Annotated in this window: 102 protein-coding genes and 2 pseudogenes (1 of these 104 running past the window's edge); 63 read left to right on the top strand and 41 right to left on the bottom strand. The window is 57.9% G+C overall.

Annotation, left to right across the window (positions count from 1 at the left end):
- Positions 1–1,179 carry the 3' portion of an acyl-CoA carboxylase subunit beta gene (locus AV929_RS01410; protein WP_064287171.1) on the top strand. Its footprint begins 540 nt before the window's first position, so the window shows 1,179 of its 1,719 coding nt (coding positions 541–1,719); its start codon lies off the left edge, out of view; the stop codon is at positions 1,177–1,179.
- Between the two features lie 3 nt (positions 1,180–1,182).
- A complete protein-coding gene (locus AV929_RS01405) occupies positions 1,183–1,647 on the top strand; it encodes a MaoC family dehydratase (RefSeq protein ID WP_050007482.1) in 465 nt (154 codons plus the stop codon).
- 41 nt (positions 1,648–1,688) lie between these two features.
- Here AV929_RS01405 and AV929_RS01400 read toward each other — a convergent pair whose 3' ends face one another.
- Together AV929_RS01400 and AV929_RS01395 are read right to left on the bottom strand one after the other, a co-directional pair.
- A complete protein-coding gene (locus tag AV929_RS01400; RefSeq protein ID WP_064287170.1) occupies positions 1,689–2,411 on the bottom strand; it encodes a class I SAM-dependent methyltransferase in 723 nt (240 codons plus the stop codon).
- Between the two features lie 42 nt (positions 2,412–2,453).
- Complete coding sequence (locus AV929_RS01395) at positions 2,454–3,287, bottom strand: CoA ester lyase (protein WP_064287169.1); 834 nt, start codon at positions 3,285–3,287, stop codon at positions 2,454–2,456.
- 217 nt (positions 3,288–3,504) lie between these two features.
- On the opposite strand from AV929_RS01395, the gene AV929_RS01390 reads away from it, so the two are divergent.
- The gene (locus AV929_RS01390; RefSeq protein ID WP_064287168.1) at positions 3,505–4,380 is read left to right on the top strand and encodes an amidohydrolase family protein; all 876 of its coding nucleotides are present in this window, start codon (positions 3,505–3,507) and stop codon (positions 4,378–4,380) included.
- On the opposite strand, the gene AV929_RS01385 is transcribed toward AV929_RS01390, so the two are convergent.
- Together AV929_RS01385 and AV929_RS01380 are read right to left on the bottom strand one after the other, a co-directional pair.
- On the bottom strand, positions 4,377–5,138 hold the full coding sequence (locus tag AV929_RS01385; protein ID WP_050036548.1) for an enoyl-CoA hydratase/isomerase family protein: 762 nt from the start codon (positions 5,136–5,138) through the stop codon (positions 4,377–4,379). The two genes, AV929_RS01390 and AV929_RS01385, sit on opposite strands and share 4 nt — an antisense overlap.
- 25 nt (positions 5,139–5,163) lie before the next feature.
- Positions 5,164–5,820 carry a helix-turn-helix domain-containing protein gene (locus AV929_RS01380; RefSeq protein ID WP_080510010.1) on the bottom strand — a complete coding sequence of 219 codons (657 nt, stop codon included), beginning with the start codon at positions 5,818–5,820 and terminating at the stop codon, positions 5,164–5,166.
- Positions 5,821–5,926: 106 nt separating this feature from the next.
- Between AV929_RS01380 and paaA the strand changes: the two genes are divergently transcribed.
- The 6 genes and pseudogenes from paaA (at position 5,927) to paaE (ending at position 8,825) form a co-directional block, all read left to right on the top strand.
- Positions 5,927–6,868 (top strand): 1,2-phenylacetyl-CoA epoxidase subunit PaaA, encoded by a 942-nt coding sequence (paaA, locus tag AV929_RS01375; RefSeq protein ID WP_064287166.1) that lies wholly within the window; start codon positions 5,927–5,929, stop codon positions 6,866–6,868.
- 5 nt (positions 6,869–6,873) lie between these two features.
- A pseudogene (locus AV929_RS22885) lies at positions 6,874–7,047 on the top strand (PacF protein); the annotation flags it as partial.
- Between the two features lie 54 nt (positions 7,048–7,101).
- Positions 7,102–7,401, top strand: a pseudogene (locus AV929_RS22880) (PacF protein); the annotation flags it as partial.
- The gene (gene paaC / locus AV929_RS01365) at positions 7,401–8,234 is read left to right on the top strand and encodes a 1,2-phenylacetyl-CoA epoxidase subunit PaaC (protein ID WP_050036549.1); all 834 of its coding nucleotides are present in this window, start codon (positions 7,401–7,403) and stop codon (positions 8,232–8,234) included. The pseudogene AV929_RS22880 and the gene paaC, both read left to right, overlap by 1 nt.
- Positions 8,227–8,661, top strand: a complete 435-nt coding sequence (gene paaD / locus AV929_RS01360) for a 1,2-phenylacetyl-CoA epoxidase subunit PaaD (protein ID WP_014030898.1) — start codon at positions 8,227–8,229, stop codon at positions 8,659–8,661. The genes paaC and paaD overlap by 8 nt, the downstream gene beginning before the upstream one ends.
- Positions 8,658–8,825, top strand: coding sequence for a 1,2-phenylacetyl-CoA epoxidase subunit PaaE (gene paaE / locus AV929_RS22160; RefSeq protein ID WP_004594293.1), 168 nt, complete (start codon positions 8,658–8,660; stop codon positions 8,823–8,825). Before paaD ends, paaE begins: the two co-directional genes overlap by 4 nt.
- 100 nt (positions 8,826–8,925) lie before the next feature.
- Here the strand turns inward: paaE and AV929_RS01355 are convergent, their stop codons facing one another.
- Entirely contained in the window at positions 8,926–10,377 is a 1,452-nt protein-coding gene (locus tag AV929_RS01355) for an aldehyde dehydrogenase (RefSeq protein WP_064287164.1), read from the bottom strand.
- A 147-nt stretch (positions 10,378–10,524) separates the two neighbouring features.
- Entirely contained in the window at positions 10,525–10,983 is a 459-nt protein-coding gene (locus AV929_RS01350; protein WP_008308373.1) for a MaoC/PaaZ C-terminal domain-containing protein, read from the bottom strand.
- A gap of 98 nt (positions 10,984–11,081) precedes the next feature.
- Here AV929_RS01350 and paaI point away from each other — a divergent pair, with 98 nt between their 5' ends.
- Positions 11,082–11,477, top strand: a complete 396-nt coding sequence (gene paaI, locus AV929_RS01345) for a hydroxyphenylacetyl-CoA thioesterase PaaI (RefSeq protein WP_014030896.1) — start codon at positions 11,082–11,084, stop codon at positions 11,475–11,477.
- 3 nt (positions 11,478–11,480) lie between these two features.
- Here paaI and paaK read toward each other — a convergent pair whose 3' ends face one another.
- Positions 11,481–12,770 carry a phenylacetate--CoA ligase PaaK gene (gene paaK / locus AV929_RS01340; RefSeq protein WP_044952595.1) on the bottom strand — a complete coding sequence of 430 codons (1,290 nt, stop codon included), beginning with the start codon at positions 12,768–12,770 and terminating at the stop codon, positions 11,481–11,483.
- A 132-nt stretch (positions 12,771–12,902) separates the two neighbouring features.
- Here paaK and AV929_RS01335 point away from each other — a divergent pair, with 132 nt between their 5' ends.
- A complete protein-coding gene (locus AV929_RS01335) occupies positions 12,903–14,075 on the top strand; it encodes a thiolase domain-containing protein (RefSeq protein ID WP_064287163.1) in 1,173 nt (390 codons plus the stop codon).
- Positions 14,072–15,508, top strand: coding sequence for a zinc ribbon domain-containing protein (locus AV929_RS01330; protein ID WP_064287162.1), 1,437 nt, complete (start codon positions 14,072–14,074; stop codon positions 15,506–15,508). The genes AV929_RS01335 and AV929_RS01330 overlap by 4 nt, the downstream gene beginning before the upstream one ends.
- A gap of 9 nt (positions 15,509–15,517) precedes the next feature.
- Here AV929_RS01330 and AV929_RS01325 read toward each other — a convergent pair whose 3' ends face one another.
- On the bottom strand, positions 15,518–16,660 hold the full coding sequence (locus AV929_RS01325; protein ID WP_064287161.1) for a thiolase family protein: 1,143 nt from the start codon (positions 16,658–16,660) through the stop codon (positions 15,518–15,520).
- A 99-nt stretch (positions 16,661–16,759) separates the two neighbouring features.
- Between AV929_RS01325 and AV929_RS01320 the strand changes: the two genes are divergently transcribed.
- Positions 16,760–17,644, top strand: coding sequence for a 3-hydroxyacyl-CoA dehydrogenase family protein (locus tag AV929_RS01320; RefSeq protein WP_064287160.1), 885 nt, complete (start codon positions 16,760–16,762; stop codon positions 17,642–17,644).
- Positions 17,641–18,453, top strand: a complete 813-nt coding sequence (locus tag AV929_RS01315) for an enoyl-CoA hydratase/isomerase family protein (protein ID WP_064287159.1) — start codon at positions 17,641–17,643, stop codon at positions 18,451–18,453. Before AV929_RS01320 ends, AV929_RS01315 begins: the two co-directional genes overlap by 4 nt.
- A 105-nt stretch (positions 18,454–18,558) precedes the next feature.
- Here the strand turns inward: AV929_RS01315 and AV929_RS01310 are convergent, their stop codons facing one another.
- Complete coding sequence (locus AV929_RS01310) at positions 18,559–19,329, bottom strand: IclR family transcriptional regulator (protein WP_014030889.1); 771 nt, start codon at positions 19,327–19,329, stop codon at positions 18,559–18,561.
- Positions 19,330–19,441: 112 nt separating this feature from the next.
- Between AV929_RS01310 and AV929_RS01305 the strand changes: the two genes are divergently transcribed.
- Positions 19,442–19,768, top strand: a complete 327-nt coding sequence (locus tag AV929_RS01305) for an EthD domain-containing protein (RefSeq protein WP_050036557.1) — start codon at positions 19,442–19,444, stop codon at positions 19,766–19,768.
- Positions 19,769–19,828: 60 nt separating this feature from the next.
- Here AV929_RS01305 and AV929_RS01300 read toward each other — a convergent pair whose 3' ends face one another.
- Positions 19,829–20,299 (bottom strand): VOC family protein, encoded by a 471-nt coding sequence (locus AV929_RS01300; RefSeq protein WP_014030887.1) that lies wholly within the window; start codon positions 20,297–20,299, stop codon positions 19,829–19,831.
- A 195-nt stretch (positions 20,300–20,494) separates the two neighbouring features.
- Between AV929_RS01300 and AV929_RS01295 the strand changes: the two genes are divergently transcribed.
- The 5 genes from AV929_RS01295 to AV929_RS01275 all read left to right on the top strand — a co-directional run bounded on the left by AV929_RS01295 (position 20,495) and on the right by AV929_RS01275 (position 28,231).
- On the top strand, positions 20,495–23,344 hold the full coding sequence (locus AV929_RS01295) for a penicillin acylase family protein (RefSeq protein ID WP_064287158.1): 2,850 nt from the start codon (positions 20,495–20,497) through the stop codon (positions 23,342–23,344).
- A gap of 130 nt (positions 23,345–23,474) precedes the next feature.
- The gene (locus tag AV929_RS01290) at positions 23,475–24,722 is read left to right on the top strand and encodes an ABC transporter substrate-binding protein (protein ID WP_064287157.1); all 1,248 of its coding nucleotides are present in this window, start codon (positions 23,475–23,477) and stop codon (positions 24,720–24,722) included.
- Positions 24,723–24,730: 8 nt separating this feature from the next.
- Positions 24,731–26,755 (top strand): ABC transporter permease, encoded by a 2,025-nt coding sequence (locus tag AV929_RS01285; protein WP_014030884.1) that lies wholly within the window; start codon positions 24,731–24,733, stop codon positions 26,753–26,755.
- Positions 26,748–27,512 carry an ABC transporter ATP-binding protein gene (locus AV929_RS01280; protein WP_064287156.1) on the top strand — a complete coding sequence of 255 codons (765 nt, stop codon included), beginning with the start codon at positions 26,748–26,750 and terminating at the stop codon, positions 27,510–27,512. The genes AV929_RS01285 and AV929_RS01280 overlap by 8 nt, the downstream gene beginning before the upstream one ends.
- A complete protein-coding gene (locus AV929_RS01275) occupies positions 27,509–28,231 on the top strand; it encodes an ABC transporter ATP-binding protein (protein WP_014030882.1) in 723 nt (240 codons plus the stop codon). Before AV929_RS01280 ends, AV929_RS01275 begins: the two co-directional genes overlap by 4 nt.
- Before the next feature lie 274 nt (positions 28,232–28,505).
- On the opposite strand, the gene AV929_RS01270 is transcribed toward AV929_RS01275, so the two are convergent.
- The gene (locus AV929_RS01270) at positions 28,506–29,258 is read right to left on the bottom strand and encodes an IclR family transcriptional regulator (RefSeq protein WP_064287155.1); all 753 of its coding nucleotides are present in this window, start codon (positions 29,256–29,258) and stop codon (positions 28,506–28,508) included.
- A 1,084-nt stretch (positions 29,259–30,342) separates the two neighbouring features.
- Entirely contained in the window at positions 30,343–31,473 is a 1,131-nt protein-coding gene (locus AV929_RS01265) for an ABC transporter ATP-binding protein (RefSeq protein WP_064287154.1), read from the bottom strand.
- Between the two features lie 131 nt (positions 31,474–31,604).
- Between AV929_RS01265 and AV929_RS01260 the strand changes: the two genes are divergently transcribed.
- Positions 31,605–32,822: an aminotransferase class V-fold PLP-dependent enzyme gene (locus tag AV929_RS01260; RefSeq protein WP_050007469.1), complete on the top strand. Its 1,218-nt coding sequence runs from the start codon at positions 31,605–31,607 to the stop codon at positions 32,820–32,822.
- Positions 32,823–32,866: 44 nt separating this feature from the next.
- Complete coding sequence (locus tag AV929_RS01255; protein WP_014030878.1) at positions 32,867–33,571, top strand: PIG-L deacetylase family protein; 705 nt, start codon at positions 32,867–32,869, stop codon at positions 33,569–33,571.
- Between the two features lie 39 nt (positions 33,572–33,610).
- Here the strand turns inward: AV929_RS01255 and nagZ are convergent, their stop codons facing one another.
- The 4 genes from nagZ to AV929_RS01235 form a co-directional block, all read right to left on the bottom strand.
- Positions 33,611–35,158, bottom strand: coding sequence for a beta-N-acetylhexosaminidase (nagZ, locus tag AV929_RS01250; protein WP_196219966.1), 1,548 nt, complete (start codon positions 35,156–35,158; stop codon positions 33,611–33,613).
- Positions 35,159–35,257: 99 nt separating this feature from the next.
- On the bottom strand, positions 35,258–36,175 hold the full coding sequence (locus AV929_RS01245) for a carbohydrate ABC transporter permease (RefSeq protein ID WP_014030876.1): 918 nt from the start codon (positions 36,173–36,175) through the stop codon (positions 35,258–35,260).
- 1 nt (position 36,176) lies between these two features.
- Positions 36,177–37,037, bottom strand: a complete 861-nt coding sequence (locus AV929_RS01240; RefSeq protein ID WP_008308407.1) for a carbohydrate ABC transporter permease — start codon at positions 37,035–37,037, stop codon at positions 36,177–36,179.
- 332 nt (positions 37,038–37,369) lie between these two features.
- Complete coding sequence (locus AV929_RS01235) at positions 37,370–38,737, bottom strand: extracellular solute-binding protein (protein ID WP_014030874.1); 1,368 nt, start codon at positions 38,735–38,737, stop codon at positions 37,370–37,372.
- A gap of 245 nt (positions 38,738–38,982) precedes the next feature.
- Between AV929_RS01235 and AV929_RS01230 the strand changes: the two genes are divergently transcribed.
- The 4 genes from AV929_RS01230 (at position 38,983) to AV929_RS01215 (ending at position 43,689) form a co-directional block, all read left to right on the top strand.
- Entirely contained in the window at positions 38,983–39,990 is a 1,008-nt protein-coding gene (locus AV929_RS01230; RefSeq protein WP_050007349.1) for an SIS domain-containing protein, read from the top strand.
- Between the two features lie 237 nt (positions 39,991–40,227).
- The gene (gene dgoD / locus AV929_RS01225; RefSeq protein ID WP_014030872.1) at positions 40,228–41,376 is read left to right on the top strand and encodes a galactonate dehydratase; all 1,149 of its coding nucleotides are present in this window, start codon (positions 40,228–40,230) and stop codon (positions 41,374–41,376) included.
- Positions 41,377–41,428: 52 nt separating this feature from the next.
- A complete protein-coding gene (locus tag AV929_RS01220; RefSeq protein WP_014030871.1) occupies positions 41,429–42,175 on the top strand; it encodes an IclR family transcriptional regulator in 747 nt (248 codons plus the stop codon).
- A gap of 455 nt (positions 42,176–42,630) precedes the next feature.
- Positions 42,631–43,689, top strand: a complete 1,059-nt coding sequence (locus AV929_RS01215) for a glucose 1-dehydrogenase (RefSeq protein WP_014030870.1) — start codon at positions 42,631–42,633, stop codon at positions 43,687–43,689.
- A 289-nt stretch (positions 43,690–43,978) separates the two neighbouring features.
- Here AV929_RS01215 and AV929_RS01210 read toward each other — a convergent pair whose 3' ends face one another.
- The gene (locus AV929_RS01210) at positions 43,979–44,563 is read right to left on the bottom strand and encodes an HD domain-containing protein (protein WP_014030869.1); all 585 of its coding nucleotides are present in this window, start codon (positions 44,561–44,563) and stop codon (positions 43,979–43,981) included.
- A 1-nt stretch (position 44,564) separates the two neighbouring features.
- Positions 44,565–45,284, bottom strand: a complete 720-nt coding sequence (locus AV929_RS01205) for an EthD family reductase (RefSeq protein ID WP_023842934.1) — start codon at positions 45,282–45,284, stop codon at positions 44,565–44,567.
- A gap of 104 nt (positions 45,285–45,388) precedes the next feature.
- On the opposite strand from AV929_RS01205, the gene AV929_RS01200 reads away from it, so the two are divergent.
- Positions 45,389–46,750 (top strand): NAD-dependent succinate-semialdehyde dehydrogenase, encoded by a 1,362-nt coding sequence (locus tag AV929_RS01200; protein WP_050036567.1) that lies wholly within the window; start codon positions 45,389–45,391, stop codon positions 46,748–46,750.
- 134 nt (positions 46,751–46,884) lie between these two features.
- Positions 46,885–47,556, top strand: a complete 672-nt coding sequence (npdG, locus tag AV929_RS01195) for an NADPH-dependent F420 reductase (RefSeq protein ID WP_050036568.1) — start codon at positions 46,885–46,887, stop codon at positions 47,554–47,556.
- Between the two features lie 112 nt (positions 47,557–47,668).
- On the opposite strand, the gene AV929_RS01190 is transcribed toward npdG, so the two are convergent.
- The 6 genes from AV929_RS01190 to AV929_RS01165 form a co-directional block, all read right to left on the bottom strand.
- The gene (locus tag AV929_RS01190; protein ID WP_064287152.1) at positions 47,669–49,669 is read right to left on the bottom strand and encodes an AMP-binding protein; all 2,001 of its coding nucleotides are present in this window, start codon (positions 49,667–49,669) and stop codon (positions 47,669–47,671) included.
- 71 nt (positions 49,670–49,740) lie between these two features.
- Positions 49,741–50,124 carry a PaaI family thioesterase gene (locus tag AV929_RS01185; protein WP_014030864.1) on the bottom strand — a complete coding sequence of 128 codons (384 nt, stop codon included), beginning with the start codon at positions 50,122–50,124 and terminating at the stop codon, positions 49,741–49,743.
- A gap of 165 nt (positions 50,125–50,289) precedes the next feature.
- Positions 50,290–51,294, bottom strand: a complete 1,005-nt coding sequence (locus AV929_RS01180; RefSeq protein ID WP_064287151.1) for an LLM class flavin-dependent oxidoreductase — start codon at positions 51,292–51,294, stop codon at positions 50,290–50,292.
- Between the two features lie 86 nt (positions 51,295–51,380).
- Complete coding sequence (locus AV929_RS01175; RefSeq protein ID WP_064287150.1) at positions 51,381–52,649, bottom strand: Xaa-Pro peptidase family protein; 1,269 nt, start codon at positions 52,647–52,649, stop codon at positions 51,381–51,383.
- A 114-nt stretch (positions 52,650–52,763) separates the two neighbouring features.
- Positions 52,764–53,726 carry an NAD(P)-dependent oxidoreductase gene (locus tag AV929_RS01170; protein WP_050038220.1) on the bottom strand — a complete coding sequence of 321 codons (963 nt, stop codon included), beginning with the start codon at positions 53,724–53,726 and terminating at the stop codon, positions 52,764–52,766.
- Between the two features lie 61 nt (positions 53,727–53,787).
- On the bottom strand, positions 53,788–55,491 hold the full coding sequence (locus tag AV929_RS01165) for a thiamine pyrophosphate-binding protein (RefSeq protein ID WP_050036571.1): 1,704 nt from the start codon (positions 55,489–55,491) through the stop codon (positions 53,788–53,790).
- A 1,189-nt stretch (positions 55,492–56,680) separates the two neighbouring features.
- Between AV929_RS01165 and AV929_RS01160 the strand changes: the two genes are divergently transcribed.
- The 10 genes from AV929_RS01160 (at position 56,681) to lpdA (ending at position 69,256) form a co-directional block, all read left to right on the top strand.
- The gene (locus tag AV929_RS01160; RefSeq protein WP_050038221.1) at positions 56,681–57,886 is read left to right on the top strand and encodes an ABC transporter substrate-binding protein; all 1,206 of its coding nucleotides are present in this window, start codon (positions 56,681–56,683) and stop codon (positions 57,884–57,886) included.
- Between the two features lie 186 nt (positions 57,887–58,072).
- Complete coding sequence (locus AV929_RS01155; protein WP_064287149.1) at positions 58,073–59,191, top strand: pyridoxal phosphate-dependent aminotransferase; 1,119 nt, start codon at positions 58,073–58,075, stop codon at positions 59,189–59,191.
- A 332-nt stretch (positions 59,192–59,523) separates the two neighbouring features.
- Positions 59,524–60,621, top strand: coding sequence for a branched-chain amino acid ABC transporter permease (locus AV929_RS01150; RefSeq protein ID WP_050007348.1), 1,098 nt, complete (start codon positions 59,524–59,526; stop codon positions 60,619–60,621).
- Positions 60,618–61,925 carry a branched-chain amino acid ABC transporter permease gene (locus AV929_RS01145; protein ID WP_064287148.1) on the top strand — a complete coding sequence of 436 codons (1,308 nt, stop codon included), beginning with the start codon at positions 60,618–60,620 and terminating at the stop codon, positions 61,923–61,925. The genes AV929_RS01150 and AV929_RS01145 overlap by 4 nt, the downstream gene beginning before the upstream one ends.
- The gene (locus AV929_RS01140) at positions 61,918–62,745 is read left to right on the top strand and encodes an ABC transporter ATP-binding protein (protein ID WP_014030855.1); all 828 of its coding nucleotides are present in this window, start codon (positions 61,918–61,920) and stop codon (positions 62,743–62,745) included. The genes AV929_RS01145 and AV929_RS01140 overlap by 8 nt, the downstream gene beginning before the upstream one ends.
- Complete coding sequence (locus AV929_RS01135) at positions 62,742–63,446, top strand: ABC transporter ATP-binding protein (RefSeq protein WP_064287147.1); 705 nt, start codon at positions 62,742–62,744, stop codon at positions 63,444–63,446. Before AV929_RS01140 ends, AV929_RS01135 begins: the two co-directional genes overlap by 4 nt.
- Positions 63,447–64,127: 681 nt before the next feature.
- The gene (pdhA, locus tag AV929_RS01130) at positions 64,128–65,276 is read left to right on the top strand and encodes a pyruvate dehydrogenase (acetyl-transferring) E1 component subunit alpha (RefSeq protein ID WP_064287146.1); all 1,149 of its coding nucleotides are present in this window, start codon (positions 64,128–64,130) and stop codon (positions 65,274–65,276) included.
- On the top strand, positions 65,273–66,289 hold the full coding sequence (locus AV929_RS01125) for an alpha-ketoacid dehydrogenase subunit beta (protein WP_014030852.1): 1,017 nt from the start codon (positions 65,273–65,275) through the stop codon (positions 66,287–66,289). The genes pdhA and AV929_RS01125 overlap by 4 nt, the downstream gene beginning before the upstream one ends.
- A 1-nt stretch (position 66,290) precedes the next feature.
- Positions 66,291–67,823 (top strand): dihydrolipoamide acetyltransferase family protein, encoded by a 1,533-nt coding sequence (locus AV929_RS01120; RefSeq protein WP_064287145.1) that lies wholly within the window; start codon positions 66,291–66,293, stop codon positions 67,821–67,823.
- Entirely contained in the window at positions 67,823–69,256 is a 1,434-nt protein-coding gene (gene lpdA / locus AV929_RS01115; protein ID WP_064287144.1) for a dihydrolipoyl dehydrogenase, read from the top strand. The genes AV929_RS01120 and lpdA overlap by 1 nt, the downstream gene beginning before the upstream one ends.
- Positions 69,257–69,537: 281 nt before the next feature.
- On the opposite strand, the gene AV929_RS22715 is transcribed toward lpdA, so the two are convergent.
- From AV929_RS22715 to AV929_RS01095, 3 genes are all read right to left on the bottom strand, one after another.
- Positions 69,538–69,669: a hypothetical protein gene (locus AV929_RS22715; protein ID WP_023842933.1), complete on the bottom strand. Its 132-nt coding sequence runs from the start codon at positions 69,667–69,669 to the stop codon at positions 69,538–69,540.
- Between the two features lie 1,774 nt (positions 69,670–71,443).
- A complete protein-coding gene (gene rdfA / locus AV929_RS01100; RefSeq protein ID WP_064287143.1) occupies positions 71,444–72,058 on the bottom strand; it encodes a rod-determining factor RdfA in 615 nt (204 codons plus the stop codon).
- A 128-nt stretch (positions 72,059–72,186) separates the two neighbouring features.
- Positions 72,187–73,071, bottom strand: a complete 885-nt coding sequence (locus AV929_RS01095; RefSeq protein ID WP_014030846.1) for a universal stress protein — start codon at positions 73,069–73,071, stop codon at positions 72,187–72,189.
- 355 nt (positions 73,072–73,426) lie between these two features.
- On the opposite strand from AV929_RS01095, the gene AV929_RS21610 reads away from it, so the two are divergent.
- The 6 genes from AV929_RS21610 to AV929_RS01065 all read left to right on the top strand — a co-directional run bounded on the left by AV929_RS21610 (position 73,427) and on the right by AV929_RS01065 (position 77,923).
- On the top strand, positions 73,427–73,717 hold the full coding sequence (locus tag AV929_RS21610; RefSeq protein ID WP_008308452.1) for a DUF211 domain-containing protein: 291 nt from the start codon (positions 73,427–73,429) through the stop codon (positions 73,715–73,717).
- 6 nt (positions 73,718–73,723) lie between these two features.
- The gene (locus AV929_RS01085) at positions 73,724–74,305 is read left to right on the top strand and encodes a VIT1/CCC1 transporter family protein (protein WP_050036581.1); all 582 of its coding nucleotides are present in this window, start codon (positions 73,724–73,726) and stop codon (positions 74,303–74,305) included.
- A 73-nt stretch (positions 74,306–74,378) separates the two neighbouring features.
- Positions 74,379–74,768 (top strand): MauE/DoxX family redox-associated membrane protein, encoded by a 390-nt coding sequence (locus tag AV929_RS01080; protein ID WP_008308456.1) that lies wholly within the window; start codon positions 74,379–74,381, stop codon positions 74,766–74,768.
- Positions 74,769–75,324: 556 nt separating this feature from the next.
- The gene (locus tag AV929_RS01075) at positions 75,325–75,675 is read left to right on the top strand and encodes a hypothetical protein (RefSeq protein ID WP_023842930.1); all 351 of its coding nucleotides are present in this window, start codon (positions 75,325–75,327) and stop codon (positions 75,673–75,675) included.
- A 146-nt stretch (positions 75,676–75,821) separates the two neighbouring features.
- On the top strand, positions 75,822–76,730 hold the full coding sequence (locus AV929_RS01070) for a hypothetical protein (protein ID WP_014030842.1): 909 nt from the start codon (positions 75,822–75,824) through the stop codon (positions 76,728–76,730).
- 164 nt (positions 76,731–76,894) lie between these two features.
- Complete coding sequence (locus AV929_RS01065) at positions 76,895–77,923, top strand: hypothetical protein (protein ID WP_014030841.1); 1,029 nt, start codon at positions 76,895–76,897, stop codon at positions 77,921–77,923.
- Between the two features lie 89 nt (positions 77,924–78,012).
- Here AV929_RS01065 and AV929_RS01060 read toward each other — a convergent pair whose 3' ends face one another.
- A complete protein-coding gene (locus AV929_RS01060; protein WP_014030840.1) occupies positions 78,013–78,486 on the bottom strand; it encodes a hypothetical protein in 474 nt (157 codons plus the stop codon).
- An 81-nt stretch (positions 78,487–78,567) separates the two neighbouring features.
- Between AV929_RS01060 and AV929_RS01055 the strand changes: the two genes are divergently transcribed.
- Positions 78,568–79,269, top strand: coding sequence for a hypothetical protein (locus AV929_RS01055; RefSeq protein WP_064287142.1), 702 nt, complete (start codon positions 78,568–78,570; stop codon positions 79,267–79,269).
- A gap of 70 nt (positions 79,270–79,339) precedes the next feature.
- On the opposite strand, the gene AV929_RS01050 is transcribed toward AV929_RS01055, so the two are convergent.
- On the bottom strand, positions 79,340–80,104 hold the full coding sequence (locus AV929_RS01050) for a hypothetical protein (protein ID WP_014030838.1): 765 nt from the start codon (positions 80,102–80,104) through the stop codon (positions 79,340–79,342).
- Between the two features lie 538 nt (positions 80,105–80,642).
- Between AV929_RS01050 and AV929_RS01045 the strand changes: the two genes are divergently transcribed.
- Positions 80,643–81,491, top strand: a complete 849-nt coding sequence (locus tag AV929_RS01045) for a hypothetical protein (RefSeq protein ID WP_014030837.1) — start codon at positions 80,643–80,645, stop codon at positions 81,489–81,491.
- A 1,074-nt stretch (positions 81,492–82,565) separates the two neighbouring features.
- Complete coding sequence (locus tag AV929_RS01040) at positions 82,566–83,471, top strand: NAD(P)/FAD-dependent oxidoreductase (RefSeq protein WP_014030836.1); 906 nt, start codon at positions 82,566–82,568, stop codon at positions 83,469–83,471.
- Between the two features lie 84 nt (positions 83,472–83,555).
- On the opposite strand, the gene AV929_RS01035 is transcribed toward AV929_RS01040, so the two are convergent.
- The 4 genes from AV929_RS01035 to glnA2 all read right to left on the bottom strand — a co-directional run bounded on the left by AV929_RS01035 (position 83,556) and on the right by glnA2 (position 89,500).
- On the bottom strand, positions 83,556–84,758 hold the full coding sequence (locus tag AV929_RS01035; RefSeq protein ID WP_014030835.1) for an ABC transporter substrate-binding protein: 1,203 nt from the start codon (positions 84,756–84,758) through the stop codon (positions 83,556–83,558).
- A gap of 38 nt (positions 84,759–84,796) precedes the next feature.
- A complete protein-coding gene (locus AV929_RS01030) occupies positions 84,797–86,620 on the bottom strand; it encodes an IucA/IucC family siderophore biosynthesis protein (RefSeq protein WP_064287141.1) in 1,824 nt (607 codons plus the stop codon).
- A gap of 2 nt (positions 86,621–86,622) precedes the next feature.
- Positions 86,623–88,014, bottom strand: coding sequence for a diaminobutyrate--2-oxoglutarate transaminase family protein (locus AV929_RS01025; protein ID WP_014030833.1), 1,392 nt, complete (start codon positions 88,012–88,014; stop codon positions 86,623–86,625).
- 136 nt (positions 88,015–88,150) lie between these two features.
- A complete protein-coding gene (gene glnA2, locus AV929_RS01020; RefSeq protein ID WP_064287226.1) occupies positions 88,151–89,500 on the bottom strand; it encodes a gamma-glutamylputrescine synthetase in 1,350 nt (449 codons plus the stop codon).
- Between the two features lie 296 nt (positions 89,501–89,796).
- Between glnA2 and AV929_RS01015 the strand changes: the two genes are divergently transcribed.
- The 3 genes from AV929_RS01015 to AV929_RS01000 all read left to right on the top strand — a co-directional run bounded on the left by AV929_RS01015 (position 89,797) and on the right by AV929_RS01000 (position 95,567).
- Positions 89,797–91,650 (top strand): IucA/IucC family siderophore biosynthesis protein, encoded by a 1,854-nt coding sequence (locus AV929_RS01015; RefSeq protein WP_014030831.1) that lies wholly within the window; start codon positions 89,797–89,799, stop codon positions 91,648–91,650.
- A 58-nt stretch (positions 91,651–91,708) separates the two neighbouring features.
- Positions 91,709–93,643 (top strand): ABC transporter ATP-binding protein, encoded by a 1,935-nt coding sequence (locus AV929_RS01010; protein ID WP_064287140.1) that lies wholly within the window; start codon positions 91,709–91,711, stop codon positions 93,641–93,643.
- 1,288 nt (positions 93,644–94,931) lie between these two features.
- A complete protein-coding gene (locus AV929_RS01000; RefSeq protein ID WP_014030828.1) occupies positions 94,932–95,567 on the top strand; it encodes a hypothetical protein in 636 nt (211 codons plus the stop codon).
- Positions 95,568–95,656: 89 nt separating this feature from the next.
- Here the strand turns inward: AV929_RS01000 and AV929_RS00995 are convergent, their stop codons facing one another.
- Both AV929_RS00995 and AV929_RS00990 read right to left on the bottom strand, forming a co-directional pair.
- Complete coding sequence (locus AV929_RS00995) at positions 95,657–96,058, bottom strand: hypothetical protein (protein WP_014030827.1); 402 nt, start codon at positions 96,056–96,058, stop codon at positions 95,657–95,659.
- Positions 96,059–96,928 carry a ParA family protein gene (locus AV929_RS00990; protein ID WP_014030826.1) on the bottom strand — a complete coding sequence of 290 codons (870 nt, stop codon included), beginning with the start codon at positions 96,926–96,928 and terminating at the stop codon, positions 96,059–96,061. It abuts the gene before it with no gap.
- A 247-nt stretch (positions 96,929–97,175) separates the two neighbouring features.
- Here AV929_RS00990 and xseA point away from each other — a divergent pair, with 247 nt between their 5' ends.
- The gene (gene xseA / locus AV929_RS00985; protein WP_014030825.1) at positions 97,176–98,387 is read left to right on the top strand and encodes an exodeoxyribonuclease VII large subunit; all 1,212 of its coding nucleotides are present in this window, start codon (positions 97,176–97,178) and stop codon (positions 98,385–98,387) included.
- Positions 98,384–98,560, top strand: coding sequence for an exodeoxyribonuclease VII small subunit (gene xseB, locus AV929_RS00980; protein ID WP_050007341.1), 177 nt, complete (start codon positions 98,384–98,386; stop codon positions 98,558–98,560). Before xseA ends, xseB begins: the two co-directional genes overlap by 4 nt.
- Before the next feature lie 86 nt (positions 98,561–98,646).
- On the opposite strand, the gene AV929_RS00975 is transcribed toward xseB, so the two are convergent.
- Complete coding sequence (locus tag AV929_RS00975; RefSeq protein WP_080510009.1) at positions 98,647–99,642, bottom strand: HNH endonuclease; 996 nt, start codon at positions 99,640–99,642, stop codon at positions 98,647–98,649.
- Between the two features lie 868 nt (positions 99,643–100,510).
- Here AV929_RS00975 and AV929_RS00970 point away from each other — a divergent pair.
- Both AV929_RS00970 and AV929_RS00965 read left to right on the top strand, forming a co-directional pair.
- The gene (locus tag AV929_RS00970) at positions 100,511–101,269 is read left to right on the top strand and encodes a PQQ-binding-like beta-propeller repeat protein (RefSeq protein ID WP_186764103.1); all 759 of its coding nucleotides are present in this window, start codon (positions 100,511–100,513) and stop codon (positions 101,267–101,269) included.
- 122 nt (positions 101,270–101,391) lie between these two features.
- A complete protein-coding gene (locus AV929_RS00965) occupies positions 101,392–102,123 on the top strand; it encodes a hypothetical protein (protein ID WP_014030820.1) in 732 nt (243 codons plus the stop codon).
- A gap of 48 nt (positions 102,124–102,171) precedes the next feature.
- Here AV929_RS00965 and AV929_RS00960 read toward each other — a convergent pair whose 3' ends face one another.
- Positions 102,172–102,666 (bottom strand): hypothetical protein, encoded by a 495-nt coding sequence (locus tag AV929_RS00960; protein ID WP_064287138.1) that lies wholly within the window; start codon positions 102,664–102,666, stop codon positions 102,172–102,174.
- 371 nt (positions 102,667–103,037) lie between these two features.
- Here AV929_RS00960 and AV929_RS00955 point away from each other — a divergent pair, with 371 nt between their 5' ends.
- The 5 genes from AV929_RS00955 (at position 103,038) to AV929_RS00935 (ending at position 107,521) form a co-directional block, all read left to right on the top strand.
- Complete coding sequence (locus AV929_RS00955; protein WP_050036592.1) at positions 103,038–103,445, top strand: hypothetical protein; 408 nt, start codon at positions 103,038–103,040, stop codon at positions 103,443–103,445.
- Positions 103,446–103,780: 335 nt separating this feature from the next.
- Complete coding sequence (locus tag AV929_RS00950; RefSeq protein WP_064287137.1) at positions 103,781–104,311, top strand: GNAT family N-acetyltransferase; 531 nt, start codon at positions 103,781–103,783, stop codon at positions 104,309–104,311.
- Positions 104,312–105,292: 981 nt separating this feature from the next.
- On the top strand, positions 105,293–106,090 hold the full coding sequence (locus AV929_RS00945; protein WP_064287136.1) for a hypothetical protein: 798 nt from the start codon (positions 105,293–105,295) through the stop codon (positions 106,088–106,090).
- 88 nt (positions 106,091–106,178) lie between these two features.
- Positions 106,179–106,631 carry a helix-turn-helix domain-containing protein gene (locus AV929_RS00940; RefSeq protein WP_014030815.1) on the top strand — a complete coding sequence of 151 codons (453 nt, stop codon included), beginning with the start codon at positions 106,179–106,181 and terminating at the stop codon, positions 106,629–106,631.
- A 62-nt stretch (positions 106,632–106,693) separates the two neighbouring features.
- Positions 106,694–107,521 (top strand): hypothetical protein, encoded by an 828-nt coding sequence (locus AV929_RS00935; RefSeq protein WP_230458811.1) that lies wholly within the window; start codon positions 106,694–106,696, stop codon positions 107,519–107,521.
- 115 nt (positions 107,522–107,636) lie between these two features.
- Here the strand turns inward: AV929_RS00935 and AV929_RS00930 are convergent, their stop codons facing one another.
- The gene (locus AV929_RS00930) at positions 107,637–107,924 is read right to left on the bottom strand and encodes an amphi-Trp domain-containing protein (RefSeq protein ID WP_050007339.1); all 288 of its coding nucleotides are present in this window, start codon (positions 107,922–107,924) and stop codon (positions 107,637–107,639) included.
- A 187-nt stretch (positions 107,925–108,111) separates the two neighbouring features.
- Between AV929_RS00930 and AV929_RS00925 the strand changes: the two genes are divergently transcribed.
- Positions 108,112–108,966 carry a coenzyme F420-0:L-glutamate ligase gene (locus AV929_RS00925; RefSeq protein WP_225308212.1) on the top strand — a complete coding sequence of 285 codons (855 nt, stop codon included), beginning with the start codon at positions 108,112–108,114 and terminating at the stop codon, positions 108,964–108,966.
- A gap of 86 nt (positions 108,967–109,052) precedes the next feature.
- Here the strand turns inward: AV929_RS00925 and AV929_RS00920 are convergent, their stop codons facing one another.
- Positions 109,053–110,132: a CNNM domain-containing protein gene (locus AV929_RS00920; RefSeq protein WP_014030812.1), complete on the bottom strand. Its 1,080-nt coding sequence runs from the start codon at positions 110,130–110,132 to the stop codon at positions 109,053–109,055.
- Positions 110,133–110,461: 329 nt separating this feature from the next.
- Between AV929_RS00920 and AV929_RS00915 the strand changes: the two genes are divergently transcribed.
- Together AV929_RS00915 and AV929_RS00910 are read left to right on the top strand one after the other, a co-directional pair.
- On the top strand, positions 110,462–110,725 hold the full coding sequence (locus tag AV929_RS00915) for a hypothetical protein (protein ID WP_014030810.1): 264 nt from the start codon (positions 110,462–110,464) through the stop codon (positions 110,723–110,725).
- 172 nt (positions 110,726–110,897) lie between these two features.
- Positions 110,898–111,578, top strand: coding sequence for an IS6 family transposase (locus AV929_RS00910; protein WP_064287135.1), 681 nt, complete (start codon positions 110,898–110,900; stop codon positions 111,576–111,578).
- 105 nt (positions 111,579–111,683) lie between these two features.
- On the opposite strand, the gene AV929_RS00905 is transcribed toward AV929_RS00910, so the two are convergent.
- Complete coding sequence (locus tag AV929_RS00905; RefSeq protein WP_064287134.1) at positions 111,684–112,856, bottom strand: Fic family protein; 1,173 nt, start codon at positions 112,854–112,856, stop codon at positions 111,684–111,686.
- 169 nt (positions 112,857–113,025) lie between these two features.
- Positions 113,026–113,214, bottom strand: coding sequence for a hypothetical protein (locus AV929_RS22875; RefSeq protein ID WP_064287133.1), 189 nt, complete (start codon positions 113,212–113,214; stop codon positions 113,026–113,028).
- A 119-nt stretch (positions 113,215–113,333) separates the two neighbouring features.
- On the opposite strand from AV929_RS22875, the gene AV929_RS00895 reads away from it, so the two are divergent.
- Entirely contained in the window at positions 113,334–115,007 is a 1,674-nt protein-coding gene (locus tag AV929_RS00895; protein ID WP_064287132.1) for a transposase, read from the top strand.
- Positions 115,008–115,343: the final 336 nt, after the last annotated feature.

Raw genomic sequence — 115,343 nt, 5'->3', positions numbered from 1 at the left:
ATGGACTCCTCGGGCGGCCGTATCGACCAGCAGACGGGCTTTTTCGCCAACCGCGAAGGTATCGGGAAGTTCTACTACAACCACTCGATGCTATCGGGGCGGGTCCCGCAGATCTGTGTGCTGTACGGTCCCTGTATCGCCGGTGCAGCCTACACGCCGGTGTTCGCGGACTTCACCGTCATGGTTCGGGACATGAGCGCAATGGCCATCGCCAGCCCCCGGATGGTCGAAATGGTCACCGGCGAAAAGATCAGCCTCGACGACCTCGGAGGCCCTGCTGTCCACGCACAGCACTCCGGGAGTGCGGACCTCATCGCTGACGACGAGGAACACGCCCGCGAACTCGTCGCGAAACTCATCGGCTATCTGCCAGACAACGCCGACGAAGACCCACCACAGACCAGTGGGACGGCCCCGAAGCGCTCGCCGGAGGGTATTGACGCCGTTGTCCCGGACAAGCCGAACAAGGGTTACGATATGTTTGACGTGATTGAGCGGGTCGTCGACGCCGGGTCGACGCTCGAACTCCGGCCCGAATACGGCAAGGAGATAATCACGTCGTTCGCCCGGATAGACGGGCGGCCAGTCGGAGTTATCGCCAATCAGCCAGCCCAGCGTGCCGGGGCCATCTTCCCGGACGCGGCGGAGAAAGCCGCCCAGTTCATCTGGACCTGTGACGCCTACAACATCCCGCTGCTGTATCTCTGCGATACGCCGGGGTTCATGGCCGGGTCTGGCGTCGAGAAAGAGGGCATCCTCGAACAGGGCAAGAAGATGATCTACGCCACGTCTTCGGCGACAGTGCCCAAGCAGTCCGTTGTGGTCAGGAAGGCCTACGGCGCGGGCATTTACGCGATGTCCGGTCCCGCCTACGACCCCGAGTCGACAATCGGCCTTCCGAGTGGGGAAATCGCGATCATGGGACCTGAAGCGGCTATTAACGCCGTCTACGCCCGCAAGCTCTCCGAGATCGACGACGAGGACGAGCGACAGCAAAAGGAGCAGGAACTCCGCGAGGCCTACCGCGAGGATATCGACATTCATCGAATGGCTAGCGAGGTCGTCGTCGACGACATCGTCCCGCCGAGCGACCTCAGAACGGAACTGACGAACCGCTTTGCGTTCTACGAGACCGTCGAGAAAGACCTCCCGGACAAGAAACACGGGACCATCCTCTGAGCTATGACAGGACTTTATTACGAGGAGTTCGAGGTCGGCGAGACCATCGAACACGAGAAGCGCCGTACCGTCAGCGAGCGCGACAATCAGCAGTTCTGCGATATGACGATGAACCAGCAGCCGCTCCATCTCGACGCCGAGTTCGCGGCCGAGACGGAGTTCGGCGAGCGACTGGTCAACGGGCTCTACACGATGAGTTTAGCGGTCGGTCTGACCATCCCGGAGACGACCGATGGCACCATCGTCGCGAACCTGTCCTACGACAGTGTCGAGCATCCGAACCCGGTGTTCCACGGCGACACGATTCGCGTGCAGTCGACCGTGACCGACAAACGCGAGACCAGCGACGGCGAACGCGGCGTCGTCACGATGCACGTCGAGGTGTTCAAACTCGCAGATTCGGACGACGTCCTCGTCTGTGAGTTCGACCGCACCGTGCTGTCGCTGAAACGGGACCACGCCGAGTGACGCTGTGACCGCTCGACGGACGAACCGCAGATTCAAGTCACCTATTCGGGCACACCGACGACCCAGCGCCATCGTTGCTCGAACGTGCCGTCGAGAGCGCCGAGGAGTTCACGGGCTTGCCGCACTCGTTTCTCCGTTTCGAGTTTCGGATAGAGCCGTGCGGCCATCGCGGGAATCGCGTGGAATAGCCGAATATTTTCGGCACTTGTCGAAAATTTCCAGGTTCCTGTAGTCGCCGAGAACTCAGCCGCGAGGGCGTCCCGAATAGCCGGTGTATCAGTCGGGGAGCGCGACTCGCGCTCGAACTGCTCGAACGCGTCTGTGCCGTCAGAATCGAACCAGCCAAGCGGTGCGACGGCCCCGACCACTCCACCAGACCGGAGGACTCTGGCAGCTTCCCGTACTGCAGTCGCTGGGTCGGGGACCAGAAAGAGCGAGGCGGTAAACGCGACGCCGTCGACTGACTGGTCACTGAGCGGCAGGTGGTCGAAATCGCCCTGCAGTCGGGCCGTGGACTCGATCCCGCTCAGCATCTCGCGGCTGATATCAAGGGCAATCGTGTCCGCTGTTGTCTCGGTGAATACGCGTGTGCTCACGCCTGTTCCTGCGCCCGCATCGAGAACTGTCCCGAGGCCGCCGTCAGTACGAGCATCCATCTCGGCGGCGAGCAGGCGTGCGAGCGACGTGAAGCGATTGGTCCGCCGCTCGTAGGTCGTGTAGGCGTCGACGCTGGCATCGAAGTTCTGCCGGACGACGGCTTTCATACACGACAGCACAGTTAGGTCCCGGATAGGTGTTGTCGTTGGCTACCGCTGCCCGGCCTCGCGAGCGCGTTCGAGGACACGCTCTGCCTGTGCGATAAGCGGTGCGTCGATCATCTCCCCGTCGACTTCGAACACCCCAGCATCTGTTTCTTCGTCGGCCGCGATGATGCGTTCGGCCCATGCTATCTCCTCGTCACTTGGGGTAAACGCGTCGTTGATGACCGCGACCTGATCTGGGTGGATTGCCATCTTCCCGTCGTACCCGAGTTGGGCAGCGAACTCAGTTGCGTCACGGAGGCCATCCAGATCGCCGTAGTCCGGGTAGATCGTATCGATTGCATCGATTCCTGCGGCGCTGGCCGCAACGACGACCCGCTGGCGTGCATAGAGCACCTCCCGTCCATCGCTGGTGCGACTCGCACCGATGTCGGCCGCGAGGTCTTCGGCCCCGAACAAGAGCGCATCGGTGGCATCGGCGGCTGCAATCTCCGCCGCGTTGAGGACGCCGGCGGCCGATTCCACCAGCGCAAGCACCGGGAGGTCCGTATCGTGTTCTCTGAGGAGCCGTTCTAGTGCTTCGATGTCGCCGGCGGACCCGGCCTTGGGGAGCATCACGCTGTCAGGGCTGGCATCCGTCAGTATCGCTGCGAGGTCCGCTGTGGCGCTGACCCCTACGGGATTGATGCGAACGCAGATGTGGTTGTCCGAACTGACAGCCGAGAGTACTGATTGAACGGATTGACGTGCCTGCTCTTTATCCGCCGGTGCAACCGCATCCTCGAGGTCGAAGACGACGACATCGGCGTCGCCACCGGCCGCTTTCCGCATCAACTCCGTATTGTCACCCGGTGCGAACAGAACACTGCGACGAACCATAGCTGTGCCTTCACTCCCCGGTAGTAAGATTGTAGGGGATTGACGCCCGGCCATACCGGGGGTGAGCCTTCGTCTGGCGATTTGTTCGTCTGCCGCCGTTATCATCGGCTCTTCTCGATGCTGGTATCCTCAGCACGGTTCTCCACTCGCTCCGGCGAGTATTCTGCACAGCACAATCAGGCATGGATTTTTATGATACTGGGTAAAATCTCTCTCTGTGACAACTGACCTCCCGGGTGTCGCCGACAGGCAACTGTTCGACACGCACGCGCACCAACCGACCAGTGAGTTCCTCCACGACGCCGGCGGCGAAATGATGCAAGACGCCGCCGACCGGTTCGGCACTGATCTGGAGACGTGGGACTACGACGAAATGCTCGCGGAGTACCACGAAGCGGGCGTCGGTGGCGCTGTCCTGCTTGGGTGGGATGCGGAAACGAACACCGGGAACCCGCCCGTCCCGAACGACTACGTCGCCGAGGTCCGGGACGAGTATTCCGACTTCTTCGTCGGGTTCGGAAGCGTCGACCCTCTGAAAGACGATTGTGTGCAGGAGGCAATCCGGTGCGTCGAGGACCTGGACCTCTCCGGGTTCAAGTTCCAGCAGATAGCACAGGGCTTTGACCCCTCGGACGAACGCCACGACCATCTGTGGAGTACCATCGAAGACCTCGGCGTCCCCGTCGTCTTCCACGGCGGGAACTCGACACTAGGGGCCTGCAGTGCTGGCGGTCGCGGCCTGAAAGTCAAGTACGGCAACCCGATGCTCATCGACGACGTGGCCGCCGCCTATCCGGATCTCGACATCCTCATTGCCCATCCCGCGTTCCCGTGGGAGAAAGAGCAGTTGGCGATCTGCCAGCAGAAGGGCAACGTGTACATGGACCTCTCGGGCTGGGTGCCGAAGTACATCGACGACCAGGTCCTTCACTACGCCGGGACCGTTCTCAAAGACAAGGTGATGTTCGGCACCGATTACCCGATGATCGACCCCGAAACGTGGCTCGAATCGTTCGCCCGCGACACCGATTTTGACACGGACGTCCAGCGGAAGATTCTGTTCGAAAACGCACAGGAGTTTTTCCACCGCTAATCGAAGTCCGGGGTTCGACCGTCCAGAAACGCCTCGACACCACGCGAATGAGCCGGCGTATCGTACGCCAGTGACTGGATGCGTGCTTCTTGACGCAGCCCGGTCTGTAACGGCTGGCCGATGTTGTCGTGGATCGCTTCCTTCGCCAGCCCGAGGTTCGCCGTCGGCTGTGCCTGAAGCGTTTCGAGCAGGTCGGCCGTCCGCGCGTCGAGGTCACGCTGCTCGACAGCCTCGTTGATCAGGTCTATCTCGGCGGCGGTCTCGGCGTCGATCAGTTTCCCGGTGAACGCGAGTTCCTTGGTCTTCCTGAGCCCGATGAGCCGGGGGAGTATCGCGGTTGCGCCCATATCCGGCACGAGGCCGACGCTGATGAACGACGCACCGAACCGGGCGGACTGGGCGGCATACGCGAAATCAGCGACAGCCACGAGCGACAGCCCGGCACCGACCGCATCCCCGTTGACCTTCGCGACGACAGGCACCGGCGCTTCGAGGATGTTGCTGGCCACCCGACCCAGCGTCGTCCGGACCCGCTCGTAGGCTTCCGTCGCGGACTCCTCACGCTCGCTCATCGCCTCGATATCCCCGCCGGCACTGAAGGCGTCGCCGTCGCCGGTGAGGAGCACGGCATCGTGTGTCGCTGGGTCGAGGTCAGCGAGCGCAGCAGCGAGCTCAGTCGCGACCGCCCCGGTCATCGCGTTTTTGACATCGGGACGGTCGAATACGATTCGTCGAACAGCGCCGTCTTCAACGCGCATGGTCGTACTCACACGCGCGGGTACTTTACTCCCGGTCGTCGTCCGGTCGGCCTTCGCCGACGCCGCCGAACAGATGTGTGAGCAGCGAGTGCTGTGCGCGGTGGAGTCGTTCGAGGAACGCGGACTTACTGATACCGAGTTCGGCGGCGACTTCACTAGCGGTGGTCTGTCGTGGGACGACGAAGTAGCCCATCTCGACCGCGTACCGGAGACTTTCCGCCTGTGCCGGGGTCAGGTCCCACTGCTGGGCGATAGACGCGTCTTCTCTCGCACGCAGGGCGTACACCCGCTGTAGCTTCACGCCGACGGTTTCACCGGCCGTCTCCATGACCGTCTGGAGGATCTCGTGGCCCACCACAGCGCCAGTTAGAATCGCGTTTCCGTCCCGATAGGTCAGCGATTCCACCATGAAGCCCGCGCTGATGAGTTTGTGGACGACACACTGCTGGAGCGACAGACATCGGTAGTTGTACCGACCCTCGGTAACTGACTGGTAGAGATAGCGGATCCGGTCGTCGCCGTCGAGGTAGTCCCTGAGTTCCTCACTCGCCTGCGCGCTGAACCGCAACAGTACGTTACGGTCATCCCGGAGGAGTGGCGGGGCCGCCTCGATGGGCGTGCCAGTGGCACTACTCGCATCTGCCAGTGGACAGTCATCGCCCTCGATGCGAAATTCGACCATTAGACACTCCTCTATCATTGCCTCGTATATGTGCGGATATACTTATAAAACCCGTCTATATAGGGGCAAATTAGTATGAACATTCCTCACGATTTATGGGATACATATGAACGTTGACGAAGTCAAAGCCCGCGCTGGACCCCGGGAGTTCAGCCCGAAAGACGACCTTCCCGAAGAGTATCGGAAGGCAGCCACGCGGATGCTTGAATTCCACGCCAACAGCGAGATTATGGGGGCGTACCTCGAACGGCCCTTCATCAGACAAGCCCCGAGCATCGAGCGAAAGATGGCCTTCAGCGCGAAGGTGCAGGACGAAATCGGCCACGGCCAGATGCTCTACCGAGCGGCGGAATCGCTCGGCGTCAAGACCCGTGAAGAGATGCTCGACGATCTGGCGAACGGAGACGGAAAGTTCCTGAACTGCTTCCACTACCCAATGGAGAGCTACGTCGAGACGCCGATGATCGCGTTCTTTGTCGACGGGGCTGCGATGCGTCGTCAGGCGACCCTGAAAAAGTCCAGCTGGGAGCCGTACGCCCACGCGATGGACAAGATCTGCTTCGAAGAGGGGATGCACGTCAAGCACGGTGAGTCGATCCTCCGCGAACTGATGAACGGCTCCCGGAGGGAACAGCGCATGACTCAGGAGGCTTTCGAAGAGTGGTGGCCGCGAATCCTGCAGTTCTTCGGCCCAACCGACGACCAGAGCACCCACCACGACTTCGCCGCGGAAGTCGGGCTGAAGACGTGTACGAACGACGAGCTTCGAACCGCGTTCCTCAACACGTACATCCCGAAGGCCAAGAAATACGGCCTGGAGATGCCCGATGAGCCACGCATCCGCGAAAACGGTGACGGGAGCTACGAGGTCGTTGAGGATGACCTCGACTGGGACGAGTTCTTCACGGTCTCACAGAACGAATACGAGGGCAGTATCGAGCAGATCACCGGTCGCCGGCAGGCTCAGGAAGCGGTACAGTGGGTCCGTGACATGATGGACGACCAGACGACCACGAACAGCGGCCCGCAGACACAGGCAGCGGACTGAGAACGATGATCTGGGAAGTATTCCGACAACAGAGTCCGGACGCGGATTTCGTTCACTGCCGGGACGTCCACGCACCCGACCGAGAGATGGCGAAGCAGTTTTCGGTCATCCAGCACGGACGGCGGAAGCCGACCCACGCGCTCTGGGTTGCCCCGCAAGAGAAAATCACGCAGGTCGATCCTGACGCAGAGAGCCATGGCGAGGTCGGAAACAGCGCCGAGAAACCGTGGGCTGTCTTCCGGCAGGACCAGCCCGGCGGGTATCACACGCACTGCGGTGACGTCGAAGCCCCCAGCACCGCCGGCGCAGAACAGGCGGCGATTGCAACGTTCAGTGACGACGACCCCAACAGTCTCTGGGTCGTACAGCACCAGTACATCGGCGAAGTCACCGAGGACGACGTGAGCTTCGGTGGGACGACCAACAAGTCCTACCGGTTCGCACAGACGTACAACGTCGATCCGGCTGCCGAGGAGGTCGAAGCCTCCGAGTCCGAGCAGATAGAAGCGGAGAAACAGCGAGGTGAGATCTAATGGCAACAACGGAATCCGACCTCGGCGGTCCAGCCGACCTGTCCGAGGACGAACAGCGCGCAGTCGAGGCACAGCTGCTCCGGCTCGCCGACGACGAGCTGGTTCAGGCCGAACGCTACACGTTCTGGCAGGTGCGTGCGCCGACACTGGAATCGGACCTCTCGATTTCCAACAACGCACAGGACGAGCTGGGCCACGCACGACTGTGGTACGATGCGGTACAGCAACTCGGCTACTCCGAGGAATCGCTCATCTACGAGAGCGACCCCAGCGACTTCCAGCACAGTACGCTCGTCGAGCTACCGTTTGCGGAAGGTGACTGGGCCGATGCTATCGTCAGAGCGTACCTCTACGATGTCGCTGAAGACATCCGCCTCTCCGCGCTCGAGGACTCGTCGTACGAAATCATCCGGAACAGAACGAGTCGCATCCAGGGCGAGGAAGGCTATCACCTCGAACACGCCGAGAGCTGGCTGGACCGGATGGCACTGGACGAGGAGGCCAGCGAACGCGTTCAGGCGGCTATCGACGAGCTCTACCCGTACGCCCTCACGCTGTTCGAACCCGTTGGCGACGTGGAGGCCGACATCGACCGGCTGGGCATCCGCACGATGACCCTCGACGAGATGCGCACCGAGTGGGAGACCCGCGTCGAATCGTTCCTGACCGAACTGGGGTTCGACGTGCCGACCGATGCTGCCCCCGCAACGCCGGCAGGCCGGGACAACGAACACACCGACCACTGGCACGACCTACACGACGAAATGACGGCCAGTTACCGGAATCTGGGCCGTGACGAAGCGACGCTGATAATGGCGGCCGACGATGAGTAGCGACTACGACCGGCCACGCGCGGACGCTGATGCTACCGCGTGTTCGTACACCGACTACGAGACCAAAGACCACGCAGCGGACGACGTGCCGGCCACGGGCGAAGACGCCGACGGCATTGAACGCGACGTGTGGGCGGCCCTGTATCAGGTCGAGGACCCGGAGATGCCGGTCAGCATCGTCGACCTGGGGCTCATATACGGGCTCGACGTGTCCGACGGTGCTGTCACGGTCGACATGACGCTCACCTACAGCGGCTGTCCAGCGCGCGAGATCATCCTCGATGAGGTCGAAGAAGCCGCCGAGAGTGTCGACGGAATCGAGACCGCGTCGGTCCGACTGGTCTGGGCCCCGGACTGGTCGATTGATCTGGTCACAGAACAGGGCAAAGAAGCGCTGCGGGACTTCGGCATGAGTTTCGACGGATGAGTGAACCCGACCCCAGTGTCACGACCAGCGGCGAACAGACGGGCGCTGAGTGCCCGTACTGTGGCTCGACCGACACCGAGCGGAAACACCCACGCGGGCCGTCGCGGTGCCAGTCGATTCATTACTGCAACGAGTGCCTGCAGCAGTTCAAAAAGTTCGAGTAAGCAGTTATTACTCGCTAGTTTTGCCTTCGGAGTTTCACAGCGTGAGGCAGAGCGGTGGAACTGTTGCTGGCTGCCTGGGCACGACTCGTCGGGGGAAGTTTCAGCCGAGGTTGATGTGGACGTTTTTCACCTCGGTGTAGGCCTCGATAGCCTGCTCGCCCTGTGCGCGGCCGTGGCCGCTCTGTTTCGTGCCGCCAAAGGGTGTCTGTGGCCAGGTGTTGGGCGTCTCGTTGACCATCACCATCCCGTAGTCCAGGCTGTCTGTGACGGTGTGTGCGCGAGTCAGGTCGTTCGTCCAGACGCAGGCGGTGAGGCCAAACGGTGAATCGTTTGCGACCGCAATCGCTTCTTCCTCGTCGCTCACTTCGATTGCGGTGAGCACGGGACCGAAGATCTCCTCCTGTGCAATCGTCATCCCGTTGTCCACGTCGGCAAAGACGGTCGGCTCGACGAAGTGACCGGTGTCTCTGTCCGCAGGAACGCCACCACCAGCCACAACAGTCGCACCCTCCTCCTTGCCGGTCTCGATGTAGTCGAGTATCTCCTGTTGCTGGCCCGCGCTGACGACTGGTCCCATCTGCCCATCGTCGTCGATGCCACCGCCGAGTGGGATGTTCTCTGCGATCTCTGCCATCCGGGAGACCATCTCGTCGTAGACGTCCTCGTGGACGACGATACGCGAGTTCGCCCAGCACATCTGCCCGGCGTTCATGAAAATCCCGTACTGGATGCCGCGGGCGGCGGCATCGAGGTCAGCATCGGGGAACACGACTGCTGGCCCTTTCCCGCCGAGTTCGAGCGTTACGTCGGCGACCGCATCGGCAGCACTGCGCTGGACCGTCTTTCCGACACCTGTACTCCCGGTGAAAGTGACGTGATCGACGCCCTCGTGTCCGGTGAGTGCGTCGCCGGCCTCGGAGCCCTTCCCGGGAACAACGTTGACGACACCATCCGGAAGGCCCGCTTCTTCGGCGGCTTTCGCGTAGTACAGCGCCGACAGCGGCGTCATAGCGGACGGCTTGAGGATAACGCTGTTCCCCGCCGCCAGCGCCGGTGCCAGGCCGCGGCCGGCGAGCTGGAAAGGATAGTTCCACGGCGCGATGTGTGCAGTCACACCGACCGGCTCACGGGTGGTGTAGTTGAGCCGACCGCTCTCGACAGGAATCTCGTCACCGCGGATCTTGTCCGTCCAGCCGGCGTAATGGCGGAACGTATCGGTGACCATGTCGATTTCTAGCCCCGCTTCGAACGGCGTTTTCCCGTTGTCGTGGGATTCAACCATGGACAGTTCGTCTTTCATCCCCTCGATGGCGTCGGCCATCGCGTGGAGTTTCGCCCGGCGCGTCCCCGGGTCCATCGTCGCCCACTCTGAGCCGTCTTCGACGGCCGCCTGTGCCGCCTGTACCGCATCGTTGATATCAGTCGCCTCGGCCTTCTGTACCGACGCGTAGGGCTGCTCAGTTGCTGGGTCCTCCGTCTCAATGCTGTCGCCGTTGGTCGCTTCTCGCCATTCTCCGCCGATATACAGGTCTGTCGGGCCGGTGTACTCCATTGCAATAACAGAGGGAGTGCGCGGCGTCTTAGTTGTTATTATTGATCATTAATGTCTGGGTGGCGAGAGCGCGATCCTCGATCTCCAAGTCGCACAATCGAGGCACTACCCGCTACCGATGCATCGCTTTCAGACGCGTCAGTTGACTCACTCGCGTTTCTTGATCAGGAACTTCATGTCGCCCTTGAAGACGACGGTTCCGTCCTGGTTTTCCATTTCAGTGTCGAGGACGACTAACCCGGCGTCGTCGCGCCCAACCTCCTTGGTGTTGTCAACGACGATTTCCAACTGGAGTGTGTCGCCGATGTGGACCGGGTTCGGGAGGTCCATGTAGTTCATCCCGAGGAACGCGAACGCGGTCCGCTCGACGATACCGGTCCGGTAGACGAAGCCGGTCGCCTGAACGAACGTCATCGGCCCGTGTGCGATCCGCTCACCGAACTCCTGTTCTTCCGCGTACTCCTTGTTCGTATGCAGTTCCGTCCAGTCGCCCGACAGCGCAGAGTGCATGACGAAATCGGACTCGGTGACCGTCCGGCCGACACTGATAAACTCCTGTCCCTCTTCGAAGTCCTCGAAGTGGTGTGGCTCGTAGCTGTACGCCATAGTTCCCCATCTGATAGCAGACATTTATATTTTTACGCTCCGCTGACAGCAGCGGCGACCGGTATATATTTATTATTCCTGATAGAACCACAGGCCGTATGTCCGGCGTCGCCGACGAAGTCAGAGAGCGCATCGAATCCGACGCGTACTGCGAAACCCTCGGCATTGACGTCGTCGAACTCGACTCGGGGTACGCCCAGACTGAACTGACGATTACCGAGGACCTGCTGAACTTTCATGGGACGCCCCATGGCGGTGCGGTCTACTCGCTCGCCGATGCAGCCTTCGCCGCGGCGTCGAACTCGCACGGCGAGGCGGCGGTCGCACTGGAGACGAACATCTCGTATTTAGACGCCGTCGAAACCGGTGAGACGCTGTCTGCGGTCGCCGAGGAGACGCATCTCGCGGACAGCACCGCAGAGTACGAGGTAACGGTGACTGCACAGGATGGCGAGCGCATCGCGACGTTTCGCGGACGAGTCTACCGGCCCTGACAGTCAGTCACGGTGGTCGTAGACGCGTTTTACTTTGCCGACCTGCGTTCGGTCGATGCTCCCGGGCGCAACGAGTTCGAGTTCGTCCGGGGTGAACGCGAGCACGTTCTCCAGTCGCTCGATGATTTCGTCTTCCAGCGCTTTGTCGCCCGGCCCTTGCTCCGCAGTCCGTTCGATGGTGAGTTCCAGGACGTCGAGGTTGTTCTCCTCGTAGAGGTCGATGCGGTAGTGCGGAGCGACGCCGTCGATGTCAAGCACAGCGTGCTCGATTTCACTGGGATAGAGGTTCACGCCACGGACGATGAGGAGGTCGTCAGTCCGACCGGTGACGTTGTCCATCCGAACCATCGTCCGTCCACACGCACACTCGTCGTAGTTCAGCGTCGTCAAATCCCCGGTCCGGTATCGGAAGACCGGCAACGCTTCTTTGGTGAGTGTTGTGAGAACGAGTTCACCCTCCTCGCCTTCCTCGACTGGTTCTTTCGTCTGTGGGTCGATGACTTCCGGGTAGAAGTGGTCCTCCCAGATGTGGAGCCCGTCCTGTGCTTCGTGGCACTCACACGAGACGCCGGGACCGATGATCTCCGAGAGCCCGTAAACATCGATGCCGTCGACGCCCAGCCGCTCTTCGATTTCTGCCCGCATCGGATCGGTACACGGTTCCGCTCCGAAGATAATCGTCGAGATCGGCAGGTCGCTGGGGTCGTGGCCCATTTCCTCGGCCGTTTCGGCGAGGTACAGCGCATACGACGGGGTGCATGTGAACACATCGCTCTCCAGGTCGGTCATCAACTCGACCTGTCGCTGGGTCTGGCCGCTCCCGATAGGGATAATTGTGGCCCCCAGCTCCTCGGCTCCGTCGTGAAGCCCCAATCCGCCGGTGAACAGCCCGTATCCGTAGGCGTTCTGGACGGTGTCGCCCGGTTCGGTCCCACTCGCAGCCAGCGAACGGGCAACGACTTCGCTCCAGCTGTCGAGGTCGTCATCCGTGTACGAGACGATTTTCGGCTTCCCAGTCGTCCCGGACGACGCGTGGATCCGGGCGACGTCCGCATCGTCGACGGCGAACAGGCCATCGGGGTACTCGTCGCGGAAATCCTCTTTCGTCGTCATCGGCAGTTTCGTGATGTCGTCGATACTCTGGATGTCTTCGGGCGAGACGCCCGCTTCGTCGAGCTTCTCCCGATAAAACGGGACGTTCTCGTAGGCGTGCGTAACAACCCCCTGTAATCGGTCGGTTTGCAACGCACGCAGCTCTGTACGGTCAGCCGCCTCCAGTTGCTTGTACACCATCGTCAATGATAAAATGGAATGATAGTGATAAAATGGTTTGGGATTGGTCGCTCCGCCGCCAGCTGTGCGCTTGGCCGGGGGCTGTCGGCAAACGATGCAAAGCTATTTTTCAGTACCCTCAGAGTTCCATGTATGCGGGACGCGTATCTCATCGGCGCAGGGCAAACGCCGTTTGGCTCGATGCCCGAAGAGAGCTACAGATCACTGTTCGACCACGCAGTCAGCGAAGCCATCGACAGTGTCGACCACGGTATCGACACGGATGCAATAGACGAAGCGGTCGTCGGCTCACTCGGCGTGGGCGGTCGACAACTCGGTCTCTCGGGACCGGCAGCAACCGAACACGCCGGGCTGCACGGAATCCCCAGCGTGCGCGTCGAAAACGCCTGTGCTGCGTCGGGCTACGCCGTCCGTCAGGCGGTGCAGGCAGTCAAAAGCGGGATGGCCGACGTGGCGCTGGCTGGCGGCGTCGAAGTCATGACAGACATGAGCAGCGACGTGACGAAGTACTGGCTCGGCGTCTCCGGCGAAACAGAGTGGGAACGGCTGACCGGGACGACGTTCTCCGGCGTCTATGCACAGATGGCAAGCGCGTATCTGCAGGAGTACGGGGCTAGCGAGGAGCACCTCTCGATGGTGGCGGTCAAGAACCATCGGAACGGCGCAAAGAACCCGAAGGCCCATCTGGGCTTCGAGTGTTCCCTCGAAGACGCCGTCGACGCCCCGGTCGTCGCGGACCCGTTGAACCTCTATCACTGCTGTCCGACCTCCGACGGCGCAGCCGTCGCTCTCGTCGCCAGTGAAGACGTCGTTGAGCAGTACACTGATGCCCCGGTTCGGGTCGCCGGAGTCGGCGCGGCCAGCGACCGGGTCGGGCTCTTCCAGCGAGACAGCTACACCGCGATTTCTGCATCAGAAAAGGCTGCGGACACAGCCTACGACCGCGCCGGAGTCGGCCCTGACGACCTCGACTTCGCCGAGGTCCACGACTGCTTCACGATCGCCGAACTGCTTGCCTACGAGGACCTCGGGTTCTGTGACCGCGGCGAGGCACCGCAGTTACTTGAAGCGGGAACGACCGAAGCTGACGGAGCGATACCGGTCAATCTCTCCGGCGGACTGAAATCGAAAGGCCACCCTATCGGCGCAACCGGGGCCGGACAGATTGTCGAGGCGTTCAAACAACTCACCGGCAGCGCCGCGGACCGGCAGCTAGCGGCCCCGGAGTACGGGCTCACTCACAACGTGGGTGGGAGCGGCGGCAGCGCTGTTGTCCATATCCTCGAACGGGAGGCTGCACGATGACTGCGTCGGGGCTCGCGGCTATCGGCGCGTACGCACCTCGCCTGCGGATCGACGCCGCGGAGTTCGAAGCCGCCTGGGGTCGGTTCGATGCAGCGGGGGTCGACGAGAAAGCGGTTCCCGACGCCGACGAGGACGCGGTCACGATGGGTGTCGAAGCCGCACGCCGTGCGCTCACTGCGGCCGACGCGTCCGGGACGGATGTCGCGCACTTGGCCTTCGCGACAACGACACCACCGATGGCGGAAGAGGACCTTGCGGCGCGACTCTGCAGTATTCTCAACGTCCCCGACAGCGCAAAGACCCAGACCATGACCGGCTCCACGCACGTCGGTGCGCAGGCACTGGACGCAACCATGGACGGCGGGCCGTTCGGGGACGGTGTCGGCCTCGTCGTCATCAGTGACTGTCCCCGAGGTGACCCCGACAGCGGCGTCGAGCACGCCGCCGGTGCCGGGAGTGTCGCGCTCGTTGTCGACGAGGACGGTCCCGGAACCGTCGTTGACCGGGCGTCACACACTGAGGCCTACCCCGGAACGCGCTTCAGAACGGGTGGGGACGACCGGACGACCGGCCTGGGTGTGCCGCAGTACGACCGCGAGGCGTTCACGACCACGCTCGGCAGTGCGGCCGACAGACTGGACGTGTCGATGGATACAGTCGATGCGGCAGCGGTCCAGTCCCCGGACGGGAAACTCCCGTATCGGGCAACAGGTGCGCTCGGGGTTGACGCAGAGACTATTGCCGCCGCGGACACAGTCAGTACGCTCGGGGACACCGGCGCTGCCAGTGCGTTTCTCGGAGCGGCGACAGCGTTTGCAGACGACGCCGAACGCGTGCTGATCGCAGCGTACGGAAGCGGTGCGAGTGCGACGCTGTTCGTCGCCACTGGTCCTGTTCCGGTCAACACTGCACTGGACGGTGCCGTCTCCCTGTCCTACGCCGAGTACCTCAGGCGGCGAGGCGAGATTACGCGCGACGAACCCGAGGGTGGCGGCGCCTACGTTAGCGTCCCGTCCTGGCAGCGGACGATTCCGCAACGCCACCGGCTCGTCGCCGGCCGGTGCTCTGCGTGCGGTACACTGAATTTCCCGCCCACCGGGGCCTGCAACGACTGTCACGAGCGCACCGGTGATTTCGACACTGTCGAACTGCCTGGGACCGGGACAGTCGAGGCAGTAACGACTATCGAACAGGGGGGTGCGCCACCGGAGTTCGTCGCCCAGCAGTCCAGCAGCGGCGAGTTCGATAGCGCTATCGTCGCGCTTGATGGTCCATCTGGCGAGCAGACTGTGAGCGTCCCCGCACAGGTGCTCGATACAACTGACGAGGTCACGATAGGCACCTCCGTCGTGCTGACGACGCGGCGCATCTACACGCAGGAGGGCGTCATCAGATACGGCTTCAAAGCACAGGTCGCCAGCCAGCGCCGGTAGCCGACAGCATCAGGGACGCTCGAACACAACCGCGACGCCCTGACCGAAACCGACACACATCGTCGCCAGTCCGTGCGTCGCCTCCCGCCGTCGCATCTCGTGTAACAACGTTGTCGTGATCCGCGCCCCCGAACAGCCAAGCGGGTGGCCGAGCGCGATAGCGCCACCGTTGACGTTGAGCCGCTCGGCCGGAATCCCCAGCTCGCGCTTGCAGTGGAGACTCTGCGCGGCAAAGGCCTCGTTGAGTTCCACGAGGTCGATATCGCCGATTGTCAGTTCAGTGTCGTCCAGTGCGGCACGCGTCGCCGGAATCGGTCCCCGTCCCATGACTAGCGGGTCGACACCAGCGACGGACCGCGTCTTGACCCGGCCGAGAACATCCAGGTCGTGCTGTTCTGCGTACGCCGCCGAAGTGACGAGCATTCCGGCCGCGCCGTCGGTCAGCGGTGACGCGTTCCCCGGCGTTACTGTCGCCGCCTCGTCGTCGCGGAACACCGTCGGGAGTTCGCTCAACTGCTCGACTGACGTGTCTGCCCGTGGTGTTTTGTCGGTCTCTATCGCTGCCTCGTCGGTGTGGACTGGCACGGTCTCTGCGTCGAACCGACCGCTTTCCATGGCAGCGACCGCCCGCTCGTGTGAACGCAACGCGAACTCGTCCTGGGCTTTTCGGCTGATATCGTGGGTCCGTGCGATGGTTTCGGCCGTCTGTCCCATCGGGAGCCTGTCGGGGTTGTACCGCTGTTCGATAGCTGGATGCAGCCAGTTGGAGAAGGGAACGGTGCTCATGTGTTCGACGCCGGCGACCGGGTACACCGCCCCGTCGCCCGCCTCGATGGCGCGAGCGGCGTCGACGAGCGTCGTCAGTGACGAGCCACACAGGCGGGTCGTCGTCGCCCCAGGCACCGTCTCGGGGAACCCACCGGCGAGTATCGACTGCCGGGCGAGGTTGCGCCCCTGCTCTGCCTCCTGGTTTGCACACCCGAGCCGGAAGTCGTCCCACTCGACGGCTGGGACATTGGTCCGGTCAACGAGTGCGGCAAGCACAGCGGTGACGAGGTCCTCGGGATGTGTCCCGGCCAGCGCGCCATCCTTCGGTACCTGTGGCGTTCGTACGGCGTCGACAACAACGGCTTGCGAGTCGGAAGCAGTCATCCTCACCGACTCCTATCGCGGCCGCCGTATTAAATGCAGGCCACGCCGGCGGCGAGACGCAAGCAACGTTTTTATCCTTCGCTACTGTGCTGAGAAACGATGCACGTAGCTATCCTAGGCGCCGGTACCATGGGACACGGTATCGCTCAAGTGTCGGCAATGGCCGGTCACGACGTCACTCTCCGAGATATCGATGCGGATATCGTCGACGACGGCCTGGCCGCCATCGAGTCGAATCTGGAGGAGGGTATCGCCCGGGAGAAAGTGACCGAATCCACGGCTGAGGCAACCCTGGACCGCCTCACCGGGACGACATCGCTGGAGGAAGCCGTGACCGGGGCAGACCTCGTCGTGGAAGCAGTCCCCGAAGACATGGAAATCAAACACGAGACGCTTACCGAGGTCGAATCCCACGTCGACCCGGCGACGCTTATCGCTTCGAACACCTCCTCGCTGTCACTGACTGAGATAGCGAGCGTCCTCGACTATCCCGACCGAGCCATCGGGCTCCACTTCTTCAATCCGGTTCACATCATGGCACTCGTCGAGATCGTCGTCGCGGAACAGACGAGTGCCGAGACGGTTGCGCGTGCCCGCGAGTTCGTGAACGGGATCGACAAGACACCGGTCGAGGTGGCCGATGCACCGGGCTTTGCTTCCTCCCGCCTCGGCGTCTCGCTGGGCGTCGAAGCGATGCGGATGGTGCAGGAGGGCGTTGCAACACCACAGGATATCGATACCGCGATGGAACTTGGCTACAATCACCCGATGGGACCGATCGAACTCGGCGACGTCGTCGGTCTCGATGTCCGCCTCGATATCCTCGAGTACCTGCGTGCGGAACTCGGTGAACGGTTCCGCCCGCCACAGATCCTGAAACGAAAGGTCCGGGCCGGGAAACTCGGCAAGAAATCCGGCGAGGGGTTCTACGTCTGGGAGGACGGCGACATCGTCGGCACCAGCGGCGACTGGGGGGACGCATGACGGACCTCGCTGACGCCGCGGCGGACTGTGAAACGGTTTCGGTGAGCGTCGGCGACCGCGTCGAAAACGTCGCTACCGTCGAATTACGCCGTCCGGAGGCCCGAAACGCGCTCAACACGCAGTTGCGGTCGGAGTTCAAACAGGTCTTCGACGCAGTTCCGGACAGTGACGTTCGTGCTGTCGTATTGACTGGCGCGGCAGACACCGGGGCATTCGTTGCGGGTGCCGACGTGACGGAACTCCGGGAGCGGGATATGCTAGAGCAACGGGAGGCGAGCAAGCGACCGCGGGTCTACGAGTACGTCGACGAGTGCCCGATGCCGGTCATCGCCCGCATCAACGGGCACGCGCTCGGCGGCGGCTGTGAGCTGATTCAGGCGGCTGATATCCGGATCGCGCACACGGACGCGAAGTTCGGCCAGCCGGAGATCAACCTCGGCATCATGCCCGGCGGTGGCGGGACACAGCGGTTGCCACGTCTGGTCGGCGAAGGCCACGCGATGCGGCTGATCCTCACCGGCGAACTCATCGACGCGACGGAGGCCGCTGACATCGGCCTCGTCGACGAGGTCCACGACGACGACTCCTTCGACGAGCGCGTCTACGATCTAGCGTCATCCATTGCAGAGAAAAGCCCCGCGGCGCTCGAATTTGCGAAGAAATCCGTCCGCGCAAGCTCCCGCATGGACCTCGAAGCCGGCATCGAGTACGAAGCCGAACTGTTCGCGCAACTGTTCGCAACTGGTGACAAGGACGAAGGAATCGACGCGTTCCTCGAAGACAGAGAGCCGGAGTGGACCAGCGAGTGAGCGCGTCCCCATCCCAGAACGAAGTCCCTAGCTTGGCTGATACCGCACACAGGGAAGAACAGTCCAAAAACAGCCAGTTGCCCCGCTAGAACTGCGCTGGTGGTCTCACGGATGGGCCATGTTTATCCCGATTTCGTTGACGACGCCCAGTAGCAGCGTCGGCAGTTCGTCCCGGAGAATGGGGCCTTCAAGCCGGCTTGCCGGGCCGGAGACACTGATCGCCCCGATGGCAACGTCGTTTTCGTCCGTAATGGGGGCCCCGACCGCGTGCAGTCCCTCCACAGACTCCTGAAAGTTGAACGCGTAGCCGCGGTCACGTATCGTCTCGATTTCCTCCCAGAGTTCGTCCCTGTCGGTGATCGTCTGTGGCGTCCGGCCGGGCAGGCCGTGCCTGTCGATGGTCTCCGTGATCTGGCTATCCGGAAGGTGTGCGAGTATGGCCTTCCCCGCGGCGTGCTGGTGGAGATAGTTCCGATGGCCGACCCGGGCGTACGTCTGCACCGAGTGTTTGCCCTGCGCGCCGTAGATGTGGACGCTCCGGCCGTGTTCTTCGACTGCACACCAGATCTTTTCCTCGGTCTCCTCCGCGAGTTCGTCGACTCTCGGCTTGGCCTCGTCGTAGAGCCGGTATTTGTTCCGCGCCACTTCGCCGTAGTCCAGAAAGCGGATACCGAGCTGATACTCGTTGTCGTCCTCGACGAGGAGGCTGTTGGCCGCGAGCGTCTTCAGGTATCTGTGCGTTGTACTCTTCGCACAGTCGAGGTGGGCCGTCATCTCCGACACGGTGGCCGTGTCGTGTTCCTTGAGATACTCTATAATCTCGATCGCTCGCTCAATCGTTCCGACCGGCCTGTTGACAGCGGGCGGGATTGCCATACGTACACACATGACTAATTGGCTTACAAGTGTTTTGTTCGAGTAGCTTGAATCGGTGGCAGCCCTGTCTGATCGGTAAGTAAAAGCCACTCCGGGGCGACACGGGGAACGCATGACAAAAATCGTCGATTTGCTCGTCCGGAGAGATGGCTACACTCACGAGGAGTTTGCCGACCGATGGCAAGGCGATCACTCGGAGCTAGCGAAGGATCTGCCGGGACTGCAACGCTACGTAACATCCGTGCCAACGGACCCGGAGCGTGCAGCCTACGACGGCGTGCTTGAGCTCTATTTCGAGGACATGGACGCACTCAGCGAGGCGTTTGATTCCGACCTCGCCGAGACGGTCCAGGCCGACGCGGCTGAGTTTATCGACCTGGAGGCCGGCCCCCGAATGATTGTCGAGGAAACGGTCCAGCTCGACGAAAGAGACGACTGATAGCGTCGCTCCTGCTGTTCCCGCTCGACTCCGTTTCCCGAGAGCGAACCGTTGCAGATATCAGCCATCGAGTCGGCTTCCATCGACGTAGAGCTTCTCGGCAGGCGGCCGCTCAGCGTCGTAGCTGTCGTGATACTCGAACAATTGAAAGAGCGCCCCGGTCGGGTTCGACGGTGGGACAAACGCCTCGGTCCAGTCCTGGTACTCGCGGTACTCGACGACGCTGTAGCCGTTGCGTTCCAGGACCGCTTTCATCGCGTCAATAGCAGCCACTTCGAGCGTGACGTGGTGGAGTCCCGGACCGTGGTCGTCGAGATACGACGTGAGGAACGTGTCCGGTGCCTCCGGAGCGATGAGTTCCAGCCGCGACGCCTCCCGACCGAAATCGTACTGCGCCCAGCGAAACCGCCCTTCGACGGACTCTTCGATGAGTTTCCGACAGCCGAGGGCGAACAGGAACGGTTCGGCGTCACTGATGTCCTCGACAGCGATTCCGATATGATCGACACGGATCGGCGTCTCCTGAGACATGGCGAGGACTGCGTCAGGCTCCCAATTATATGCTTGGGTCGGACGATAAGTGTCAATCTCGGTGGGAGGGTACCCGGCCCCTCCCTGCTATAGTCTATACTCCTGCACCACTGATACCGGACTCGAACAGACACACCCGACTCCGTCTGAAATGTTCCCAAATATTTATTAAATATCCAGACTGTCGACTACGGGATGCCAGCACAGCACCAGCAATCGCGGCGGCACCTCACACGACGAACGCTCCTGAAGACGGGCGCGGCGGTCACCGGCATGACCGGTATCGGAGCCGTGGAGACGGAGCTAGCGTACGCACAGGACGATGACGCGACGGTCACGATACGACGAGACGACTACGGCGTGCCACACGTCTACGCCCGCGACGCCGACAGCCGTGACCCGGTGTTCTATGGGTTCGGATACGCGACCGCGGCCGACCGGCTCTACCAGCTAGAACTGTACCGGCGGTACTATCACGGGACTGTCGCTGCGGTCCTCGGCTCGGGTGACGGGGACACCGACTGGGTCCAGTTCGATATCGAGGCGCGGCGCAACACCGCCGGCGAGCCGTCACTCGACGAGCAGGCCGCTGAGCAGTTGACGGCGGACCAGCGAGCGGTCCTGCAGGCGTTTACCGACGGCATCAACCGGTACATTACCGACGTCCGTGAGAGCGAGGAGCTGGAATTCCACCAGGCGTTTCAGGAGCACGGGTTCGAGCCCGAGGCGTTTACTACGGCGGACACCGCGGGGATGTTCGTCGCCAGTATGGCATATTTCAGCGGCTTCCAGCTGGAGACCCTCAGCGCGACTGTCCTTGACGCACTCACACAGGAAACAGGGAGCGAACAGCGTGCCACGGAGCTCTTCGAGGACCTGCAGTGGGGTAACGACCCCGGCTGCCCGACCTCGACAGTCCAGCCATCGGATGCCTACTCCCCTCCCTATACTGATGTCGGGGCAGGGTCGACACCCAACGTGACCGGGGGACAGGAGACAGACAGGGTGGCGCGCGGGGCAACCGGCGCGTCTGTGACGCCGAGCAACTTGGTCACCGGTGGTGACTACACGCCACCAACTGACGCCGACGGGATGCACGAGGCAGAGATGGAGCGGATGCGAACGCTTGCGTCCGGACTCGACAGTCTTGGCCTCCCGATTAAGTACGGCAGCAACGCCCTCGCTGTTCAGGGTGATATCACGGCCAGTGGCGATGCGCTACTGATGGGCGGGCCACAGATGGGGTTCAACACGCCCTCGATAATGTACGAGGCGAGCCTGCACGGGCCGGATTTCGACGTCACCGGTGTCACCGTTACCGGGTATCCGTTCATCATGTTCGGCCACAACCGCAACGGGGCACTGACCTCGACCGCCGGGATCGACAACTGCATCCAGATGTTCACGGAGTCGATCACCACCAACGCGTCGGGTCCGGACACGTACACCTTCCAGGGCGAGGAGTACGAGGTCGAAACAGCCGAGCAGACGATCACTGTCGCCGACGGCGAGGACGTGACGTACACGGAACGGTTCACACGCCATGGTGTCGTGACACAGTGGGACCCCGACAACGGGGAAGCGCTGGCGCAGACGAAGTCATACGCCGGCCGGCACATGAACTGCTGGCGGGCCTTCTACGAGTGTCAGTTCGCGACGGACGCCGAGGAGTTCCGGGAGTCAGCACAGCGCTGTGACTATGCACTGAACTTCATGTGGGCAGACAAGGACGGCGACATCGCGTATGTCCATCTGGGGCGGTATCCGGACAGCGAAGCAGTCGACTGGGACACTCGGTTGCCGGCCGACGGAACGCAGTACGAACTCACGTCGGCGGACTACCTGCGCGCGGCTGACGGTGACGTGCCCTACGCGATCAACCCCGCCCCGGGGTACTCGGCACAGTGGAACAACAAACCCGCACCGGACTGGAACAACGGCGACCTGAGCTATTCGTGGGCGACCGACCACCGCGTGCAGCGGATCATCAATCTGGTCGAACAGCGGTTAGTACAGGAGGGGACAGTCGATTATGAGTTCCTGAAGACCGTTATCTACGATATCTCCTTCACCGATCTGCGTTCGATTCGGTACAGAGAGCATCTGCTTGACGCGCTTTCGGACGCAGACCTCTCCGGCACCGAACAGCAAGCCCGCGACGAACTGGCTTCGTGGGACCACTTCGCCCAGGCCGACGGCGAAGACAACGAGGGACGCCACTCTGCCGGCTACACGATCTGGGATGCGACGTTCCCGTACATTCTGGAAGAGGTTTTCAGCGAGACGTTCGGGAGCGCATACGGACCGGCATCGTACTTCCTCGACTACGACTACGGGCGCGGCACCCTGATGCGGGTCCTCAACCCGGCGGAGACAGCACTGCCGACGCAGGCCGAGTACGCCGATGGAGATATCACGGACGCGCTGGTCAGGGCGTTCCGGACCGCAGTGAGCGAACTCGCCGAGCGATACGACGGCGACCCGGAGTCCTGGCGGCGTGAGGCAGCCCTGCACGAGTTCGACAACCTCGCGCTGTTCGGGATGCCTATCGGCGTCACGTCCGCGGGGAACACGGCGCTGATGAACCGTGGGACCGAGAATCACGTCGTCCGGCTCAGCGACGACCCGCAGGCAGAGAACATCCTCCCGCCCGGAAACGACGGCTACGTCGCTCCAGACGGCACTACCGGCGAACATTACGACGACCAGCTGGCGATGTTCGAGGACTTCGAGTACAAACAGTTGTTGTTCGCTGACGCCGCTATCGAGTCCGCAACGGCTGAAACCCGTGAGTTGACGCGGTCAGCAAGCCCGGCTGACGGTGCCACCGATGACACGCCGACGAGTGAGGGGACTGAGACAGACGAGAGTACTGTGGCCGGTGGGGCGACAACTCCTGCCGAGACAGAGAGCACGGTCACAGCGACGGAGACGAATACCGGGACTGCCGCCAGTGGTCCCGGCTTTACAGCACTGACTGGGGCGACCGCAGTGCTCGGGACTGCGTTGGCGTGGCTGTACAGACAGGACGACAACACCAGCTAGCCCCCACGGCGGTGGGGATCAAAAGCCGCGAGACGCGATAGTGGAGTTACCGAACGCGGCGAACAGCGCGAGACACGCCGACAGGGGGCAAGGCTTTAATACGATTTGCTTAACAATAGATAATGAACCTATGTCGAGCGAAGGTACCTCACCAGACAGTAGTGTGGGAATCGACCGTTCACGGAGACAGTTCATCGCCGCCGCTGGCGCGGTCGGCGCGCTTGGCCTCGCCGGCTGCCAAGGTGGATCAACAGGTGGCGAGGAGGCGGTGACCGTCGCGAGCCTGAATCCAATGACTGGCCCGTTCAGCTCTCTCGGGCCGGGCCAGCGTACTGGCGCTGAACTCGCTGTAACGGAGATAAACAACAACGACGACTACGACTTCGAGTTCGAGCTGGTGACGGGCGATACAGAGACTGAGGCCGGGGCCGCACAGTCCGAGGCCCAGCGTGTCGTTCAGGAAGAGGGGGCAGAGTTCGTGTTCGGTGCGATTTCAAGCTCCGTTGCGCTCGGGCTGAACGACTTTGCCGCGCAATCTGAGCATATCTACTTCCCAGGCGGCGCAGCGGTTCCGGTCACCGGGTCTGCCTGCAACGAATGGGTGTTCCGCTTTGAAACGAACACTGCACAGATCGCTGAGGCGATATCGGCGTATTCAGTCAACAATCTGGGGAACAACGTCTGGTTCCACTACGCGGACTACGCGTACGGCGACTCGGTGTACAACCGCACGAGCAGACGAATGGAGAGTGCCAGTGACGACTACACCGAGGTCGGGACATCAACGTCGGCGTTGGGTGCCAGCAACTACGGCTCGTTCATCACGCAGATCAGCAACTCCGACGCTGACGTGGTCGTGTTGGGGATGACCGGTGGTGATCTGGTGAACTTCACTAACCAGGCCGCAGATCAGGGCCTCACCGACCAGATGGCTGTTGTCGGTCCGACCCAGACGTTCCAGAGCGTCCGTGCCGGGACCGGGTCGAACAGCGTCGGCACCTTCGGCGGCGCTCGGTATGACCCCTCGCTCGAGACCGGGGACAATCAGGCATTCGTCGAGGCCTACGCCAGCGAGAACGACAGAGAGCCCGGCAACTTCGCCCGCGTCGGCTACGACTCGATACGGCTGATGGCCAAAGGAATGAACGAAGCCGGGAGCACCGAACCGGGGGATGTCCGGGACGCCCTCGAAGGAGGCACGTTCACGACAGTGCTGGGGGACATCACGCTTCGGGAGAGCGATCACCAGGCCACCAATCCGACGTGGATGGCCGAACTCGTCGAAGGCGATAGTGGTTCAGCGGATGTCGAACTCCTCGAGCAGGTCCCGGGTTCGGAGACGCTGCCACCAGCCAGTGACCTCGGCTGTGAGATGTAGGTAGCACAATGGTTGCTGCCGACTTCATCGAACAACTGCTGAATGGCCTCACCCTGGGGATGGTTTACGTCCTGCTAGCCGCCGGCCTATCGGTCATTTTCGGCGTGATGGACGTGATCAACTTCTCCCATGGCGAACTGTTCGCACTCGGTGCGTATTTCTCCCTCAGCATCATCGCGCCGTTCGGCGCGGGGACTGGGTTCTGGATCGCGATAGTGGTTGCACCGGTCGCCGTCGGCCTCATCGGTGCCGCTATCGAGCGAACGACTGTCCGACCGCTGTACGGTCGAGACCCGTTATATCACATTCTCCTGACGTTCGGGCTCGTGCTCGTGATCAACGACGGTATCCGTCTTATCTGGGGGACACAGCAACGACAGCTAGCTGTCCCGGAGTATCTGAGTCGGCCAGTGTCCATACTGGGCGTCCAGGTGTCCGTGTACAATTACTTCATGATCGTCTTTGCGGCGCTGCTCGCGGTAGTGACGTGGTACCTGCTGAACCGGACGAAGTACGGGATGATCATTCGTGCCGGATCGCAGGACCGCGAAATGGTCCGAAACGTCGGTATCGACATCGACCAGTACTACACGCTGGTCTTCGGTGTCGGTGCGGCGCTCGCTGCCGTCGCCGGGATCGTCCTCGGCGGCTACCAGAACGTGAACACCGGCATGGGGAACAGCGTCATCATCCCGGCGTTCGTTGTCGTCGTCCTCGGCGGCCTCGGTAGCTTCAGGGGTGCCGTCTTCGGCGGGTTGCTCGTCGGTGTCGTCCAGACGCTGATGCGGGCCTACAGTGGGTCTGTCGTGGCAACGGTCGGCGATGTCACGCTGAGCGTTCCCAATCTCGAGGGGTTGACTGTGTACCTGCTCATGATCGCCGTGTTGCTCGTGAAACCGCAAGGACTGTTCGGAACGCGAGGTGACGAGTCGGAAAGCGAGGGCGAGATCCTCGTCGGGGGGTACGGCGGGGTACTGGCGGACAGCACACGGGTACGGCTCGGCGGTATCGCCGTTGTCGCGCTCGCGCTCGCCCCACTCGCGATTCTGTTCATGGGCGACCAGTACTACCTCGTCGTTCTCAACGAGATCCTGATCTGGGCTATCTTCGCACTGAGTCTCGATATCGTGATGGGCTATGCCGGCCTGGTCCCCCTGGGCCACACGATGTTCTACGGCGTCGGTGCGTACACCGCCGCGCTCGTCATGTTGCACTATTCGCAGTCGGTTTTCGTCGTGTTGCTCGGGGCGATTCTCATCTGTGCTGTCCTAGCTTGGATCGTCGGCAGCCTCTCGATTCGGGTCTCCGGCGTGTACTTCGCCATGATCACGCTGGCGTTCGCGGAACTGCTCTACAGCGCTGTGTTCAAGTTCGACTTTACCGGCGGGAGCGACGGCCTGCTCGGCTTCGAAGCGTTCCTCGGATTCGGTACTGTCGGGGCGTCGCTCTCGAACATCGAGTTCGGGCTCCTCGGCTACGAACTCGGACAGCAGTTCGTGTTCTACTATCTCGCCTTGCTCATCGCCCTGCTGTCGTTCCTGTTCGCTCGGCGCATGATGAACGCGCCGTTTGGCAGTGTCCTGCAGTCGATTCGGGAAAGCGAGGAGCGAGCGGAGTTCATCGGCTATGACGTCAACAGATACAAGCGCCGGGCGTTTGTCATCAGCGGCGGAATGGCTGGACTGGCTGGCGGCCTCCTCGCAATCAGTCCGTCGACAGTCATCATTTCACCGGACCAGACCCTCAACTGGATCCACTCTGGTGAAGTCATCGTCATTGCGCTGTTTGGCGGAATGGGGACACTGTACGGTCCCATGATCGGCTCCGGTGTCTTCTTCGGTGCCGAGGAGTTCCTCTCGTCGTACACCGACCAGTGGCGGCTTATCATCGGGACGATGTTTATCCTGTTCGTGCTGTTCGTCCCACGCGGTATCGTATCGATTCCGTCTCTCGTCGCACAACGGCTGGAGACGGCCAACAACGCGGACGGTCCTGTCGACATGGATGAGCCGGAAGTGAGAAGCGATGACTGAGACTGTACTCGAAACGGACGGACTGACGAAGCGGTTCGGCAAGCTCACCGCCGTTGACGACGTGTCGCTGTCGGTTGCGGACGGTGAGTTCAGGAGCGTTATCGGGCCAAACGGGGCCGGGAAGACAACGACGTTTAATCTCATCACTGGCGCACTATCGCCGTCAGCGGGTGTCGTGCGGTTCAAAGGTGAGGACATCACTGACGTCGCGCCACACGAACGGGTTGGCCGCGGACTGGGCCGCTCGTTCCAGATTACGAACGTTTTCGGCGGTCTCACCGTTCGAGAAAACGTGCGGCTGGCAGCACAGTCCGTCCACAGTGACGAGATCAATCCCAGCGAAGCGCTGTTCCGTGACAAGAACGGCTTCGACGAGATCACGGAGCAAACCGGGACGGTGCTGGAACAGATCGGGCTCCAAGACAGGGCTGACGAGCACGCGGAGGCCCTGGCGTACGGCGATCAGCGACGACTCGAACTGGGGCTCGTGCTGGCGACAGACCCCGCCCTCGTCATGCTCGACGAACCGACCGCCGGAATGAGTAGCGAGGAAACACAGGCCACGATGGACCTCATCGATGAGGTCCTCTCGGATCGGTCGTTGATGCTCATCGAACACGATATCGACCTCGTGATGCGTGTCTCGGACCGGATTACTGTCCTTACTCGCGGCGAAGAACTCGCAAGCGGGACACCCAACGAGATCGCAAACAACGAAGACGTCCGCGATGCGTACCTCGGTGGTGTCCGAGAGTGACTGACCCGCTCCTCTCTCTCGAAGATGTCCGGGCCGGGTACGGGATGACCGAGGTGCTACAGGGCGTCTCGATGGATGTCGAACGCGGAAGCGTTGTGTCGCTGGTCGGGCGCAACGGCGTCGGCAAGACGACGACGCTACGGTCGATTGTCGGTAACATCACCCCGACTGGTGGGTCAATAACGTTCAACGGCGAGGACATCACGACACGCAACTCCGAGGCGACGATCCGGAGCGGCATCGGGTTCGTTCCCGAAGAGCGACGGATCTTCCCCGAGTTGACCGTCCGAGAGAACATCAGAATGGGTGAAATCGGTGCCGAGTCGCCTGATGGGCCGTCAGTCGACGACGTACTGGATATGTTCGAGAACCTCGCGGAGCGAGAACACAAGGACGGGTCGGTCCTTTCCGGTGGCGAACAGCAGATGCTCGCGGTCGGCCGCGCCCTGACTGCCGACCCGGATCTGTTGTTGCTTGACGAACCGACGGAAGGGCTCGCACCCTATGTCGTCCGGCAGATAGAGGACCTGATCCTCGAACTGAACGAACAGGGTATCACGGTGCTGGTCGTCGAGCAGAACATCCCGGTCGCACTGGCGGTCTCGGAGTACACGTACATCCTCGAAAAGGGCGAGATCGTCCACGAGGGGACTGCGGCGGAGATCCAGAACAACGAGGACGTACTCGACAGACACCTCGGCGTCGGTGTCACTGACTGACTATGGCGACAATCGCCGGGCACGACCCGATCCCCGGTCACTAGCCGTATAGCGCAGGGCCCCGTTCGAGACGGGGCTTACCGACCATAGTTCGAGCCCCATGCACCGAGCGGTAACGACCACTAGAGTGCCAACACATCAAGAGTGTCAACATGTAACACGGAAAGTTCTATTCTATTGAATCGGCTTCTATCGTGCTATAGCGTTGTTCCGAAGGGATTCGAACGGTCTCACAGGTGTCTTGCCCAGATCAGTGGTGTTCGAGTCAGTAGAACTACTGATACGAGAGATTCACCTGTAGCTCGCCGGAGATCCCACGGATAAGGTCGGTCAGTTCGTTTTCGATGCGTTCGGAGTCCAGCCGGTTCGCTGGTCCCGACACGCTGATGGCACCGTACGTGTTGCCGGCGTTGTCTACCAGCGGGGCACCGACGCCGGCCACGCCTTCGAGGAACTGGTCGATGCCGTAGGCGACGCCGCGGTCCTGAATCTCGTCGAGTTCTGCTTCGAGTTCCTGCCGATCCCGACCGTCGGGGAGAGGGTAGTCGTAGCTTTCGAGGATTGTCTCCCGCCGGTGTTCCGGCAACACTGAGAGGATTGCCATGCCACCAGCGAGCCTGTACAGTTCGGTGTACTGGCCGATCTGTGAGTTTGTCTGAATCGCCCGACTGCCGAGCGCTTTGGCCAGGAAGACCGCCTTTCCGTTCTCTTCGACGATCCACCACGCTTTCTCGTCGGTTTCGTCGGCTATCTCGTTCAGTTTCGGGGCGACCTCCTGGTACATTTCCTGTCGCTCGCGGACTTTCATCCCGATATCCAGAAACCGCAAGCTCAGCCGATACGCCTTGTTCTGGTCCTGGACGACGTAGCCTCGGCTCTGGAGTGTCGAGAGATGAACGTGGACTGTGCTCTTGGGCATCTCCACTCGCTCTGCCACCTCAGTGACGCCGAGTGCCTGTTCCGTTTTCAGTGCTTCAATAATGTCCAGCACCCTCCCGGCGGACTCTATCGGGCCTTGTCCTGTCATACGCGTATATTCGGCTAACTGTTTATAAAATTATTCAACAAGATTGAATCATGTGCCCGGGGACTGTGCTATCAGGTGTATTCCCAGTGGCGTCGCGACGACTGAACCATGATATACTACCCAAAACTCGGCAATCCAGTGACTCTCCTAAATTCCGTCCGTCCGTTTACGTACCTACTGACCACTGTATTGCCACTGAGAAACGGAGTAAGGCGGCGTCGTCCCGGTGCTCTAATTCCGGCCGATGCAGATGTCGGACGTGGCACTTGCTGTACACCAGGATGTTCAATCAGCTTGAACTCGGCCGCAGCATACGAAATACAAATGAGAATATAGCGAGGATAGCAGCGTTACCGGGACTAGTCCTGTCACGGTCTCACAGTCCGTTTCGATTCGCCCTGTTCGTGCTCAGCACTCTCCTTGCACAACCGCAATCGCTTCTCGTATCGCCTCGATACTGGTCTGCACTCCAACGCCGACACTATCACCTACGGTCGGTAACTCTCAGGCTGATTCTGAATCAGATAATAGATGTACGCCTGTTATCCTATGGCTGTATCTCTGAGGTATGTGCGCTCCAGAGCGCAGTGCAACCATCCGGCCTACAGTGAGGGTTGTTCACAGGTATTGAATCTCAGTCAGGGTTGCATCTGTCTCCCCTCTGCTCCCGACGTCTAGTGAGACGTGTAGAGCAGTCGACCACTCCGATAATATTTGTATGCCTGTTATCTGAAGGCCATGCAGATGTCGTATTACGAAACACAGTGCCGTTGCGGTACTGACCCCTCACAACGACAACAGTTCATATCGCAAGTGACTGCGCCTCGCTGGTGACTGCGTGAATGAATTTCATATTACGAAACTAACTCCCACACCCGCTCGCAGAGCGGAAATATTGAATACTGAGCAAGCACGTCTCAGACCATCTCGTCAGCAACCCCTGCTCACAGAGCCGTCAAAATGGGTCGGTTCCGCGCTGGTCCTCCCAGTGGCTCCTTTGGTATTCTTCCGGCCGTCACTGCCACTGGTACCCTTCTCGGGTATTCTCAAGCCACGTTCTATCGGGCGTCGCGGAATGAGAAAATCAGGCTGCAACCGGATTCTCTTCGTCGATTTCCGTTTCACTGTTCTTGATCGCAGTGCCGGAGTCCGCATCAAACAGATGGATGACCTCCTCTGGGAACTGCAATCCGACCGTGACGCCATTCCCGAGGTTTGCTCCATCCTCGACGGTGACCGTATACTGCTGCCCGTCGATAGTCACGTACACATGAAACAGGTCCCCAAGTGGCTCGACGACGTCGACGGTCGCGGTAACGGTCTGCTCCGGGCCAGTTGCGGTGCTGAGCTGAATATCTTCAGGCCGGACACCGACGATGACTTCCTCGTACCCGTCGAGCTGGGCGGCGGTTTCAGCGGACAGCTCGTAGGTAAACTCCTGGTGCACTAGCGACCCGTCCTCGACAGCGGCAGGAATGAAGTTCATCGAGGGCGACCCGATGAACCCTGCGACAAACCGATTGGCTGGACGGTGATAACACTCCAGTGGCGTTCCAACCTGCTGTAACACGCCATCGTCCAGAATAGCGATCCGGTCGCCCATCGTCATTGCCTCCGTCTGGTCGTGAGTAACGTAGATCGTTGTCACGTCGAGTTCGTTCTGGAGGCTCTTTAGCTCGGTCCGCATTTTCGTCCGGAGCTTGGCATCCAGATTGCTCAGTGGCTCGTCCATCAAGAACACTGCTGGGTCTCGAACGATTGCTCTCCCGAGCGCCACCCGCTGTTGCTGGCCTCCAGATAGCTCCTTTGGCGGATCATCAAGCAAGTCCTCGATGCCCATCATCTCGGCTGTCTCGGTTACACGCTGTTCAATCGTTTCTGTATCTAGATCCGTCGTCATCTTCAACCCGAACGACATGTTCTCCTCCGCAGTCATATGTGGATAGAGCGCGTAGTTCTGAAAGACCATCGCGATATCGCGGTCACGGGGCTCGGTGCCGATGACAGACTCGTCTCCGATCAGAATATCACCCTCAGTCACCGTCTCAAGCCCGGCGACCATCCGCAAGGTTGTCGATTTTCCACAGCCGGATGGGCCGACCAGTACCAGAAACTCGCCGTCGTTTAGCGACATATTCACCGTATCGACAGCGACAACCTCGTCGCTCCCGTCGGAGAACGTCTTGACAAGGTTATCGAGCTCTAACTGTGCCATGCGATACCTGTTATTGTTCCACAGAGATATATAATAGTTTGTGTTTTTCGATTATAGATGGGAATCTTTCATATACCTGGAGCGGGTTTGAGTTCGTATACGGGACTAGCGGTAGTGAAAAGAGCACAACTATGGTTCCATTCACAACAGAGTCAGAGTCGGTGTATCGTCAGTTGGGTGTCACGCCGGTCGTCAATGCAGCGGGCACAAAAACGCGGATTGGCGGCAGCCTCATTCGAGAGGAAGCCGCGGACGCCATGCGCGCTGCTGCCGACGAATTCGTTCAGCTGAGTGATCTAGAGGCAAAGGCTTCCGAACAGATCGCTGAAATCGCCGGGTCGGAAGCCGGATACGTTTCGCCGGGTGCTGAGGCCGGCCTGTTGTTGGCCGCGGCTGCCGCAATCGCGGGGGACGACCCGGAGACCATGTCGGAGTTACCCCATCCGACAGACGCACCAAACGACATCGTGATGCCCCGGACTCACCGGACGGGGTACGACCACGCACTGCGAGCGGCTGGCGCAAACATCGTCGATGTCGGGACAAACGATTACCATCTCGGCACTGGCGCAACAAACGTGGAACCCTGGGAGATCGAAAGCGCCATCGACGAAAACACTGCCGGGGTCGCGTACGTCCAGAAAACATACACACAGCCGGACCTCTCGACTGTCTCGGAGATCGCACACCGACACGATGTTCCCGTGATTGTCGACGCTGCCGCCGAGGTGCCGCCCATTGAGAACCTCTCTCGTTTCGTCGAGCAGGGAGCGGACATGGTGGTGTTCAGCGGTGGCAAAGGAATCCGGGGCCCACAGACGACGGGTATCATCGCCGGCAAACGTCAGTATATCCGTTCAATCGCTGTGCAGCACCAGGATATGCACGTCGACCGCCGGGTTTGGAACCCACCCAGCTCGCTTATCGATACGGAACGGTTCGATGGGGTTCCCAGACAGGGAATCGGACGGTCGCTCAAGGTCGGCAAGGAGGAACTTGTCGGCCTCATTCGCGCGCTAGAACTATTCATCGAAGAGGATCAGGAAGCGCTTGTCGCCGAGTGGGAGAACCTCGCCGAAAACATGGCGAGCCAACTTGAGGCAGCGGGCGTAGAGACCACAGTTGTTGCTGGTGGTGAGCAGAGTGTTGCTCCACGGATCATTGTGGATATAACTCACTCCCAATCGACTCTTTCGGCAGCCGCGTTGGTGTCAGAACTGCAGCGCGAGGACCCGCGCGTGTATGTCGGCGAGGACCGCATCGACGAGGGCGAGATTGTTCTCAACCCGATGTGTCTCGACGAAGACGGTGCTGCGTACGTCGTCGACCGCCTGCTCACACATCTGTAACAGAGAAAAGATATAAATAATAACTTACAATACCATAGCATAGTATGGACGTCCTCGTAGTAGTTGCCCACCCAGACGACGCAGATGTCTTCTGTGGCGGTACGATAGCAAAGCACGCTGAACGCGGTGACGAGGTCAGTATCGTACACATGACTCGGGGAGAGTACGGCGGGCTGCGAACGGACTCACAGGAAGCCGTCGGGAGAGTCCGCGAACAGGAGGCCCGCGCCTCGGGGGCAGTGTTAGGCGCGTCGGAAGTCGCGTTCCTCGAGTTCAAAGACGGGCGGATCACTTACTCCCTGGAGAACCGTGTAGAGATGGTGGATGTAATCCGGGAGTACGACCCGGACATCATCCTCACGCACTACAAAGACGATCTGCATCCAGACCACCGAGCGACGTCACGTTTAGTTACGGACGCGTACTACATGGCTTCGCTCCCCCTCGTTGAGACGGATTTCGAACCCTGTGATCCGGACAACATCTACTACTTCGGCAAGCCGACATCGGAGTTTACCCCCTCCATGTTCATCGATATCGATGGGTACCTGGAACAGAAGGTCACAGCGATCAAGAAACACGAGTCTCAGGTAGAGTTCCTCGTCGAGCACGGCGGCATCGACGCCGAGTTCGACAACCTCATCGACGGACTTCGCGCCGAGAATCTCGTGTTCGGGAAACAGGCCGGGGCCCGCAGTGCGGAGGGGTTCGTCCCGCTGCACGAGTCCGCACAGGAGTTTCTCGGATAAGGTCGCTGGCGTTTCACGAGCACTGTCGTTGAAGCGACCTCAGTCGGGAATCGTGACCGGAAGCGTCCCCGTTGGGTCGACTGTCCCTGCCAGTGTTTTCGCCGCTGCCTGAATCGCACCTGGTGAGTAGCCGTAGGTCGTCAAAAACGTGGCCGCATCTGGACAGACAGAGAGGTCGTATGGGTTCCGTACGGCAAGGACTGCCAGCTGGTCGTGGTGCGCAATGAGCGTCCGGAGCGTCGCTGCCTGTGACTCGTTTGCCAGGGCATCGTAACTGACAGCGACAATCTGCTCGTTCTCTGGCGCTATCTCGACAGTCTCACCGGTCGCCACTGTATGTGTCGTGATTTCAAACCCGACCTCGCTGAGCGCAGCAGAGACCGCCTCTGGGTCGTAGCGCTCGTCCTCGGCGGGCGACCCCCGCGTTCCGGTAAAGCTGACCACATGCAGGTGACGCGACGTATCGAACGGCACTGTCTCGCTGTCGTCCCTGACGAGTGTTACCCCACAGTTTGCGATTTCAGTTGCAAGCTGTTTCGATTCGGGCGCACAGCGATTCCATTCCGGCTTTTCGGCAGTCTCAGATGCACCCATCCGTTGCTGTTTACAACGCCGGATGCGCTGCAGCGACCGGTCGATTCGCTCCTCGGTAAGCCGTCCCGTTCGGACGGCGGTAAGCACGGCCTCAATCGCTGCACGCTGTCGCTCGAACGTATGTGAAACAGTGACGATATCACACCCGGCCTCGATTGCACGGACAGCCCCTTCGGCGGGACCGACGCCTTCGGCAATCGCGTCCATCTCGAGACAGTCCGTGACGAGTAACCCATCAAACCCCAATTGCTTTCGAAGCAGTGCTGTCTGGACTGCCGACGATATCGTCGCTGGCAGTTCCGCGTCGCCTGTTATCGCCGGAAAGGCAACGTGTGTGGTCATGATCGCGTCGATACCGCTCTGTATCGCCGCTTCGAACGGTGCGAACTCCACGCGTTCCAGTCGGGACCGCTCGTGGGCGACCACCGGCAGGTCGAGATGTGAATCGACTGCCGTGTCGCCATGACCGGGGAAATGCTTCCCACAGGCCGCGACAGCCACGGACTGGAGGCCCTGGGCCATGGCTGCGCCCAGCGCGGCCACGCGCTCGGGATTTTCACCGAAGGATCTGACACCGATTACGGGGTTGTCCGGGTTGTTGTTGACGTCGAGGACTGGCGCGAGGTTCAGATTGATCCCGAGGCTCCGTAGCTCCCGTCCGACGGTCGCACCTGCTTTCCGAGCCATCGCTTCGTCATCGCAGGCCCCAATGAGCATCTGACTCGGCAGTTGCGTGCCCCAGTTGAGGCGTGAGACGACGCCGCCCTCCTGGTCGGTGGCGACGAACAGTGGGAGGCCAGCGCCGACTGCTGTGGCTTCTGACTGCAACTCCGCCGAGAGGGCTGCCACCTGCGCCGGCGACGTAATATTTCGGGTGAAATAAATGATGTTGCCGAGGTTGTACTCACGAATCAGTTCCCGTATCCCAGCAGTCGGTTCGGTGCCATCAAAGCCAGCCATGAATAACTGGCCGACTTTCTGTGCTAATGGCATACTCGCCACCGTCTGAGTCTGCATATAACAACATCCGACGTGCTGGGGATATAAAACTACGTTTGGAATCGCGAACCGCCACAACACTGGAGCCGAAGATTACTGCTTGACACTCCCGGACGTCAGCCCGGAAACGATCTGCCGCTGGAACACGACGAAGATTGCGAGCAGTGGCACAGCGGCGAGGGTCGAGGCAGCCATCATCTGACCCCACATCGTCTGATCCTGCTGCTGGAAGTTCTGAATCCCAATTGAGAACGGCGTCACGTTATCGGTCGCAAGGACTGACGCGAACAGCACCTCATTGAATGCGAGCAGGAACACGAACATCCCAGTCGCGGCCAGGCCCGGTGCTGCAAGCGGCATCACGACGCGGAACAGGGCCTGTGTCCGCGTACAGCCATCGATTCGCGCGGCTTCCTCCAGCGCGGTCGGTATCGTGTCGAAGTACCCACGAAGCATCCAGATGGTGAACGGGACGGTAAACGTCGTATAGAGGAATATCATTCCATGGTACGTGTCTTTCATCGGAACGTTCGCCGACTGGTCCATGACGATGAACAACAGAAACATCGGGATGAGGATGAGTACTCCGGGGATCATCTGCGTTGCGAGTGCTCCCATCTCGAATTTCTCCTTGCCAGGGAACTCATATCGCGACAACGAGTAGGCAGCCAGTCCACCGATGAGCAGCGAAAGAACTGTTGTCACGCTCGAAATGACCAGGCTGTTAACGTAGTAGTCGACGAGCGGGAACCGCTGGAACATCAGGAAGTAGTTCTGGACATAGGGGTCCGCCGGAATTATGTCAAGCCCGAGTTGCAGCACTTCATCGCGGGTTTTGAACGACGTCGTGAACATCATCCAGACGGGGAATATCGCGAATATGAGAACAAGGATGAGCACGGAGCGCCAGAGCAGTTGGTACACGAGCTCTTTACCATCGGCAGTCAGCCGCATTTCGTCGGGCACCATCGTACTTTCTGACCCGACAGCAGCCATGAGCGAACTGAGCATCTCAGATAGCCCCTCCGTCGTAGCTAGACGCCACAACGCGCTTGTAATAGACGTATGCGATGGTCATAGAGAACAGGAACAGCATCGCGCTGAGCGCGGACCCGATCCCGTACGCACTCTGTTTGAAGCCAAAGGAGTAGATGAGCAACATCAGAACGTTCCCCGATTCGCTCGGTGACCCTCCCAGCAAAATATACGGGACGGGGAAGTTGATGAAGGTCCAGAGGATCAACAGCAGCAGAATGACGGCAGAGACAGGCTTCAACTGTGGCAGCGTCACGTACCGCAGCTTCCCCCATCGGCCGGCCCCGTCTATCTCTGCAGCCTCGTACAATTGCTCCGGTACCGACTGCAGTCCGGCGTACAACATGATCGCCGCATACGGGAAGTTCCGCCAGACGTTCGCGATGATTATCGCGTACAGTGAGTTTGGACCCAGCAGCCAGAACAGGGACCCCTCGATGAGTCCGGCCTGCCGGAGTAACGCGTTGATGACTCCAGTATCGCTCCGGAACATCATCCGCCAGGTGAGAAGCGTGACGACAACCGGTGTCACGTACGGAATCAGAATCACGGTCCTCGCGACAAGCTTCCCCCGGAATTGCTTATCGAGGGTGAGTGCGGTGACGAGCCCGAGAACGTACGTCCCTACGACCGAGCCAACCGTGTACAGAATGGTGACTTTGAGCGAGTTCCAGAACTGTGCGCCATAGATCGTATCCTTCTGGAAGACCTTCGCGAAGTGGTCAAGCCCGACGAACGTCTCTGGGCGGAACCAGTCAGTGTATCTGAGCGACGGGAACTCGTAGAAGCTCATAACGAACCCGAGGATGACTGGAATCCCGTGGACGAGAAGCATCATTGCCAGAGCCGGGGCAATGAGCTTGAGTCCGAAGCGCTGGCTTGCAGGTAACGAGCTAACGTATGGGATATGAACCGCTGGGAGTCGACGTCTGACTCGCTGGTACGCGGACAGGAGCATACACAATCGATTATTATGCAATGTATTTAACCGTTCTGCACGACGCTAGAGTGACACGGTCCCGACACAAAGCTATAGTAGCCATTGAAAATCAATGCACACCTGATCGCACTGCCGTCGTGCGATCAGTGTGTACATCGTTTCAATTGTTACTATAGTAGCTATTCGACCGGACAAGCACAGAACCACACTGAAACGCCTGTTTTCCGAGGTTATCCTTGAAGCGCGTTTTCTGCCTGCATCGCAGCCTGTTGGAGTGCCTTCTCGGTATCGCCTTCGGACCAGGAGTCCGTTGCTGCCTTCGTGAGTACCTTCGTGACAGCCCCCTTGATCGCTCCGGAGACATCACCCCAGCCCACGACTTGCGGCGCTGTCTTGGCGTTTGTGTTGTTCAGAACGTCTTCACTGAAGGACTGATACAGCTCACCCTGGAAGGCGTCTTGCTCGAAGCTACTCTTGATCGTCGGCAAGAAGCCAGAGCCCTTCGCGAGTTCTGCGTTGACCTCCGGCTGCATCAGATACTCGATGAACGTCGCGGCTTCGCTCTTCTTCTTCGTCCAGGGATGGATGCCCATGAGGTTCACTCCGAAGAAGGTCGACGACTCTCCCCGGGGACCGGCCGGCGGCTTGCCGACGCCGAGTTCGGCGTCAATATCGTTTGCTACTCTGAGCCCCTGCCACGTCGAGGCTATCCGTTTGCTGCTAAACGCGTTGTTCCGTGCAACGCCGTTCCACTCGACTGACGCCTGTGGGGACGCCTTGTGCGTCGTCGACAGGTCCTTGTAGAAATTCAGCGCCTCCACCGCCGCGTCACTGTCGAATGTCGGCTTGGACCCGTCGATCACGCTCCCGCCGTTTTGCCAGATGAGCATCATATAGTACTGGACGACTGCCCAGTTGTTCGCCCCCGGAATGCCGAACAGGTATCTCGTGTTGTAGCCTTCCTGTTCCCACTTTTCGGCCTGCGTGTTGTACTTCGACGCATCATTCGCGAGTTCGTCCCAGGTCGACGGAGGGCCATCGATACCGGCTTCCTCGAACAGCGATTTATAATAAATGTGTCCGCGGGGTCCCCAGAACCAGGGGAACCCAGCCCGGACGCCGTCGAATTTACCGATCTGAAGCGGTGACTCGTAGATATTGTCTGTCGGCATCGAGACGCCGGCTTCTTCGAGGTCCATCCAGCCGTCGGAATTGACCTGTTGTGGCATCCACGTCGATGCGATCTCTTCGACGTCCGGACCGGTCCGGGTGGAGATACTGTTGTTTTGCTTCTTCCGAGCGACGCCCCAGCCCATCGTCTCGAAATCCACGCTGATCCCGTGTTCTTTCTTCAGTATGGGATTGTGCTTCTCGTAGAACGTCTCAATGTGGTCATTGACGAAGTGACGGACTGTGAGGGTGGTTATATCATTCGATTGCTCCCCGGTGCTCGCGCCAGAGTCGCCGTCCCCGCCATCCCCGGAGGTACTCTCTGAACTTTCGTTGCCGCCACAGCCCGCGAGCAGCGTGACTGTTGCCGCTCCGGCGCTTTTGATGAAGCGACGTCGCTTGCCACTCCGCAAACTACTGTCTGACATATGCTATCACCAACGACCCATGTAGTATATATAATTAATTGTTTAGGATATTCTTCGTAACACTGTGTTCCTGTGGGCTATCACAAATACCTATCGTATGGTTTTATAATACACTGCCATCAATTGGTAATCTAAGTGATCGCAGAGAGGCTTCGGTCAGTCAGACAGTTGCTGGCTGACCGAAGCCTCTGCCGGCGTTGTCGCTGAAACAACTGACCACAGTGCCGTCCCATGAACATCAAAACATGACCACACACGCAGTCTACGACGAGATCCGTTCCGGTATCGACCGACTGAACGATTTCGAACTGAGCACGCACGACCTTTCCGAGCCACGCGAGCGTATTGCACACGCTGACCGAGTCCACTTCATCGGCTGTGGATCCTCGTACTGGACCGGCGTGATCGGTCAGTATGCGTCTTTCCAGAGCGGCATCGATGCAACGGCGCACGCCGCGTCAGAATATCTGTTCGCCGGTCCGCCGATTACTGAGGAAACGGTTGTCGTCGCCTACTCCCAGTCCGGCGAAACGTCTGAAACCGTTACAGCCGCTCGCCGAGCAAAAGAGGGAGGTGCAGTCGTTATCGGTATTACAAACAGCGCCGATTCGACGCTGGGGTCTGTAGCGGACGAGATCCTCGTCACGCCGGCGGGGACCGAGAAAGCAGTGCTTGCTACCAAAACAGTCGATGCCGCGTTGATGCTGACGTTCTCGCTGCTCGAAAGCAAATACAGTGAGTACACACCGAGCGAACTGCAAGGCACATGCCGGAACGTCATCGACCAGGACTTTCAGGCAGCCGTCGCTGTCCTCGCGGAGGCCAAGACACTCTACACTCTCGGACAGGGGATCGAATATGGGCTTGCAGGCGAGGCGGCGACGAAGTTCGGCGAGGGTGCACTGTTGCATACGACAGCACTCCCGACACCGGAAATCAGCCACGGTCCCATCGCAAACGCTGCCGGTGAGCCGGCACTCGTCATTGCGACCCGAGAATCGAAGTCATCGTTGACCAGCGAGGTCGTTTCAAAGCTACGCGACGCCGGAGTGATCACAATTGTCCTGCGGCGGCCGACGAACGACTACGGTGGAGACATCTCAATCAAACTCCCGTCCCGATCACCGGACCACCCGATAGTCCCGTTGAAGATCCTGCAATCGCTCACGTACAAGACGGCCGTCAAGAAGGGATACAATCCGGACGATCCACCGGAACTCTCGAAACATATCGAGTGGAGTGCACTGGGATAGCTGGCTACACCAGCAACCCTAGCGAATGGCACGTATCGATCATCGATGAGAAGCAACGAATTGAAACGGCTAACTCACACTGGTCTCTTTTCCGCCCTCTGGAGTCCTGTCGATAGCTGACAGCGGTGACGACCGTCACGATACACAGCCGCACAACCGATATGTAAACCCAGTGGGAGCTGGATTATGCAGATTATATCATGAAGGTTAATCACACTCCGGATACGATGCGGCAGTATGCAAATCACCGGATACGAACTGTTCGAAATCCCTCCCCGCTGGGTCTTCCTGAAACTAGAAACCAACACCGGAGTTCTGGGGTGGGGTGAGCCCGTCATCGAGGGGAGAGCGAAAACAGTTCGAGCGGCGGTCGAGGAGATGCTGGACCAGTATCTCATCGGGAAGGACCCGTTTAGAATCGAGGATCACTGGCAAGCGCTGTACCGTGGCGGGTTCTATCGCGGCGGACCGATCCTGATGTCTGCCATCGCTGGTATCAATCAGGCGCTCTGGGATATCAAGGGGAAACACTTCGGTGCACCTGTGTACGAACTGTTGGGTGGGAAGAGCCGTGATAAGGTTAGAGTGTATAAGTGGATCGGCGGTGACCGGCCGGAGGATGTCGCTGCAGAAGCGACGCGGTTAGCCGAGGCCGGCTACACCGCACTCAAAATGGATGCGACGAATCAGACCCGGTTCATCGAAACGAAGGCGTCGCTCGACGAGATCACAGAACGGATTCAGCACGTTCGAACAGCGGTGGACGACCGAGTGGATCTCGGGATCGATTTCAGAGGCCGAGTATCAAAATCGATGGCCAAGACCCTCACCAACCGCCTCGAATCCGTCGAACCGATGTTCATCGAAGAGCCAGTGCTTCCCGAGAACATCGAACACCTTCCGAACATCGCGGCACAGACACGCGCACCAATCGCAGCAGGTGAGCGACTGTACTCGAGATGGGATTACAAAGACCTCCTCAAAACGGGGGCGATTGACGTGATTCAGCCCGATGTCTCTCACGCAGGCGGTATTTCAGAGATGGTCAAACTTGCTAACATGGCGGAGTCACACGACGTCGCCATTGCACCGAACTGCCCACTGGGTCCAATTGCGCTGGCTGCGTCGATCCAGGTGGATACGGTCGTTCCGAACCTGTTAGTCCAGGATCAGGGGTTCGACGTCCACTCTGAGACGACCAGTCCCGCACACGATCTGCTGAATTCGAACCCGTTTGCGTTCGACGACGGCTACCTGAAGACGCTGGATGGCCCGGGACTGGGTATCGACGTAGCACTAGATGTCGTTCGGGAGAAGGCAGAGGCCGATCTCGACTGGCACAACCCGATATGGCGGCACGAGGACGGTAGCGTCGCCGACTGGTAACGATCGTTTCATAATAATAAAAACTTAAGCTATAGACGGGAGTAGTAATCTTATGCCCGATAAAACTGAGACAGCAACACTTTCGGCACCGATGAAGACGTTCGCCATCGTCGACGTGCTCAGAGACGCCGACGGGCCGCTTGGCGTCTCAGAGGTGGCCGAGCAACTCGGGTACACTCGGAGTACGACATACAAGCACCTGAATACGCTGTTGCAGTCAGGCTACGTTACAAAGAGTACAGGAAACTATCAGCTGACGTTACAGTTTGCCGATATCGGCGAACACGTTAAATCTCAGGCACCCATCTACCACGACACGAAGCCCCAGATAGACCAGATATCAGCGACGACCGGCGAGTCTGCCGGACTGGTTATCAAGTGCGAAAAGCAAATTGCCGACGTCTATCACACCGCTGTTGACGACTCTCCGAGACACGTAAACTCCCCGTGTTTTCACTGCAGCGCTCCGGGAAAGGCAATCCTCGCGGCGACCGACCCAGAGGCGGTCGATGCTATTTTAGACCACACTGGTCTGCCTGCAATGACCGAGAACACGATTACGGATCGCCAGACGCTCACTGCCGAACTCGACAATATCCGGGACCGAGGTATCGCGTTCGAGCGTCGCGAGCAGTATCCAGACGTAAACTGCGTCGCGGTTCCGATTCAGGACCAGTCTACAACCGCAGCCGTGTACGTGGCAGGACACGCTGAACGGCTGAGCGGGAAGCGGTTACAGGAGGATGTCCCCGGGATGATTCTGAGCGCCGTCAGGCAACTCAATGCGGAGCAAATCTGAGTCATTCGTCAGCCATTCGTGTTCACGGCCATTATCAATATAGCCTGGAATCAGCAATGTTCAGTACAGCCGCAGCAACTCCAGTCCTAGCTGACCGACGGCAGTTTCAGCAATGCCATACATATCCCAACAGAAATTTTTATCCGAGATAGGGTATTTCTTTTAGCGAAACCATTTGAGAGCGAGTGGTGAGCGAAATAACAGCCGTACACATATTATTCTAATTCACTCACCTGAACCTGGCCCTCCTAAATATGCACATATCGTACTGTAGCGGTGCTGCATCGGTTCTTTCTCATCCACTTGCCGTTCACACCGCTGTCGTTCAGTATGCTTCCCGCATCCTCACAGCTTTTCGTAATACGAAATAATTTCGCCGAAGTCCCTCTATCTATTGGTCGAAACATTCAACTGTTGATGGATGGTGCGTTTCACTCACGGGGATACCTACAACAATGGATGCAATCGCTGTCAAGCGGGGGAAGACTCGGCCAGAACGCATCGACATCGAGCGCCCGGAACCGGACGAGGGAGAGGTGCTCGTGCGGACGCTCCGTGTTGGCATCGACGGAACGGACTTTGAGGTGCTATCGGGATCACATGGCGAGTTTCCCGAGGGCAGCGACTACCAGATACTGGGCCACGAGGCCGTCGGCGTCGTGGAGTCCTCGAACGGGACCGCGCTGAACGAGGGAGAGATTGTCGTCCCGACAGTCCGGCGGCCCGCAAACACGTCGAGTCGGTTCTTCGAGAACAACGAGCCCGATATGGCTCCACCAGGTGAGTATGTCGAACGGGGGATTGCGGGGGCGCACGGCTACATGGCCGAGTACTTCACCACACCCGCATCGTTTCTCGTCCCGATCCCGGAATCGCTGGCGGATGTCGGATTCCTGGTCGAACCGATCAGCAATGCCGAAAAGGCACTTGAGCTGGCACAGCGTTCCAGGTCGACCTTCGAGTGGCAGAATGCTTCCGGACTCGTCCTCGGAAACGGACCGCTAGGACTGCTCACATTGGCGATGCTTGCAGACCGGTGTGAGCGGACGTACTGTCTCGGCCGTCGTGAACGGCCGGACCCGACCATCGACATTATCGAGGAACTGGGGGCTACCTACGTTAATTCTCGACAGACGGCCGTCGACGAGATACCCGATGTCCACGAGCCGATGGATCTGGTGTTCGAGGCGACGGGGCACGCAAAACACGCGTTTTCGACGGTCGAGGCACTCGATGCGAACGGAGTCGGGGTCCTCCTTGGCATCCCTGAGGACTGGGAATTTACTGTCAACGGTGGAGCGCTTCACAGGCAGTTGGTCCTCCAGAACAAAGCGTTGCTCGGGAGCGTGAACTCTAACGTCCGGCATTACAAACGCGCTCGTAACACACTTGCAGAATACCCGGACTGGTTCCTTGCGTCTATCATGACGACCCAGTGCTCGGTGTCGGGGTTTGCAGACGCATTCGAGAAGTCGCCGGATACTATCAAATCGTACATCGAATTCAGCGCATAAGCCGCAGCATACCCTCGATATGTGTATATACACTCGGAAGAGTGGTATTTCTCCGCACTTCTACATGAATAATTGTCTTAATCATTCTTTTGACGAGAATTTTCGAAACCAGGCTCCTTTAGGGACATTTATGGCAAGGAATTATGATGTATGAGGATATTTTCGATGCATTTAGACGTAAATGCTGGTTGGAGGCGTAGAAATCCATTGAAAACTCAAAATGAAGGCCTCGTAGGGACTAGTTTCGCCGGTCGACGCTGTGGCAGAGCGCTATCGTTCGCGCCAGTGGCTACGTCTGGGAATACTCATCGACCCACTCCTGCAGCGTGATGCCCATCGTTGACTGGGTAATCGCGTTCGAGGACGCGGAGTTCGCACTCTTGACGAGTTCGGCTTCCAGTGTCCGCGTCGGGATCTCGCCGATAAAGTGCGGAATCGCTCGTTGGACCGCCAGCGGACAGCCGACCTCGTGTGCGAGTGCATAGCCCGACAGGGAGTGTGGGACCTCTTCGGTTGCGTATTTCGGGTCCGGGTCGAGTAGCTTCTCGTCCTCGACGAAGTCGACGTACTCGTAGCATTTTCCGACGTCGTGGAGTAGTGTGGCTGCCACGATGACGTCCATATCGGGGTCGGCACTGTGGAACTCCTGCTGTTCGATAGCGGATTCCCGTGCGATTCTGGTGACACCGCGGACGTGCCTGACGTTGGTTACTTCGTGGATGTTCCAGGCGTAGGGGATATCGGTAATGTCGCGCCAGCCACCTCGGTCGAGCGCGAGTGTCCACGCCTCGATGACGTTGCTGCGGAGGCTGTCCGACGAGATGTAGTCGAGTTCCGGGAACGCCTCCGTGACTTGCTCCTCGTAGTCGGGCATACTACCCCTCGTCCTGGACGAGCTGTTCCTGGCCGATAAACCGGGGCCGCTCGTCGATAGCCAAGAAGTTATCCACGTCCTCGCGTGCCGCTTTCGCTTTCCCTTTGTCGGGCGCGTAATCCCGCGACCCTTCGCTGCCGAGCGCGTCGTATAGCTTCTCGAGGTCGTCAAAGTAGAGTTCGGCGACGCCGTCGAACTCGGCGTTCTCGGGGTCAGTGGGGATGACCGTATTGTACTTGACGACGCCCTCGATTTCGCGGGCAATCGGCGTATGGTTGCTCTGCCAGTAGTCGACGAACTCATCGTGTGTCATGTCGTCCTGCCGGACGAGAAACGCCGAGTGCTTGTAGAGGCCGTCGGTGTCGCCGTCGACCTCGTCTTTCTGGACGATCTCTTCGCCGATAATACGTGGCCGCTCCTCGACAGCAAGGAAGTTGTTCACGTCCTCGCGGGCCTTCGCGGCGACCGCTTTCGTGGGGTCATAGTCACGGGAGCCGGGACTACCCAGCGCCTCGTGCAGGTCCGCAAGCGTCTCGAAGTACAGCTCCGCCAGTCCGTCGAATTCGGCGTGTGCTGGTTCTGTTGGAAGGACTTGCTGGTAGCGAACCACGCCCTCGATGTCCTTTGCAATCGGCGTGTGATTGGTCTGCCAGTAGTCGACGAACTCCTCGTGAGACATGCCGTCCTGTCTGACTAACAGGGCTACGTGCTTGTACATCATCAGCACATTTCTGACCTATGAATATAAAAGCTAACGCTGTCGTCTATCAGATTAGTTAGGTCAGTAAAGATTAATGTACGTGTGACGCCGAAGACTGAACCGATATGGAGTCAGTCAACCCAGCCACGGGTGAGCGGCTAGACGTGTATGACCCGGATGATGACGACACGGTCGAACGGAAACTGGACCGAGCCGCAGCGACGTTCGAGGAGTGGCGTGATGTTCCGTTGCGTGAGCGCGAGCAATTGCTCGTAAACGCTGGTGAGGTCCTCCGGGAGAACAAACAGCGGTACGCAGAGCTGATGACCCGGGAGATGGGCAAACCCATCACTCAGGCCGTCGCTGAAGTCGAAAAGTGTGCCTGGGCGTGTGACCACTACGCTGAATACGCGCACAAATATCTCTCCGATGAGCACCACCCCAGCCCGCCGGGGACAGAAGTAAAGACGGTCCACGACCCGCTCGGGCCGGTACTCGCGGTGATGCCCTGGAACTACCCGTTCTGGCAGGTCGTTCGCTTTGCCGCGCCCTATCTCACTGCCGGCAACGTCGGCCTCCTCAAACACGCCTCGAACGTTCCCGGGTGTGCGCTCGCGCTCGAAGAGGTGTTTAGCGAAGCGGGCTATCCCGAAGGCGCATTCCAAACGCTGTTGGTCGGTTCCAGCGATGTCGACGGCGTTCTCGCAGACGAACGCGTTCGCGCGGCGACGCTTACCGGAAGTGGTCCCGCTGGGCGCGCCGTCGCCGAAACGGCCGGCAAACACCTGAAAAAGACTGTGCTGGAACTCGGTGGGTCTGACCCGTTTATCGTCCTCGACGACGCGGACCTCGACGCTGCCGTTGAGACTGGGGTACAAGCACGGACGCTCAACGGCGGACAATCGTGCATTGCCGCCAAGCGCTTCATCGTTCACACAGACGTCTACGAGGAGTACGTTGAGCGGCTCGTCGCTGCCTTCGAAAACCTCACTGTCGGCGACCCGATGGCCGACGAAACTGATGTCGGTCCACAGGCTGACCCTGACCTCATGGCCGAACTCCACGACCAGGTACAGACCAGCGTCGACGCCGGTGCAACGCTGTTGACTGGGGGCGAGCCGCTTGACCGGACCGGCGCGTTCTACCCACCGACAGTACTGACTGATGTCCCTTCAGGATGCCCTGCCGACACAGAGGAGACGTTCGGACCAGTGGCGACCGTCTACGAGGTTGCCGATGCGGAAGAAGCAATCGCAGTCGCAAACGACACCCGGTTTGGCCTTGGTGCAAGCCTCTGGACAGCGGACCGAGAACGCGGCCAGCGGCTGGCACGAGAGGTCTCCGCGGGCTGTGTCTACATCAACGAGATGACCAAATCAGATCCGCGGGTCCCGTTCGGCGGCATCAAAGACGCCGGCTACGGCCGTGAACTCTCGGAGATGGGAATCAAAGAGTTCGTCAACAAAAAGACAGTCTGGGTCGAATAACCGTTCGCGTTTGGCACTGGGTGGTCTTCACATTGCTGACGCGCTCGGCTCTCGTCTGCCGGCAGCAACGATGGTAGTCAGCGATTCGCGTGACAGGACAAACCTTCTTGTTTCAAGGGGCGTTATGCAAGCGCATGGAGTTAGCAATACTGGGCGGTACTGGTGACATCGGTGAGGGGCTCGCAATGCGGTTTGCCTCGGACACGGACCACACGATTACGATCGGCTCGCGGGACGCTGCGAAAGCCACCGAGCGAGCGAGCACGTACGAAGAACGACTGTCCGAGCACGGCGTCGAGACTGGAATCAACGGGACAGACAACAGTAGCGCTGCGGCCGGTGCAGACGTGGTTATCCTGGCTATTCCGCCACACCACGTCGGCGATACAGTTGAAGCACTGGCAGAAGATGACGTGCTCTCAGACCAACTGCTCATTAGCCCCGCCGTCGGAATGAACGGCGATGGGGATGGACTTCACTACCGACCACCGTCGACAGGGAGCGTTACTGAGTTTGTCGCGGAGCGAGCCCCTGAATCTGTTCCAGTGGCCGGCGCGTTCCACAACCTCGCCGCGGACCGGCTAGCGGATCTGGAGGCCACGCTCGATGTGGATACGCTGGTGGTCGCGGACGACCCGGCGGTCAGTGAACGAGTCGTGACGCTAACTGATGACCTTGCGGGCGTCCGACCGATCCCTGCTGGGCCGCTATCGAACGCTACGGAGGTCGAGAGTCTGACGCCACTGCTCATCAATATCGCTCGATACAACGAGGATATGCACGATGTCGGTGTGAGTTTTAGCTAGACCCGGCCGCGCTTCCGTCCGCCGCCGCGGTTCGATAGTATCGTAGCGAGATCGGCGACGTCCTCGCGTTTGCCTGTATCTGTAGACAGTCGCAACCAGATCAGGAATTATCTCAGCGCGCGTTGTCGATTTCGTCGATCGCGTCGGGGTTTTCGATACTCGAGAGGTCCCCCAGTGCTGTCCCCTCGTAGACGTTCTGAACGATTCGACGGACAATCTTTCCCGACTGGGTCTTCGGGAACGCGTCGACGAAGTGGAGTTCACGCGGTCGGAACGGCTTGCCGAGCGCGGTCCCGACCTGCGCGCGCAACGTCTCTCGAAGGTCGTCTGACGCCTCGTACTCCTCGTTGAGGATGACGTATGTGACAACCGCGGTCCCCTTCGTTTCGTCGTCCGCACCGATCGCAACAGCGGCGTTGACCGCATCGTGTTCGATGAGTGCGCTCTCGACCTCGGCCGGGCCGACCTTCCGGCCGGCGACGTTGAGCACGTCGTCCGACCGACCGTGTAAGAACCAGAAGCCGTCCTCGTCTTTCTGTGCCCAGTCGCCGTGGTCCCACATATCGCCGAACCGCGACCAGTACTCTTCGAGGTACCGCTCGTCACCGCTCCACAGCGACTTTGTCATCGACGGCGCTGACGACTGACAGACCAGATACCCCTTCTCGTTGGCTTCGGCAACGGATTCCCCTTGTGCATCGACGATATCGATGTCCATGCCGAGCGCCGGACCACCAAGCGTCCCCGGCTTCAACGAATGCAGCGGCGTCGGTTGCAGGAAACAGCCGAATATCTCCGTTCCGCCGGAGATGTTCATAATCGGTGTCGTGCCGTCGCCGACGTTCTCCAGAAACCACTCCCAGGAATCTGGGTCCCATGGCTCGCCAGTTGAACCCAGCAGGCGCAACGTCGAAAGGTCGTGCCCATCCGGCCACTCGTCGCCGTGTTTCTGTAGCGCACGGATCGCTGTCGGTGAAATCCCGAACACCGATAGATTGTGGGTGTCGATCAGCTCCCAGAACCGGTCCGGCTCAGGATAGTCGGGTGCCCCTTCATACATGAAGACGGTCCCACCGTGGGCATGATTGCCGATTAGCGTCCACGGCCCCATCATCCAGCCGATGTCCGAGACCCAGAAAAACCGGTCTGCGGGCTTGTAGTCGAACGAAAAGAAGATTTCCTTCGCCGGCTGGACGAGCCCGCCGGCGTGCGTGTGGACGATACCTTTGGGTTTGCCCGTTGTCCCGGATGAGTACAGCAGCATCGACTCGTGGTCGGCGGGGAGCGACTGGGTCTCGTAGTCGGCAGCTTGGGAACCGACTGCATCCGCCCACCATTCGTCACGAGCGGGGTCCCACGAGAGAGTGGATTCCCGAGAACCCAGCCGATTGTAGACGATTGTGTGCTCTACGTGGCCCGCCGCTTCGATAGCCTCGTCTGCGGCCGACTTCAGGTCGATTTCGCTTCCCCGGCGGTAGAAACCATCACCGGTGAACAGGACTGAACACTCGGCGTCTTCGATGCGAGTTGCTGTCGCGTCGACCCCGAAGCCGGAGAAGATAGGGACGGCAATCGCACCTACTTTGAAACAGCCATACAGCAATGGGACGATTTCCGGGACCATCGGCATGTACAGCCCGATGGTGTCACCGGGTCCGACACCGCGCTCTTCGAGTGCATTGGCGACGCGATTGGCCTGTTGGTGGAGTTCGTGATAGGTAACCTCACGGACTGTCCCGTTTTCACCCTCCCAGATTGTCGCGACGGTATTTCGGGTCTCTGAATCTGGGGCTGCGTGACGATCGACGACGTTGTGCGCGATGTTGAGTTCCCCACCGACGTACCAGTCCGTGAACTGGGGGCCGTCTGTGTCATCGCGGACTTGCTCGTACGCCTCGTAAAATTCCAGGTCGAGATAGTCGACTATCTCGTCCCAGAACCAGTCCAGTCCGGATGCCGGTTCACCGTCGATATCGGTGACCGTCCGCCTGTGGAGTTCTTCGAAGTCCTCGATGCCGTGCTTTTGCATGAACGCGTAGACGTTGCTCTCGGTCACGAACGTCTCGCTCGGTTCGTACCGTACCTCGTCGAGTGCTGTGAGTGAATCTGACATTGGATTCAAGTGGCTGTGACAGTGTCGGAAGCTGTGCAGTCGCTGCAGTTGAGCGACCCCGTCTGGTTGCGCTACCCCGTCTTGTAGACGCCGCGTGCGTCCGCGACCTGTGTGCCGTCTTCAGCGTACACTTCGACGCTGACGACGCCAACGTCACCGCCGTGGCGAACCACATCCGCCTCTGCTCGGAGGTCCCCTGTCCCGGCTTCGAGGTAATCGATGCGCATATCGATGGTCGGCACCGGCTGGTCGACGAGCGACACCAGAGCGGCCCCACCAACGGTGTCTGCGAGCGTGAACGTGACGCCGCCGTGGGCCATTATCTGCTCTTCGTTCCACGACAGCTCTTCGCGCATTTGGATATGCCCTTCGGCGTACCCGTTGTCGACTGTGGTTATTTCGATATCGAGCAGGTCGGCAAACGGCATGTTCTCGAAGAACGCTTCGATGTCCATACTCATTCAACCGGTTTTTCATCAGGGGAAATAAGTATTGGTGTTCACACGGTGCCGGACCACACGGGCGGTACCGAGGGACTCACTGGCGCTCATGGTGTCTCAGCCCCTTCGGTCCGGACTGCGTCTGGCGTCTCGGCAGTCACCGACACGACGTGCCAGTCCTTAGCTGACCTTCGGCTGCACCTCTTCTCCGAGGCGTCGGATACACTCGGCCATCTCCTGCGTTCCGGTTCCCGGGTGGTACGTCCGGAAGATGAAGTGTATGTCGTCGCCCAGCGCCTCGCGGTACGTTTCGAGTTCCGCCGTGACTTGCTCGGGTGTCCCGAAGATAGCCTGCTCTTTGAGTTCCTGCTTGCGGTCTTCGTCCAGTTCCGCAACGGTCTCGCCGGAGAATATCTCCTCGTACCGGCGCTGGATGTAGAGGTAGCCGTCGCGCATCCGCTCCCACGCGTCCTCGCGGGAGTCTCCGACGAACCCGTGTTGGAGGACGTACACCTGAAAGTCGCCCTCGATATCCTCGTCGTCACGGACGTTACGGATATCCTCGACACGCTTGCGGACGCCATCGACTGACAGCGACGACGGGGCACACCATGCGTCAGCGGTCCGGGCGGCTCGCCGGACGGCAGGCCGCGACGCCCCACCGAGCATGAGGGGAACGTCGTGTGCAGGTTTCGGTGTCACAGTGACGTCCGACGAGATGTCATGGAATTCCGGCTCGTAGCCGAGCGGCCCGTCAGACCAGGCCCCTCGAAGTGTGTCGACCGTATCGGCTAGCCGCTCGGCCCGTTCGTCGTCAGGAATCCCGAAGGCGTCAAACTCGGAGACGTTGGACCCGATTGCCATCCCGAGCGTCGTTCGGCCACCGGAGATCTGGTCCACCGTTGCGATATCCTCGGCGAGCCGGATCGAATCGTACAGCGGCGCGAGTGCGATGCAGGACCCGATTTCGATGTCGTCGGTGACTGCGGCTAACGCCCCAAGCGCCGGTGTGACGCCCGACAGATAGTCGTCGTCGAGGAAGTGATGCTCTGAGACCCAGGCGCTATCGAGACCCGCGTTGTCGATAACTTCCCCCAGTTCGAGCATTTCGTCGTAAATATCGCTGGTTTCGCGGTCGTCGTCCGGGCGCTGCTGACAGGTAAACAGGCCTGTTCCCAGTTGCATAAATTTCCGTAACGGCGCGACCGACTTAACGGTAGTGGCACGCCGGCGACCAGACAGTGCGTGAGACCGGCCAAGATGCCTGCCAGTCAGTAGTCTATCCGCGTGATCTCCGAAACGGGCCATTCGCTGAGGATCTCAACGCCGTTCTCGCGGACAACGACCATCTCTTCGACGCGGACGCCCTGTCGCTCTGCGGGTTGCATCGTCTCGACAGCCATCGTCATACCCTCCTCGATTTCGATCGGGTGGTCCGGCGAGAGCCCGCGCCAGATGAGCGGCGTCTCGTAGAGCTGTAGCCCCAGCCCATGCGCCCAGTGGTTGGTCGTCATCTGCCAGAACTCGTCGGCGTCGTACCAGTCCATATGCTCACCCTCTCTGTCGGGGAAGCCCTTGCAGATCTCGTCGGTCGTGGCCCCCGGCTCGATTCGTTCGAGGACGTCGTAGAGGTCGTCACGCGCCTTTTGGTAGGCGTCTTTCTGTGCCTGCGTCGGTTCACCCATGCTGAACGTCCGGTAGTAACAGGAGCGATAGCCCAGATAGCCGATGTTGTAGAAATCCGCGTAGACGAGGTCGTTCGGCCGGATCATTCGGTCGGTCGTGTTCGCCTGATGTTTCGGCCAGGTGTTCGGACCAGAGGTCACGTAGCCACCCTGGGCCATCGCGCCGTGGCCCCAGAGTTCGCCGACTGCGTCGCCCCAGACTTCCGATTCCCGCTTGCCCGGTTTTGCACTCTCCGTAATCTTCTGGAAGCCCGCTTCACAGATGGCAGCGACCTGTCGCAGACACTCGACCTCGTCGCGGGTTTTGGTCTTCCGCGCGTCGAGCATGATATCGGTCGCTGCACTGGTGTCGACATCGACGCCGCGGTTTTCGAACTTCTCGATAAGCGTCCCGTTCCCCACGTCGATGCCCATCGGCTCCCGGTCGACACCGTACTCTTCCATGGCGGTGTACACCGTCTCGGCCATCTTGTCTTTGAGCCAGTCGCGCGCGGAAGCGCTGCCTGACGCCCGGGGAACGTTGCCGAGTCCAGGACAGGCATACCGGATGTCGTCGAGCCAGGGACAGTTGAACCGTTGGTTCGATGCGTGGTCCGCAGTGTCCCAGTGAACCACGTCGCCGTCTTCGGTCAGGAGCGTGTAGTGATCTGCCCCGCTCCCGCCGGTCATCGCCAGCCCGGTGACGTACCGGACATTCGGGTCATTGATAAGCAGCATCGACCCCAGTTCGGAGTCCTGCAGTCGGTCGAGGGCTCGCTCTTTGCGCTCGCGTCGCATCCGCTGGACGTCGATCCGCTCTTCCCAGTCGACGGCCATGGTGCCACGCGTTCCTTCCATGAAGTCGCGCTCGTACATCACGTATGCGTACAGGCAGGTCCCTAATCAAACACTGGGTTCACTCCGGCCGATACGGGACAAACGCAAGCACCCACGGTACGCACGTCACACAGCGACGGCAGGACTGGTGTATCAGAGCGATTCGAGCCCGTTCTCCTCCCGGAGGGTGTTGATGTAGGACCGGAACCCGGATTCGAGGTCGTACTCGACCTCGTAGCCGAGATCGTTCTGCGCAGCGGTCATATCGAGATTCTGGGTCCAGGGGAGTTCGCCCTCGTCGGAGACATCGAGGTCGGCGTCCGGAACGATTTCCCGGACAGCGTTGGCGGCTTCACGGATCGTCGCGAGGACGCCGCGGACGTTGTAGATGCGCTGGCTGAGATCGTCCTCGTCGACGAACGTTGCTTTCCGGAACGCCTGTGCGATATCGCGGGCGTGTTGCCAGTCGATCACCTGATCACCGTACTCGACGCTGAACGGTTCGCCGAGTGCCGGCTTCTCGATGATGTTTGCGAGGAACGCCGACCCACCGGTTTCGCGGTAGGGGCCGTACGCGACTGTCGGACGGAGTCCAACGTGGTCAACACCGTAGTCCTCGTGGTAGACACGGGCCTGATGTTCGTTGTACTCCTTGGTTGCGCCGTAGAGCGTATCTGGATAGACGAGTTCGTTCTCGTCGACGTACTCGGCGGCGTAGTTGTGTGGCGGCGCGTACACCGCCGCGCTGGAGGCCCAGGTGACACGCTCGATCTGGTCGTCGAGGGTGCGTGCGGCCTCGAAGACGTTGTTCGTCCCCCTGATGTTGACATCGAGGCCAGCCCGCGGGTTGTCCCGTGCTGTGTTCGTCAGCAGTGCCGCGAGGTGAACGATGTGTGTCGTCCCCGTCTCTTTGACGGCACGAATCACATCCGTCGCCTCGGAGACATCACCGCGCCGGATGGTCACGTCGTCGGCGACACCCAACTTCGATAGGATGTGGTCGTCCGTCGAGAGGTCGTAGGCGACGACGTCGTGGCCGTGTTCGATGAGGTCCTCGACCACATACGAGCCGAGGAAGCCGGTTCCACCAGTGACAAGCACCGTCGTATCTGTCATTGTCATATCAGTGTGTGTTCCGTGGTTGATTTATATTCTTTGCTAACCCGTGTCTGGGACGTCATTCGTGCAGTCCGCCGACTTCCTCGTAGAACGACGATTGGAGGGACTCGACCATCTCTTCGTCGCGGTCGATGCGGACGTCGATGACGAACGGGACATCGACGCTGGTCCCTTCGGCGAGTGCATCCCCGAGTTCAGCAGGCGTCACGGCTCGTGTCGCTTCAGCGCCGAACGCCTCGGCCGCTTTCACGAAGTCGGTGTCGTGGAACTCGACGCCAGCGATGTCGCCCGCCTCGTGTTGCATCTGACGGACCATCCCCAGGCTGGTGTCGTTGAGGACGACGAACGTGGGCGCGACGCCGTTCTCGACGGCTGTCTCCACACTCGTCATCGTCATCGTGAAGCCACCGTCGCCGGCGACGGCGATGACATCTTTCTCCGTCGTGATGGCGGCGGACACCGCGGCTGGCGTTGCCCATCCCATCGCGCCGACGCCACCGCTGCCGTAGTAGGTCCCGGTGTCCGGTGTCTGGAGGTAGTTCAGCAACCAGAATCGGTTGTTGCCCGAGTCTGCGGTCACGATGGTCTCCGAATCAACCACTGCCTCGATCTCTTTGACCGCCCGCTGTGGCTTGATTGGCGACGCGTCCGACTCGCATCTGGGGGCGTAAAACGACTCCTGCGCCGCGGCCGCACGGTCGCGCGCCCAGTCGTTTCCAGCACTCTCGGGGAGGTTTGCCGCCAGGTCGTCGAGGCTCTGTGCGGCGTCACCGATGAGTGCAACATCCGCGGGGTAGACCCAGCCAGCGTTGCGTGTGTCGATGTCAGCGTGGATGATGGTCTGCTCGTCGGGCCGGATGAACTCCGGGGACTGCCAGTTCGTGTCCATCGGGTTCATGCGACAGCCCACGACGAGGAGGACGTCTGCCTCGCTGACAACCTGATTTGCGCCCTCGTGCCCGAAGGAGCCGATAACGCCCGCGGCCAGGTCGTGGGTTTCGGGGAACGTGGACTTGCCGAGATAGGAGGTAGTGACGACGGCATCAGTAGCCTCAGCGACAGTTTCGAGCTGGTCGTAGGCGTCGGCCGCGTGAACGCCGTTGCCGGCGATGATGACCGGTCGGTCGGCCTCGCTCAGGGCTGTTATCGCTGTCTGGACGTCCTCGCGGGCCGGTCGCGATTCCCAGTTTTGCACCTGATCGTGACCGTCCCAGACCGGCGGAATCGGGTCTTCGGGCATCTCCTCGGTGACGGCGTCGCCGTCGAGGATTATTGCCGTTGGCCCCGGCCGGCCGGCAGTCGCGTGCTTGAACGCGAGCTGGAGGCTTCGCACCGTCTCCGTCGGTGAGCGCGGGAACCAGTTTTCCTTGGTGTAGGCGTCGAGTGCTGACGGCAGGTCCAGCCCGCCGTAGTCACCGCGAGCCTGCTGGTACGGCGCGAGTGTGGAATAGTCGCCACGCTCGCTGGCCTCGGTGATAACGACCATCGGTGACGAAGCGAGCTTGCCCTCCATCTGGCCGATTGCGCCGAGGCTGCCGATCCAGGGGCCTTGCCCCGCGAGGACCCCGGGGTTGCCGGTGAGTCGCCCGTGCATCTCGGCCATGACACTGGCTTCGCGCTCATCGCGTGGTCGGACCATCTCGACGTCGGCCTCCGGGACGTGATCGAGAATCTCGATGGCACGACCGCCGGGATATCCGAAGACGTACTCGACGCCTTGCTCGTCCAGTTCTTCGACAAGGCGCTTTCCTGTTTCAGTCATGGGTAGTGAATTTGAGAGTCATTATCGCGTTACGTCCCACTGTGGGTAACTCCCAAGATATAGAGTTTGGGGTCAACGTTGCACCAATCCCGGTGAACGGACGTACTATTCGGGGCCCTGCGAAACTCGATGTCCTGCCGCGGTGTTCAAGTAATTCGACAAAGTCATACTACCAGTTTCTAGCGGACTCGGTCCTTTGACCGCTCGGATTCCTTGTTATTGCTCCCGAAAACTGTTCTAATAGTTAGAACAGAGTAAATTCCAGTGCAGACTCCCTAGATTCATATACTGACTGAAAGGATAAATTAGGAAAATTGTCGGTAAAGACCTTCTAAGTTTGACTTCACCTACTGAGTAAGACACCTGAACCTTGGAGTATTGGATACTACGGTTGGCGGATTACAGCGTTACTGTTGTAACAGCGTTTGTCGCACGATTTTCGCATAGTGTTACACTCATATAGATGTAACAGTACCCTGCTGTGCAGGCTCGGTTGTCATTGTCCTCATATCTTTGTTATTTACATCGACGAATAACTCTTCTTTGGAGCGGAACTATCGGTTCTTCAATGCAGTAGAGGCAGTAGCGGTTCTGGGGAGTCCGTAGCAGCTGGGGACTCATTCACCGAACTACATACCGAAGGTTCAGTGAGCGTGGCTGTGAGTCTGTTCGAATAATTCGAACCATTACGATCTACGATTGATTTATATACTAGAGTCCTCCGGATAGCTGCCTGTCCGAGCGGAGAGTGACGACTGATCGCCGAATTTGAGAGCCCATTCCGATACGAGAACCGGACTGCGCATTCGGTATGGCTAGTCCGGTGCTGGTGCTCGATTGGACGCTCAAACCAGCACTCTCGCATCGGCTACCCGTACCTATCTGGGCCAGAAGTGCGCTGTAACGGTTATAGGGCACGTCGAACGCCCTGTCGCCGACACCGTTCGTATGTTTCGAACGAGTATCGGTACTGGCGCGGTGCGCACACGACAGCGTTGACAATACAGGTACGTCTGTTGAGAGTCTTCTGCGTATCGCTGTGTTCGAGATCAGCTCGGATCGGACTCGTCCCTCTCAGGGCCCGTTTCGTCTCTGAGCAGAACCGCTTCGGTTCATAATAACGTTTATCACGAAAGATGGTGTCATGGGTAGTGTTGCGATGCACGATACAGTCAGCCGTCGAACTGTCATGAAGAGCATTGGTGCCGCAGGCGCTGTCGGACTTGCAGGCTGTTCGGCAGATGGTGGTGATGGTGGCAGCGAGAACACCATCAGCATGGGTATCCTAATGGGAGTCACAGGTGGTCTATCCGAAGTGGGTCCCGCGATTCGGGACGCAGCAGAACTAGCCGTAAAACAGGTCCGAGACGCGGACAACGGGTTCTCAGTCGATACGCAGTTTGAGAATACGGAGACCAAGCCCAGTCGGGGTGTGAGTGGTGCGGAAGCCCTCGTGAACGGTGGCTACCCGATGATTTGCGGGGGGTTGGCGTCATCGGTGACACTGCAGGTCGCGGAGAACGTCGCAATTCCGAACCAGACCGTGATGTGCTCACCATCGGCGACGTCGCCGGATGTCACGTCACTGGAGGATAACGACTTCGTGTACCGGACGCCCCCCACGGACAAGTTGCAGGGGTCACTGCTGGCACAGATAGCGGCCGAACGGCTCGAGAAGGAGAGCGCAGCTATCCTCTTTCTCAACAACGCGTACGGGAACGGCCTGTCGAACGGATTCACGAAGACGTTCGAGGAGGAGTACGGTGGTGAGGTCCTGAATCAGGTCTCGTACTCGGCGGGTCGGTCCTCGTACACCTCCCAGTTGCAGAACGTGCTTGACGGTGATCCGGAGACGCTCGTGATTATCGGCTATCCGGAGAGTGGGAACAAGATCTTCCGGAACTTCTACGAGAACTTCGACAGAGCGGACATGGATATCCTGGTGCCGGACGGACTCAGGGCCGATGACTTGCCCGGGAATGTGGGCCACGACATGACAAACGTTCGCGGGACCAATCCGTCCTCGGCCGGACCGGGGATCGAGTACTTCAGATCTGCATACGAGGAGGAGTACGGCTCTGCACCGGGACCGTTCAATCAGCAGTCGTTCGATGCTGCGGCGGTTCTGCTGCTGGCACGCGCGGCAGCCGGTGAAGATGACGGGACTGCAATCCGAGACCAAATGCGGGCGGTCACAGATCCCGGCGGCGAAACAGTCGGACCCGAAAACCTTGGAGAGGGTGTTTCGCTGGCGGCCGACGGGAACGAAATCAATTACCAGGGCGTCTCGGGCCCGGTTGAGTTCGACGAGAACGGGGACCTGGCCAGCGCCGTGTACAACTACTTCAGGTACACGGAGGACGGCACAGAGAATATCGAGCAGGTGGAGGTGTAACCGAAATACCGCTGGGCTTTCTCCTCTGACTACAATTTCCCCTCAGTACGACAGTCTAGGTGGGTTTTGTACCATTGCCGTGGCTCAGATAGAACATGTTCATCATACTGTCTGGCAAGGTTGGGGGAACGGCACCTGTCGTACAACCGAAAGACTATAATCAAATACCGTTATACTCATGAACTGATGTCTCAGTACGCAGCACGCGTCGAAGAGATGGATATCAGCGGCATCCGAGAAGTCTTCGAGGCGGCAGGCGAAGACGCAATAAACCTGGGTCTCGGTCAGCCTGATTTCCCAACGCCAGAACACGCCCGGGAGGCAGCGACGAGTGCGATTCAGAATGGGATGGGCGACTCATACACGTCCAACAAGGGCATTCCAGAACTCAGAGAAGCCATCAGTGAACGCTACGCCACCGACAACGGACAGGACATACCGCCCGAAAACATCATCGCCACTGCCGGCGCAAGCGAGGCGATTCACGTCGCCATAGAAGCCCACGTCCAGCCAGGTGACGAAGTGCTCTGCCCCGACCCCGGGTTTCTGGCCTACGAACAACTGGTGTTACTCGCCGGCGGCGAACCAAAGCGGGTCGAACTCAGAGATGACCTGACCCTCGACCCTGCTGCTGTGGAGGACGCCATTACGGACAACACGTCACTGTTTATCGTTAACAGTCCTGCGAACCCGACCGGTGCGGTGCAATCGAAGCGGGATATGGCGGAGTTCGCGCGGCTAGCGGATGAGCACGAAGTCATTTGCCTCTCCGATGAGGTCTACGAGAAGATCGTCTTCGACGGTGAACACCACTCACCGGCGGAGTTCGCCAGCTCCGATAGGGTAATTCAGGCCAGCGCGTGCTCGAAAACGTACTCGATGACAGGGTGGCGGCTCGGGTGGGTAGCGGCCAGTTCGGAGCGAATCGAACGGATGTTACGGGTGCACCAGTACGTGCAAGCGTGTGCCAGCGCTCCATCGCAGTACGCTGCCGAAGCGGCGCTTACCGGCCCACAGGAACCGGTGCGAGAGATGGTGTCGGCCTTCGAGGAGCGTCGAAACGTGCTTCTCGATGGGTTGGAGGATATCGGCCTCGACACGCCAGTGCCGAAGGGAGCGTTCTACGCGATGCCTCACGTCCCGGACGGGTGGACCCAGAAGATGCTGGACAACGACGTCATCGTGGTTCCTGGCGAGGCATTCGGGCCGAGCGGTGAGGGACAGGCGCGGATCTCGTATGCCACGAGCACAGCTGAACTGAAAGAGGCGCTGGAAGTGATGGGAACGGTCACGGATTCTCTGTAGCGCGCCAGCAGGGACTCGCGACTGACTGAGCCTTCCGACAATCGGTTTCATATTTCTCGTCGTGGACATAGATACATATGCGCTTCAAGCGAGCACTGCCGAAGTCGGGAGCGTATGCGCCCGCGGTTGTGTACTGACTACTGGTATCAACGCTGAACCCTGGTATCAACGCCTGCGGTTGCAAAGCCCGCCTGACTTAGTTACATGTCTGATATATGTTGTACATTATCGTGTGTGTCACTAGCATGAAATGGGCGTATATTTTCGGTTCCCTGTGATTCTATGACGATTTTACATCAAGATTTTTAACACTGGGTACAGAGCACGATAATATGGCGGCACGAGACTACTACAGCCGTGGACAGAATCTACTATACAACCGCCCAGTACTCGTTATATTCGCCGTTATCGGCGTGTTTCTCGTATTCGACATCCTTCGACAGTTAGGCACTGGAACAATCGTCGTCACAGACCTCATGAGTTATCTCTGGAACGGACTGGTGCTTGGGATGTCGCTTGGACTGGCCGGTGTCGGCCTCTCGATGACGTACAGTATCCTCAATTTCGCGAACTTTGCCCACGGTGACTTGATTACGAGCGGTGCGTTCGCCGGATGGGCGACGGCGTTTCTGATTGCCGGGCTGGGAGAGTTCTCTGTCGAATCGCTCATTCTTATCGGCGGCCCAATCGCAGTCGGTTCGAATGAGCTTGGCATCAATGTTGTCAATACCCCGCTGGCGCTTCTGGCTGGATTGCTCGTCGCCGCGGCCCTCACAGCCGCCCTCTCGCTTTTGCTGGATCGAATCGTATTCAAACCGATGCGCAGTGCCGATGGCGTGACGCTGATGATCGCCAGTGTCGGTGTCGCACTGTTCCTTCGTAATTTCCTCACCTTTTCGTTCCTGACTGACAGTCGCGGGCTGACAGGCGGCAATATCCCCCAATTTACCATCGCGGGCGTCACGTTCGGTGGGCACCAGATTACGCTGGTCGTCGTTGCCGCACTCCTGATGCTCGGCACTCACATTCTGCTCCAGTACACCAAGATCGGCACGGCCATGCGTGCGATGGCTGCGAACAAAGACCTCGCAAAAGTCACGGGCATCCCAACGGAACGCGTCGTCAAGCTCACATGGATTATCGGCGGCGGGCTTACTGGGTGTGCAGGCTTTCTTATCGCGTTACAGCAGGGAACGCTCACAGTTACAATGGGGTGGGACCTGCTGTTACTGGTGTTCGCAGCGGTCATTCTCGGCGGTGTCGGATCGATCTACGGCGCAATGGTCGGTGGGGTCATCCTCGGCATCGCGAGTCGACTCGCGCTCGTCTGGATTCCAGCCAGCTTCCTCCTGGTTGCGGCATTCGTCATTATGATCGTCATGCTGCTCGTGCGCCCGTCGGGTCTGTTCAGTGGGAGGACGACGGCATGAGTACGGGTTCCATTCAGGCGCGGGCTGAGGGCTGGCTTGGCAACAATGACGTGCGCCTGCTTGTCGCGCTTGCTCTCGCGATCGGGGGACTGTACGCGCTTTTCAGTGTCGTCCTCGGGTTCCAGCTGAACGGTACCGTCAACACGCTCCGTCGTGTCGCGTTCCTCTCAGCTATCTATGCCATGTTAGCGCTCGCACTGAACCTCCAGTGGGGGTACGCGGGCCTGTTCAATCTCGGTGCGGCCGGGTTCATGGCGATCGGTGTGTACACGATGGGGATACTGACCGCCCCAGTGACGGCCAGTCCGCCCGGCTTCGGGCTGCCGCTCCCGGTCGCCATTGTGGCTGCTATCCTCGTGACTGGGGTCGTCGGCGGCCTCGCAGCGTTGCCGGCGATCCGGCTTCGTGCCGACTATCTTGCCATCGTAACCGTCGCGTTCTCGGAGATCGTTCGCCTCACACTCCGTGCCCCGGAGTTTGCGAACACTCGCATTGCCGGCGTCGCATTCGGAACTGGCGGTGCGACGGGCCTGTCCCTGCCATCGAACCCGATCCGGATTCTCTTTTACACAGACCCGGCCGCAACAGCCCCAGCGCCCAATGCGCTGGGTGCGGCGATGTTCAGCGCCGTGGAACCGCTGGGAATCGAGCAGACGCTGGTCATCGGCTGGGCGTACGTGGTCGTGCTGTGTCTCTGTCTCGGCCTCCTGTACTGGCTGATGATCCGTATCGGGAAGTCACCCTTCGGCCGGGTCCTCAAGAGCATCCGCGAGGACCAGCAGGTCACGCAGGCACTGGGGAAAGACACGCGCCTGTTCAAAATAAAGACCTTCGCGCTTGGCTGTGCGCTCATGGGCCTGATTGCCATCCTTTGGCGGCTCTCCGGAGGCTATGCATCGCCACGGATGTTCAAGCCGATACAGACGTTCTATATTTTCATTGCCCTGTTTATCGGCGGGACTGGCTCACCGACAGGAAGTATCGTTGGCGGTGCCCTGTTCGCGAGTCTGCTCTTCGAGGGACCCTCGTTCGTCCGCCGGGTCGTGGCAGAGTACCTCCAGCTCAGCAACGCCCCCGACACGCTTGTCGGTGCGCTTGCCGAGCTGGGGACCCTTGATATCACGCCCCTGCTGGCCTATTCCGTGCAGGACGTGAGCATCTCCGCGCTCCGTCTCATGCTGTTAGGTATCGTCCTGGTGTATCTCATGCAACGGCATCCGGACGGGCTGCTTGGCCATCGAAAAGCAATCGCATCGAGCGTTGACCTCTCACAACAGGCGACTCGCGAGGACGACAATGAGTAAGAACGCACACTCAGCACGGAGCGACCAGACCCAAAAGGGACAGCAAGAGCAGATACTCAAAGTGGAGAACCTACGAAAGACGTTTGGCGGTATTACCGCTGTCGCCGACGTCTCTTTCCACGTCGAAAAGGGGTCGATCACCGGCCTGATTGGCCCGAATGGGGCTGGCAAGTCGACGACGTTCGACCTGATTACCGGTGTGCAACGGCCGGACGGGGGCGAAGTCGAGTTCAACGACACGGAGATAACGGGGTACCGGTCGGATCAGGTCGCAAACCAGGGCCTCGTCCGGACCTTTCAGATCGCACGGGAGCTATCGGAGATGACTGTGCTGGAAAACCTGCTGCTGGCACCACAGAACCAGGCCGGCGAAGCAGTCTGGCGAGCGGTCCTCCCGCGAGCCAGAACGAAGGTCGTCGAACAGGAAAAAGAGCTCCGGGAACAGGCCTGGGAGATGCTCGAACTGTTCGAGATCGAGCACGTCGCGCACGAATCCGCCGGCAATCTCTCAGGGGGCCAACGAAAGCTTCTGGAGATGGCGCGCGTGCTCATGACCGACCCCGAGATGGTGCTGCTGGACGAACCGCTTGCGGGAGTCAATCCGACACTCGAGGAGAAACTCATCGACCGGTTGCACACGCTCAAAGAGCGTGGCTACACTTTCCTCTTCGTCGAACACGACATGGACGTTATCATGAACAACTGCGATACGGTCATCGTTATGCACCAGGGGAGCGTTCTCACCGAGGGGCAACCGGACGCGGTGAAAAACAATGAGAAAGTGCTTGACGCCTACCTCGGAGAAGAGGTGAAAATATGAGTTTGCTGTCAGTACAGCAACTGGACGCCGGCTACGGTGACCTGCAGATCCTCACAGACGTCGATATGGAAGTCGGACAGGGTGAGTACATCACCATCGTCGGCCCGAACGGCGCAGGTAAGTCCACTGTGATGAAGTCAGTGTTCGGACTGACGACGTACATGGGGGGCGAGATCGTATTCGATGACAGGGACATCGCTGGCGAACAGCCGGAAGATATCATCTCGTATGGGTTGAGTTTCGTCCCCCAGAGCAACAATGTGTTCGAGCCGCTGACGGTCACGGAGAACCTCAAGATGGGTGCATACACGCTGGACCAGTTTCCCGAAGAGCGGCTACAGGCGGTCTACGACCGGTTCCCGATACTGGAAACGCGGTCAGAACAGAAGGCGGGTACACTTTCAGGCGGCCAACAGCAGATGCTTGCGATGGGCCGTGCGCTCATGCTCGACCCTGATCTGCTACTGCTTGACGAGCCCAGTGCAGGCCTCGCACCGGACCTCGTCGACGAGATGTTTGACCGCATCGACGAGATCAACGACGCCGGAACCGCCGTCCTCCTCGTCGAGCAAAACGCCAAAGAGGCATTGCGGCGGTGCGACCGCGGCTACGTCCTTGTGCAGGGACAGAATCGACACGAAGACAGTGGTGAAGCACTTCTCAACGACCAGCAGGTTCGCGAGGACTTCCTCGGCGGGTAGTCCCTGTACCCAGGACTGGCTTGGAGACTGCTTTTTGCCACAGGAAGGCACCGACGCGAGATACTGTACGGGCCGTCGAGCCGGCACGGGCTGTTGAGTCCTTGACGGCCCATAATCAGCGAACGGATTGCCACACTGCAGCCCCGGATTCAGTGAAGTTGTAGATATTTGAACGTATTTAGTTCTTCACAGCACCTCGTTATATCGACTTATCCGTATTACCGTCTGAATATATGTTGTGTTACAATCATCACAAGATAGGGAAGGTAGATATAATAGTCAAATATGTTGTACTTGTTGCTGTCTCTACGTCCCTTTGGCCCAGTAACTGTCACCGCTCATACCGGGATAGCTACTGTGGCGTGTGAACGAGTGTCGCACAAACAATAAGTATCTACCATGTCAGTCTCCACATATGCATCCGGGCTTGAACCCTATCGCCTGCCCTGCAGGTCAGCTGTCCCGGCAGTTAATGGATTGGGCACTGCCCTCTTCCACAGCCACATTTTTCACATTTTCGACATTTAAACTGGCGTAGACTGCCAGCGCACAGGTGGTCCCTGTGCCCGGTGGAAAACGCCAGCCTTGAACACGCTCGGGGAGCCGTACTCAGCGGCTGTTCGGGTTATCAGGGTCTGTTGAGGGAGCGTCTGTCGAATACAAAAAACATCATCGAAAACAATGAACATGAAAAACGAAGCAGGAAGCAAGGACGTGCCAGCGGCCGTCAGAGAAGACTCGGATCTAGTCCAGGTACTGGATGCTGAAGGAAATGTCTTACCACAGGCGTCTGTTCCGGACATTTCAGACAGGCAGTTACTTGAGTTGTATGAGACAATCAAGCTCGCTCGTCACTTCGACCAGCGGGCGATCAGCTTCCAGCGACAGGGGCGGCTAGCGACATACGCACCAATGACGGGCCAAGAAGGGTCACAGGTCGCCACGAGCCTGGCACTTGCCGAGCAGGACTGGTTGTTCCCGACCTACAGGGAGCACGCGGCGAAGTACGCCCACGGGATGGACCTTGCATCCCTTTTCGAGCCACTGAGAGGCTATCGAGAGGGATACGCGATCCCCGACGACGTCAACGTGATGCCGGAGTATATTCCGATTGCGACCCAGGTTCCACAGGCCATGGGAATGGCGTGGGGACACAAGCTACAGGGAAAGACCGATACGGCCGTCCTGTGTCACCTCGGTGACGGTGCGACCTCCGAAGGCGACTTCCACGAAGGACTGAACTTCGCTGGGGTGTTCGACGTCCCCGCTGTGTTCGTCTGTAACAACAATCAGTGGGCGATTTCGGTCCCCCGCGAGCGACAGACCGCGAGCGAAACCATCGCTGAAAAGGCACAGGCATACGGTATCGACGGCGTTCGAGTCGACGGGCTGGACCCGCTGGCGGTCTACAAAGTCGCCAGTGCGGCACTGGAGGAAGCCCGGAATCCGGGTCCCGGAGAGCTACGCCCAACGCTTATCGAGTCCGTCCAGTATCGCTTCGGTGCGCATACCACTGCGGACGACCCGTCCGTTTACAGAGACGAATCGGAAGAAGAGGCCTGGCGCGACCGCGACCCCGTGGACCGCATTGAAACGTACCTGTACAACGAGGGCATCCTCGATTCCGACCTTGAGAGTGAGATCCAGGACAGTATCGAACAAGAAGTCAGCGAGGCGATAGAAACGGCGGAGCAGACAGAGACGAGTCCGGACAACATCGTCGAGCATGTGTACGAGGACGTTCCAGCGCGGCTCGAAGAACAGCGGGACGAACTGAACCGGCTGCGCGAGAAGTATGACGACGGCGCGTTCTCGGAGGTGCTGGAATGAGTTCGACAGCCAGTACGCAGACGGGGCAAAACGCACAGCGTCTCACCCTTGTGGAGGCGATACAGGACGGACTGTACACGGAAATGTCGCAAGACGATAGCGTCGTCGTTCTGGGCGAAGACGTCGGGAAGAACGGCGGTGTTTTCAGAGCAACCGACCAGCTATACGAGGAGTTCGGCGAAGACCGCGTCATCGACACGCCACTGGCAGAAGCCGGAATCATCGGGGCTTCGATTGGACTCGCCCAGACCGGCATGAAGCCTGTTCCCGAGATGCAGTTCATGGGCTTCATGTACCCCGCGTTCGACCAGATCGTCAGTCACGCTGCGCGCCTCCGGAGCCGTAGCCAGGGGCAGTACTCGGTGCCGATGGTGATACGGGCCCCATACGGCGGTGGGATTCGCGCCCCAGAACACCACTCCGAGTCAAAGGAAGCGTTCTTCGTGCATGAGCCCGGCCTCAAGGTCGTCTCACCGAGCACACCCTACGATGCGAAGGGGCTCCTGGCGGCGTCCATCCACGACCCGGACCCAGTCATCTTCCTGGAGCCGAAGTTGATCTACCGCGCCTTCCGTGAAGATGTCCCGACGAAACCGTATGAAGTGTCGCTGAGTGAGGCTGCTGTCCGGCGGGAGGGAAGCGATATTTCAGTCTATACGTGGGGAGCAATGACCCGGCCCGCCCTGATCGCCGCGGAGAACCTCAGCCAGTCACATGGCATCGAGGTCGAGGTCATCGACCTGCGGACCCTGTCACCCCTCGATGTAGCGACGATTACGGACTCGTTCAAAAAGACCGGCAGAGCCGCGATTGTACACGAAGCACCGAAGACCGGCGGACTGGGGGCGGAAATCGCAACGACGATTCAGGAAGAAGCGCTCGTTCATCAGGAAGCGCCAATCAAACGAATCGCCGGCTTCGATGCCCCCATGCCGCTCCATTCGCTGGAGGATTACTATCTGCCACAGGCGGTCCGTATCCAGGACGGCATCCGCGAAACAGTCGATTTCTAACATGGTCCGTGAATTCGAACTCCCCGATGTCGGTGAAGGCGTCGCCGAGGGCGAACTGCTTCGCTGGCGGGTTGCGCCGGGCGACGCAGTTTCGGAAGACCAGCCAGTAGCGGAAGTCGAGACCGACAAAGCCGTCGTCGACGTCCCGTCCCCCGTCGACGGTGTTGTCGAAGAACTCCGTGCCGCGGAAGGTGAGACAGTCCCAGTCGGTGACGTGATTATCGTCTTCCGGGTCGAAGGGGAAGACGAACCGGACGGAACTGAAACGCCTGCAGACGACGCCACTGCGGACAGCGGGCACCAAACCGACGACGAAGCACCAACACAGCCAGCCGAAGAGACGCAGTCAGAACCAGCGGTGACACAGCACGTCCAAGTCGCCGCTTCGCCGTCTGTGCGGCGTCTCGCCCGTGAACTGGGCGTCGATATCTCCAGCATTGCGGACTCGTCTCCGGGGCGTATAACGGAGTCGGATGTCCGCGCGTACGCGAACACGGACTCTCACTCCTCGACGCAGGCGCAGTCAAACCAGCGGACCGCCGCCGCGAAGCAACAAAAACAGCAAGCAACTTCGACGCAGTCTGTCAGCCCAGTTCAGGCGAGAAAAACGGCAGACCGGGAGACGACGGTGGCCGTCCCGAAAACCAGACACGTCGCAGCGGAGGAAGGGGTCGATCTCGACAATGTCCCAACTGATGAACGAAAGGACGGAGAACCCTTTGTCACGCTCGAAGCGGTCCGAGAGTACGCAGAGGCCCAACAGCAGGCACAAAAAAAGGATCAAGAAGCGGTAGCCGAGAGGGCAGCGGCTGACGAGCCGGCGCGCCCGGAGTCTCGGACGCCGTACAACGGGATCAGGCAGACGATCGGAGCCGCGATGACGGAGTCGAAATATACGGCCCCGCACGTCACTCATCAGGACGAGGTCGATGTGACTGCGCTGGTCGACGCTCGTTCGACCCTCAGACAGGAGGCCGAGGAGCACGATATACGACTGACGTACATGCCGTTCGTGATGAAAGCGTGTGCCGCGGCCCTGCAAGAGAACCCACAGGTAAACATCTCCCTCGACGAAGCAAACGAAGAAATCGTCGAAAAGGAGTATTACAACATCGGTGTCGCAACGGCGACTGATGACGGGTTGCTGGTTCCCGTTGTCGAGGATGTTGATGCGAAAGGCCTGCTCGAAGTCGCATCGGAAACTAACGAAAAAACCCAGAGAGCGAGAGAACGGAGTCTGTCACCGGAGGAGATGCGTGGCGGGACGTTCACTATCTCGAACATCGGCGGGATCGGCGGAGAGTACGGAACACCGATCATCAATCAGCCGGAAAGCGCAATCCTGGCACTGGGAGAGATCAAAAAGAAGCCACGGGTTGTCGAAGCCGATGGTGAAGAGACGATAGAACCCCGTCATGTGATGACACTATCGCTGTCGTTCGACCACCGAGTACTCGACGGCGCAGACGCCGCACGGTTCACGAACTCCATACAGAAGTACCTGCGAAATCCAAACCTGCTACTACTAGAATAATGGTCGTCGGAGATGTCACTACCTCGACTGACGTACTGGTTATTGGCGCGGGCCCCGGCGGATACGTCGCCGCAATCCGCGCTGCACAGCTTGGTCTCGATGTCACTCTCGTCGAAAAAGGGGCGTACGGGGGAGCCTGTCTCAACCGTGGCTGTATCCCCTCTAAAGCGCTGCTAAACGGTTCAGACCTGGCATCGGAGGCGGGCCAGGCGGAGGAACTGGGGATTTACGCGGACCCAACAGTTGCGCTCGACGAGATGATGAGCTGGAAAGACGGCATCGTCGACCAACTAACGAGCGGTATCGAGCAACTGTGTACGGCAGCCGGCGTGAATCTGCTGAAAGGGACTGCCGAATTTGCTGCTGAGAACAAGATCAGAATCGTCCATCAGGGAGAGGGGCAGGGCTCTGAATCGCTGAAATTCGACCACTGCATCATCGCAACGGGGTCCCGGCCGATCGAAATTCCGGGATTCGACTTCGATGACGAGCCCATCGTCTCCTCTGCTGGCGCTCTGAACTTCGAAACGGTACCCGCCGAACTCGTCATCGTCGGAGCCGGATACATCGGCATGGAGCTAGCGACAGTCTACAGCCGACTCGGGAGCGACGTCTCGGTAATTGAGACCCTTGAGCAGGCACTTCCCGGCTATCAGGAAGACGTTGCCTCGATAGTCCGACAGCGAGCAGCGCGTCTCGGCGTCGACTTCCACTTCGGGTACACGGCGGACAGTTGGGCAGAGTCGGACGGTGAGGCCGTCCTGACTGCTGTCCCCGCCGACGAGGCGGCGCACGATAGCGATATCGAACTCACTGCTGACAAAATACTCGTTGCCGTGGGTAGACGCCCGGTGACTGACACGCTCGGTATCGAAGCTGCCGGCGTCGAAACCGATGCTCAGGGGTTCATTCCAACGGATAGCAGATGCCGGACGAACAAGAAGCACATTTTCGCGGTCGGCGACGTTGCGGGTGAGCCGATGCTGGCACACAAGGGCTCGAAAGAAGGGGAAGTCGCAGCGGAAGTAATCGCTGGCGAGCCCGCCGCAGTCGATTATCGGGCACTCCCGGCTGCGGTGTTCACCGATCCGGAAATCGGAACCGTCGGGCTGACGGAGCACGAAGCTGCGAACGAGGGTGTTACTCCAGTTACAGGTAAGTTCCAGTTCCAGGCGTCTGGACGGGCACTAACAGCGAACCGGACAGAGGGCTTTGTCCGAATTGTCGCCGCAAAAGAAACCGAACGTGTGATCGGTGCACAGATCGTCGGTCCGGAGGCATCCGAGTTGATTGCAGAAATCGCAGCCATGATCGAGATGGGTGCAAAGCTTCAGGACATCGGCTCCACCGTCCATACCCATCCAACATTAAGTGAAGCGGTAATGGAAGCCGCACAGAATGCGAGAGGGAAAGCAATACACAGACAAAACTGACTGGTCAAGATTGACGCCTTAGAACCCAGATCTACGACCAAAACCGTTCAATCTATACCCATTTGTGGCCTATCCGATGCTGTTTACTGAAACGAAACGACAACTCGGGAACAGAACCCACCCTGAGTGACCGCTACGTTCTTTTGTGGGTACAGGTCGAAGCTATAGTAGCCATTGAAAATCAATGCACACCTGATCGAACGACGGCAGTGTGGTCAGTGTGTACATCGTTGCAATTGTTACTGTAGTCTCCAGCGTCGGACACCAGATACGTTCCAGATTCAGTCGTTCGCGACTGTTTGGCTTGCGGCGCCGTCACTGGCACTCAGCTTGCTCTCCTCTTCTTCGGGTCTCGGCACGTCTGTTGGAAGGTTTTCGTACAGAATTCCTTTGCTCGCGTTGTAGCATGTCATGCAATGTCATGGCTGATGGAAACATATAAAACCGTCCCTTATTCTGTACCGCCGAATATTAACATTTCGAGAATATTTATATATCGACCAATTTTCCAGAACGAGATTATAGAGTATTTGTTTGGATTCGGTGTCGATACCGATATATACGACCTGTTTTTTGCGCTGAAAGTTCAGCTATTGTCTCGTATGCTACCACTTCCTGTCATCTGGCTTTTTCTATGTTGTCGGATACAATCCAAAAATCTTGGATTGTATGCTATATCGTTGTAGATCTATGATTTATTCTAATCAAAATCCAAACAAATATGTTAGATATCTGGGTATTGTGATGTCATGCATTCCTCTTCACAGAAGAAATGCTCCGTTATCTCTCCGTCCGGATCACGTATCGTAACCGCGCTGAACTTCATCTGTTCGCTGATCACTTGTCCACAGTAATCACAGCGGTAGTTCGGTGACCCATCGACCAAGACTCGAGTTGATTTGTTTTGGATATTCAGTTCGGTAGCGGCCGTGTTGCCGCTGGCTTCCATAGCGCACCGAGCAGTTGCTAGTGACTGCTCCGCCTCAGTTTGTCCATTCATCGTTTGTATCGATTCGTTGTTGACAGGGGTCGGACTCGTTCCGTCGACTGTTACACATTACTCTGGATCGCTCTTGTCGCTTTACCACCGTTTTCCGCCTATGCCGGGTTACTGCCCGGACTGGGGTGGGCTACGTGGGGTATCGGAGAGAAAGTGTAAAAAACGTATAACCGGACGTTACAGCCGCTAATTGGCTCGCTTTCCGGGGCGGTTCTACCGTTTTGGTACCCGGTTCCATACCTCCCAGTACGGAACTTCCGTATTTAATCATTTGGTTAGTCCCTATTAGCTTCGTCACTGAGATAGGGCGCTCACAAACTCGAAGCAAGCTATAGTAGCCATTGAGCATCAATGCATACCTGGTCGCCCGACAGCAGTGCGATCAGTGTGTACATCGTTTCAATTGTTACTATAGATGTCTTGGAGTGATGGCTGCTGCAGGCCACGGCTACGTTGTGCAGTCTCGCTGGACTCACAGGTTTGGGCCAGTTATTTTCGTTGGGTGTGAACGCCACTCACGGAACTATTAAGTGTACATCCATTAAAGATAAGGACATGAATCCGGGCGCTGACTGTACGGCTTGGCAGGCAAGCCCGCTGTCCCGGCACTTGATCGGTGCAGACCCCATCACATCCGGTTTCGCGTTTTTTACATTTTTCAAATTTTAAACTGACGTAGACCACCACAGTGCGGGTAAACGCCGGCACACAGGTGGAAAACGTCGGTCCTGGCTGGTTCCCAAACACCAGCCGACGGTTTTCGGGTCGCGATGACCCATCTCACGAAGCGCTGCGACACCAACTACAAACCCATAATCAGCGACATCATGAACGCACAAAACACGCAGGAGTACCGTAGCCAACAATCAGCAGACATCGCAAACGCGGACCGAGCGCGGAGTGCAGCCCCCGAAAGCGTTGAGAGCCAATCTATCAGGGTCGTAATTAGCTCGATTGAAACGCGACACTGCGATCACTGCGGCGCATCAATTGACGACAACGTCCGGTATCGTAATGTCACGACCAGAGATAGTGCTGGCAACGTCTCGGAATACGCGTTCTGCGGTGTCGACTGTAAGACCGCTCGGTTCCCGAGGCTCGGCTGACCGCCGGCTGGCGTGGCGCATTGTCGGTTTACAGGACCATACTGGGGTTTTGGCGTCGGTTCGATAATACGGTCCGAGTCCTCACGCGGATTGACAGTCGCAGCCACCCTGTTCCAGAAACGCTACAATATCGTAGCTATGGCCGCAGTCCTCACACAGCACCTGCACCTCGTTGATGACGTTGAAATCGCCTGCCGAGATGGCGTCGTTCTTTTCGAGGCTCTCGATAGTCTGCCTCGTTACAGCGGTGGTTCGGCCCCGAAGCCGCTGTATTGAGTCGATGGCGTTTTCTTTCCGTTCTGCGGGCGTCCGCTCGGGTCGGGCCGCCCCACGGTCGTTCTTGAGATAGCGATACACCGTCTGGTGGGAGATAAAGTCGTCCATCACCGATTCGATATCGACCCCGCTCTGTTCGAGACGGGAGCGTATGAGCGGGGCGTCCGCGTCATCTTCGCGAAGTGATTGATAGACCTGCTGGATGTCGCCACTCAATGTCGGTGCGTCGCTCCCCTCGATGGCGGACTCGAGCACCGACTGATTGAAGTAGTCCGCGAGGTCTCGGGTACTTTCTTCCTCCCCGTCGGCGCCGACCCACCGATCTTCGAGTTCTGCACCCATCTCGACAAGATCGTATTTTCGAATTACGGCATCCACCTTGTTCGTTCCCCCTCCGGACTGTGAGTCGTCTGCGGTCATGATCCGATTTACCTGAACGCCATAGTTACTAAACACTCCCGCATACCGGGAGGTTTGGCGAGGTCCCTCACGCGGAGAGCTTTATCAGGCCCGTGCTCTGGTATGTGTCGGCCGATTCACGGGCTGAGCTACTCATTTGATTCGGATTCAGGCTCGCGAACCCACGCCACCGGAACTGGGGACTGCCGGACAATTTTGGCGCTGACACCACCCATGACGTACCTGCTGAAGTCAGTCTGTCCGTGGGTCCCCATGATCGCGAGATCGACCTCGTTCTCGTCGATGTAGTCGCAAATCACCTTCGAGGGGGTCCCGTGTTCGATGACGCTGGTGACCGAGTTGAGCGACGTCTCCTCGACTTTCTCGGTCGCTTCGGCCAGAATCTCATTTGCCCGCTCAGTCAACTCCCCTTCTTTCAGGACGGAGCGTGCATCCGGTCCGAGACCGCCGGTCTCGACAACGTGAAGCAGGTGGAGCGTTGCTCCCGTCGCCTTCGCGACATCGATTCCCTCTGCCACTGCGAGTGCTGCGCCACGGCTTCCATCCGTCGGGACGAGGACGTGCTTGGGTGGATACACGAGTGGTCGGCCTTCGGCAGGGTTGACCGCAACGACGGGAACCGCTGCCGTATTGATGACGCGTTCGGTGACGCTTCCGAGCAGGATTCGCTTGAGCCCGCGCCGTCCGTGCGTCGGCATAACGATGCAATCGATGTCGGACTGTTTGCTGTAGTCGACTATCGTCTTGTGCGGGTCACCCTGGAGGACCGCAGAGACGACAGGAACGCCTTCATCTTTCGCATCCTGTGTGGCTTCCGCCACGATGCGCTCCCCTTCTGTTTCGAGAACGTCGATGACCTCTCCACGAATCGTGGTGACGCTGTCTCGGCCGGTGTCGGCGACGTTGATAACATGAATCGTCGCCTCGTGTTCGACTGCGATCTGTATTGCGTACTCACGGACCGATTCTGCGGCGTCACTTCCGTCGGTTGGGAACAGGATAGTGTCGTACATAGTGGCGTGCTGGAATGTGGATCAGCTATCTGGGTCGCGGGGAGCGTGTCGGGTTGTCCGTAGGCGGGTCCCTATCTTCGCACTCCCTGATTGTGGCTTCTGCGTCCTCGCGTACTCTGTGCCGTTGCCTACGCATCAAAGCACTCGCGCCGGTATGGTTTCAGAGACATTGTATTCGGAGGCTGTGTGGCGGACTACGCAGTGACGTCTAATAATATCTCGCCCACCGGAGCGCTCTCCAGCCATCTGTGGCTGGGACACACAGGGGATTGCTCTACGCCCCCACCAGGGCTGGCGCGTCGACAGGACGGTGCTGACACACATTTTTAAGCCAATCCCCCCACCGTATTGAGATATGGCAGCAGTCCGGCGCCTCGTTATCGATGTACTGAAACCCCACGATCCGCCCCTGCTGATGTTCACCGATCAGCTGGCCGAAATTGAGTGCGTCGAGGGCGTCACTTCGTCTCTGATCGAACTAGATCAGGAAGTGCAAAACGTCAAGCTCACCTTCGAAGGCGAAGAGCTGGACTTCGAGGCAATCGAAGAAACGATCGAAAACCTCGGCGGGTCAGTCCACTCTGTGGACCAGGTTGCCTGCGGTGACAGCGTCGTGACGGACCGACGGACGTTACAGGATGCCTGACGCGCCGTGACGTCCATTCGACAACTCCTCAGGCGTCTTCTCGGGAAGGAGGACGTCCTCGCAATCTCGCGCCGGTACTTCATCTCGAACGGTTTCGACGGGACGCTGACGTGCATCGGCATCATCGTCGGCGCTGTCCTTTCGGGAGTTTCAGATGGCTCCACTGTCATCAAAATCGGACTGGGCGCGGCAGTCGGTCTCGGGACGTCTGCGGTCTGGAGCGTCTGGGAAATCGAACGTGCCGAAACCCGGGCCGAAATCAGACGTATCGAGCGAGCGATGCTCAAAGACCTCGACGATACCCGCGTTCAACGCGACCAGAGCGGTGCCCGCTTCGTACACGCCATGATGAGCGGCCTGGGGCCACTCATCGGGGTTCTGATTCCACTGACACCGTTCGTTGTCGCGGGGACCGTTGTCACAATGGTAGAAGCCGCACTCATCTCGGTCGGCCTGGGTATCGGTGTGTTGGGTGCGTTCGGCGCTTACATGGGCTCGATTTCGGGTCAGCGGTGGTACGTTGCCGCAGCGCGGATGGGACTCGCCGGCTTGGTCGTCGCAATTCTTAATCTCTTTCTTCCGGGGTGAGAGGCCGAGACTCCGTTCTCACTGGAGGACAAATCCCAACTTGCTTTCCACTGGTCCCCATACACGGTAGTAGATGCGTGTTGGCTTGCGACAGTTCAAACGGCCGTTGTGCTACGTGATGGCGCTCCTGTATGTCGTCGCGGGAGGATTGCATTTCGTCGTGCCGGAACTATACGTCCAGATCGTGCCACCGGTCTTGCCGGCGGCACTTGCGCTGGTGTATCTGTCCGGCGTCGCGGAAATCGCTGTCGGGCTCGGCCTGTTGGTGCCCCGGACGCGTTCGTACGCCGCGTGGGCGACGATCGCATTGCTCGTCGCGATCTTTCCCGCGAACGTCTATATGGCTGTCTCCATGGTCACTATCGAGGGGACGGGTGGCGGCGATCCCTCTGTGTTGGTCCGCTGGGCACGGTTGCCGCTGCAGGGCGTGTTGATCCTCTGGGCGTACTGGTACACCGACTGAGCGTGGCGAAAGCCCCGAGTGACCGGGCTGAATCGGTCGTATTTCATCGTCTGTGACGGATTTGATCGACGCCGTCGTCGCCGGTTGTGGGACGAAGCTGTCGGCGTGGACGTGACCGGTAGCGCCGCTGGGTCGTAGCGATCGAATCGGTCGATGCCACTGTTGTCCCTACGAATATCGCCATATAGTGTGAGACGCCGAGGACTGCCCAACAAGAACCAGAGGGCCGCTCACCGCCATCATCAGAACCGTGCCGAGAGCCAGAACAACCGCGAGCGACCGCCATTTTTCAGCGGATATCCGCCTGGCAGACGCAACGCGACGCCCGTGTCCACGACGGCGGAGTCGTCCGTGAAGGGGACACACGGCACAGATGCCATCTGGCTTCTTGCGCTTCCAAGATTCCGGGGAGCTGCTTTGCCAGATTAGACATGAACAGGTACCGATTGGGAACCAGTATATAACTACACTACATGTGAGAGCACATTAATGACATCGCGATGCACTGTCAATCCATAAGACATATTCGTAACTGTAGCATAGGTACAATGTCGACATGCCCTCCAGTAGTCGTAAACTTCTGTCGACGAACAGTGAACAGTGGCGTCTGGCGAACGAAGACCTCCACATCAGAAACACCACCGATACCAAACATGATGTCCGCATAGAAATATACGACAGCGAGGTGTGTTGTCATAGAGCCCACTATCAGCTCTTGTCGGGCCAGTCCGGCTGTTCGGTCAACTTGCTACAGGCTGGCTGCTACAGGGTTAAAGCCGTTCTCGATAGACAACACGAATCAGTCGCTGCCGTGACAGTCTCCGACGAACCTGAACGGACTATCTTCGTCCACATTCAGAACGACGGGATCACCATCAAGGAAGGAGTGACGCCCTCACGCCCCTGAACCAGCGTGTCGCCGCTCCCACTCGCCCCCCGCAGGTAGGATCGAACGAAATAGGGTAAGCCATCTTTAACACCCATCGGGACCAAATAACAAACGGAATGAGCTCTGCATCTACATCGGACAGGTCCCCAGAGTCTGCCGACTCAGTGTCGGGCTATCGCGACACGCTTGCGTCGATTTATTACGAATATGTCGGCGAACCAGCTAAAGAGCGAGATATTTACGTTGGGTTCGGACTCTTTTTTGCCGGAGTTACGCTTGCCATCGTCGGATTCTGCCTCTTTCTGTACAGTAACGTTCTGGAGCCCGGGAGCGCACCGTACTGGCAGATTCGTGAGGTTGCGCTCGTCGTTGGGTTCGTCGGACTGCCCTCCGTGCTGTTGAGCGTCGTCGTACTCCTCCCAGTCGGTTTCAAGACCCGGGTCGTCAGTGCCGCCGGCACGTTGTTCTGTCTCGCCGCAACGATAATTCTGGTTAATGTCTTTCCGTATGGGTGGACGAACAGTGGCGGAGTCAACGGCAGCGTCTGGACGATCAGCGTTTACGCCACTGGCTTAGTCATGCTTGCGGCCTCAACAGGAGCGGCGCTGGTTGCACACTACCTCGAGAAAGCGGCAACCCCAAGCGACTCAACTGAACCAGTCGAGTCGGCCGAGAGCGAGTCTGAATCTGTCAGCAAAGCAGATGTGGACGACGATATCGAACAGGCACTAGACGGAGCGGAACTATCGTGGGGTGGTGTCGAACAGCAGCCCAAAACTAAGCGGCTAAATCTGGATATGCCAGAAACGGACTCTGACCTCGATCGGACGGCTATCGAGAATTCCGAGGCGACCACGACACGAGCCGACAGCAATGACGTTGATGACGCAGTAGATGGGCTCAGACAGCTACAGGGTGGCCAATCAAAGACAGAACGAAGCACCGGTACCGAAGAACAGGTCGACGCTCTCACGCAGTTTCGAAATGAGCAGGCCGAAGATGACGATGTGGAAACCGGTGTCAAAGAGCAACGAAGCATTGTTACCCGTCTTCGGTCGTTGTTATTTGAATAGACTGTCTGCTCACCACAGACACTCCGCTGTTGTTCTCTCGTTGCGTGGGGTAACCCGGAGTAATATGTTCCTACGAACCAGTCCGTCTGTTTTCATAAATAAAATGTAACCTATTGCAACAAAACAGGATAGTTTTTTCAACTTGGTGGGAGGAATACAACTGTATGCCCCAAGGTCTCGATGTCGGTACGATGAACCTCCTGTCTGCACGCCAAGATGGTAACGAAACAGTATTTGTGCAGCAGCGGAACTCCTTCGTCGAAATTGACTACAGCGACATGGCCGAACAGATGCTGTCGAGAAGTGATGTTCTCCACATCCGCAAGGATGATCGCGTCTACATCGTTGGCGATGACGCCCTGAATTTCGCGAACATCTTCAGTGAGGAGACACGCCGCCCGATGCAAGCCGGGATTCTCTCGAGCGACGAGCAATCAGCTATTCCGATGATTAAGCTCATCACGGAACAGGTGGTTGGACAGCCGGAGTTCCCGAATGAACGCCTGTTTTTCTCGGTTCCCGCGGACCCAATCGATGCCGATGTCTCGACGCTATATCATCAAAAGACGATTGAGTCCCTACTCACTGATATGGGCTACAGCCCGGAACCGATCAATGAAGGGATGGCCGTCATCTACTCCGAGCTTGCCAACCGTGAGTTCACTGGCCTCGGTATCAGCTTCGGCGCCGGGATGACCAACGTCTGTCTGTCGTACTATGCAGTCCCCGTAATGAAGTTCTCCATCGCACGCGGTGGCGACTGGATCGACGAGCAGGCTGCACAGGCGACTGGCACGCCCGTCGATAAGGTCACCTCGGTTAAAGAAGAGGACTTCGCACTCAACTTCGAGACGGACGTCGGCGGTATTGAAGGTGCACTGAGTATCTATTACGATAATCTCCTCGACTATGTCATCGAGAACATCATCAGTGAAGTCGATGAGGAAGATGTCGAGGAGGGACTGGATGTCCCGGTCGTCGTGACTGGTGGGACATCCAGTCCTGACGGCTTCGAAGAGTTGTTCGCCGAACGGATCAACGAATCCGAGATACCGTTCTCAATCAGCGACGTCCGCCAAGCCGAGAATCCGCTGTATAGTGTCGCACAGGGCGCACTCGTCGCAGCGCGGTCGGAAGAAGAGCGCGAGGGGCAAAACGAGCAGGCCGAAGAATCTGACACCACCGCCGAGTAACGGTTGGTCTCGAATAGAAGCACTGCTCGCCGGCGTCAGCCGGAACATTCTACTGGTCCCCGTCCAGACAATACAACTGACGTCGGACGCTACTCAGTTTCGTCCCCGTTTTTGTCGGCTTCAGTTTCCGTGTCTTGGCTATTCTCGTCGTTCTCATTAGATTTGGCTGTAACCTTCCCGCTCTGTTCAATTTCGTTCTCGTCGATAACACGGTTCAATTCGTCAACAGCGTCCTGTCGGAACCTGTTAGCAGCAGACCCAAGAGAGACTCCCACCGCGACACCAGCCTGTTCAAGCGAGAACTCTGGTCGGTCTGTGGGCTCGTCCCTTTCGGGAATCGGGACGCTGGGTGTACGGCCGGTGTTTTCGGGTTTACCGGGGTTAGAATCAGGATGCTCGTTGAACCGAGCGAGAGCGAACTCCCAGGACTCTGGGGGGGAGGCCTCGTTGTGATGCGACGCAGAGATGTCTGCGAAGCCGCACGATTCACAGACGATAGCTGTCTGGTCAGCGGTCGCAAGCGTATACGTGCTGAGATCGGATTCACAGCGGGGACACCGCATACTAGACCATGCGTGCCTCTGCTATACAATGGTTCCGTCAGGTATCGCCGTCTAGGGAACGAGTTATGAGATGGGCGACCGATGTTGGAGGTGATGCCGGAGATCGAGATTACGGACACACAACAGGAAGACTTGACGTCGATTCGGGAGGATCTCGAAGACGCGTTCATCGAGACGTACGGGCACATTCGTACGCAAGATGTCGTTGACTACCTCCTCGATACATACACACCGCCGGACCAGCTGGAAGACGAGCAAGGCCTGAGCCGTACCGACTACGAGCGACTCGCCTCGGCTGAGTATCCGGAACTCCAACACATCGCCTCCGAGGTGCCGGACGTTCCCGGTAGCGGTATTGAGGCCGATGAGATGCGAGGGAAACTGCTCGCAGCACTTGGAACGAGTGAACTTGCGGATCGCCTCGCGGATATCGAACCTGAAAAAAGAGCGAACGAGGGGGGTGAGGAGGCGGCTGCCGGCCCAACTAGGCCGGGGGACACGCCAGACGACGGACGTGACGTCGCACAGAACGGTACGCCGACACAGACCACACCGTCAGCCGATACCATCGAAAGCGCCGACGCGGCCGAGTCGAACGCGGCAGCTGACGACACTCCGAGTGATACTCTTTCCGCTGCCAACCGTTTGCTAACCGAACATGACGAGAAGTGGACCCGGTCAGACGAGACCGACGAACCATACGAAGTCACACTTCCCGACGGTTCAACGGTGAGCGCCCGGACGAAAGACGACGTCCGAAAACTGCTGTTTCAAAACTACTGAGTACACTCTCCTCGCGAAAACACTGTCTGACGTCGACTATCTCTCCACGAGGGTACGTCCCATCGAGCGCCTACGACTCACCATCCGATACGTCCTCGAGGTAGCCGACCCGACACTGTGGGCAAACGTCACCGGGAAAGAACGACGATTCACTCGCGGGGAGTTCGAACTCACACCTCGGACACTGATACGTCGGAACCGAGTCGCTTGTGGTATTCTTTGAGCGGTCCGCCGTATACGACTGCTCGTCTCGACCGTTTCCTATACCCGGCTCTTTGGGGGTTTCAGACGACGGTTCTGCCGTGTCTGTAGCAGCATCATCAATGAGGACTGCATCGTCGTTACTTGACGGCGTGTCGCTGTCGTCATCTGGTTCCTGTGTCTCCGACAGTATCACGGCGTCATCAGTCGTTTCCAGAAGCGCCGATTCGGTCACCGCCGGTGACTCGTCACTCGCCTCCACATCTGGAGATGTTTCTGCCACATTGTCTGACACGGCCATCGTTGATGCGGGTGGCTCGGTCGGTTCCGTTTCGTCCGCTGCCTGCACCGGATCTCTCGCTTCGGTCTCGACCTCCGCGTTCTCTCTCACCCCCGCTGGCCCCTTGTTTTCGGTTCTGTGTTCGACTTCTTCCGACCGCTCGCCATTCGCTTTCGATTCCTCTGTGGTGGATATCAGGCCTTGGTTCTCAGAGATATTTCGGATATGCTCACAGCGCTCGCAAGACTTGTATTCCCGAACAGTTAGAACAGTGCCCCGCTTACCTTCGTCGTACGACTCCTCTATCGTCGACTCCCCGAAGTCGTGTCCAAATACCTCACAACGCAGTCCCATGCATGGCCATTTACGTCGTACGATTAAGAATGTATTCACCAGCAATGACATCTTTGTCGCGTTAGCCGCGGGCGGGAACGTGTCTGTGACCAGCCTCGCCCGTCGCTAAAGTAGTTGTCAAACCCGTTTACTTGCGCTCAACCCCATATTGATTCTGGAACCACTATGAGGAGAGCAAGGAAGACAACGAGGATACCGAGACCAAGTATTCGCAGTACCCCTGCCGAACGTTGTCGGCTCGGAGGAAGAGATTCGGCTAATCCAGAGAACGCAAACGCGATACCCAAAAAGAGCATGTTGTGAGGGCCGTTGAGTACAATACCGAAATACGCCCACCCAAGGATGCAAATGAACGAGAAGAGTGAGAATAAGAGGCCCTTCCGTCGTCCGTCTGGTTCACGAAACAGCATCCGTTGAACTGCCTCCATACGTCCTACCAGAAGTTTGACCCGCTAAAGAGTTCCCCTGTGTTGACTGTAACTGAATTAGCATAGATCACTGCCGAGGATTTTAATAACCCCGGGAGTACGCGACAACAATGGGGTTTACAGAGAAGTTCGATGCTGCAGAACCGACACATAGGCTCGTCTCTCGGAGTCTATCCGGTGTTAAGGACTGGGACGAACTCGGCGGTGTGACAGTCGAGAACCGGGCGATTCGCGTTCTGATGGACTACGGAACCGTTGTCCACCTAGAGCTTGAGCCAAAACACGGTCAATTTGAGACGGTACAACGGGAGCTAGTGCGGGTTCCCGACTCGAAATGTATGTTTGTCCGTTCGGATCACGAATTTCGAGCGTCGCTTCCTGAGGACCGGGTGGTGATTGAGTCAGTACTCGAAATCCCGGACGGTGATACTGACGCGTGGACGGACCGTCTGTTCTACTTCGACGAATTTGCAGTCCTGACCGACCAGTCGTGGCTGTATCGCTCAGTACCGCATGAGACCCATATCCGAGAAATCAACGCGGGTGGACACGAGGGAGTAATTGAGGAATTGAACGAGACACTCGATCCGGTACGAGGGTCGGCTGTTGTCCCGTTTGGCGGGCTTGTCTCTTGGACAACTGACGATACCACGTATGATTTGAAATGGGACTCGCTGTATTGCTCCAATAAAGAGAAGAGCGCATCATATGATTTGGAACGACTGAAGCAGGTGACTGTGCTGTTTTCTGAGGATAGCCTACGTCTCGATTGGAAGCCGGTATCCCAGGAGTCGTTACTTCGTCGAACGGTTTGGCGAGTCCTGAATCCGGAGAGTGCCACTCCACCAGCACACGTCGAGATTCCTGCCGGTGAAGACGGAGAGAAGATACTGGAGGCGTTCCGTCAGCTACGTGAGAAACTTGGATATGAATATAGCGTTGAGACTGCTTCGGATTAGCACTCCTGATCAGTTAGCATCAATAATTGGTTCGTCTGTACTGACCAGTTCATGCCACGAGTAGTTGTCCCAGAGTGGTGCCCTCCGACGGTCGGATTTTGTGGCCCTCTGCTGGCCGAGCGAGTATGGTTCCGCCACAGATCGGTGTCGGCGTGATTGTTGCAACGCTTGAGCAAATCCGTCAACGCGGACACAGCGCTCACACGAACTCCCGAGACTGAGCCAACCTTTCCCGTACGACAAAAATATGACGACTTTGATTCTTTCTGAATGCTTGAAAGTGACATTGCGAAAGTATATATAAGGAATTAATAGTTCCTCCTGTAATCAGTAGAACCACCGATCAGTAGTTCTACCTGTAGGCCGTCCTCAGAACGGCTATCCCATTCTGATGGGCTGGACAAAAGCGCACGCTCATAAACGCTACGAGTCCGAAAAGAAGCAATATTCTCCATAGCGGTTGTCTTTGACCATGATAACAAATCACACAGAAATCCTTCTCCAAGGACTAGAGCAAAACACATGGCGAGCCTCTGTGTTTCTCGTATGTAATACGAAACATCCCTGAGCTTTACTTCAACAAGTTTGGACCATCCCTGATAGCACACTATGGAAATCGGACTACTGTCAAATATATAAGCTAAAACACAGGACAAAGAAACTCTCCGTTTTCATATGTTTGTGACACGACGAACCGACCACCGCTGGAAATTGGCTTTAGAATATCTTGCTGACACATCCCTCTAAACTAAACACTACCAGTTGACCGTCCACAGCAAGCTTACAGTGCTTGCCGTTGAACTCAGTACTTCAGATATAGTAACAATTGAAACGATGTACACACTGATCGCACTGCCGTCGTGCGATCAGGTGCGCATTGATTTTCAATGGCTACTGTCGGACCGTGTCGGGTGACGCTACCGCGGCACCCTTCTACAGCGACAGCTCGACGTGGCCCACAACTCCCAATACTAAGTTGAACCCCTCACAGAAGTACTGGCTCCGGAAAACCCTCTTGACAGATAATAAATAGCAAATCGAAGAATTTTACTTTTAGGCCAGCCTAATCCACTCATGTCGAAGAAGTCTCGAAAGGTCGTGGCTGGAGAATACGACGTTGTTATTGTTGGCGGAGGAGTCGGAGGGATTACAGTTGGTGTTTTTACGAGTCGATACGGACTCTCCACACTAATCCTAGATCGTGGTCGGTCATCACTGGGCCGGATCGCACATCTGGAGAACTTTCCTGGCTTCCCTGGCGGAATCGATACGCCAACATTCCAGAAACTTTTGCACGCACAAGCCGAGCGAGTCGGTTGTGAAATCACGCGTGAGAAGGCTGTAGAAGCAACCCAGACAGAAGACGGCTTTCGTATTGAGACTGAAACGGGTGACGAGTATGCAACTGAATCGCTCGTCGCGGCAGCAAAGTACGGGCGAGAGTGGCTCGAAACACTTGACGAGGGAGAATTTCTGGGGGACGACGGGGGAGTCGATATCAATTGGGAAGAGCACAAACGCTACGGTCGAACATCGGTAGATGGACTCTATTTTGCTGGTCGACTTGGGACGGCTGAGGACCAAGCTGTGGTCGCCGCAGGACAAGCGGGCGAGACTGCGCTCGGACTGATCCATGACGTGCGGCGTGATGAGGGCTTGCCCGAGGATCTCGCAACTCACTACACTGACTGGGTGTTCGTTGAAGGGTCTGTCATCGACGGTGATTGGGAAGCACACGTCCGGAAGGAGTTCCCGGAACGGGTTGGAGACGCCGACCTCTCCGAGGCACGTTTCGATGAGCTACAGTCACAGTACGTCGAGCGGAAGGTGGAGCAAGCGATCTCACCATCCGAACAGCGCAAACGACGTCGGGATGGTCACCGCCATCTCGTAGAGCACATCGACGACGATGCGGTACTTGAACGGGCCGAGGAGATCAAAACGGAACGGTCGTCTGGACTGGACGACGAGCGACAGTAGTTTGAGACCGGACTCTATAGTAGCCATTGAAAATCAACGCACACCTGATCGCACGACGGCAGTGCGATCAGTGTGTGAACCGTTTCAATTGTTACTATAGAAATCCCCGTTGACGATGTCCGCGACGCGCTGCCGGTCAAACAGTTCCGTGTCGTCCGTCACGTCCCCGAATACGTCGGGGTAAATCTGTTTTGCGGCCTGTTCGGTCAAAAACAGGTTGTGGATCGGTCCCTGATGGAGGTATCCGCCACGATAGACGCGACCGTTCTTGACGGCCGTCAGTTGGCTACCGACCGGATGATCTTCCATATATGCGAGGATGGTATTTCGGAACTCCTCGACCGACATCTCGGCGAAATTCCGGAACAGAATCACGTCCGGGTCCAAATCGAGTAGCCCTTCGTAGTCGAGGTCCATGTTCCCCGTAGTGCTCTGATTCTCGATGTCCGTCCCGCCAAGTGCGTCGCTCACGCCGAGGTCACGCCACTGCTTCTTACTCGTTCCCTGGTCGTTGAGCCGGTACGGTGTGAACTCATCTGGTTCCTGCGTGACACCGTACGTAAGGAAGACATTCGGTCGCTCATCGGCTGTCGGGAGTTGGCTCTGTATGTCCGCAATGAACTCGTCGTGGAGTTCTTTGAACGCCGCATAGCGCTCTTGTTCTTGGAACACCTGTGCGACCTTTTCGAAGGCCTCGTACAACGTGTAGTACCGGTAGTCGTGCCAGTCGTCCGATCTTCGGAAGATCAAGTTCCCCACGAACGGGGCAACGTTCGTGGTGATTTCCTCGATGTCCGACTCATCCCAGTCGAACCAATTAATGAGCATTTGCGGATCGTATAGGTGGACATCGTTGTCAAGTTCGTAGAATTCTTCCTTTGTCCGGACCTCTGGATAACTCTCGATAGGTTCGGTATCGATCTCCACACCTGGTATTTCGTTGTACAGATGTGTGTAGTATCGGTCAGCACCTCCGATACCGGTCATGCCATCGGCTTGGCCCAGTGCGACCCCCATATCAGCGTAGCTACCGTCGTAGGCAATCCATTGATCAGGAGTTGAGTCGAACTCTACCTCACCTATCGGTTCCATCGTTACCGAATAGTTAGTAGATTCAGTAGCGGTCTCAGTTGATTTCTCCGTTGTATTATTGGCCGGAGTGGATTGAGAGTCAGATCCAAATACACCGGCACAGCCCGCCAGCAATCCGCTGCCTGTAGCAACTCCGCCGTACTTGAGGACATCTCGCCGCGTTGGTGTTTCCTGGGAACCGTTATTGCCGTCCATACTTTTAGGCCAGCCTAATCTCACTTAACGTTGGCGTTTTAGGACGGCCTAAAAGGCGTTGTGAGTGGATTCGCTATTTCGACGTAGACCGACTCGTCATCTAAAGTCGAATCCAGTTCGTCATATCCCTCGAACCTCGTAAACAGGTTCCCCTTGCATGGTATTTGATCGCTGTCGAGTAGTACTGAGAGAAGGTCGGAGGTTGCGGGCTCGATCTCCACAAGAGACGCTATCTCTTCGCGGAGAACCTTTAATAGCGTAGTTTCATCAGCAGCCCGGCCGACACCCAGTGCGTTAATCACACCGAATGCATTGTTGATGAATAGATAGTATCTCAGGCAACGGTCAATAATTTCGTCGGAGCAAACGGTTTCTACCCGATTTTCCAGGCCGGGAATCCAGCTATCGACCAGATCGTACCGTGATCTGGGGAAGCAGTATCCACCGTTGTCTCGATAGAACCCTTCCTTTGGCCAGCCGTCCTCATCCAGTCGAACTACAGTGTTTTGCTGATGAGCTTCCAGTCCGACACCAAGCTTGAAGTACGACCACACAACAGGGTGAATTACGGTTCTCAGATACTGACGGAACCACTCACGGGCTACTTTTGACGCCGGACGACCCTCCCGCTGTGCTATTCGCTGGATGATCTGTGAGACCCACGGTGGCTCAGACGGTCGATCCTGACAGAGCGCAACGACGGTAGCAGTATTCTCCGTAGAAATGCCTCTGAATGGGTTTTCTCGAAGAATCATCTCGAACCCCGATTCGCTTCCGGAGCCGACATCGATTGTTGCAGCAGCAGCGTCTGCCAATATCGAGAACTGCGGATGAGCATCACTGAGCCGATCGGCGTACTCTGTAGTGAGAAGCTCGGCAGCGGCGACTGCTAACCGAAGTTTCGACCGCGGTATTGTTCTCTCGGCGTTCGTTATCTCTATGGCTACCGAGGATTTGACCATATAGGGAGTTTCGGGGCTCCATAGCGTCCGAACAGAAGAGGTAGGATAGAATGTGGGACCGAATTCGCCAAGATCGATCAGGTGTCCCGTGTCTATTACATCCGCCACGTATTGTCGTGAGCGTAGGGCGTCAGCCTGCCACGGATGGACGGGAATAAGTAACTTTCCATCGTTGAGAGCAGACTCTGCTCGCTGCGGGATCATACTGTTCGCTTCGCGGAGTCCCGACGAGATCCACTGGGTTGCACTCTCGTCGTGTGCCGACCATTGTGAAACGATCTCGGCATCAGCGGCAAAGTAGTCGAGCTGAAACGAACCACGGAGTTCTGGTGCATACTCGGCAACCTCGTGCTCCGCGATTCCCTCACGGCTCTTTGGAGTCGGATGGAGGAGGTGACCGTAACAGAGCGACTGTTCTGCTCGAATGAAAGTGGGGAGTTTCTCCAAGTGAGCAGCGTTGTCACTGCGTTCACGAATGAATCGCTCTATTTCGCGCTGTGAGACAAGGATACGTCGCAGTAAATCGGTCGCCTCGGTTGTATCTGCTCCCGTTGACAACATAATCTCGCGGCGGATAAACGCAGCCAGCGTTCCAGCGTCTACTGTAGAAGTCTGGCCCTTTTGACGGACGTGTATCGGAAGGTCAAATATGTGTCGACCGGTTTCAGAGTCGTATCGAAGCGCTGCATACACCGCAACCTCCTGTTGTGTGAATGGTACGTAAAGGATGGATTCAGTACTGTGAACCGACACGGGAGCCTCCGCACCGGAAATGATCCGTCCATTACCGGTCTCCCGGTGATAACAGTTCAGTAGTGCATGCAGGGTAGCTGATTCAGCGTGCTCTGCTGGCGTTTTGCAGTTTGCTCCGAGCCCCTGTGACCTCTTCCTGTCGCTCATAATTATATCCCGGCTGTTTCGTCTATCGCCGCTTCGACGGCTTCGGTGAAACGAACGGCAATCTCGTTCACTTGGTTCTGGTCGATAGTGAGTGGCGGCAGGAACCGTGCGACAGCTGAGTCACGGCCACCGGTTTCGATGACGAGTCCGCGATCAAAACACTCCGCCTTCACCGTCGACGCAAGTTCGCTGTTTGGCGGGGGAACCTCTCCATCGTCAGTGTCCACCGTCTGGTCGACAAACTCTACACCGAGCATCAACCCACAGCCACGTACGTCACCGATCGCATCGAAGCGGGCGTTTAGCGAGTCGAGTTCCTCTCGAAGCTGCTCGCCCATCTTCGCTGCGTGCTCGTCAAGGTCGTTTTCTAATACGTGCCGTATTGTTACTCGGCCGGCGGCCATTGCAAGCTGGTGCCCGCGGAACGTTCCGGCATGAGCGCCAGGTTCCCACACGTCGAAATTCTCATCGTAGACAACAAGCGCCAGTGGGAGACCGCCGCCGACCGCTTTCGAGCAGGTAACGATGTCCGGAGTGATTCCTGCGTGTTCGAACGCCCATGTCTCACCAGTGCGGCCCAGACCGGTCTGGATCTCGTCAACGATCAGCGGAACGTCGTTTTCACGCGTCATTCGGCGGAGCTTCCGCAACCACTTGTCGGGTGCCGGATTGACGCCGCCCTCTCCCTGAACGGGTTCGACGATCGCCGCCGCAGGGTCGGTGACGCCGCTCTCGGAGTCAGCGATCACTCGCTCTACAAATCGGCTGATAGATTCGTGTTCACCTGCCTTCAGCCCGAACGGATGACGGTATGGGTCCGGGTATGGTAGGTGGTGGACGCCTGGCATAAGCCCCGGAACTGCCTCTTTCGCATCGGTGTCTCCCATAAGGCTGAGAGAACCATTAGTCATCCCGTGATACCCGCCCTGAAAGCCGAGGACGCTTCGGTTGCCGGTCGCAGTTTTCGCCAATTTCAGTGCGGCCTCGACGGCGTCAGTTCCTGCCGGGGAGCAGAACTGTACTTTTGCCGTGTCCGAGAACTCGTCCGGGAAGCTCTCGAATAGCGCGTCCACGAACGCTTCCTTCTCAGGGGTCGTGATATCTAATGTGTGGAGGGGCCGGTCCTCGGCTAGCACTCGCTCCACCTCCGAAACCACGTCTGGATGGTTGTGTCCGAGGGCTAGCGTCCCGGCTCCAGCCAAGCAATCGATGTACTCGTTTCCGTCGGCGTCGACAAGTATCGCACCTTTGGCTCGTGCGACTGCGAAGGGAAGTGTTCGTGGATACGTCCGCGCGCTGGACTCTCTATTCTCTTGGCTCTGCCGTAGTTGGGTATTAGATTGCTCGTATCTTCGGTGCGGGATTCTCCCTGAACGGCTGGATTCTCGATACATGCGTTTTTTAGGCTAGCCTAAAAACACAAAAGCCTGTCGGGTGATTGAAAAATGGCGGTGAAATCTGACAGCCGGAATTTTATTCTACATCGTTACAGTGAATGAGGTGGCAAGGGTCTGTGTAAGCGGTAAGAGCCTAATACACGCTTCGTAGGTGCTCCATCTCCCACGATTGTGCGCTGTCGTACGCGAACTGGCGCCAGTGACTGCGTTTTACCTGTACATATGTTTCGAACAACGCGCCACCGAGCACGTCCCGCAACACGTCGTCGGACTCAAGTTCGTCAAGCGCCTGGCCAAGCGTCCGGGGCAATCGCTCGACACACTTTTTAGACCGCTCCTCCGCAGTGAGATTCCCTGGATCAACGGAGAGTGGTTCGGGAACCTCCAGACCCCGATCAACACCGTCGTATCCAGCCCCGAGAAGTCCCAGCAAGCAGAGATAGGGGTTCACCGCATTGTCCGCACCACGGAATTCCAGTCGTAACGAGTTCCCACTCTGATCGCCCGCGTTAAGCGCCGGGACGCGAACCAAAGCCTCTCGGTTCTCCTGTCCCCAGCAGACGTACCCTGCTGCACCGTTCTGCGGTCGTAGTCGGGCGTACGAGTTGGCAGTGGGGGCTGCAAGGGCTGTAAGTGCTGGTGCGTGCTCTAGCACACCGGCAATGAACTGCTTGCCTATCCGGCTCAGGCTCCCATCCCCAGAGTCGTAGAACTGGTTCGTCTCCCCGTCCCAGAGTGAAACATGAAGGTGGCAGCCATTCGTCGCGTTATCAAACGGCCTAGGTAAGAACGTGGCCCGGTATCCATCAGATCGGGCGACGCTGTCGACCGTCTCACGAACGAGGACGTGCTCATCGGCCGCACGGAGTCCAAACTGGTGACCTGTCACGATTTCGTGCTTTCCGGGGGCGTACTCTGGATGGTACTTTTCCACAACGACGTCTTGTTCCTCGAGAGCATCGATAGCTCGGAGGATCGTCCCGTGTGTTTCGCGCGTGCTTTCTGTAAGATATGCGCCGGGCGAACCGATAGTCTGGTCGCCGCCTTCTGGGTTCCGCTCAAACAGATGGAACTCGCTCTCGAAGGAGACTCGTGGCGACAAGCCTTTACTCTCGAGGGTGCGCGAGAACGAACGGAGGGACGAACGAGCGTCAATCGTCCAGGGATTCCCGTCGAGCGTTTGTATGTTGCAAAACATGACTCCTGTTCGCTCCGCGTAGGGAAGGGCTCGAAACGTGTCTGGGTCCGGACGGAGCCGAACTTCCCCGACAGTCGTGAGATGACCGTCCTTGTTTCTCCGCCCGACCGCGTTGTACATTTGAATCAACTGTGAGACGGTCGTTCCGTTTTCGATTGCTTCGTCCAGTTTGGCCGTGTCAACAGTTTGCGCGCGAACTGCGCCGCTCTGTGTGACGAAGAGCAACCGAACAAGGTCGATATCTTCCTCTGCACATCGGGACTGGATAGCTGGTTCTTTTGTCATCAGCACTCCTCGATAGGAGATGTTATTAGGCTAGCCTAAAAAAGTAGGCGCTGTAGTGTGAAATGCACGATGCTATAGTAACAATTGAAACGATTCACACACTGATCGCACTGCCCTCGTGGATCAGGTGTGCATTGATTTTCAATGGCTACTAGCCGTCCATACAACACACCGTTCTTGCAGGACAAGGTTTATATATAATTTAGGCTAGCCTAAAACTAGGCGATTACGATGTTCGTACTCAGTCACTGCAAGAGCGACAGACGGATTGCAAACACAGACGGGGAGTACAGATAATGGAGTACTCAGACACGGTACGCTCCACATTCGGAAGCGACCACTGGAAGCGGGCGAACGAGGCTATGTTACGGAAGATATTTGCGGAGTTCACCCGCGAGGGCCTTTTAGCTCCGACGGAGACACGGACCGTCCCCGCAGAATCCGACGAGCCCGTCGAGGAGTGGACTCGATACGTGGTACGGTTGACAGATGGTGTCGAGTACCAGTTCGACGCGCATCAGCGCGCGCTCGGAACCTATCGAGTCCGTTGTGACTCGATCATTCGACGTGACGGTATTGCAGGGACTGAGCCGGAGCCGGCAGACGACCCGATTCAGTTCCTGGTCGACGCCCAGGCGTATTTGGGAACCAGCCAGACAACCCTCGCACGCCTCCTCAGAGAGTACTACAACACACTCGTCGCCGACACACACGTTCGCGCGTCGAAAGATAACCGTGAGCGTGAGTCGATTCTTGACCTCCCCTACGCAATGGTCGAAGGAGAACTGGAAGGACATCCCAAGTACACATATAACAAAGGCAGGGTCGGGTTCGATTACGACGACTACCATAAGTACGCCCCCGAGACGAAACGTAAGCGGACACTCTCCTGGGTCGCGGCACATGAGAATCGGGCCACGTTCACGTCGGTTGCTGGGATCTCACAGAGAGAACTCCTTGAGAACGAGTTGGGGGACCAGTATCAGGCGTTCAGGTCACGGCTTTCGAGTGACGGGCTCGATCCGGACGACTACGTTCTCTTTCCTGTTCACGACTGGCAGTGGACGGACAGCGTTATCCAACTGTTCGCTGGCGACATCGCGGACGACTTGCTCGTCCCTCTCGGTGAAGGTCCCGATACGTACCTTCCCCAGCAGTCCATTCGTACGTTCTCAAATGTCACGGATCCCGAGAAGAAGCATGTGAAGCTCCCCATACGCGTGCTGAACACCAACGTGTACCGTGGGATACTCGGTGAGCAAGCTGAAGCCGCCCCTCGTGTGACCGAGTTCGTACAGTCAATCCTAGACGACGATCCGTATCTTCGAACCAATTGTAACCTCGTCCTTCCCGGAGAAATCGCAGGTGTGAACTACGAACACCCCAAGTTCAGCCAACTCGAGGACGCTCCGTACCAACTTCACGAGCTACTCGGGTGTGTCTGGCGAGAGAGCGTCACGCCTTCAGTAGACTCCAGCGAGTCCCCGATAGCTCTGGCTGCAGTGTACGAGGATGACTTCGATGGGACGCCGGTCGTGGCAAAACTCGTCGATCGATCGGGGATGACACCGGAGACGTGGCTCACCGAGTTTCTGGAGACTCTGCTGAATCCAATTCTACACTGTCTCTATCGCTATGGTCTTGTATTTATGCCGCACGGTACGAATGTCGTCCTGATACTGGAGGACGACGTTCCCACCCGGATTGCGATCACGGACTTCGTTGACGAGGTTGCGGTCATAGACCGGAACTTCCCTGAACTGATCGAGAAGCTCCCCGAAGAACTCCGCGACGATGACCGATACACGCACAGTATCGTGAAGCGGAAACCACCGATTCTCCTCTGTCATCGAATCGTGGGAACGCTGTTCGACGGTGTGTTCCGGTTTGTCTCTGACGCGCTGGAGCGAACCCACGGACTCACTGAAGCAGCGTTCTGGCAGCACGTTCGGAACACCATCGAAAACTACCACAAAAAGTTCCCGAGATACGAGGATCGGTACGAAGCAATCGACCTTTTTAGACCTCGGTTCCGGAACTACTGTCTCAACCGGAATCGGTTGCTGGATCACGGCTACACGAACACCAATACGCGCCCGAAAGTGCGCCATCACGGTACCATTCCCAACCCACTCGCTGAGTTCACATGATACGCATTGACCAGACTTGCGAGAATCAAGATTTCAATAGCAGCAGCGTTTTGAACACATGACAGAGGAGAACACAGGCGGGGACGGGTCCACTATCGACGAACTCGGACGGGACATCGAACAGCCTCTCCGTAGTCTGTTCGTTCGATATGGACGGACGAAGCAGCGACGGTTAGCACTCGGATTGTTCGCCAGTGTCGTCTCACGCGGAGCAGGGCTCGTCACGCCGATAGTTCTGGGAACAACCATCGACGCCGTCTTTAACAATGAGGGAGCGTATACACTTCCTCTCGTCCCCAGTGCCTGGTTGCCATCGGACGCAACGAGTCAGTTTTGGCTCTCAGCCTTGCTTGTTGGCGGGTCGCTCGTACTGGTCGCTTTGACGGCATGGCTCCGAGACTATATGATGAATGATTTCGCCCACGGTGTTATGTACGATATTCGAGCGGACAGCTACAGGAAGTTCCAAGAGTTAGACACGGTGTTTCAGGAGGAGGTAGACACTGGGGAGGTCATGTCCATCCTGAACAACGACACGACCAATTTGGAACGGTTCTTCGACAACGGACTTCAAGACATGGTACGGATCGGTGTCATGGTGGTCGGAGTTACGGGAATTCTTCTTCATCTCAACTACCAGCTCGCAGTGATTACACTGCTCGCACTCCCGCTTTTCATAGGTTTCACATGGTGGTTCACCCAGGCGGTCGAGCCACGATACGCCGGCTGGCGGTCGTCAGTCGGGCATCTAAACACTCGTTTGCAGAACGCGATCAGCGGCAGCCTGCTCGTCAAAACAGCGCCAGCAAAGGGATACGAGGCTAACCGCATCGATAACGCGGCGAAAGATCTGTACGACGATGCGATCAGTGCAATCAGATTGAGTGTTGTTTACCGGCCTGGCATGCGGTTTTTAACCGGATTGATACTCTTCGCAACGTTCGTCGTCGGAGGAACTTGGGTGTTCACCGGGCCACCAGGTCCGTTAACGGGTGATCTCACTGTCGGTACATTCGTCGTATTTATGTTACTCACCCAACGGCTCACCGACCCACTCGCGAAGCTTTCCGACGTCGTCGACCGGTACGAGAACGCGAAAGCCTCTGGAAAGCGGATCTGTGGACTCCTACGAGCACCCACGTACGTAACCGAAAATCCCGACGCAGCGGTGCTCGACAGCATCGATGGTCACGTCGAGTTCGATACAGTGTCATTCGCTTACGGGACAAATAATCCTGAGTCGAGCGCTGACGAACCTGTACTTGCTGACATCTCGTTCACGCTGAATCCGGGCGAAACCGTTGCACTCGTCGGCCCGACTGGTGCAGGAAAGTCGACGATAGCAAAGCTCCTCTTACGATTATACGATGTGACGAGCGGAGAGATACGAGCGGACGGGCACGATATTCGGGAGGTGACGCTAGGGAGCTTGCGCGAGTCCATCGGATACGTCAACCAAGAGCCATTCCTATTCGATGGCACGGTAGCGGAAAACATTCGATACGGGCAGTCACAGGCGAGTGACGAAGCCGTCCGACAGGCGGCACGAGCGGCACAGGCACACGAGTTCGTCGAGAATCTCCGAGACGGGTACGGGACAGAAGTCGGGGAGCGCGGTGTGAAGCTCTCTGGGGGACAACGCCAGCGAATCGCGCTTGCCAGAGTATTCCTTCAGGATCCGGATGTCGTCGTTCTTGACGAGGCGACGGCAAGTGTTGACACGGAAACGGAACTGCTGATCAATCGGAGTCTGACTGAACTTGCGGAGGAACGCTCCACGATAGCAATCGCGCATCGTCTCTCAACGGTCTGTGATGCAGATCGGATACTGGTCATTGAAGACGGACAGATAGTCGAGCGCGGCACTCACAAGTATTTGCTGGAGGAAGACGGGTTGTACGCGATGCTGTGGAGAATTCAGACTGGAGAGATCGACGAACTCCCCGAGCGTTTAGAGCGTCATGTTGCGACCGACTCTGTCGTAACTAGGTAACCTACCCTACCCAAAACGTCGTGTTTAGTCAAGGGTCAGGTAATTACTCTGGTGATCCGGGTCCGAGATTCTGCTTGGCGATGGGAAGAAATCGAATATCCCGCGGTCGTTGCAATAAGCTTTGGTGGAACTGTCGGCTCACAGGGGCGTTTTTAGCGACAGTGTCTGTTGGAGAAACCGCTAGAAAGAACCATAGAACCGATTAAATCACCACATCTTACAAGTGTACGCTTGTTATATCATGATGGTGGTGTTTATACTTGTAAATTCAGTCTAAATATGTGGGAAATATTTCATGTTATCACATAGCACTGGTGTGGCGTTTGGGTTTATTACACATCGGCCACTGCTTCCCATCCATTACTAGTGCCCGAGAACACCCCGTTTGGGTGCTTTAGCTGTCCCAACCCGGAAGACAAATAATCCAACCGCTAGGTAGGTAACCGCCTGCCCGACCAATACCCCTAGGTCGAATACCGGAAGTTCCCACACGCGGAGTTCGCGCTTCCGTTCATCAGTCAGATAGTCATCAGACACGACTTTGGCACTTGCACTACCCTGCTCGCCAGCGATATCTTGGACGTGTTCCAGTAGATCCTGCGTGGTTCGCGAATACGCATCGTACCAGAACCGCCGGCCCATGTGCGACTTCCGTGCGACGCCGTCGATCTCTTCTGGAACTCGGCCTTCTCGGCAAGGTCGTGGAACTAGCCTGCGATTGTGGCTCCGTCGACGTGGCCGTTTTTCGAGCGTTCCGAGGGGAACAGATAGCCGTCGATGCGGGTGGCTTGTACTGGACTTATGTCTCTACGGTGGTTTGGTAAATATCGCTTTAAAGCACACATCGCTATATGGATTGTTGCGTTGGAAGTTGAGACTACAGTGGGTTTAACAGGACTGTGATCCGTGGTTTCAGCCGAATCAACGAATGGAGACGGATTCAAATTGCTCTCCAAACGGTCGGTCTTGTGTACAGGCAACGAATTCAGAGTGGTTCTGAGGCACCAGCTATAGTAACGATTGAAACGATGTACACACTGATCGCACTGCCGCCGTGCGATCAGGTGTGCATTGATTTCCAATGGTACTATAGTGTAGCCACTCAGACGCCGCGCTAACCCGAACGGAGTACCTCACTTTCCGATTCCATTCTTCTTCAGCAGCGTCAACGTATTATCGACTGTCACAATTGGCGAGTGTGCGTATGCACCGGTCAATTCGACCTGCACGAGTCGCTGTATTAGTCATACAGACAAGACATTTATTTCCTTCTCCAGATACCCTACTCATGAATTATCGATTGGTCCATTCAATCTTTGCCCTCATAGTTGCAGCTTCACTCATCGGTGCTCCAATTACTATGTTGGACTGGAGCCAGGAGGCAGACTTCACTACTGAGCCTATCGAGGAATCCGACATCAATGAAAACAGTCCGGTACTCCAGTATGATAATCTCTCAAACTCCGCGCAAGACCCTGTTCGACGAGCCATCGAATCCCCCGACGGCCATTACACGATTTATGGGCATGAAGACTTTCCGGACCGTTTCTTCTACAGTGATACGATCAACCCCGGAAAGGGTCAGTATGTGATTGCCTATGAGGGGCAGTACTATCGGCTCTTTACGATGTCGGGTGGCGGATTCTTCTTCGTATATTTGGTCTACCAACTGCCGTTCATCATCTATGGGGCTCTCCTCGCCGGAGTTGCGTTCATGCCGTCACAAGGTTGGACCGGAACTCGAACTGAGGCACTTATTACTGTCCCCGGAATCGCGTTCCACCTCCTCGGTCCCGAATTTGACTTCCCTTTGCTTGCCCCAATACAATTCGTTAAACTTGGAGTTATCGCCGTTATTGTCGTCCTGATAGGACTCCTGTGGGCATACATGAGGGAGAGGAACGGCAAGCAGTATATGCGGTAGCCGCAATGAATCGCGACCGGTGGGTCATCCACTCGATCTGCGACCCATTGCTTTGTGCGAGCAGCGTATTCGATAGTGTCTGGTCTTGGTCACTTGAGATGCTCGTAGCCCCAACTCTCCAGTATTGAAGCCACAGTGTCGGGATTCTCTGCCGCCAGTTCGACGAACGCCTCGCGCAGATCCGTCACCGAGACATCTTTTGAGCGCATACCGAGTTCATCGGCCACGTCGCCCCTCACTTGGTCCTCTAATTCGGCGTATTCGTCACGGAGGAACGCGACGTGTTCGTTATCGCGGTCTTCTTTGACCGTCTGTCGGCGAATGACGTACGGGATTTCGTCTGTACTCATGTTGTCGGTGCTATCGCTTTCGGATTCGGACGGAGATTCGGCTGTCGTTTCAGGTGTTGGGTCCGGCGCTGGGTCGTCTTGCTCGTCGGTCGTCTCCTCGGCGAACGGGTCCTCTCCGGGGCCTTCTTTCATGCCCGCCATTTACGCCACCTCCTCGATAGCGCCGGGTTCCGGTGGGTTCGGGGCTTCGATCTCGGCTTGCGCTTCGAGGTAGCGAGCCAATCGGTCGTACTGTGCTAGCGTTTCGACCTCGTAGTCACGTCGACGGTCGCGATGGTCTCGGACATACGTGAACGCCGAGCACTGCTGTGCCCACGACCCTTCCATTAGCGAGGTACGGTCGCCGAAGATTTCTGGTGTCGAGTACGGGATCTCGCTAAGGACGCGCTTCTGGTCGTTCGTCCCTTTCACGCCGACCGGGACGGCCACAAGGACGCCTACATCGATTTCAAGCGTGTCTTCAAGCCCGGAAACGAGCTGTTCCAACCCCTCAACAGCGGCTTGACCCTTCGCGCTCGGTTCGACTGGGATAACCAACGACCGTGTGGCGTTGATAGCGTTGTGTAGGTGTGGGCCTTCCGTTGCCGGCGGGTCACAAATCAGCACATCGTACTCGTCACGAACGCCAGCATCGGCGAGCGTGCTGAGTAACGCGGCGTGAATATTGAACGCATCCCCGACAGCGGCGGCCTGGTCCTGTTCGCGGCGGAGCCAGTCCCCGAGATCGGCGAGTTGGTTGTGTTCAGGGATGACATCGACGCCGTGTTCAGCGGTGACGATGAGATCCTCAAAGTCACCTTTGGGCCGGTTGATCATATGCCGGGCGAGATGATCGATGTTCTTCGAGCGGTCCTTGTCGACGCCAAATAGCCGCGAGAGATTGCCTTCTTGCGGATCTAGTGGGACGACCAGTGGTTTGAGACCGGCGCGGGCGTGTGCGACGGCGAGGTTCGCGGCGGTCGTCGTCTTGCCGACGCCGCCGGCCTCGCTGTAAGTGCTGTATGAGAGCATAGCTGGTTGTTATAGCCTTCAGTTGAAATAACCTATTGATTGATTTTCCTGATTCAAGCAACTTGTTCAACTAACCGATTCAATCAACTGGTTCAATCAATTGGTTCAATCATCTAGTTCAAGAGGCAACACAAATCGACAAAATGCGGTCAGGGCACACCGCTGGCTGGCCGCGTCTGGTCGTCCGGATCGCTGTCACAAGATAGTACCATGGCTTAAGTACACAACCGCACTACAGAGGAGTCGAATGGGTTCGGAGCCGGAGCCGACGCACACGTCGCTGGAGACACTGCAGGAAGCACTCCAAACGGAGCGAATCACCTACGTCGATACGCTGAACGAGGATATCGGCACAGTCGTCGAGAGCGCAGACCAGCTCGCCTTCGATTACGTCGTCGGTGATGTCTCCGACTATGGTGTGTCCTCAAGCGACCACGTCCACCTCGATCTGGTCCACGAGGGTTCGACGATCCACTGCGTGCTCTTTGGGTACAAACGATCGACAATCGACACCACAATCGAGGATGGGATGCAGGTAGCTGTCAAAGGCTCGCTGTCGTACTACGAAGACGGGGGCAACGTCTCCGTCATCGTCGAAGACATCGTGGCGGTCGGTGAGGGCACGTACCAGCAGATCTACGAGCAAAACAGGGAACTGCTGGACTCGGATGGATTGCTCGATCCGGAGCACAAGCAAGCCCTGCCGGACTTTCCAGAACGGATCGGAATCGCCACCAGTGCGACAAGCGATGCCCGGATGGATGCGATCACCAGCGTCCACGAGCGGTATCCCGACGTGGATATCGTCATCCAGAACACGAGCGTTCAGGGCGACGATGCGATGATGTCGATCATGGGTGCGATCAGCGAACTCGATGACGACCCGCTGATCGACGTTATCGTGCTTACTCGCGGTGGTGGGTCCGACAAGCACCTCCGGGTGTTCAACGAAACGCCGCTCTGCCGTGTTATCCACAAAACCGAGACGCCAATCGTAGTTGGGGTCGGCCACGAGAACGACCGAACACTGGCCGACGAAGTGGCCGACAGACGGGTGATGACGCCGACCGAGGTAGGCAACATCGTTCCGGAGCGGACAACCCTCGACGCGGAGCTGGACACACTCGAAGAGCGTCTCAACACGGCCTACACAGCGACCGTCGAGACGACGCTGGAGACGATGGATGACCGACTCACCCACGCCTACAGACGGACCGCCGAATCGGACCTGTCCTCGTTCGAAGGCGAACTCGACCGCGCATACGACACGCACGTTCGCGATGCACTGACCGATCTTGAGAACCGGCTAGAGCAAGCACGCACCCAGTACGATCAGGAGAGGAAACGGAAACAGGAGGCCACAGCCTATCGCCGCCAGCGTCGACGGCTGCTGCTCGTCCTGCTCGCTCTGGGCCTGCTTGTTGTGGCTCTGCTCCTGTACATCCTGCTTCCACTATGAAAGACGAGACAATCGCCGACAAGACCGACCGGCTCGAACAGATTATCGAACAGCTCGAAAACGGGGACGTCTCGCTGGAACGGGCGAACGAACTCCATGCCGAGGGAACGAAACTGATCGCCGAACTCGAATCCGAACTAGCTGTTGGGGACGGCGAGGTTATCGACCGCTGAAGCCCGGTTGAATCCGTTTTGTGCTGTGGTATCCTCCCCCGCGAAAGCGTTCGAGAAGTACACGTCAGGCACAGTCTTCGCTCCGATTAATTCGTCACCCAATCGAGAGAGTCATTGTGCTGCCGGAGATACGTTGGTGCGACGTTGCCGTCCAGCTGGGGGACTGACTCACCAGCTCGGTCGACGATTGTCTGTTTCAGCAGGTCGCTGTCGGTCTCGAAGTCGGGATTGACGTGCAGCCGATAGTTGCGGTCGATAGTGAATAGTTCGCGGTCGAAAGCTGCGTGGTGAATCTTGCTGAGTGGGAGGACATTGGTGGGATCCGCCCGGTGCTGTGGGTAGTCGCTCCAGGGCAGGACATGAGCGACATCCAACAGCCCGCGGTGGTCAACGCCGGATATCGGGCAGGTCTTATCATACTGGACGAGGACTGTCTCCCGGAACTCCGGATCAACTGCACGGGCCTGAACCGTCGTTTCGTAGGTCGTTACCGTCGGAGTATCTGTGGTAGGTGCATCGGCCTGTGGGGTAGACCCAGCCCACTGCTCGACGGCGGTCTCAACGAACTGGCGGCCCTCATCTGTGAGGGCATACTGCTGGCCGTCCTTGTGGACGAGTCCGAGGCTTCGGAGCCAGTTTGCCCGCTGTTTGGCCATGTCCGTGTTGGCCGGATCCCAGCCCAAGCTTGTATGCGTCTTGAGTTGCTGGTGCCCGATTTCTTCGATTGTCATCGGAGCGGGCACAAGTGAGTACAGCAGGCTCCGGAGGCCGACGTTCCGGCGACACATGATTTCAAGGAGCGTTTCGGTCGTTTGCTCGGCGATGTAGGTGGTCCCCTCCGGGCCGAGTCGCCAGTGGTGGCCGTCGCGTTCGATAAAGCCGACATCTTCGAGATAGTCGATCCGGCGCTGTATCGAGTCCCGGCTCGAAACTCGTTCGAAGTGTCCCCGGTGCCAGCCGATGAGTTCATCGGGAGTGGGCTGTTGGTCGTTGACGTACTCGAGGATTGCATTGAGTGTCTTGACGTAGTTCGTTGCGCCGCCGAACATCGGGACGATACTCCGGAGCCGGTCAGGTGGCATCTCTGGCTGGTATTTTGGAGGTCAGTACATGGTCTTTGGGACTACGCGGTCGGGTCACTAGTCAATAGCTGGACCGAAATTGAGTGCATTCCGAGTCTTCAGCGTAGTATTTTTGATAACTGTACTGGAGGGTAGACTCAGCTATAGGCTCGAAAGCGGTTGCAGTACACCCAGACAATCATGGGACTGCTGTGGGTAAACTGCCCTACACCGGGTTCACATCCAGAACAAAACCCTGTATCCAGAGTACTGTGGAAACTACCTGGGTTGGTCAGTCACCGTTTGGATCGACGCCTGGTATTCGAACAGATTTGGGTTACGAAAAGAGCGCTTCTCATCGAAACTCAGCCGCTTGTGAACCCGGCGAAAAGACCGACAGCGATAATTTTGCTTGTGATAAACCAGCGAGTAGATGCCCTCCTCACGACGTCGATTTCTGGGATTAGCCGCCTTGGGAATTACCGGTTCAGCTGACTTCACGTCTCTCGATACGCAGAAACGTATTGGTAGTCAGTCACCCTCCGACTGGCCGATGGGACGGTACGATCCTCCCGGAACCGGGCACAATCCCGAAGTATCAGGTCCAAAAGACGATGTAGCGGTTGCGTGGACACACCAGGCCCCGGATTGGTTTCGGGGGAGTACCCAACCGATCCGCCGTGGGAAGACGCTATACGTCGGTGGCAACGGACTGCTTGCGCTCGATACCGAGACTGGGAAGCGGCGGTTCAGCTTCCAGGGGCCGTATCACTCAACTCCAGCGATTGCCCCAGCCTCGATCTATCAGACGAAGACACTCGGTATAACCGGGTCAGATGGGGTTTACGGGCTTAACGCCAATGGCGGACGGGAACTTCCCTTCATAGATATGAGCGTCGGCGGCGAGCGATGGATAGGACCGCGATCACCGACGCCCGGTTTCTTCGGGCCGGCCGAGTCAACAACGCCGGTCACTGCGAACGGGACGATATACACGGCACTACCTGGGACGAACTCAATCGTAGCACTGAACCCGAACAGTGGGGAGATCCTGTGGCAACAAACCCATCACAAAGACGAGGCAGTCAGTGGGACGTACAACAGACCCGCGGTGGACGACGGCCTCGTGTTTGTCACCGCGTGGCCACAACAGGCCACTGCGTATCGTGCTGATACTGGTGAGCAACACTGGCACCGTGAACTCGAAGGGATGACAGTTCTGCCGCCAGTGGCGACAGACGAGGGCGTCGTCATTCCGACGCGTGAGTCGGTTCAGTTGCGTACCAGGTCCGACGGCGCACTCCTGTGGGAACGCAACCTTGACGGGAATGTGACCGACAGCACGCCAGCGGTAGCCAACGGGACGATATTCGTTGCCGATGAGCAGGAGGAACTGCATGCGCTTTCGCTGGCAACCGGCGAGACACGGTGGACAGCTCCGTTCGACGGAAAAACGACGCCGGTTGTCGCTGACGGTCGCGTCTACGCTGTGGACTCACTCTGGGCACTGGAGGCGTTCGACGTCGCCACGGGTGAGAAACAGTTCGAGTACCATCCTTCGGAAGTACCCCTCTCGCCACCGATGGTCGGGGATGGTATGCTGTATCTGGCGAACCGTGGCCGAGTTCTCGCACTGGAGGAAGCATAGTGCCCCGAAAAGAGGGGGCTGGAAGCGAAAGGGTGTCTTCACCTGGACACCCATCCCCGACGCCTCGACTGTCTACTCTGGGCGTTCTCAAGTCCGCGCTCGGGCGCATTCGTCGCGACCCTGTGCTCGCTGTCCCATTCGCCGTCGTTGGTGTGCTGGTTGCACTCGTCGACTGGCTTCGCCAGCACGATTCAATTCCAATGGCACCAACCGACGCGCTCAGTCAATCGGTCAGTGTCAACTACGCAGTGTTCCCGCAAGGGACTGCACGAACGGCCCGACACGTTGGTGCGTTGGTCGACCTCGAAACACGGTATCTCCTCTGGGCTGTGGGGCTCGAAGCCCTCGTTCCACTCGCAGTCGGGATCGCCGGTTGGGTGACGATTACACGAGTCCTCGATACCCACTCAGGTCCCCGTGCGTTGAGCAGGTATCTTATCGCGCTGGCTGCGGTCGTCTCCATCCCGCAGCTGTTGGGCGGTTTCTCGGTGGATATCACTGGTTTCCTGTTCGGACTGCTGCTGTTGGCGGTTGCTCTGTTCGTTCTGACCCGTCTGTTCCTGCTTCCGGCGTTGCTAGTCACCGGACGTGGCTTTGTGACGGCACTCAGGCAGAGCTATCATCGATCACAAGGTCAGGGCATGACTATCGGCGGCCTCATCATCGTCATTGGTCTCGCCTACTGGGGTCTCGCGACCGTGCCGGTCGCCGGCGGGTTTCTGAGTACTGCGGTAGTGGCACCGATCCACTCTGTGGCGATCGGAACCGTCTTTTCGACCGGCTCTCGTGGGACAGCGGCGATCCCGGCCAACCAGATCGAATCGAGGGATGCACGCCCGGGCGAGAGGCGGTAATACGTTTGTGAGCGGTCTCGCTGTTGTGGATCGTCACTAGCGCATCACTCAGGCACAGGTTGCGCTACCACTGGTTCCAGCTTCCTCGAAGGTCAAACTGTGTTCCTGACCAGTTCTGGGACACGTCCGTATTCTAGTGTAGACGTGCGTCCCGTTATCGGCGACTTTCTCGCCGAGGTACACTGTCACGTCCCCACGCGTCCACCCATCAATCGTGGTCGTCACCGTCTCGCCGGGAGCGACGGTGATCTGTTGTGTGGGGACCCCATCGTCAGCGAGTGTGACGTTTCGATCCCCATCCGGCCAGATCAACTGCGAGAGCGTCTTGAGTCTGTGTTCGCCATCTCTAGTCGTGACCTCGAAATTCAGGTACATCGCCTGCTCTCTGCTTTCGACAGTGTACGCTGACAGTTGATACGCTGTCGTGTCGTTGTTTTCCACAGTCAGTGTAGGTTTGAAGGGTCCAGAGACGGTATCATACTGGACATAACCAATCACAAGCGCCGATCCGAGGAGGAGCGCGATTGTTCGACGGGAGACCATCCGTAGGATCGTGTTCCAACAGGAAACAGAATATCATTCCGATTGTCTCATCCGAGTGTCACGGCCAGAGTTGATAAATCGAGATCGAATCAGTGATTCAGGTTGAGATTGCTGATGAGGGGCCAGAAGACTCATGCAGAAAACGGGACGTATTACCGCTGGGGAAGATACGGTCTTCGGACACAGTACTGGTAGTGGATTGTGCTGATGTACTGGCCTGTCTCCGCATTCGATGGGACAGTCGAACGGACAGATAACTTCCTACACCCAGTGCTGAACCAGGAACGCAGCCGATCATATCCGTTCTGCCTGCTCCCGTAATGTCGAAAAACTCACATGGATTTAATACACTTCAGTGACAATTACTCAGTATGGTTGCTCAATCGACACAGCGACAAGACTCGTTTTTTACACTCCCATCGCATCCAGTAGGGTACCTCGCAATCGTAGCTACGCTTACCACTGCTGGCATCCACTTACTGCTCGGTCCACAGGTCATGGGATTCAGTCAGACATTGGGGGCGCTGTTTATTCTGAATGGGCTTGGATTTCTTGGCGGGGTCCTCCTGTACAGTAGCCGGTACTGGCGACCCGAGCTGTACCTTGTCGCTGCGGGATACGCCATTGTCACCATTCTCGCACTGTTTGTGTTCCAGGGGTTCAGCTTTGACGCGTTCTATATGCAGGGGAACCTGAATCCGCTGGCCGTCGCAGCGAAGGTAGCTGAGGCTATCCTCGCCCTCTGTGCCATCTACTTGTACAGAACATCGGCTCCGTGAGAAGGCCATATTGACCGTCCATAGAAGAGGGACGCGTCAACGAGACACTGTTTTTCAAGGCAATCAAAGGATTTGTCAGTTAGTCCTAAATGATGGACCGGTTCAAGTCTGGGGTGACGTTCGTGGTCCTCGACCGAGTCATACTGTTGTCTCACCGATTCGGGGAGAGAGCACGCAGCAAATGAGCAGAACATCCATCAGCAGGTGCAGAGACAGGTGCCCCTTCTATTGGCTCTGGCGTTGGATGCGCTCCGTCAATCAGCTTTCTCGCTCTCAAACTCATCGTCGACTCCGAGAGTAACAACAAATAAGTGGCGCGACTGGTCCGGACAGGTATGGAGATTGTGGAACTCTCAGCAAAAGAGCCTGCTGTCCGGCGCTTTATCGAGGAGCTCTGGCTACCGTACTACCGCGAACTCGAAGGGACTGTCGATGCCTTCTCACTCGCCGACGACGTCGACCTCGTCGCGGAGGAACTCCCGTTCCGCGTCGATCGACTCGATTCGGAGGAGTATCGAACGTGGATCGCCGTCGATGGATTCACCGACGAGACTCCACTCGCCGATGCTGACGGTGAGTTTGCCGGGTATATCGCGGCCGAAGTCGACGAAGCGCCGAGTGTCTTCGACCGCCCCGACCGACTGTTCATCTGTGACATCTACGTTGGCGAACCGTATCGTGGAACCGGACTGGCTGCGGACCTGTTCGACCGTCTCAGAGACTGGGCACGCGAAGCCGGATGTGAGGAGTTCAGTCTCGATCCGCACGTAGACAACGAGCGAGCCATCGCCTTCTACGAAAAGCTCGGGTTCGAAAAGACGCAGTCTCACATGGTGGCTAGCGTCGACGACTGTGAGGAGAGATAGGAACTGATATTTGCCCGTTCGTTTGGAGGGAAATGGTGGGCTGCAATGGGCACCTTGCGTAGCGCCCACCATTCTGCTATGTCAGAGGCACGGCTGGGTTCTGGACCCGGGAAACCCAGTCAGACGACCAGCAGTCAGGGGAACTCGAAGCGGGGACCAGAACCCACTCGGTTGTGACAGACGCCACATAAATAGCCTTTGTGGAACCACGGTAGCAAATACCACGCTTCAACCCACTCACAATAGTGGCCAGCTCTACCACCCTACCGATGTTTCCAGTGGCGTACGCACTTGGACGTACACAATACCCCGTGGCTCCGCTGTGTACACCAGCAGAATGGTGGATAGGGGTGGGAGAAGCGGTCTGCAACGCACCATCCGAAGTCGTCTACTTCGACGACGGGCTCTAGCCCTGAAACAATCGATAGGATGGGTGAATCCAATGGAATTGGACAGGGCACGGAACCCACTTGCTCTTGATACGAGTGGCCACGAAAACGCTTGTAATATCCCCACGCTGTCTGTCGATTTTCCGATTACACAACTCACTCAACGATAAACTTCAATGAGACACGCTTGCACGACTCCGACGGTCCAAGCAGCAAAGGCTTGGGAGATGATGTGCAGCTGGGGGGAGCGGCGTGCTACACACCATTGGAAGCCGTCATCCACGACAACGGGTTCTGGATCCGGGCCGATCGGTGAATCGGATACGATTCAGGGGGGAAGTGGAGTGGGGACCAGAACCCAACTATTCAGTACGTGCTTGGTATCAAAAATACTTGTGATTCAGAGTTACAGTCTATCCATCCGACAACTGCAGAGGCTCCACCGTCCCGCCACCAGAAGGTGGCTCGATGACTACCCCACCGAGCGTTGGCGAGATCGGTACTCGTCGCCTGTACTACCGTTCAAAATGCTCAAATCTGATTTTGATACTACGCTCGACCTAATACCCGACGACAGTAATTCGTGAACACAATGGTGACAGTCTCCGCATTCAAAGATGGATCCGCTGCCCTCCGAGAAAACCCGAGCCTGTTCGTTGCCGGCCTCCTCATCGGGGCCGTAAGTCAACTCCAGTACGTGGATCATCTGATCGAATCACCACTACTGTCAGCGGGTGTCTCTCTCGTATGGCTCATTGTGTTCCCGTTCGTTCTCGGTGGATTCATCGGCACCGCACAGACCGCAATCGAAGGAGTAGACGCGTCGTTCACCCAGTTTTTCATTGAAGGGCGAACACATTACTTCCCACTTCTCCTCGCAACTGTGTTGTTCATACTTATCGTGTTCGGGACCGCTGTCGGACTCGGATTTATCGGGTTCATCCTCGGTATCGGATCGATGGCACTCGCCCCAATTAACGAGATGGCTGCCTTCGTCGCCGGCGTCGGATCTATACTCATCTGGCTGCTGTCCATCCTCGTTGTCATTATGTTCGTGCAGTTTTACGACACTGCGATTGTCATCGAGAACGAGAGTGTTACTGATGCGTTCCGAAAAAGTGTTGCACTCGTCCGCTCAAATCTCAGAAGCGTCGTTGGATTCTCACTGGCGTGGAGTGTCCTGCTGAACGCCTTCTTCATTCCCGAATATCTCGTCCGGTTGACGCTGACGAACGCTGGACCGGCTGACGTATTACCGATTGAGATAGGAATTCCGATGATCGTCTTGCTCCCTCTCGGAATCGCTCTGTCTTCAGTCGGCTTCGCGTACTTTTATACGGTCTACACGGCCTATTACTTGCGATTAACTGCTGTCCCGGAATCAACATAAACACCGACCAACAATTACAAACGATAGTTTCGAACAGCAACCAGCCGGGTCAGATCCCGTGCTCCAGCCACAGCAGCTACTCACACACATGGCACGACTTCTTCCAACACAAACTGACGCCGCCGTCGAACGAAGTGATAACCCCGCTATCTTGAGTCTCGATGACGACACGACACGGGAGGTAATCGAAGCGTTGTCCTCCGAGACTGCGTACGAGATTTTCCAACTGCTCAACGAAACGCCAGCGACACCGGCACGGATCGCTGAGCAACTCGGCCAGAGCCTGCAGAACGTTCACTATCATTTGGAGAATCTCGAATCGGCCGGCGTAATCGAAGTGACTGACACCTGCTATTCGGAGAAAGGCCGTGAGATGAGTGTATACGTCGTATCAGAGGACCCGACACTCCTCTTTCTCGGCACTGAGGACGACCGCCCGAGTCTCAAACGTGCGTTCAAATCGTTCGCTTCGCTGCTTGGTCCCCCCTCGGTTTTACTCGCTATCGGCGAATCCGTCTCACAGTTCATCACTGCCGAATGAGCGAACACACCGACCCCCCAATCCGAAGCGCTTCTACCAGTGACGACACAAGCGAGTGTGACATGGCACCAACGATCAAGTCACGGGAAGATACCGATGGCTGTGGTTGTCTCGAATGCCGAAACATCGAGACGACGACCACCAATCGGACCGCCCTTGATGCATTGGTCTGGTCCGTTCGCCTGTTTCGCTCCTACCCCTCGATCATCGCCTTCGCGGGTGTGACTATCTTGGCCAACCGACTTCTCGAGACGGACATCATCAACGGGCTCCCGATGCCTGTAATCGGCGTATTCGATGCTCTGACGGCGTTTGTGTTCATAATCTTGATTCGAGCTTATGTGGGAACAATTGTCGCCGGAGAACTGACTGATAACTCTGTAACGATACGCGAAGGAGTCCATCGGAGTATCACCCGGACACCGGCGTTGATTGGCGTAACACTGCTTATCGTTTTTTCTGTAATGACGGTTCCGTTCTTTCTGTTTCTGCCACTACTCCTCTTTGCTGGCGCTATTCCGGGAAACCCCGCAGATATAATTGGCTTTCCCGTCGTTGCGGCGGTGGGTGGGCTCGTTTTTGCCGTGCCGTTTCTCGGCTTGCTGTTCAAGTTTTGGTTCGCACCGGAGGCCTGCGTTATCGGCCAATATGGCCCTCTCAAATCACTTCGGATTAGCTGGCAGATTACGACGAACTACCGTCGGAAGTTCGTGCTCATCGCAGTGATCGCTATCGGGAGTGTAAGCAACCTCTATCTACCCGAGATAGGGACGGGCGTCGCTTCGGTGACGCCTGTTTTGCGTGTGTTCTCTACAAGCGTTGGAGACCTACTTTCAATCGTGTGGGCGAGCGCGTACGCCCACCTCTACATCCAAGAGATTGTATCGTAAACGCAGTCCCCCAGACAGAAACAGGAGGAAGAGTTAAAGAGACCGGACAGCACAGCGACTTCATTTGTTTTAGATAGGTTCCGCTGAATCGACTTCCCAGCGTGTGTTGGCGTGATTACTCGATTTCTAACTGACCACTTCGGCCGCCCTCCTCGCCATCATTTTCGTCCCATTCGAGTTCGAACTCGACACTTAGCTCCGTCATATTGTCTGCCGGCCCTTCACGTTCGGCTTTGACCTCGAAGGTCGGTCGGGCAGGGGGATCCAGCGTTACGGACTCGGAGCCTGCTTTCAGGTTGATAGCGTTTCCGCTGTCGAGATTATCCGCGACTTTCCGGAGGTACGATGCGATCTCTTCTCGGCTCTGATCACTTTCTGACTTGAACAGGACTTCTTCGGGCATACAGGAATCGATACACAGCCTGCACCAATAAAGCCGCCTGCCGTGTGGGTGCGACGTGATTACGTTCCGTCGACTGCCCGATACCGCCGGTACACTGAGTGGGACACGTTTCGAAGAACGTCTCGTCTATTCCCAGCGATGTGCAATCGTCTCAGCGTTGAAGTGTGCTGTTTCCGATCTTCAACTGATGACGGAACTAACGTTCCACGGACTTAATATCGGGCAAGTCGAACCGAACGACGACCTCGTCGACCGGATCGTCGAGACAGCGGCTGCAGAGTATCCCCTGACAGACGGTGACATCGTCGTCGTCACCGCGAAGGTCGTCTCCTTCGCCGAGAACCGACTCGTTGAAGCCGACGAGGTCGAAGTCACTGACCGCGACCACCGGGTGGCAGACATCACCGGCATCGATCCGCGAGAAGTGGCCGTCATCTACGACGAAAGCGAGGTCATCGGTGCGATCCCGATCGCAGAGGTCGGCGAAGACGTGCTGTTGGAACATGCCGTAGACCCCGAAGCGGCACAGGAGGCACTTGCTGAGGTCCCAGCGATGCTCGTGACCGAGCGGAACGGTCGACTCTGTACGAACGCGGGTGTCGATTGGTCAAACAGTCCGGACGGGATGATGACGCTACTACCTGAAGATCCAGACGAGAGTGCCCGTCGCCTCCGCGAGGGAATCGAGGCACAGACTGGCGCAGATGTGGCTGTCGTCTTGGCCGACTCGGAAATTGCCGGCCCGGGTTCGATGGATCTGGCGATCGGGTGCTCAGGGATCGAGGCGATCGATAACAACTTCGGACAGACGGACCTGTATGGAGAGCCGAAGGTCGGCGGTGTCGACCTCGTCGCAGACGAACTCACCGCCGGGTCGGCGTTGCTGTTCGGACAGGCGGACGAACAGATCCCCGTTACGGTCGTCCGGGGACTGGAGTACGAAGACGGAGAGGGCGTGCCGAATTCGGGCGGTGTCGTCCGCCGCGGACTCCGCAAGAGCGTCCAGCTAACGGCTCGCCTGAAGGCCCGCGAGTGGTTCTGATAACGACGTTATAATCTAGAGTCGGGATACTGGAGAGGTCATCGAACTCTCGGTACACATTGACGATGATGTGCCTGTGCTGACAGTCACTCGGCCGCGCGATCCATCGGGTCTTCGAGTTCACCGGTGATTGCCTCGAAGGCGTCTGTCGCGGTGAGGAGACCAACGACATCGTCGTCTGCAACCACGAGGGCGAGTTCCTGACTTTCGGCCTGACACCGGTCGATGAAGTCACTGATAGTCGTCTCAGCAGCGACAGTTAGCGGCGAGGTTGCCAGTTCTTCGAGTGTGGTCGTCCCCGAATCCAGCGCTTCGTAGTTGTGCAGCACCGTCGGCGCGTAGACAACACCCACGAACGAGTCCAGTGAGCCTTCGATCAACGGAAAGCGGACGTATGGCATTCCGTCGATCCGGTCCATGTTCGTCTCGAAGTCGTCAGTCGTCGAGAGCGCGACGATGTCACTGCGGTCAACCATGATCTCACTGACCGTCGTCGCGCCGATGTCGAGAGCGTTGATAACTTCAGTCCGTCGCTCTTCAGGGATATCGAGTCGGCTGAGCGACTCGCCCATTTCGCTACGCAGTTCGGCCCGAGTAGTTGCGAGATCGCTTTCGGCCTCCGATTCGGTCCACGAACGGGAGATCTCAACGCCGAAGAGGCCCAGCAACGTTTTCGCCACCCAGTCCGCCGAGATGATTACCGGATACATGAGCTTTGTCCAGGCGTACAGCGGGCCCGAACCGTACCTGGCGACGAACTTGGCACGCTCGATCCCCAGATACGTCGGTGCCTGCTCGCCGACAATAACGTGCATGAGATTGACAACGACCAACGCGAGGAGGACAGACAGTGTCGTGTGTCCGCCGCCGGTGACGCCAACTGCACCCAGTAGCGGTCCCAGGACTGCTGTGACGGCCGGTTCAGCGACCACTCCCAGGCCGACACTGCAGATGGTGATCCCCACCTGACAGCCTGTGAGAAATATCTCCAACCGCTTGGTCATGTTCCAGGCGCGTTCAAGTCCACGTCCATTACCGAGAAACTCCGCCTCCTCGAACTGCCTGACGCGGGTCATCGCGAACTCGGTCGTGACGAAAAAGCTGTTTCCCAGAAGGAGGGCGACACCACCGAACAGACGGAGCCACGTTACCAGCGAGATAGCCATCAAATCCTGGTTTCTCCGGGCATTATCTAAATCTATTGTTGACACGCCGGAGTCGGACGCTCTATGTAGATTTAGGACCTCACAAAGCCGGTTAGTTGAGACGTCTGCTTGCTGCGAATGTGCCTAGCAAACAGCAGCAAGCAGACAGTGAAATTCACGAGTACCAACTCCTTAACTTCCTCGACAACCGGCTTGACGAGGAAGTTTCTCTCGGTCTTGCGAACGTTTCTATGACACGCTGGTGTCTTAACCAATAGCGACCGCAATACTTCCCGACTGTTGGTTAACGCTACTTTTGTGTCTCCCCGGTCGGGTGAGGGATTTCCTTCATGGACCCGACTGAAACAGTTCCAGACTACGAGCGCTTCGAGCGCGAACAGATCGCACAGGACCGCGACCGGCAGCGTCCCGATACTGTCGAGATCGACGAGCCACGAGGCTGTGAGGTGGTCACCAGTCTACTCAATGAGGGTGTGGTTGAGCCAATTCCTGAACAAAACGTCTTTCAGCACGTTCCATCCGGGCAGTGTTTTGACTCCGACATGGCGCTGGTGTACTTTCATAAGGGCTGGGAGGCTGCCACCGAGGAGTAGCGGATTTGCGTCTGTTAGACTCTTAAGTCAATAGAATGAGCTACCAGACTATCTATTTGCGTTAACTACTCTCGGAAAGAATTAATTGTCACAAATACACATATGGTACACGTAAAGGCACTGTCTAGTTGAGCGAGTTTGAGAAGCGAGGAGGTCTTAGTGAGTTTTGTCCATGAAGCTCGCAGACCTCCTCAGAGAAACGTTAGACGAGGACAGTCAAGACGTTTGGGAGAACGAGCGCACCCCGACACCAGTCCGGCGGTTTGGGGTGCGTCTCCACACGGCGGGGCTGTCGATCAGGGAGACAGTCGCAATTTTAGACTTGCTGGGTGTCGATCGCTCTCACGGAGCGGTCTGGAACTGGGTTCACACGCTATCGGAAGCACAGAGCGACCCGCCGACGGCGGAGCCGTCGCGGGTAGCGGTCGACGAGAAACAAATCGAGGTTGACGGCGAAAAGAAGTGGCTGTACGCCGCCGTCGACGTTGATTCGAAGCTGTTGCTAGAGGTCGACGTGTTCAGCCGCCGCGGGCCCGACCCCGCGGCGGCGTTCCTGCACCGACTCACTCAGAAACACGATGTCGCCGATACAGAGTTTCTCGCCGATGCTGGCGGCTATCTGACTGCCCTCTCACGCCACGATTTGAGCGGTCGGCTCAACTACCGAAGCCGGAACCACATCGAAAAGTGGTTCCAGACTGTGACCATGCGAATCGACCGCTTTCATTTCTTCTGGAGGGGCAGTCAATCCAGCGCGAAACAGTGGCTACGACGCTTCAGACACCACTACAACCACGAACGACCCAACCAAGCACTTGACGGACGAACGCCAACTGAGGTCATCCAAAACTAGACAGTGCCTAGAACTTGAGATCCCGAAAACGTGACTTCCCCCTCTCCCCAGTAGTTGAGATTGGCCATCTCAATGCATATGGCTCGTCTCTTGTTAGGCTATGATCTAGAGCTGGTCGATTGGCTTGTTAATAATCTCGAAGACTTCGCTTGCACGGTAGAACCGATTACGCTCTTTTCCAGTGAGTTCTTCGAGTATCCCGTCATCTTCGAGTTGTCCAATCAGTCGGTTGGCTGTGCTGTATTCGACATCCAACCGGTCGGCTGCTGTGTTCACGTCCAAGTACGGATCTTCGAAGAGTCGCATGACCAGTTCGAGGATATTCTCAGACCGCTCGCTCTGGTAGCGCTGTTGATAGTCCTCTCGGAGGTCGACCAGTAGGTTCGCTCGCTGGTGAGCTTCATCTGCCTGTGACTGCACACCACGTAGAAAGAACAGCAACCATTCTTCCCACTCACCCCGCTGACTGACTGCCAGTAGGTGATCGACGTAGTCCGAACGTCGTGCATTGAAATACGAACTCAGGTAGAGATACGGCTCGGGCAAAAGACCGTCACGTTGTAGGAGGAGACTGATCAATAGCCGCCCGAGTCGTCCGTTCCCATCGAGAAACGGATGAATCGTCTCGAATTGGTAATGAATCAATCCGATTCGGAGGAGTGGATGTAAATTCGTCTCTTGGTTCGCATACTCGAGCAAGTCTTCGAGAAGGTCAGGGATTTCGTTCGGTGGTGGCGGCACGTACCTGGCGTCTTGGATGTATGGCGTACTGCCGATGAAATTCTGGGTTGTACGAAGTTCACCTGGGTCAGCCTCATCCCCACGGACACCCGAAAGCAACCGGTTGTGCATTTCGCACAGCAATTCGACGGTAATTGGATCGCCAGCTGTGATCGCATCCAATCTGTGCGTCAGGGCGTGTAGATAGTTCACGACTTCCTGGGTGCCCTGCTGTCTGTCTTCGTCGATAAGAGCTTCCTGTCCGGCCTCATAGGCGTAGATATCCGAGAGGGTAGCATGTGTTCCTTCGATTTGCGAGGATTCCAGGGCTTCTTTTCGAATGAACGGTTCGATCAGGATCTCTCTTGAGCCAACACGTGGGCCGATACCGTGGAGTCGTCCAAGTGCCTGTGTCGCCTCGGCCAGCGGTGTAATGAGCTGTTCAGTGTCAGTTGAGGGGGGAAGCGGGTCAGGCCGGAACGCCGAATACGTCCCTTTCGGCGTTGTCGTGGGAATGATTTCGTCAGGGGCCGTCTCGTCGAAGTCATCTCGCTCCATCAGTGGTATTTCTACAAATATGCTGGCCACTATTGGTATTTACGGGACCAAATCAAAATAGTATGGCTGTTGATTGCACCGTCACCACTACTCGGGATTTCTGGAGACAGATTTGATATACAGCTTTCGCCCCCTATCTTGCAGGTGAAACAACTGCTCAGTAAGGTGCTTAGTTATCAACAGATGACCCCGGCTCGGAGGTGGTTCTCTCACGTATTGCTTGGGTCTTTCCCCTGTTATAGAGCCAGAATAGGACGAGTAGCGTCAGAGGGAACAATACAATAGCGATGATGGCAAGAGGCGGGAAGAGGAGGAATAGAGCAAATGTTTTCCACGAAACGAGGGTGTCACGGGGCATAACTGAACTTCCGGTCAAGGCAATATCTGTCTTGTGGACTTCAAAAAAGTGAGTTTACGTACCTTCCCTGTACTGAGCAGTAAGCGGATTCTTGAGCCTGCCGTGGCCAGCATCTCGTAGTGGTTGCGAGTTGCGACTCTCAACGCAGTGTCTTTCGACGAATCGCCCAGCAATCATTCATTGAATGGCCGGCATATGATTCGACTTCACTCTACGACCGGAGTTCTCTCGCCGGCCTGAAAGAAGACATCTGGACCGTTGCGTCCACATGGTTCGACCACCAGGCTCACCACTCCGTCGACGAGTTCGTATCTCACTACCCAGTAGCGTACGTCGAGTTTGGGCCACATGTCCGGTATTCTGGAGCTATTCAGTACGAGATGGCTCAACTGTTCCGATTATTTCTACTCAAAGAACTTCACGGCTGGGCCCACGAGACGGCACTCCTCACGTACCTCACTCACCATCCTGAACTCCATGAACAACTAGACATAGAGACGGTCCCAGACCAGTCGACGCTATGGCGAAGCTGGCACGAACGATTCACTACAGAGCTTCGCGAGACAATTGAGGCAGCTGCGCGGACAATTCTAATCAAAGCTCAGAACGCGGGCGTTGCTGTTCCGCGCGAGCCAGAACGTAGCTTTCCACCGCAAGATGACGAAGAAGAACCAGTCTCAGACGATCAAGCCGTCCTCGACGAAGCGGCATCAATTACGAACCACATCAGTCACGTCGTTTTCCCGGCATTCTCACTGAATCGTGACAATGGCTGTGAGATCCACGAGAACGCCTACTGGGACTTACAAACATATCTCGGACTTCGTGAGCGGTTAGCTGCCAATGAAGGAGCCCGCAGTTTCGTCTATGAATCGAATCGGGATCGGACGCCATTGGGCCACGCCCATCGCGATCAGATTCGTGACCTCTCTATTGAGCAGATTCGGGAGATGTACCGGCAGGCTGTGACTCGACTGTTGGAGGAAGCAGCGGAGACGGAGGAGTTCTTCCGAGCAGGAATCATCGCTATCGATATTACTGAAGCAGACCCGTTCACAGGCGACAGAACCGGACACGAAGATGAGATTATTGGGACAAAGGAGAAGACCGATGAGTACGCCTATCAGTGGGCGACGGTCCAGTTGGTCGGCAATGCGGTTCCGATTGTCCTCGATGCCCGTCCTGTACGAAGAGGTGAATCACGGAAAGAGATAGTGGAGGATCTGCTGGATTCAGCCCAAGACGCCGTTCACGTCGATAACGTACTGATGGATCGTGAGTTCGACAGCCAGCACATTCTGGAGATGCTCAGCCAACGAGGGCTTTCGTATGTCGTCCCGAAACGGATGCAGACGAGTGAGAGAGCCCAAGCCAAGCGATTGCTCCAGCGGGGTCAAGACCGATACGAGACTGATCGGAAACTCCATCTTGGGAAGAACGAGTGGCACGAGACGACGCTGATCTACCGTCGGCAAGAAGACTCTGAGCACGACGATCACCGGCAATACTCGGTATTCATGACAAACACCAGCAGCGCCTATCTTACCGAGTATGGGTATCGCTGGGAGATTGAAAGCGGTTATAAATCGATCAAGCGCTTCATGGCCGCCACGACATCGAAGGATTTTGGCCTCCGATTCTTCTACTTCGCATTCGCGTGTCTGTTGTACTCGATTTGGCGAGCAGTCGATTTACTGGTACAGGTCGAATTGACTGGTGAATACGAGCATTCGCCGATCGTAACAGCCGACAATACGCTGACGCTGTTGAAGAAGGAAACGGGAATCGGATAGTGAGGGGCTCTCTCCGTGTTAGCGCCGCGTCTGAGTGGCAACGCTGTCGGAAGTCGTCTAAATTCGCGAAAATGAGTGGCAGTGCAACAAGATCAGGTGTTTGGAGAGCAGTCTGTGCCAGTTCCCGATCACTGAACCAGCCGAAACCACGCATCATAGCCCCGCTAAACCCCCTGTAGTCTCAACTTCCAACTGAGGCAAATTGATATAGCTACATATACTTTATCAGGGACAGAATACCCAAATATTCGCGCACAGAGTGCCTGAGACGGCGATATTCTGGTTTGTGAATTAGGTTTGTATTAATGTAATAAGCACCACCAGTTTTAGGCGGGA

This window comes from Haloarcula sp. K1 (genome assembly GCF_001647155.1).
Lineage (GTDB): Archaea > Halobacteriota > Halobacteria > Halobacteriales > Haloarculaceae > Haloarcula > Haloarcula hispanica.
Note: the sequence above shows the minus strand (reverse complement) of the source record. Positions and strands in the feature narration are given on the sequence as shown.

Coding starts and splice junctions, on each gene's coding strand:
- AV929_RS01405 (WP_050007482.1), top strand. CDS start 1,183: ATGACAGGACTTTATTACGAGGAGTTCGAGGTCGGCGAGACCATCGAA.
- AV929_RS01400 (WP_064287170.1), bottom strand. CDS start 2,411: ATGAAAGCCGTCGTCCGGCAGAACTTCGATGCCAGCGTCGACGCCTAC.
- AV929_RS01395 (WP_064287169.1), bottom strand. CDS start 3,287: ATGGTTCGTCGCAGTGTTCTGTTCGCACCGGGTGACAATACGGAGTTG.
- AV929_RS01385 (WP_050036548.1), bottom strand. CDS start 5,138: ATGCGCGTTGAAGACGGCGCTGTTCGACGAATCGTATTCGACCGTCCC.
- AV929_RS01380 (WP_080510010.1), bottom strand. CDS start 5,820: ATGGTCGAATTTCGCATCGAGGGCGATGACTGTCCACTGGCAGATGCG.
- paaA (WP_064287166.1), top strand. CDS start 5,927: ATGAACGTTGACGAAGTCAAAGCCCGCGCTGGACCCCGGGAGTTCAGC.
- paaC (WP_050036549.1), top strand. CDS start 7,401: ATGGCAACAACGGAATCCGACCTCGGCGGTCCAGCCGACCTGTCCGAG.
- paaD (WP_014030898.1), top strand. CDS start 8,227: ATGAGTAGCGACTACGACCGGCCACGCGCGGACGCTGATGCTACCGCG.
- paaE (WP_004594293.1), top strand. CDS start 8,658: ATGAGTGAACCCGACCCCAGTGTCACGACCAGCGGCGAACAGACGGGC.
- AV929_RS01355 (WP_064287164.1), bottom strand. CDS start 10,377: ATGGAGTACACCGGCCCGACAGACCTGTATATCGGCGGAGAATGGCGA.
- AV929_RS01350 (WP_008308373.1), bottom strand. CDS start 10,983: ATGGCGTACAGCTACGAGCCACACCACTTCGAGGACTTCGAAGAGGGA.
- paaI (WP_014030896.1), top strand. CDS start 11,082: ATGTCCGGCGTCGCCGACGAAGTCAGAGAGCGCATCGAATCCGACGCG.
- paaK (WP_044952595.1), bottom strand. CDS start 12,770: ATGGTGTACAAGCAACTGGAGGCGGCTGACCGTACAGAGCTGCGTGCG.
- AV929_RS01335 (WP_064287163.1), top strand. CDS start 12,903: ATGCGGGACGCGTATCTCATCGGCGCAGGGCAAACGCCGTTTGGCTCG.
- AV929_RS01330 (WP_064287162.1), top strand. CDS start 14,072: ATGACTGCGTCGGGGCTCGCGGCTATCGGCGCGTACGCACCTCGCCTG.
- AV929_RS01325 (WP_064287161.1), bottom strand. CDS start 16,660: ATGACTGCTTCCGACTCGCAAGCCGTTGTTGTCGACGCCGTACGAACG.
- AV929_RS01320 (WP_064287160.1), top strand. CDS start 16,760: ATGCACGTAGCTATCCTAGGCGCCGGTACCATGGGACACGGTATCGCT.
- AV929_RS01315 (WP_064287159.1), top strand. CDS start 17,641: ATGACGGACCTCGCTGACGCCGCGGCGGACTGTGAAACGGTTTCGGTG.
- AV929_RS01310 (WP_014030889.1), bottom strand. CDS start 19,329: ATGGCAATCCCGCCCGCTGTCAACAGGCCGGTCGGAACGATTGAGCGA.
- AV929_RS01305 (WP_050036557.1), top strand. CDS start 19,442: ATGACAAAAATCGTCGATTTGCTCGTCCGGAGAGATGGCTACACTCAC.
- AV929_RS01300 (WP_014030887.1), bottom strand. CDS start 20,299: ATGTCTCAGGAGACGCCGATCCGTGTCGATCATATCGGAATCGCTGTC.
- AV929_RS01295 (WP_064287158.1), top strand. CDS start 20,495: ATGCCAGCACAGCACCAGCAATCGCGGCGGCACCTCACACGACGAACG.
- AV929_RS01290 (WP_064287157.1), top strand. CDS start 23,475: ATGTCGAGCGAAGGTACCTCACCAGACAGTAGTGTGGGAATCGACCGT.
- AV929_RS01285 (WP_014030884.1), top strand. CDS start 24,731: ATGGTTGCTGCCGACTTCATCGAACAACTGCTGAATGGCCTCACCCTG.
- AV929_RS01280 (WP_064287156.1), top strand. CDS start 26,748: ATGACTGAGACTGTACTCGAAACGGACGGACTGACGAAGCGGTTCGGC.
- AV929_RS01270 (WP_064287155.1), bottom strand. CDS start 29,258: ATGACAGGACAAGGCCCGATAGAGTCCGCCGGGAGGGTGCTGGACATT.
- AV929_RS01265 (WP_064287154.1), bottom strand. CDS start 31,473: ATGGCACAGTTAGAGCTCGATAACCTTGTCAAGACGTTCTCCGACGGG.
- AV929_RS01260 (WP_050007469.1), top strand. CDS start 31,605: ATGGTTCCATTCACAACAGAGTCAGAGTCGGTGTATCGTCAGTTGGGT.
- AV929_RS01255 (WP_014030878.1), top strand. CDS start 32,867: ATGGACGTCCTCGTAGTAGTTGCCCACCCAGACGACGCAGATGTCTTC.
- nagZ (WP_196219966.1), bottom strand. CDS start 35,158: ATGCCATTAGCACAGAAAGTCGGCCAGTTATTCATGGCTGGCTTTGAT.
- AV929_RS01245 (WP_014030876.1), bottom strand. CDS start 36,175: ATGCTCAGTTCGCTCATGGCTGCTGTCGGGTCAGAAAGTACGATGGTG.
- AV929_RS01240 (WP_008308407.1), bottom strand. CDS start 37,037: ATGATGCTTCTCGTCCACGGGATTCCAGTCATCCTCGGGTTCGTTATG.
- AV929_RS01235 (WP_014030874.1), bottom strand. CDS start 38,737: ATGTCAGACAGTAGTTTGCGGAGTGGCAAGCGACGTCGCTTCATCAAA.
- AV929_RS01230 (WP_050007349.1), top strand. CDS start 38,983: ATGACCACACACGCAGTCTACGACGAGATCCGTTCCGGTATCGACCGA.
- dgoD (WP_014030872.1), top strand. CDS start 40,228: ATGCAAATCACCGGATACGAACTGTTCGAAATCCCTCCCCGCTGGGTC.
- AV929_RS01220 (WP_014030871.1), top strand. CDS start 41,429: ATGCCCGATAAAACTGAGACAGCAACACTTTCGGCACCGATGAAGACG.
- AV929_RS01215 (WP_014030870.1), top strand. CDS start 42,631: ATGGATGCAATCGCTGTCAAGCGGGGGAAGACTCGGCCAGAACGCATC.
- AV929_RS01210 (WP_014030869.1), bottom strand. CDS start 44,563: ATGCCCGACTACGAGGAGCAAGTCACGGAGGCGTTCCCGGAACTCGAC.
- AV929_RS01205 (WP_023842934.1), bottom strand. CDS start 45,284: ATGATGTACAAGCACGTAGCCCTGTTAGTCAGACAGGACGGCATGTCT.
- AV929_RS01200 (WP_050036567.1), top strand. CDS start 45,389: ATGGAGTCAGTCAACCCAGCCACGGGTGAGCGGCTAGACGTGTATGAC.
- npdG (WP_050036568.1), top strand. CDS start 46,885: ATGGAGTTAGCAATACTGGGCGGTACTGGTGACATCGGTGAGGGGCTC.
- AV929_RS01190 (WP_064287152.1), bottom strand. CDS start 49,669: ATGTCAGATTCACTCACAGCACTCGACGAGGTACGGTACGAACCGAGC.
- AV929_RS01185 (WP_014030864.1), bottom strand. CDS start 50,124: ATGGACATCGAAGCGTTCTTCGAGAACATGCCGTTTGCCGACCTGCTC.
- AV929_RS01180 (WP_064287151.1), bottom strand. CDS start 51,294: ATGCAACTGGGAACAGGCCTGTTTACCTGTCAGCAGCGCCCGGACGAC.
- AV929_RS01175 (WP_064287150.1), bottom strand. CDS start 52,649: ATGTACGAGCGCGACTTCATGGAAGGAACGCGTGGCACCATGGCCGTC.
- AV929_RS01170 (WP_050038220.1), bottom strand. CDS start 53,726: ATGACAGATACGACGGTGCTTGTCACTGGTGGAACCGGCTTCCTCGGC.
- AV929_RS01165 (WP_050036571.1), bottom strand. CDS start 55,491: ATGACTGAAACAGGAAAGCGCCTTGTCGAAGAACTGGACGAGCAAGGC.
- AV929_RS01160 (WP_050038221.1), top strand. CDS start 56,681: ATGAAGAGCATTGGTGCCGCAGGCGCTGTCGGACTTGCAGGCTGTTCG.
- AV929_RS01155 (WP_064287149.1), top strand. CDS start 58,073: ATGTCTCAGTACGCAGCACGCGTCGAAGAGATGGATATCAGCGGCATC.
- AV929_RS01150 (WP_050007348.1), top strand. CDS start 59,524: ATGGCGGCACGAGACTACTACAGCCGTGGACAGAATCTACTATACAAC.
- AV929_RS01145 (WP_064287148.1), top strand. CDS start 60,618: ATGAGTACGGGTTCCATTCAGGCGCGGGCTGAGGGCTGGCTTGGCAAC.
- AV929_RS01140 (WP_014030855.1), top strand. CDS start 61,918: ATGAGTAAGAACGCACACTCAGCACGGAGCGACCAGACCCAAAAGGGA.
- AV929_RS01135 (WP_064287147.1), top strand. CDS start 62,742: ATGAGTTTGCTGTCAGTACAGCAACTGGACGCCGGCTACGGTGACCTG.
- pdhA (WP_064287146.1), top strand. CDS start 64,128: ATGAACATGAAAAACGAAGCAGGAAGCAAGGACGTGCCAGCGGCCGTC.
- AV929_RS01125 (WP_014030852.1), top strand. CDS start 65,273: ATGAGTTCGACAGCCAGTACGCAGACGGGGCAAAACGCACAGCGTCTC.
- AV929_RS01120 (WP_064287145.1), top strand. CDS start 66,291: ATGGTCCGTGAATTCGAACTCCCCGATGTCGGTGAAGGCGTCGCCGAG.
- lpdA (WP_064287144.1), top strand. CDS start 67,823: ATGGTCGTCGGAGATGTCACTACCTCGACTGACGTACTGGTTATTGGC.
- AV929_RS22715 (WP_023842933.1), bottom strand. CDS start 69,669: ATGACATGCTACAACGCGAGCAAAGGAATTCTGTACGAAAACCTTCCA.
- rdfA (WP_064287143.1), bottom strand. CDS start 72,058: ATGACCGCAGACGACTCACAGTCCGGAGGGGGAACGAACAAGGTGGAT.
- AV929_RS01095 (WP_014030846.1), bottom strand. CDS start 73,071: ATGTACGACACTATCCTGTTCCCAACCGACGGAAGTGACGCCGCAGAA.
- AV929_RS21610 (WP_008308452.1), top strand. CDS start 73,427: ATGGCAGCAGTCCGGCGCCTCGTTATCGATGTACTGAAACCCCACGAT.
- AV929_RS01080 (WP_008308456.1), top strand. CDS start 74,379: ATGCGTGTTGGCTTGCGACAGTTCAAACGGCCGTTGTGCTACGTGATG.
- AV929_RS01075 (WP_023842930.1), top strand. CDS start 75,325: ATGCCCTCCAGTAGTCGTAAACTTCTGTCGACGAACAGTGAACAGTGG.
- AV929_RS01065 (WP_014030841.1), top strand. CDS start 76,895: ATGCCCCAAGGTCTCGATGTCGGTACGATGAACCTCCTGTCTGCACGC.
- AV929_RS01060 (WP_014030840.1), bottom strand. CDS start 78,486: ATGCGGTGTCCCCGCTGTGAATCCGATCTCAGCACGTATACGCTTGCG.
- AV929_RS01055 (WP_064287142.1), top strand. CDS start 78,568: ATGTTGGAGGTGATGCCGGAGATCGAGATTACGGACACACAACAGGAA.
- AV929_RS01050 (WP_014030838.1), bottom strand. CDS start 80,104: ATGGGACTGCGTTGTGAGGTATTTGGACACGACTTCGGGGAGTCGACG.
- AV929_RS01045 (WP_014030837.1), top strand. CDS start 80,643: ATGGGGTTTACAGAGAAGTTCGATGCTGCAGAACCGACACATAGGCTC.
- AV929_RS01040 (WP_014030836.1), top strand. CDS start 82,566: ATGTCGAAGAAGTCTCGAAAGGTCGTGGCTGGAGAATACGACGTTGTT.
- AV929_RS01035 (WP_014030835.1), bottom strand. CDS start 84,758: ATGGACGGCAATAACGGTTCCCAGGAAACACCAACGCGGCGAGATGTC.
- AV929_RS01030 (WP_064287141.1), bottom strand. CDS start 86,620: ATGAGCGACAGGAAGAGGTCACAGGGGCTCGGAGCAAACTGCAAAACG.
- AV929_RS01025 (WP_014030833.1), bottom strand. CDS start 88,014: ATGTATCGAGAATCCAGCCGTTCAGGGAGAATCCCGCACCGAAGATAC.
- glnA2 (WP_064287226.1), bottom strand. CDS start 89,500: ATGACAAAAGAACCAGCTATCCAGTCCCGATGTGCAGAGGAAGATATC.
- AV929_RS01015 (WP_014030831.1), top strand. CDS start 89,797: ATGGAGTACTCAGACACGGTACGCTCCACATTCGGAAGCGACCACTGG.
- AV929_RS01010 (WP_064287140.1), top strand. CDS start 91,709: ATGACAGAGGAGAACACAGGCGGGGACGGGTCCACTATCGACGAACTC.
- AV929_RS01000 (WP_014030828.1), top strand. CDS start 94,932: ATGAATTATCGATTGGTCCATTCAATCTTTGCCCTCATAGTTGCAGCT.
- AV929_RS00995 (WP_014030827.1), bottom strand. CDS start 96,058: ATGGCGGGCATGAAAGAAGGCCCCGGAGAGGACCCGTTCGCCGAGGAG.
- AV929_RS00990 (WP_014030826.1), bottom strand. CDS start 96,928: ATGCTCTCATACAGCACTTACAGCGAGGCCGGCGGCGTCGGCAAGACG.
- xseA (WP_014030825.1), top strand. CDS start 97,176: ATGGGTTCGGAGCCGGAGCCGACGCACACGTCGCTGGAGACACTGCAG.
- xseB (WP_050007341.1), top strand. CDS start 98,384: ATGAAAGACGAGACAATCGCCGACAAGACCGACCGGCTCGAACAGATT.
- AV929_RS00975 (WP_080510009.1), bottom strand. CDS start 99,642: ATGCCACCTGACCGGCTCCGGAGTATCGTCCCGATGTTCGGCGGCGCA.
- AV929_RS00970 (WP_186764103.1), top strand. CDS start 100,511: ATGAGCGTCGGCGGCGAGCGATGGATAGGACCGCGATCACCGACGCCC.
- AV929_RS00960 (WP_064287138.1), bottom strand. CDS start 102,666: ATGGTCTCCCGTCGAACAATCGCGCTCCTCCTCGGATCGGCGCTTGTG.
- AV929_RS00955 (WP_050036592.1), top strand. CDS start 103,038: ATGGTTGCTCAATCGACACAGCGACAAGACTCGTTTTTTACACTCCCA.
- AV929_RS00950 (WP_064287137.1), top strand. CDS start 103,781: ATGGAGATTGTGGAACTCTCAGCAAAAGAGCCTGCTGTCCGGCGCTTT.
- AV929_RS00945 (WP_064287136.1), top strand. CDS start 105,293: ATGGTGACAGTCTCCGCATTCAAAGATGGATCCGCTGCCCTCCGAGAA.
- AV929_RS00940 (WP_014030815.1), top strand. CDS start 106,179: ATGGCACGACTTCTTCCAACACAAACTGACGCCGCCGTCGAACGAAGT.
- AV929_RS00935 (WP_230458811.1), top strand. CDS start 106,694: ATGGCACCAACGATCAAGTCACGGGAAGATACCGATGGCTGTGGTTGT.
- AV929_RS00930 (WP_050007339.1), bottom strand. CDS start 107,924: ATGCCCGAAGAAGTCCTGTTCAAGTCAGAAAGTGATCAGAGCCGAGAA.
- AV929_RS00925 (WP_225308212.1), top strand. CDS start 108,112: ATGACGGAACTAACGTTCCACGGACTTAATATCGGGCAAGTCGAACCG.
- AV929_RS00920 (WP_014030812.1), bottom strand. CDS start 110,132: ATGGCTATCTCGCTGGTAACGTGGCTCCGTCTGTTCGGTGGTGTCGCC.
- AV929_RS00915 (WP_014030810.1), top strand. CDS start 110,462: ATGGACCCGACTGAAACAGTTCCAGACTACGAGCGCTTCGAGCGCGAA.
- AV929_RS00910 (WP_064287135.1), top strand. CDS start 110,898: ATGAAGCTCGCAGACCTCCTCAGAGAAACGTTAGACGAGGACAGTCAA.
- AV929_RS00905 (WP_064287134.1), bottom strand. CDS start 112,856: ATGGAGCGAGATGACTTCGACGAGACGGCCCCTGACGAAATCATTCCC.
- AV929_RS22875 (WP_064287133.1), bottom strand. CDS start 113,214: ATGCCCCGTGACACCCTCGTTTCGTGGAAAACATTTGCTCTATTCCTC.